Raw genomic sequence first — 93,813 nt, 5'->3', positions numbered from 1 at the left:
CAGGGTGCCGCTGATCTGGGTCTCGTTTTCGATCGCCACCACCCCGGCCACCCGGTTGATGATCTGCGTCAGCCGGTCCTGGGCAGCGTTGTCGATCACCTCGCCGGTGATGCGGACCACGCCTTCGGAGACAGACACGGTCACCGACCCGTATCCCTCGATTTCCGCCAGCAGCTTCTCGATCCGGCTCAGGATCTCACTGTCGCGAACAGCCGCCTCTCCCACTTCGATCCGGCCATCGGTCTGCACCGGATCCGCCGAAGTCTGTGCCTGAGCGCCGGTGCCGCCAAGGCACAGCGCCGCCAGCAGGATTAATAAATGCAAACCCGCCAGCAGCGCCCGGCGCGCCCCTGACCGGCCCCCCCCTCGCGGGGCCAAACATGTCATGTCGCGGTTCAATTCCGCATCCTCCCGATGAAATACATGCCCCGCACATGGAAACCGGGACGTGACCAGTCTTTGCCGCAGCAAACTGCCGGTGCAAGAGCGTAACCGCACGGGCCCGGGACGCACCGTCGCCGCACGCTGAATTTTCATCCCTCTGATATGTCACAGTTTAATGCGCACCAACGCGCAAAGGTGCCATTCCTCGCGTTCAAAAAATTTTGAGGAAGACCAATGAGCACTAAAGCCGCCGGCGTAAACGCCCCCGTTCTGATCCTGACCCCACACGCGCTGGAAGCCGCGGACATCAGCGACTACCTGCTGCGGCGGGGGTATCCGGCGGTCAGCAGCGAGACCCGCCTGGATGGCCTGGCCAACCCGCTGGAATTCACCGCGCGCGTGCCTCACATGGTGTTCTTTGGCTTCCCGCTCAGCGATCCGGAGGCACGCGACTGGCTGCAGTCGGCCATGGCCACGGAGTGGCGCATCATTCTGATCAATGGCGACACCACAGAGCCGGAACTGAAGGCCCTGCCGATGCTTAGCCGCCCATTTGCAACCCCGCATCTGGACACGGTAATGCAGCTTTTGGGCGAATAACTGCCCCTTCCCGGGCGGCAGTGCGCCGTGCTGCCGGAATTGGTCTGGTAATCAGCCATTCCGCGGCTCCTCCCGGCCGGGTTGCAAAGATACTAGGAAAAAACGGAACTTCGCGGCCTCCGCCGCGTTCTCCCTTTGCCGCCGCCGCGACGCGGCGGCCCACCGCAATTTCCCAAGGAGGACACGACATGGACGACGACCGCATCACCGGTAAATGGACCGAGCTCAAGGGCCGCCTGCGGGAAACCTACGGCGAGCTGACCGACGACGAGCTGGAAGAAACCAAGGGCGAACGCCAGAAGCTCGAAGGGCTGCTGGAACAGCGGCTTGGCAAAACCAAGGACGATGTCCGCCAGACCGTGGACCGGATGCTGGAGAGCATTTGACATGGCCCGCAGACCTGACAGTGACGCAGACGCCGCCGCCCAGCTTTGGAAACGCCTGGAGGACACCCGCACCGGCATGCTGTCGGTGGACGGCAGCAGCCAGCACCCGCAGCCGATGAGCCACTTTGCCGACCCCGACAGCGGCGAGATATGGTTCATCACCTCCGCTGACACCGATCTGGTGGCCGCAGTGGGCCTGGGCGCAGAGGCCACTTTTGCCTATCAGTCCCAAAAGGGCGACTACCACGCCTCGGTCAAGGGGCCGATCGTGGTCTACGAAAGCGACGAGAAGCTCGACAGCCTGTGGAGCCCGCCGGTGGCCGCGTGGTTCGAGAAGGGCCGCGAGGATCCCAAGGTCACCCTGCTGCAACTGACCCCGCGCGAGGCAGCGATCTGGGCCTCGGATTCCAACCCGATCCTGGTCGGGCTGAAAATGCTTAACGCCGCGATGCGCGACGACGTGAGCGAACCGGACGTCGGCATCCACCGCGTGATAAACTTCCGCGACGTGGCCTGACCCGGGAAAGCGTCGCAAGCCGCGAACGAACAGGCCCGCCGGTACTCCCCGGCGGGCCTGTTCGATTTAGAAGGAGTAGCAGCCCGCGCCCGGCGGTCAGCCGCCGCCGCCTGCTGGGGCCATCGCCTCCAGAACCCCGCTAAGCTGTTCAACCGTATAGGGCTTTTTCAAGATTTTCAGACCCGGGAAGCGCGTGATGACATCTTCGGTTTCGCCATATCCCGTGGCCAGCACGACCGGGATGCCCAGCTCCCGGCACTTCTCCACCACCGGCAGCGAGGTTTCGGACCCCAGGTTCATGTCCGCCAGCACAAACTGAGTGCCGCCTTGCGCCAGCAGGTTCAATGCGGTGGTCACCCCGCTGCACGTCTCCACCTTTTCGGCGCCCAGCTGGGTCAGCATGTCCGCGGCATCCATCGCGATGATCATGTTGTCCTCCAGCACCAGCGCGCCGCCGGACAGGTGCCGCACCACCCCTGACTGCTGCGCCGCCGCTGCCGGCATTGCAGCCTCAGGCTTTTCCGCTTTCCGCACATGGCGGGCCGGCAGCACAAAGCCTGCCTCCAGCCCGGTGACGCGGTATTTCACGTCCGCCCGCCCCTTCAGCTCAAACGGCACGGATTGCTCAATGAGCGTGGTGCCAAAGCCCCTGCGCTCCGGCGCTTTCACCGGCGGGCCGTCGTGCTCGCACCAGTTGAGAGCAGCGGTGCCATCGGCGTTCAGGGCGGTGCGGATCTCCACCCGTCCGGAGGAATCGCTGAGCGCGCCGTATTTGACCGAATTTGTCACCAGCTCATGTATGACCAGCGCCATGCAGGTGAAGGCCGCCGGCGACAATTCCAGCGCGTCGCCATCAATTGACACGCGGCTGCTTTTGCCGGCCAGAAAAGCCTCGGTTTCCGTCCCGATCAGCCCGTGCAGCGTATTCCAGTCCCACTCCGACCCGGTCAGCTGGTCATGCGCCCGTGCCAGCGCGTGAATGCGCGCGTCCAGCACTTCACCAAAGGCGTCGGCGGATTTCACCGACTCCTTGCCTTGCGACACCAGCCCGCGGATCAGGTTCAGGATGTTGCGCACCCGGTGGTTCAGTTCCGCGATCAGCAGTTCCTGCTGGTCCTGGGCGCGCTTGCGGGCGGCATTGTTTTCATCCGCCAGCTTCAGCACCACTTCGATCAGGGTTGTGCGCAGCGCTTCGGCGGTGCGCTGCTCGCGCTGTTTCCAGGGCTGGCAATGGCCGCGCGCCACCTCCTGCCAGGCCTCAAAGCTTTTGCGCGGCGTCAGCCGCAGACCATTGGGGCCGGGTTCGGCGGGTTTCTCGGGATTTCCGGCCCAGGTCACTGACTTGACCACTTCGCGCCGGAACAGAACGAAATAATCCCGCGGTGTCCGCGAGACAGGGATCGCCAGCAGTCCTGCCACTCGGTCCGAAAACCCGTCGGTGCCGGGATAGCGCGCAATCAGGTTGCTGTTGGAGTAGACCTGCCCGGGCGGCGTTGTGTTCAGAAACCGCACCAGCCCCAGGAACTCTTCCTCTACCGGGGCGGAGCCGACGGATTTGTACTCGCCGTCCGAGTAAATCGCAGCACCATCAAACGGGATGACTTCCCCGATTCCGGTGCAGAGTTCGTCAAAGGCTTCAAACAGGCTGCAACCGCTTGAAAGCTGCGGCATCAGATGGTCGTGCAGCGCCCGGGAGCGGTCAATATCGCCCAGCTCCTCGGTCATTTCCATCTGCGCAAGCTCATAATTGAACAGCTGCGCGAACAGCTCAACCGAAGTGCGCTTTTCATAACTGAGGTAACACGGGCTGTCATTATGGCAGGCAAACAGCCCCCACAATTGGCCGTTGCGCAGGATGGAGACCGACATCGAGGCCGCAACCCCCATGTTTTTCAGGTACTCCAGATGGATCGGAGAGACCGCCCGGGTCACCGCCAGCGAAAGGTCCAGCGGGGTGCCGTTGGGATCTGTTTCCGGCAGCACAGGATAGACCGGCGCCGCGGCGTCGGGAATAATCCGCAGCAGGCTGCGCACGTACAGCGCCCGCGCCTGCTTGGGGACGTCGCTGGCCGGATAGCGCAGGCCCAGAAACGGCTCCATTCCGGAATCGCGGGCCTCCGCTATAACCGTGCCGCTGCCGTCTTCTTCGAACTTGTATACCATGACCCGGCTGAAGCCGCTCAGCGCCTTAAGGCCCCGCGCAGCTTCCTGGGCCATGCCTTCCAGCTTATTGAAACGCTGCATCCGGCCAATCAGCGCCTGCACGAGGCCCGGATCATGCACATCCCCGGCATCCGCTCCCCGGCGTTCGAACTCCAGCACAAACAACCGCCCGGACATGTGGATGGACACGTCAAACAGCTGTCCGTCGCCGCGCAGGTCATAGCCGAAAACCCGCACAGCGCCTTGCTGCATCCGCAGCATCTGCATCCGCGTGCGCAGGTCGTGCAAGGCCTGCGGGCTAAGAATATCGGTCACCGGCCGCCCCGCCAGCCCGGAATCGTCAAGCCCCAGGACTTCGCCGCAGTTGGCAGAAGCATGGGCGATGATCCAGTCGGCGGAAACTGCAATCAGGCAGCCGAAACTCTGCACATGGCCGATGATGTGGATCGGCTCCTGATCGCATGTGGTCAGATCCACCTGCGCCTTGGCAGCGCCGGATGTGTTGTCAGGCATGAACCGCCCTCCCAATAGCCGACTCAGCAGCAATACATTCTAAGCAAAATTCGAACAGCCGGGTACAATCTTTGACAATCCGGTCAGCCGCGGCGCCCTCGCCCGGCAGCTTTTCCGCCCGGGCCACGAACCCGCGCCAGTATTCTGCATAGGACGGGGCCGACAGATAGGCGCAGGCCCGCGATACCTCCGGCAAACCGCGGTCCAGCCAGCGCTTGCGCAGCACCTGCGCACCCAGGCGTGAGCCCGAGACCAGGTAATCCACTGCCAGCGGATGCGGCATCAGCGGCAGCGCAGGCACCGGTGCGGCGCGGTGCAGCCGCTCCAGGTCCGCTCCTGACCGCTGTTTCAAATCGCGGATGACCGGCGCGCAGGCCGCGTCACGGCTCACGGGCTCCAGCGCCGCAAACAGCCGCCACTGCAGCAGCAGAAAGCGCGCATAGCCCTCAGCGCCCTGCCGGTCCAGCCGGGTCACATGATCATCCAAGGCCACATGGCATTGCCGCGTGTCCCCGCGCAGCCTGACACGCAAGTTCTGATATTGGACGTCTGCCACGGAACCGTTCCCCTTATCAGCAGCACTATAGCGCTCGCCTTAGCCGAATCAATGGGCTTCCACCGCAACACCAGAAGTGGAAAAGCAAATTTTTGCAACGCTTTATGAACCGTTGACCGCACAGATCATCAGCACTCGCCCAATCCGGCATCTCCGCCGCGCCGCTTGCCCGGCCTTGTCAAACCGTGCTGCCTGCCAGCCGTGTTTTCCACCGTATTGGGTGCCAGTTTAACTAACTTCAACGCAAGTCGCCGGCCGCCCCTTAACCCAATGTTTACAGCCCTTTCCCGGCAAATGCGGCCAAAATCGGGCAGCTCTGCCGCAATTGCCCGGAAAGCGCCGCGAACATTCCGCATTTGGCTTTCAGCGTGAAGGCAACTCCGCGCCATCCGGCCGGATCCTGCACTGCCACGAGGGACTGACGCTGTGCCGCACGACACTCATTCCGCCGATCCGGCGCCGGCCTGCGAACTGCCCAGCGGCTTCAAACTGCTGCAGGGCCAGTACCAGATCGAGCGGCCGCTGATCAGCGGCGGCTTCGGGATCACCTACCTGGCCCGCGACAGCCTGGAGCGGCGCGTCGTGCTCAAGGAGTGCTTCCCGGCGGGTCTCTGCCGCCGCGCCGGCACCGAGGTGGAACCCAGCGCTCCCGAACACGCCAAATCCTGCCGCAACGTGCTGCGCGCCTTCCTGCGCGAGGCGCATCTGCTGGCGCGTGCGCGCCACCCGGCCATCGTCGGAGTGCACCAGGTCTTCAAGGAGAACCAGACCGCCTATATCGCGATGGAGTTCATTGACGGGCTGGATCTGCTCACTGTGCGCGAGGAACAGCCGGAGCGGCTGACCGGGCCGGTCTTGCGCCAAATTCTGGATCAATCGCTGGAGGCGCTGGACTGTCTGCACCGGCTGGGCGTGCTGCACCGCGATATCTCGCCGGACAACATCCTGCTGGGCAAGGACGGCACCGTGACGCTGATCGATTTCGGCGCTGCCTGCGGCAGCACACCCGATGACGGCACCGCACTGCCTATGCTGCTGGCGGTCAAGGACGGTTATTCCGCCCATGAGCTCTACAGCCCCGATTTGCCACAGCGCCCCGCCTGTGATCTCTACGCCCTTGGCGCGACGCTCTACTACTTGATCACCGGCGCCCCTCCCGCCTCCAGCCAGCAGCGTCTGGCGGCGCTGATGGGAGGCACCCCTGACCCCTGCCGGCCGCTTTTGGGCGGACCGTGGACCGCTGATCCGGCGCTGCTGGCGACCGTGGACATGGCGATGTCGGTGCTTCCGGCGGAACGGTTCCAGAGCGCGTGCGACTGGGCGGATGCGCTGGCAGAGGAAGACGCGCCGCAGGACAGCGCAATCCCGCAAGCCGATACTGCCGCGGCCGTATCCGCCGGAGACGGCGGCAGTCTCGTCACGGCCATTGCCGAGCTGGTTGCCAAGACCAACGGCAGCCTCACGCCGCGCCTGCCCCGCTCTGCCCGCCAGACGCAGACGCCGCCTGCCGCCCCGCCGTCAGAGCCCCGCCGCCCGCTGGTCAACATCTTCGGCGAGCCGGTCACCGACCTGGAGGCCTGGCTGGAGGAAGAGGACGCAATCGCCTGGCGCAAGAAAATCGCCCCGGTTGCGCAGCAGCCGCCTGCCGCAGCCCCTGTGCCGCTCAGCGATCCGGCGGACCCGGCATTAGGACTGCGCCAGGACAAGCCAGCCTTCGCCAGCCGCCTGCGCAGGCTCTTCGGGCGGCAGGGCAGCAGCCCGCAAACGGTTAAGAATTGAAGGGAATGGGTATGAAGTTCATCAAGGATATCATCGGTGAAAAGCGGGAACGGGTCCGCCTGGACGGCCCAACCACGGCCATCGCGGAACCCGTGCAGCCGCCCGCGGAGGATACCTGCAGCAGCGCCCCCCTCAGCCTCGGCCACGGCTTCCGGCTGGACCCGGACCCGGCTGCAGACCCAACGCCTGCCGCGGCTGCAGGCCTGCCGGAGGATTTTGGCGGTTTGCAGCCGGCGCCGACGCCTCTTCCGCAAGTGGACCCGGAGGATGGCCTCGATGGTTTGACTGCGGCTGCGCCGGACGAGGACGCCATTGCCGCCTTTTTCGCACGCGAACAGCCGCAGGCCGCCGAGCCCGCAGCACAAGAGTACCCGGACACTGCCGCCTTCTTCGACACCCCGGACGATGACCGCGCGCACTTGGAGCCTGTGAAAGCGCCGGAAGAGGACTTCTATGCCCTGCAGGAAGCAGAAGCGGAGGAGGATGAAGTAGAAGTGGAGGAAGATACGGCGGATCCTTTTGGCGCGGATCCGGATTTCAGCCGCCTGCAACCGCCAGAGCCGGCAGAGGACACCGCCAAGCCCTACCGGATCTTCACGCGCAGCAACGCCGCCGGGCGGGAACTGGACACCGCGGCCGACGACGGCGAACCCGCGCCCGCGGCCCCTGCCCCGGCACTGCAGCCTGAACCGGAACTTGCCCGCACACAGGACACTCAGCAGGCCAGTGTTCTCCAGCCTGAACCCCATGCCCGTCGGGCTGCGCCCGCTCTTGAGCCTCAGCCTGCACCGGAAGCCCCGCCAGCAGCCGCGCCGCAGGCCCCCGCCGCCGCACCCATCGACGTGCCCGCGCCCTCGATGGGCCGCGGCGCCAGCCGCGCGGGCCGCGTCAAGACCCGCCTTCTGGGGTTCAGCCCTGCCCAGGCGGCCGGGAGCGACCCCTTCGCCCGCAGCTCGGAAAGCACGGCACCCGGCTACACCCAGTTCCCGGTCGGCTGGCTCGCCATCGTGCAGGGCCCGGGCCGCGGCGCGGCCTTCACCCTGTTCAGCGGCGTGACGGTCATTGGCCGCGGCGAGGACCAGACCGTGCGGCTGGACTTCGGCGACAACAGCATCTCCCGCGACAACCACGCCGCGATCGCCTTTGACCCGGAGCAGAAAGCCTTCTTCATCGGCCACGGCGGCAAGGCCAATCTGGTGCGCCGCAACGGCCGCCCCGTGCTCAGCACCGAGGAGCTGGCGGCGGGCGACGTGATCCGGATCGGCGAAACCACCCTGCGCTTCGTGCCCCTGTGCGGCGCGGACTTCGGCTGGGACCAGCCGCAACAGAGCGATGCCGCAGATGCTGCGCTCCGCTGAGGTCGAATACGACGCCGCGACGGCCATCAGCCAGGGCCGCCGCGAGCGTCAGGAGGACGCGGTGGCAGCCGATTTCCCGGCCGGCACCGGCACCGGCTTTGCGGTGCTGGCCGACGGCATGGGCGGCCATGCGGCCGGCGACATCGCCAGCCGGATCGTGGTGACCGAGGTGTTCAGCGAGCTGAAGCTGCAGGCCGGGGACCCTGCGGCGCTGGAGCAGGCCATCGGCGCGGTGCTGCACCAGGCCGCCAGCGGCGCCGACGCCTGTCTCGGCGAATACGCCAGCCACCAGCCCCAGGCCCGCGGCATGGGTGCCACCCTGCTGGCGCCGGTGCTGTTTTGCGACCGGCTCTACTGGATCTCGGCCGGCGACTCGCCCCTTTACCTGTTCCGCGATGGCCGCCTGATCCGTCTGAACGCCGATCACTCGATGGCGGCGGAGTTCGACGGCCTGGTGGCCGAAGGCCGCATGGACCCGGCAGAGGCCGCCAGCCACCCGGACCGCCACTGCGTCACCTCGGTGCTCACCGGCGCCGGCATCCCCCGCATCGACTGCCGCAGCGCTCCGGTGCGCCTGCAGGCTGGCGATATCGTGCTGGCCGCCAGCGACGGGCTGCAATTCCTGCCGGAAGACGAAATCGCTGCCGTGCTGGCCGCCGAATACCGCAGCCCCAGCGCCCGCATCGGAGCGGTGCTGATGCAGCGGCTGGAGGCGCTGGACGCGCCGGAGCAGGACAACGCCGCGCTTTGCGTCATCAAGCCTTTCGACCCGCACGCCACGGACCCGGATCCGGTACAGCCCGTTCCGGCACCGCAGCAGCAGCCCGCGGCGCCCCGCCCCCGCGCCGGCCGCCGCGTGATCACCCTGCTGGCCTCTGCGACGTGGTCCGCCGCGCCCGCCGCCAGCCGCAACAAGACGGATGCACCGGTGTGAGCCTGCCCCAGAGAGACATAACCCCGCTTGCAGGCCAGCTGGAGCACACCCTCAGCTCCGGCCTGCTGCCTTCGGACGTCAGCGGCTGGGGCAGCCAGCTGCTGCAGCGCCTGCGCCAGCCGGTGCAGGTGGCCGTCACCGGCGCACCGGGCAGCGGAAAATCGGCGCTGATCGACATGCTTCTGGGCAGGGTGGTGACCGGCAGGAACGCCGCCGGCCTGCTGACCCGGATCTGCCATGGGCCGCAGGAACAGGTGGAGTTTGAAACCGCCACGGGCGAACGCCTGCAGCAGGCGGGCTGCCTGGCAAACGCTGCGGTGCCGCCCGGCGCGGTGCGGGCGCGCCAGTATCTGCCCGACCCGCGGCTGCGCACCCACAGCTACACCGAAATCCCGTTGTCCGGCCCTCCCGCCCGCCAGCAGGAGACACTGCAGCAGGCCGCTGCCATGGCAGACATCGTCCTGTGGTGCAGCGAAACCTTCCCGGAGGCCGATCAGTCCCTGTGGGCGGCCATGCCCGACCGCACCAAGGACCACAGCTTCCTGGTCCTCACCATGGCCGACCGCCAGATCATGCGCGGTGCCCTCTCCGGCCTGATCGAGGCGCTGGAGCCAGTGGCCGCAGAGGAGTTCCTTGGCGTCTACCCTGTGGCCGCGATCCAGGGGCTGACGGCGCAGGCAGCCGACGCCCCGGCGGAAGACCTCTGGCGCTCCAGCGGCGGCAAGCAGCTTGCGGATGATGTAAAGCGCCAGATCGACCTGGGCCGCGCCTCGGACGCGGATCAGGCTGAGCTGCTGATCCGCCAGTTCGGCGGAGAGCCCTTGGCAGACACAGCCGCTCCCGCGGCCGCAACCGCTGAAACCCAGCAAGCTCCAGCCGCCAGCCTGGCGGCCGCGCTGGACCAGCTGCAAACCGGCGCCGAGGACATGCTGGCCCAGGCCGAAGCCGTCGGCGGCCCGCAGGCGGGACCCGTTCTGGCACAATGCATGGATCTGATCCGCGGCCTGTCTGCCTCGCTGGAGGCCCTGCCCGGCAGCGCCGCGTTGACGGCTGCAAAAGAGGCCGCCCAGGACGGCGAGGAGCTCCTGATGCTGTGTCAGCTGGAACAGGACGAAGACGCGGCCATCGACGCGGTGACGCTGCTTTTCCAGCTGAAAAAGGAGCTTGCCGAAGACCCGCCCGGATAAAGCCGCCCGGAAACGCGCCCAAGAAACAAGCCGATGCAGGAACAGAAGACCAAGCCATGAACATGGAAGCCCAGATCGAGAGTGCAACCGACATCCGTGCCTCTGCGCGGCCGACCAACCTGAACGCCGGGCTGGAGCCGCTGGCGGCCTTTGCCCGCAGGGCGCAGCGGCTGGACACCGCGCTGGCCGCCCTTGCCGGTGTGTCGGGCGAGCGGGTCCGGCGCAGCCTGACCCGCCTGCAGGCGGAGCTCGGCACCTTTGAACCCAGCGTCACGCTGCTGGGGCAGGTGAAATCCGGCAAGACTTCTCTGGTCAACGCGATGGCGGGCTGGGCCGACCTGCTGCCGTCTGATGTGAACCCCTGGACCTCGGTTGTCACCTCGCTGCACCTGGAACCTGGCGAGACCCGTACCGAGAACAAGGCCTGCTTCCAGTTCATGACCGAGGAGGAATGGGACCGGCTGCTCAACAAGGGCGGCCGCATCGGCGAGATGGCGGGCCGCGCAGGCGCGGACAGCGAGCTGCAGAAGATCCGGACCCAGATCGAGGAGATGCGTGAACGCTCCCGCCAGCGGCTGGGCCGCAAGTTCGAGCTCCTGATGGGGCAGAAGCACGAATACGGCTATTTCGACAAGAACCTCATCGAACGCTACATCTGCCTCGGCGACGACTTCGGCGACGAGCAGCCGGGCGCGCTGGACGAACAGGGCCGCTTTGCCGATATAACCCGCGCCGCCGACCTCTACCTCAATTGCCGGGCTGTGCCGCACCGCCTCTGCCTGCGCGACACGCCGGGTGTCAACGACACCTTCATGATGCGCGAGCAAATCACCATCCAGGCGATCCGCGACAGCCGCATCTGCGTAGTTGTGCTGTCGGCAGGCCAGGCGCTGACCTCGGTCGACATGGGGCTGATCCGGATGATTTCCAATCTCAAATCGCGCGAGGTGGTGATTTTCGTCAACCGCATCGACGAGCTGGCCGACCCCGCAAATCAGATCGCTGAGATTGAGGCCAGCATCCGCCAGACCCTTGCCGACCACCATGGCCCGCAGGAGGCCGCGATCCTGTTCGGCAGCGCCTATTGGGCCAATAAGGTGCTGACCGGCGGGCTGGAGGACATGGACAAAACCAGCTCCGCCGCGCTCCTGAATTGGGCCGAGGCTTCGGTCAACGCCTCCCACGCCAAGGCCACTGCCCAGAACATGGTGTGGGAGCTGTCGGGCATCCCGGCACTGAACCGCGCTGTCTCCGAACGCATCGCCGCCGACCTCGGCACACCGCTGCTGGCGCGCATTGCCGCCTCCGCGACCACCGCCGCCACCGGCCAGCAGGCCGCCAACGCGGTCCTTGTGCAAGGCGAGGGCAGCAGCGGCGGCGCCAGCATGCACGACGTCCGCACCGCCTTTGAGGATCTGTGCCAATCCCATCTGCAAGCGCTGGAGGCGGAGATAGAAGTCGTCCTCGGCGCCTTCCGCGACCGCGCTGACCGGGCGCACGCCACCTTTACAGACCGCGCCACCCACGCGCTGATCGACCATCTGGAGAAATGGGGCGAGGACTGCCATTGGGAGTACGACCCGGCCGGGCTGCGGATGCTGCTGCGCTCCGCCTATTCCGTCATGGCCAGCCGCCTGCAATCCGCCGCGCAGACCCGCTATGAGGCCGCCGTGCAGGATGTGGCCGAGCTGCTCTTTGACGGCTTCGGCCCGGCGGTCGAGGGCATCCAGCTGGCGGTGCCCGAGGTGCCCCAGCCCGCCTCCCCCGTCGCCCTGGCGCAGTCCATTGCAATGGATTTCAACGACAGCTGGTGGGCCTCCTGGTGGCGCCGCACCCGCGGCTACAAGGCCTTTGCAAAGCAGTTCCGCAGCCTGATCGAGGGCGAGACCGAAGATTTCATGACCCAGCTCAAGACCGTGCAGACGGCAGAGGCCAGCGCCGCAATCCTCGCCCGGCTGCAGGCCTTTCTGGACGAACAGCGCGACATCCTGCTGGAAATCGCTGACTGCAGCCGCGGCGGCGGCGACATGCAGGCGCTGTTCGCCGGCGAGGAGGCCCGCCAGCGCCAGTCCCGGACCGCCAATGCCTTGGAAACCCTCAGGAGCTTCACCGCATGACCTATCAAACCGCCATCACCGCCCCCCTCGCCCCGGAAGCGGCCCCGGCGCGCAAGCCGCGCCTGGCCTTGATGGGTGAATTCAGCGCCGGCAAAAGCACGCTCACCAACCTGCTGGCCGGCCGCGCCCCGCTGCCCACCCGCGTCACCGCCACCCGCTTGCCCCCGGTCTGGCTTTCGCACGGGGCCGAAGGTGCCCGCATCATCGGCACCGATGGCAGCGATACTCCGGTGCCGCTCGAAGACATCGCTGATGCGCCGCTGGAGAGCACCGCTTTGATCCGCCTGACCCTGCCCGCCGAGGCGCTGGAGCTGTGCGACCTGATCGACATGCCGGGCATTTCCGACCCCAACATGCCCGCCAGTGTCTGGCAAAACCTGCTGCCCGAAGCCGACAGCGTAATCTGGTGCACCCACGCCACCCAGGCCTGGCGCCAGTCCGAGGCCGCGGCGTGGGAGGAGATTTCCAGCCGTATCAGCGGCCCCAGCACCCTGCTGATCACCCACTTCGACAAGCTCCGCAATCCCCGCGACCGGGACCGCGTGCTGCGCCGCGTGCAAAAGGAAACCGGCGATGCCTTCAACGCCATCTTCCCGCTGTCGCTCAGCCAGGCGCTGACCGCGGGCGAGGATATGGAGGCCTGGAAGACCAGCGGCGCTGACCGCTTTGTCGAATATCTGGTGGACCTGCTGCTGAACTGGGAAGAGCCCGGCCGCCGCCCGGTCCAGGCCGCAGCCCCTGCTCTGCCCCTGCCTGCCGCGCAAGCCGCACCGCAAGCGGGCGGAGGCCCGCGCGCAGAAGTGCTGGATTTCGGCAGCAAGCGCGAAGCCGCCGCCCAGGTACAGCCGCAGACACAGGTGCAGGCCCAGGCGGGGGCCGGCAGCGCCGATCCCGTCAGCCGGGTGATGCCGCGCCGCGTGGCTCCTCCGGCCAAGCGCAGCCAGCGTCCGGGCCGCGACCGCCCTGAAACCCAGCCTGCCGGAGACTGATACCGCCATGCCAGCCGCTGCCGCCCCGGATTGCCTGCGCCGAAAAGGAGACCCAAGTTGACGCTTGCCCGCCAGCTCGACACCCTGCGCCAAAGCGCGGAGGGCTGCCGCCTGGCGGCCTTCGGCGATCTGGGCGCCAGCATCGTCCTGCGCAGCAGCAGCGCCGCCAGCCACCCGCAGGAATACCTCGACGCGCTCTGCCAGCAGGCCCGCCGCAGCTTCCTGCTGCTTGACGCCGCGGTGCAGGCCGGGCCGGAGGCCGCCCGCCCGCCCGCCGATGACATCCTGATGCTTGCCCCGGGCGAAGCCCGCCTTTGCATCCGCGCGGCCGACGGATCCGGCGACGCGCTGCTGTGCGTCTGCAGCGACGCAGACACCGCCGCCCGCCTCGCCGCCCCGGCCCGCACACTGCTGGCCAGCCTGAACGGAGGGGCAGGATGACAAGCCCCGCCCGCCAGATCCAAGGCGCTGAGCCCGCCCCGGACGCGCTGCACCAGGCGCTGCGGCAGCTGGCGCAGCCGGTGCAGGCGCTGACCGCCCGCACACAGCACGCCGCCGCGGGGCGGGAACCGCTGCTGCCCGCTGTGCTGCGCGAGATCGGGGAGACAATGCTGCCGCGCGAGATCACCCTTTGCATCGGCCAGATCCCCGCCGCCATTCTCATCGCAGCCCACCGCAGGCTCGCAGGCCTCACCCTGATGGGCACGGCGGAGGCGGGCGCCGCGCCGGAGGATCCCGCCGCCGCCGCCCGGCTGTTTGCCGCCCGGCTGAGCAGGCTGGAGGCGGAGGCCGCAGGCGCCGGGTTCTCTCTCCGCCGCCGCCCCTGCAAGGCTCCGGAGGGCGCAGGGAGCTGCACCCCGGAAATGCTGAAGGAAGCACTCGCCGCCCCTGCCCGAAGCCCGCTCAGCAGCATCCGCGCCGCTGCCGCAAAACACGCGCTGGCATGGATCCACTGCGGGCCTAGCGGGCAAGCACCGGACACCGGCGGTCCCGCGCCCCTGCTCAATCAGCTGCAAGCGGTCCGCAGCGCCTATGCTGCCAGCGCCACCCGCCCGGGTTCGGCCAGAATGCCTGCCCGCAAGCCGGACTGCACGCTGCTGCGGGTCTCGCCTGAAATCCGCATTCTGGCGGCGGCGCACGAAGAGGAGCTCCTGCTTCTGGCCCTGCCGCCCGAAGCTGTTCCCGGCCTGATCGAAACCTGGAACGCCCTGTTCTCCTGATGTCTCCCGGCCCGGCGCGGGTCAGACCGTGCAGCCCGACGGGCCGCAGCCGTCCACGGCCCCGTCCGGCGCCGTGCCCGCCGCCGCTGGTGCGCCTTCCGCCATCAGCGTGGCAATTTCCGCCCCCAGCCGCAGCTCCGGGACCTCGCCGAAGTGATGCGCGCGCAGCTCCCCGTCTCTGCCGATCAGCAGCAGGCTCGGCGTTCCGCGCATTCCGTAGGCCTCCATCGTGCGCGGCAGCGGCCCGTCGCCGGGGCGGTCAACGCCCACCGGAAAGGTAATCCGGTATTCCTTCAAAAACGCCTCCAGCGACACCGGCGTCATCGCCGCATGGTGCTCGAACACCGTGTGCAGGCCCAGCACTGCCACCCGGTCCTGCGGAAAGGCGGCTCGTACCCTCTGCGCCAGCGGCAACCCGTGGCTGACACACCCAGGGCACAGCATCTGGAACGCTTCGATCACCACCACCCGGCCCCGCAGCGACTGCAGGGTGACGGGACCGGGGCTGTTGAACCATTGCACGGTATCGAGTTCGGGGGCGGGCATGTCTTTCTCCTTATCTCCGCTCAGTCAGAAACGCTGCCCCGGCCCGCCCGCCAAAGGGGCCGCCGGGGCAGCAGATGTCACAGCTTGCCCGGCAGGCTCAGGTCGCCAGAGGCCACATCGAACACATCGGTCACGCACAAAAGCGGCGCGTGGATATTCGCGTTCACCCGCAAGGCCGCCGTCACCCCGTCATAGGCCGCGCCCTCCAGCGCCACGTCCCGGCCAAAGGCTGCCGTCACCGCAATTTCCGGCCCGTCGAACACCGGCGAAAATCCGGGGCTGTCAAGGAAGATCGGGAATCCGGGCCAGGTCGCGGGCAGTTTGGGCGTTTCGCCTTCCGGAATGTCCCGCACCGCCAGCGCGCCGGGGCCGCAGGCCTCTGTTGGGGTCAGCACCACCCAATGGCTGTGCCAGACCACCCCGTCATTGGCCGGGTCACCATCCCCGTTCTCGTCATAAAGCGGCGTGTCGTCGAAATCCGGATGGCTGGTCGCGGCCAGCGCAAGAATACCGGTGCCGCCCTCAAAACCGACTGCCGACGGGTCCAGCGAGGTCGGCCAGACATAGGACAGCACCTCTGCCCCGCCCACGGCGCCAGCCGCCTCCGGCACCTCGGCGCCTGCGCCGCCGTTGGTGGTCATGTGAAAGGTCACCAGGTTGCCGTTGCGGTGGGCATGGGCCGCCAGAATGTCAAAGGCCGCCCGCGTTCCCTCCGCTGCTGCCGACAGGACAGCGCCCTCCTGATTTACCGCATGGGCGTGGCCGTCATCCGCCAGGGCCGCGCCTGCGGCCAGCATCAGCGCCGCGCCCGAAATGATTGAAATCCGCATTGCCAGAGTCTCCGGTTCAGTTTGTGATGACTCCTTTTAGTTTCGACTCGCTACATTATGCAAGTATTATTTCGACTCGCTACCATTTGGCGCGAACTGGAACCTATCTGACCCGCACCGAAGACACCCGCACTTTAGGGGCAGCGCGCGCCAGCCCGCCGCCCCTCCAGCGGAAATTTCGGGGAAGGCCCCCCGGAAGCGCGCCCCTCTAGCCTCCGCGCACTGATCGCAGGCGGCTTCCGCACAATAGATCTGTCAGATTACAAAACCCGGCTCAGGTTTCGCTTACTGGCCTGGCGCCTTGTATGCGCTTGCAATGCTGCCGGCTTTTTTCTGCATTTCGGTGAATTCACCCGAGGTGAAGGCGCGCACGGTCTTGAGGTTGCTGACCGCGCCGCTGGCACCGGCCGCGATCAGCCCCGCCAGCAATGCAGACACATCGTCAATGTTCACCTGGATGGCAAAATCGCTTTCCCCCGTGGTCAGATAGAAGCTCTCCAGGGTGCCGCCCGCCGCTTCGACAACAGCGCGGGACGCAGCCTCGCGGTCACTGGGACTTTCGACCATCGCCTTCATGGCAGAGGACGTATAGCAACCGGTCACGATAAATCTTGGCATTCTGACTCTCCCTGGGGGTGGTAAGGCGAGCCGCTCCTGGGCACGATGCCGGACAGTCCGGCCCGCATGCCCCCGGGGCCGGATAGTAGCACAGACCGGGCCATTTGGCATTTGAAACCGGGCCGGGGCCAGCGCCCGCGCTAAGTCCTGACCGCCAGCGCCGCGCTAATCGCCTCCGCCAGGGCCCGGACCCGCCGCGGCTGCGCGCGCCCCGGCGGGAACATCATCTGCAGCGGATTGGGCGGCGGCAGATAGTCTTCCAGCAACGCCACCAGCCGCCCGGCCTTCAGGTCGCCCGCCACATCCAGCTCCGATTTCAGGATGATCCCCTGCCCCGCCAGCGCCCATTGCCGCACCAGCCAGCCGTCATTCACGGTCTTGTTGCCGCGCACCGTCACCGCCTGCTGCGCCTTGCCGCTGCCAAAGCGCCAGACGTTGTCCAGGGTCCGCCCGAACCGCATCACCAGACAGTTGTGCCCCGCCAGATCGCCCGGCTTCGCCGGCGCGCCATGCGCCTCGATGTAGGAGGGCGCGGCGCAGACAATCCGCTGAAACTCTCCCAGGCTGCGGATGCGCAGGGTGCTGTCGGTCACCGCGCCGAACCGCAGCGCAATGTCGAACGCCTCGCCGACAATATCGACATAGCCGTCGGACAGCGACAGTTCGATGGAGATCGCCGGATGCGCGGCAGCGAACTCCGCCACCACATCCGACACGATGCTGCGGCCCAGATCCACCGGCGCGCTGACCCGCACCGGCCCCGACAGCGTCTGCGCCCCGTGGCGGATGCGGGCATCCAGATCGTCGACCTCTCCCAGCACCACCCGCGCACCCTCCACCAGCGTCCGCCCCGCCTCCGTCAGGCTGATCGAGCGGGTGGTGCGGTTGAACAGGACCACACCGTAATGCGCCTCCAGCGCCGCCAGCCGCTCTGACACGGTGGTGGCCGACAGCCCCAGCTCGCGCCCGGCCGCTACCAGGCTGCCCTTCTCGGCAATCTTCAGGAACAGGCGGATGTTGTCGATCAGCATTATACGGGTTCTCCGGATTATCATTCCGAACTTGGCCCGTTTATCCGGAAATCACCAGCGCGTATCTTCCCCTCAGCAAATCGACACACCCAAAGGACCAAGCCAATGCCCAACCTGACCATTGTCGCCAACATCACCGCAAACCCCGGCAAGACCGATCTGGTGAAGGCCGAGCTGGAAAAGCTGATCGCCATCACCCGCGCCGAAGAGGGCTGCATCACCTACGATCTGCACCAGGACAATGAAAACCCCGCCCACTTCATGTTCTATGAAACCTGGGAGAGCCGCGAGCTGTGGCAGACCCACATGCAGGCCCCGCATCTGGCCGCCTACATGGACGCCACCGAGGGCGCAGTGGCCGAATTCACCCTGCACGAAATGACCCTGATCGGCTGAGACCACGCAAGGAAGGACCAAAATGATGAAAGCTGTAGGCTACACCAGCACCGGCCCCATCGACCGCCCCGGCGCGCTGATTGATTTCGAGACGGACAAGCCCGAACCCGCAGGCCACGACCTTCTGGTCCGGGTTCAGGCGGTCTCGGTCAACCCGGTGGACTACAAGATCCGCCAGAACCGCGCGCCCGACGGCGATACCCCCGCCATACTCGGCTGGGACGCGGTGGGTGAGGTCGTCGCAACCGGCGGGGCCGCCACCCGCTTCAAACCCGGCGACCGCATCTGGTACGCCGGCGCCATCGACCGCCCCGGCACCAATGCCGAATACCACCTGGTGGATGAATGCATCGCGGGCCGCGCCCCGGCGAGCGCCGCCAATGCCGCGGCCGCGGCGCTGCCGCTCACCACGCTGACCGCGTATGAGATGCTGTTCGACCGGCTGGAGGTGGCCCGCCCGGTGCCCGGCGCGGCCAATGCGGTTCTGATCATCGGCGGCGCAGGCGGCGTCGGCTCCATCGCCATTCAGCTGCTGAAACAGCTGACGGATGCCACCATCATCGCCACCGCCTCGCGAACCGAAACGCAGGACTGGGTGCGGGAGCTTGGCGCCGATCACGTGATCGACCACACCAAACCCCTGCCGGACCAGATCGCTGCCCTTGGCATCGGCGCCCCGGCCTTTGTCTTTGCCACCCAGCACTCCGGCAGCTACGTGCCGCAGATCGCAGAGCTGATCGCGCCGCAGGGCCGCTTCGGGCTGATCGACGACCCCGAAAGCTTTGACATCATGCCCTTCAAGGGCAAATCCGTGTCGATCCACTGGGAGCTGATGTTCACCCGCTCGCTGTTCACAACCGCGGACATCGCCCGCCAGGGCGCCATCCTCGACGAGGTCTCAGAACTGGTCGATGCAGGCCGCATCAAGACCACCGCAACCGAGGCCTTCGGGACCATAACTGCCGCCAACGTCACCCGCGCCCACGCGCTGCTGGAAAGCGGCAAGGCCCGCGGCAAGATCGTCCTGGAGGGCTTCTGACGCCCCCCTGCCAACCGGTCAGGAGGCCGGCGGGAACACTGCCGTCTTCTTGACCGTGCCGTACACGAAACTGGTGTCGATCGAGGCAATGCCGCCAATCGGGTGAATGCGGTTGCGGATAAAGCTCTCATAAGCCTCCAGATCCGGCACCAGCACCCGCAACTGGTAATCCATCGCCCCGGTCAGCACATGGCACTCCAGCACCTCATCCATCCGCCGCACCTTGCCTTCAAAGCTCTGCACGTCGGTTTCATTGTGCCGCTCCAGCCGGATCCGCACAAAGACGGTGATCGCCATGCCATAGGCGGCGGCGTCCACATCGGCGCTGTAGCCGCGGATCACACCGCTCGCCTCCAGGTTCCGCACCCGGCGCAGGCAGGGCGAGGGCGACAGGTTCACCGCCTCGGCCAGATCCTGGTTGGTCATCCGCCCGTCCCGCTGCAAGGCGCGGATGATCTGTCTGTCTTTGCTGTCCATAAGGTCCCCGCTTGGCAGATTCTGCCAAAAGCTATCGTCATACTGGCATAATTGGCAATCCATCACCCTCCGGACAGGCGCAATATGGCAATAACAGAGATCAGGAGCCCGACATGAAACGTTCCGCAGGATTTGCCACCCGCGCAATTCACCACGCCTATGACCCTCAGGACCACGACGGGGCGCTGACCCCGCCGCTGCACCTGACATCGACCTTCACCTTTGAAACCGCCGAAGCCGGCGGCGAGATGTTCGCGGGCGAGCGTCAGGGCCATATCTACAGCCGCATCTCCAACCCCACCTGCGACCTGCTGGAACAGCGCATCGCAGTGCTTGAGGGCGCCGAGGCGGGCCTCGCCCTCTCCAGCGGCATGGGCGCGATCACCGCGGTTCTATGGACGCTGCTCTCGCCGGGCGACGAGGTGATCGTCGACAAGACCCTTTACGGCTGCACCTTCGCCTTCATGCGCCACGGGCTGGCGAAATGGGGCGTCACCATCACCCACGTCGATATGACCGACCCGGAAAACTTGCGCGCAGCGGTGTCGGACAAGACCCGCGTGGTTTATTTCGAGACCCCGGCCAACCCCAACATGCGGCTGGTCGACATTGCCGCCACCGCCGGGATCGCCCATGCGGCCGGCGCCACCGTGGTGGTCGACAACACCTATGCTACCCCCTACCTGACCCGCCCGATCGAACACGGCGCCGACATCGTGCTGCACTCCGCCACCAAATACCTGGGCGGCCACGGCGATGTGGTGGCCGGTCTGGTTGTGGGCACCGCCGAGCAGATCGCCGAGATCCGCCTGGTTGGCATGAAGGACATGACCGGCGCGGTGATGGCGCCCTTCAACGCGATGCTGATCCTGCGCGGCATCAAGACCCTGAACCTGCGGATGGACCGCCACTGCGCCACCGCCCGCACCGTCGCCGCCTATCTTGAGGCGCATCCCGCCGTCGGCGCAGTGTACTTCCCGGGCCTCGACAGCTTTGAACAGCGCGCCATCGCGGAACGCCAGATGGACCAGCCCGGCGCCATGATCGCCTTTGAGGCCGAGGGCGGCCTGGCCGGCGGCATCGCCCTTATGAACCGCCTGCAGATGATCCAGCGCGCGGTGTCGCTGGGCGACGCCGAAACCCTGATCCAGCACCCGGCGTCGATGACCCACTCGACCTACACGCCCGAGGAGCGCGCCGAACACGGCATCAGCGACGGCCTGATCCGCCTGTCCGTCGGGCTGGAAGACGCCGACGACATCATCGCCGACCTGGAACAGGCCCTGCCCCCCGCAGCGCTTCAGGCCGCCGAGTAAACCGCCCCTCAAGGAGACCGCCATGCGCCCCGATCCTGCCCACCTCAAGACCATCGAACAGCGGCTGCTGTGGCTGTCGCACTGGATGGTTCACCACGCCAACCACATCCGCCCCAAGGCGGACGGCATCAAGGTGGGCGGGCATCAGGCGTCCTCCGCCTCGATGGTCTCGATCATGACGGCGCTCTATTTCTCCGCCCTGCGGCCCGAGGACCGGGTGGCGGTGAAACCCCACGCCGCGCCGGTCTTTCATGCCCTGCAATACCTGATGGGCAACCAGACCCGGGAGAAGATGGAGAACTTCCGCGGCTTCGGCGGCGTGCAAAGCTACCCCAGCCGCACCAAGGACGTGGACGACGTGGATTTCTCCACTGGCTCGGTCGGGCTGGGCGTGGCGATCACCTCCTTCGCCTCGCTGATCCAGGACTACATCACCGCCAAAAGCTGGGGCGCAGACGCCCCGATGGGCCGCATGGTGGCCCTGGTTGGCGACGCCGAACTGGACGAGGGCAACATCTACGAAGCCCTGCAGGAAGGCTGGAAGAACGATCTTCGCAATTGCTGGTGGATCATCGACTACAACCGCCAGTCGCTCGACGGCATCGTCCGCGAGGGCCTGTTCGAACGGATCGAGAAGATCTTCGACGCCTTCGGCTGGGACGTGGTGCGGGTAAAATACGGCGTGCTGCAGCGCGCCGCCTTTGCCGAGCCCGGCGGCGAGAAACTGCGCGGCTGGATCGACGCCTGCCCGAACCAGGAATACTCCGCCCTCACCTTCATGGGCGGCGCGGTCTGGCGCCAGCGGCTGCTCGACGACCTTGGCGACCAGGGCGACGTCACCGCCCTGATCGAACGCCGCAGCGACGCCGAACTTGCGGCACTGATGGAAAACCTCGGCGGCAACTGCGTCGAGACGATGGCCGAAACCTTCGACGCCATCGACCACGACCGCCCGGTCTGCTTCCTGGCCTATACGGTCAAGGGCTGGGGCACGCCGATTGCGGGACACAAGGACAACCACGGCGGCCTGATGAATTCCACCCAGTTCGCCCAGTGGCAGGCGCATATGGGCGTGCCTGAGGGCCAGGAGTGGGATCCCCTCGCCACCGTTCAGGACCCGGAGGGCCTGCGCAAATTCCTGTCCGAAGTGCCGTTCTTTGCCCAAGGCACCCGCCGCTATGCCGACGCCCATCTGCCGGTGCCCGAAATCGCCGCCCCAACCGGCCGCGAGATTTCGACCCAGATGGCCTTTGGCAAGATCCTCGACGATCTCTCCAAGGGCAGCAGCCAGCTGGCCGACCGCATCGTCACAACCTCGCCGGATGTGACCGGCACCACCAATCTCGGCCCCTGGGTGAACCGGCGCAAGCTGTTCTCCCGCACCGCCCAGGCCGATGCCTTCATCGAACACCGCATCCCCTCCACCGCGAAATGGGAATTCACACCGGAGGGCCAGCATATCGAACTGGGCATTGCCGAGATGAATCTGATGCTGCTCTTGGGCGCCGCCGGCCTGTCGCATTCGCTGTTCGGCAAGCGGCTGATCCCCATTGGCACCGTCTATGACCCCTTCGTCAGCCGCGGCCTCGATGCGCTGAACTACGCCTGCTATCAGGACGCGCGTTTCATCCTGGCGGGCACGCCGTCGGGCGTCACCCTGGCTCCCGAAGGCGGCGCGCACCAGTCCATCGGCACCCCGCTGATCGGCATGTCCCAGGACGGGCTGGCCGCCTTTGAGCCCGCCTTCGCGGATGAGCTGGCGGTGATCATGCAATGGGCCTTCGACTATGTGCAGCGCGACGGAGAGGGCGACCCGGACGAGCGCACCTGGCTGCGCGACGAGACCGGCGGCTCGGTCTATCTGCGCCTCACCACCAACCCGCTGGAACAGCCCGGCAAGCGCGCCGATGACGCCTTCCGCCAGGGCACCATCGACGGCGCCTACTGGCTGCGCCCGCCGGGGCCGAACTGCGAGGTAGTGATTGCCTACCAGGGCGCCGTCGCGCCCGAGGCGATCAAGGCCGCAGGCATGATTGGCGAGGCGCGCCGCGACGTCGGCGTGCTGGCGGTGACCTCAGCCGACCGGCTGAACTCCGGCTGGACCGCCGCCCAGCGGGCGCGCTCGCGCGGCAACGCCGCGGCGCAGTCCCATGCCGAAACCCTGATGGGTGCCCTGCCGCCGCACTGCAAGCTGATCACTGTGATCGACGGCCACCCCGCCACCCTGTCCTGGCTGGGCTCGGTCGCGGGCCATCAGACCATCCCGATGGGGGTAGAACATTTCGGCCAGACCGGCACCATCGGCGACCTCTACCGCCACCACGGCATCGACGCCGCCGCCATCGTCGAAAAGGTGAACGGCCTCACCGCCGGCAAACAAGCCGCCCGCGGCGCCTTTGCCGCAATGGCGCGCAGCTGAGACCTGAAAAAAGCGGGGGCTATCTGCCCCCGCTTCACCCTTTTACAGCACCGCGCCGCTGAACTGGGCCAGCTCGACGCCGCTCTCCTGCAGCGCGCGGCGCACATCGGCGGCAATCGCCACCGCCGCAGGCGTGTCGCCATGCAGGCAGATGGTGTCGATCCGCGCCGGGATGCGCTTGCCGCTGGCGGTGATGATGGCGCCCTCGCGCACCATCTCGACCATCCGCCGCCCGGCCTCTGCCGGATCATGGATCACCGCACCGGGCAGGCTGCGGTCCACCAGCGTCGCATCGTCGTTATAGGCCCGGTCGGCAAAGATCTCACACGCCGTCTTGCAGCCCAGCTCCTGCGCCGCCTGCTGCTGCGCGGTGCCCGCCAGCACCATCACGATGATCTCCGGATCCACCGACAAGGCCGCCTGATAGCAGGCCCGCGCCATCGCGATATCTTCCGAGGCCATATTGGCCAGCGCCCCGTGCAGCTTCAGATGCCGCACCGCGCCGCCCGCCGCGCGCGCCATCGCCTGCGCCGCGCCCAGCTGGTAGCGCACCATATTGCCCAGCGTCTCATGCGGCACCGACATCCGGCGGCGGCCAAAGCCCTGAAGGTCGGGAAAACCCGGATGCGCGCCGATGCCGACATCCCTGGCCACCGCGTGTTTCATCGTCGCGGCCATCACATCCGGATCGCCCGCATGATAACCGCAGGCGATATTGGCCGAGGTCACGATATCCAGCAGCCCGGCATCATCGCCCAGCGACCAGGCGCCAAAGCTTTCGCCCATATCGGCATTCAGATCGACAGTTCGGGTCATGTCATCTCCTCACAAGACATCTTCTTCACCGGCAATCGCGCCGCTGATCAGCTGATAGGACAGCAGGTTCGCCATGGTGCGCGGATCCCGGATCAAAGGATAGCACTGGCTGCGCAGCCCCTCGCGCCGCTCCGCCTCGGCCCGCTCCAGCTCTACCGCCTCCTCCAGCGGAATGAAACGGAAGTGCAGCTCCGCCCCCGCCGCCGCCTGCGCCAGCAGCGGCAGATCGCAGGGAATCACCGTGCCGATCCGGGGATAGCCGCCGGTGGTCTGGCTCTCCGCCAGCAGCACATAGGGCGTGCCGTCGCCGGTCACCTGGATGTCGCCGGGCGTAATCACCTCCGACACCACCGTGCGCGCGCCGTCGGGCCGGAAGCCCTCGCCATCGCTTTCCATCGGAACGCCCATCCGGTTGCCGCGGGCGCCGCGGCGGAAGGCCGTCTGCTCGAACCGCGTCAGTTCAGCTTGCGGGAACAGCGAAGTCTGCAGGCTCGCCACAACCCGCACGGTGCCGCCCTCGAACCGGTCGTCCGGCGCCAGCCCCAACCCGATGGTGCGGCCGCTGTCAGCGCCGGTGTCCAGCACGTCGCCTTCTTTCAGCGGCGCGCCGATACCCGCCGCCAAATGCGCCGAGCGTGCGCCCAGATGCTCCGGCGTCTGAATGCCGCCGCCGACGTGCAGATAGCCATAGCTGCCGCTCTGCGCCGCGCCGATCACCAGCCGCGCCCCCGCAGGCAGCAGGTGGCTGGCGTTCCAGGCCACGGCGGTGCCGTCGATGCTCGCCCGCATCGGCGCGCCGGTCAGCGCGATGCGCAATTCGCTGTCCGCCTGGAACTCGCCGCCCATGCCGGCCATCTCGACCGCCGCCAGATCCGCGCCCTGCCCCAACAGCGCCGCACCCTCCGCCAGCGCCAGCCGGTCGGCAGCGCCGCCGCGCGACACCCCGTATTCCAGCCAGCCCGGGCGGCCGCCGTCCTGAACCGTCACCCCCGGTCCTGCGCGCAGTACGGTCAACGTGCCGGTCATGACAGATCCTCCGCCTTGGCGCCGCCCAGCGGATCGCGCCGCAAGCCTTGCAGCTCTTCCGGCGTCACCGGGGTGAATTGCACCTCATCGCCGGGGCGCAGCAGGAACGGCTCCTCCGCATCCGGGCGGAACAGCCGCACCGCGGTCTGGCCTGCGTGCATCCAGCCGGTGGGCGTGGCCACCGAGAACAACACCAGCTGCCGGATCGCCACCGCCAGCGCACCTTCGGGAATGCGGGTGGTCAGCTGGGTCTGGCGCGGGATATCCCAGGCCTCCGGCAGCTCGCCCAGATAGGGCTGGCCGGGCGCAAAGCCGATGGTCTGCACCCGCACCCGCGCCGCCGAAAGGGAGGCCACCGCCTCCGCTTCGGTCATGCCCGCGGCCTCGGCCGCCTGCGGCAGCTGCGGCGCCAGCTCGGTGCCGAACACCGCCGGAATGCGCCACAGCCGGCGCTGGCCGGGCAGCTCCGCCGCGTACCAGTCGCGCTGCGCCAGCAGCGCCCCCAGCCGCGCCCGCAGCGCCGCATGGTCCAGATACCGCAGGTCAAACCGCACATAGGCCGACACCAGCGAAGTAGAGACCTCCTCGACCCCGTCCCAGCTTTCCTCGGCCAGCGCGGCGCGGAACGCCAGGGCGGCGCGGTTGGCCGGCTCGCTCAGGCGGCTGCCAAAGCTTACCAGCATCCCGTCCACCCCCACCGTGCGGATTTCGGGAACAGGTGTTGCTGCGCTCACCTCGGCCATCACATCTGCTCCGGCAGGAAGGTCACGATGGACGGGAACAGCACGATCAGCACCAGCGCCACCACCATCAGGAAGAAGAACGGCAGCGCCGCCTTGGCCACGGTCAGAATGTCCCGCCCGGTCAGCGACTGCAGCACAAACAGGTTGAAGCCGACCGGCGGCGTGATCTGCGACATCTCCACCACGATCACCAGGAAGATGCCGAACCACAACGGATCAATGCCCGCCTCCAGCACCATCGGCATGATCACCGACGCGGTCAGAACCACCACCGAAATCCCGTCGAGGAAGCAGCCCATGATCACAAAGAAGATGGTCAGCGCCGCCAGCAGGGTGAAGGTCGACAGGTTCAGCGATCCGATCCACTCCGCCAGAATGCGCGGAATGCCGGTGAACCCCATCGCCACGGTCAGGAACGACGCCCCCGCCAGGATAAAGGCGATCATGCAGGAGGTGACGGTCGCCCCCATCAGCCCCTCGGTAAAGCTCTGCCGGGTCAGCGAGCCGGACTGCCACGACAGCAGCAGCGCCAGCACCACGCCAACGGCGGCGGCATCGGTGGGCGAGGCAATCCCCGCATAGATCGAGCCGATCACCCCGCCGATCAGCAGCACCACCGGCAGCAGCCTGCGGGCGCGCTTCAGCTTCTCGCGGAAGGTGGCCGCAATGTCCTCAGTGGGCAGCTTGCTGCGGTTCAGCAGCGCCCAGACCACCACATAGCCCACGAACAGCCCGACCAGCAGCACGCCGGGCAGCACGCCTGCGACAAACAGCCGGGCGATGGATTGCTCGGTCGCCACGCCATAGACGATCAGGATGATCGACGGCGGGATCAGCAGCCCCAGCGTTGCGGAACCGGCCAGCGTGCCGATCACCAGCTTTTCGGGGTAGCCGCGGCGCGCCAGCTCCGGGATCGACAGCTTGCCGATGGTGGCGGCAGTGGCGGCGGACGACCCCGACACCGCAGCAAAGATGCCGCAGGCAAAGACGTTCACATGCAGCAGCTGCCCCGGCAGCCGGTTCATCCAGGGCGACAGCCCGGTGAACATGTCCTCCGACAGGCGCGAGCGGAACAGGATCTCGCCCATCCAGATGAACAGCGGCAGCGCCGCCAAGGCCCAGGAGTTGCTGTGGCCCCACATGGTGGTGGCCATCACCAGCCCCAGCGGCGCCTCGGTGAACAGCGCCATCGCGGCGATACCCACGCCCAAGAGGGCAAAGGCCACCCACAGGCCGGCGCCCAGGAACAGGAAAAGAAGGACCAGAAGAATGATGGAAAGCGCGGCAACCGACATTATGATCCCCTATTCGCTCAGAAGATTTTCGCCCTTGCCCTCCCAGGAGGGCAGCGCGCCGCGCAGCATGCAGACCAGCTCGTCCGCCAGCGCCAGGGTGAGGATCGCAAGGCCAAGCGCCACCGGCGCCTGCGGCAGCCACAGCGGCACCGACACCATGCCCGCGCTGCGGTCGCCGAACTCCAGCGATTCCAGCAAGAGCAGCCCCATGTACCAGGTCGCATAGCCGCTCATCGCCAGCGCCAGCAGGATCACTCCCAGTTCCGTTGCGCGGTGGGCGGCAGCAGGCAAGCGGTTGGTCACCAGCGTCACCCGGATATGGCCGCCTGCGCGCAGCGCATAGGCCAGCGCCAGGAAGGTCGAAGCCGCCAGGAAAAAGCCGGTGAAATCCGCATAGGACGGGATCGTCAGGCCAACGCCGGTTCCGGTCAGCGCCACCGCGATCTTGTCAGCGAGGTTCAGGCACACCTGTGCAAAGACCAGCGCCACAATGGCCACGATAAACAGTGCTGCCAGCCCGCCGGCCGCACGGTAGATGAAATCAAGCACAACCCGCATGGCTGCTCCTCCTCCCCAGGAGACCGGACGCCGCCCGCGGCGTCCGGTCAAGGTCATGTTACTGCTGGTAGGCGTTCAGCAGGGTGGCACCGGCCTCCCCGGCCTCGCCTTTCCAGTTTTCCAGCATCTCGGCGCCAATGGCGCGCAGGCCCTCCATCAGCTCCTCCGACGGCTCGGACACGGTGATGCCGTTTTCCTTCAGCACCTCGATCTGGCTGCTGGTCTCGGCCCGGCTCATCTCCCAGCCGCGCGCCTCGGCCTCAGCCGCGGCTTCCAGAATGGCGGTCTGGGTCGCCTCGTCCAGACGGCGGAACGCGCGCTTGTTCACCACCACGATGTTCTTCGGGATCCAGGCCTGGATGTCGGTGTAATGGGTCAGGAAGTCCCACGCCTTGGAGTTCACGCCGGTGGAGGGAGAGGTGATCATCGCCTCGACCCGGCCGGTGCTGAAGGCCTGCGGAATGTCCGGCACCTCAACCTGGGTCGGCGCGGCGCCTGCCAGGTTGGCAAACTGCTCCAGCGTCGCGTTGTAAGTGCGGAACTTCAGCCCCGCCAGATCCTCGACACTGTTGATTTCCTTGGTGGTGTACAGCCCCTGCGGCGGCCACGGCACGGCGTACAGCGCCATCAGCCCCTGCTCGTCCAGCAGCCCGTCGATCACGTCCTTTTGCGCTGCCCACAGCCGCTCGGCCTCTTCATAGCTGGTCGCCAGGAACGGCAGCGAGTCGGCGCCGAACGCCGGGTTGTCATTGGCCAGCAGCGACAGGAAGAACTCGCCCGCGGGCACCTGGCCGCTGCGCACCGCCTTGCTGATTTCGGGGTGCTTGAACAGCGATCCGGCCGAATGGACCTTGATCTCCAGCCCGCCCTCGGTCGCCTCGGCAACGTCGCTGGCGAACTCTGCGATGTTCTTGGTGTGGAACGTGGCGTCCGGATAGGGCGTCGGCATGTCCCAGGTTGCGGCAAGAGCCGGGACGGACAGCCCGGCGATCAGAACGGCCGCGCCGCCCAGCATACGCGAAAATTGCATTTTTTCCTCCCAATGCGAAACATTGCAATAATGTATCCATAACGCTGATAATTTGTCAACGTTTTGCCAAGATGCAGCCGCCGCCCTGCCCCGTCCGGCAGCGGCCACCGGCCGGACAGCCTGCTTGATCTCCTTGATACTTTACCCTTTTATGACCACATGCAGATAAAACGCCGGGGTTTTATCGACAAAGAAGGGGTAAAACATGGCCGAAAAGAAACCGGATTCCCGCCGAATCGTCTCCTCCCGCCACCTGGCAGAGGGCGAAGGCTGGGAGCTGTCGGAGCTGGAATTCGGCCTGATCATCGCCTCCAACGCCTTTTCCCGCTGGATGACACGCTGCATGGCGGCGGCCGGCCAGCCGGATCTGAACCCGCTGGAAATCCTGATCCTTCACAACGTCAACCACCGCGGCAAGGACAAGCGCCTGTCCGACATCTGCTTCCTGCTCAACATCGAGGACAGTCACACGGTGAATTACGGGCTGCGCAAGCTGCTTAAGGCCGGGCTGCTGGCTTCGGAAAAGCGCGGCAAGGAAGTGTTCTACCGCACCTCCGCCGAGGGCGCGGAGCTGTGCTCGGCCTACCGCGACGTCCGCCGCCAGTGCCTGCTCGACGGTCTCTCCGCCGCCGACCTGCCGGGCAAGGACCTGCGCGAGCTGGCCCGCAGCCTGCGGGCGCTGTCCGGCCACTACGACCAGGCCAGCCGCGCGGCCGCCTCGCTCTAACAGATTGACGTTCCGCGGCGGGCTCCTGCCCTACCCGGCCAGCTCCTCGAATGCGCCCGGGATCAGTTCCTCCCAGAACTCCGCCATCTGGCTGGCCAGCAAGGCCGCGGCCCAGCCGCGGTTGCGGAATTCCTCGCGGTCGATCTCATCCTCCAGGCGGCTCAGGAACAACCGCTTGTCGGCATCCCGCTGCGTTGGCGAGCGCCCCGCCGCCAGATCGCGGATCCGCTCCAGCCGCTGCGCCCTCAGCGCGCGTTCCTGCGCCTTGGCCGCATCCTCTGCCGCCGCCTTGCGCGCCGCTTCAGCCTCCGCCGCCTTGCGCGCCTCAGCTGCCGCCAGCACCTCCGGCGAAACCTCTTTCACCGCCTCGGCAGGCGCATCCTTGTAATCGTCCCGCAGCGCCGCACTCAGATAGCGCACCGGGCTGTCCACCCCCTTGCGCCCCTTCAGATAGCCGACCTTCTCGGCCACATAATCCTCGCCGTGCTCGGCAATCCACTGCCGCGCCAGCCGGTCGCTGACGCCCAGCTCCATCAGCTGGCCGTAAACCGCACCCTGCCGCACCCCGGCGCCGTCGTCGATATCCAGCATCGCCAGCTGCGGGTTCTCCTTGATCAGGAACCGCACCTCGGCCACCTGCCGCCCCATCTTCTTGAACTCCGGCGTCAGCAGGATGTTCGACGTCTTGTTCACCTCCGCCACCGCCGGCTTGATGATCTTGGCGTTCAGATGCTTAAAGCTCTCGTAATAGGCACTGCCGTCCACCCCCATCAGACGGCGGAACAGCGCAATGTCCCACCAGCCGGTCGAGCCCGTCCGCACAAACCGGTAGCAATTCTCATACAGCGCCAGCGCATGGCCGCTGGTGAACCGCCGCTGGATGTTCAGGTTGATCAGGGCAAACACCTTGGGGTCATGCAGCTTCTCCGCCAGCGCCGGGCTGTAGGCGTATTCGCACACCCCGCCCTGCAGCTTGGCATAAGACAACAGCGAACTGACCCCCCACTCCTGCTTGCCGTTTTCATCCAGCATGTCCCATTCCGCCACCGTCTCCGCCAGGCTGCGCAGCGATTGCTTCAGCGTCTCCATGTCGTTGGAGTTGTAGCCCACCATCATGCACAGCGTCTGCGCATCGATCTGGTGCTTGGGCTTGGAGATCAGGGCGTCATAGGCGTTGAGCAACAGCACATTGGACAGCTTGCGCTGCAGCAGCGTCAGCTTGCCCGAGACATGGATCGCGGCCACGTTCTTCTTGACCGACCCCCGGCGCAACGGCCCGGTCAGCTTGCTGTGCGGGATATCGTCTGGATCCATCGCCCTGCCCTCTTTCCCCTGGCGGCTTGACGCTCTTGCGGGGATTCTGCTCTGGACAGACTATGGCGCAAAAGGAACCCGCGCTCAATCCCGGCTTGGGGACCCGTTTACAGGAGAAGGCCATCCCGGAAACGGGTACCTTAAGACCGGACCGGCCCCCGCAGGCCCCGGATACCGCCCAATTCCCCCGGTTTCCGGCCGTTCCGGGCGCTCAAACGGCCTGATTTCCGGCCCTAGGGGCACGGGTACCCGTCCTCCCGCGAATCGGGACCCTTGCTCCCGCAGACAGGTACCCATGATCCTGCAAACGGGTTCCTTTGCTCCCGGATGCGGGTCCCCAAACAGTATCAAGCTTTTGAAATAAAACGGATTACCAGAGATAAAGACTCTAAACTGAATCAAAGATTCACAACATTTCAACCTGTTTGTGCGATAGTATTTTGCGGGGAAAAGAGACATATATTCCGCGGATTACGGACGGCAGCGGAAAACAGATGCGCTGCCAGATAATGATTCACTCTCTCCCACAGATGTGCGACAAAACCGGTGATAACACGCCAAACAGGCGATTTTACCGAGGCACACGAGACATGGCAAAGAAACCGGACACTCCCCTGCCCCCCTATTTCAACCTGGATCCGGAGGCGGCAGCGGCCAAGCTGGGCGAGCTGGTCGACACCGCCAGATTCGCCAAGGCCGCCGCATTTGCAGGCCGGGGGCGCGATGACCTGGCCAAGCGCGGCTACGCCCCCGACGGCCGCAAGCGCTTGCGCAAATTCTCTACCTGGGAGATCACCCGCTACCTGATCCCCGTCGCCCCCGCGCACCTGCGCCGGGTGCTGAACAAGAACCCCGACCTGCCTCAGGGCGAGGGCGCCAGCGGCTCCAAATGGTTCACGCTGGAGGAGGTGCTGAAACTGCGCGACCATTTCGCGGAGGAAGGCATCTCCACCAAGGAATACCGCCCCTACCGTCCCGAGGGCCTGCCTGCCAAGGTGGTCGCCGTCGCCAACTTCAAGGGCGGTGTCGGCAAGACCTCAACCGCCGCGCATCTGGCGATGTCGGCAGCGCTCGACGGCTACAAGGTGCTGGTGGTGGACCTCGACAGCCAGGGCTCCATGACCTCGATCCTCGGCGGCCAGGTGGCCGACGAATGGCAAACCGTCTTCCCCCTGCTCGCCCGCGATTATGCCGAGGCGGTGGAGGCCGAGAACAAGGTCCGCGCCGCCGCCGGTTCAGACCCGATCCCGCTGGACGAGACCCTGACCGAGGCGCAGCAGGTTTCGCTGCGAAACGTGGTGCAGAAAACCCACTGGCCCAATATCGACCTGATCGGCGCCCAGCTGAACCTCTACTGGGCGGAATTCCAGATCCCGGTCTGGCGCATGGGCCTGCGCAACTGGGCGCTGTGGGACGCGCTGACCAACGCGCTGGACCAGGGCGGCGCGCTGGATGACTATGACATCATCCTGCTGGATACCCCCCCTGCCCTTGGCTACCTCACCATCAACGCGCTGGCCGCCGCCGACATTCTGATGGTGCCCCTGGGCGCCTCCTTCCTGGAGTTCGACTCGACGGGGCGTTTCTTCGACATGCTTTATTCCACCTTCGCCTCCATCGAGGATGGCGAGAACGCCGCCCGCCGCCGCGCCGGCCTGCCGGAGATGAAATTCGAATGGGACGTGGTGCGCGCCCTGATCACCCGCTTCGACGCCAGCCAGCAGACCGATCTGGCGAACGTGATCCAGGCCTATTTCGGCGACATGATGAACGCCTACCGGCAGGATTACACCGCCCTGGTCGGCCAGGCCGGCGAAAGTGTTTCCGGCATCTACGAGGCGGATTACCGCAATTTCAACCGCGAGACCTACACCCGCGGCCGCGAGGTGTTCGACCGCACCTATGCGGAATTCAAGGAGCTTCTGATCGGCAGCTGGTGGCGCGATCAGCAGATGGAGCAGGCAGAGCAAGGCAAACAAGAGGACAGAGCAGATGGCACGCCGCAGACAGCTTGAGACCCCCTCGCCCGAGGCGCTGAAAGAAATCGAAGCCGGCATCGACCGCGACCTGGCGCGCAGCCCGGGCCTGCGGCCGCCGATTGCCGATGTGGTGGCCGACGCCGCCCGCCATGCCGACCCCCTGCCCCAGGCAGGCCGTGAGGTCGCGGCCCGAGACCGCGCCGATGCCGAACGGCTGCGCGCGGCGGAAGAAAAGGGGCTGGTGGCGGTGGAGCTGCCCATCACCGACATCACCGCCGAGGCGCTGAACCGCGACCGCATCGTCATGGACGAAGACGAGATGCAGGAACTGATGAGCTCGATCTCCGTCAACGGCCTGCGCCTGCCCATTGAGGTGTTCGAACCGCAGAACCACGAGGACGCGGGGAAATACGCGCTGGTATCCGGCTACCGCCGCCTGACCGCGCTGCGCCGTCTGAATGCGCTCAGCGGTGGAGACCGGTTCCAGACCATCCCCGCCTTCATCCGCGCCCCCGGCAGCATCGCCGATGCGCTGGTCGCGATGATCGAGGAAAACGAGGTCCGCTCCGGCCTCAGCCAGTACGAGCGGGGCCGCGCTGCTGCCTCCGCGGTGCATGACGGCGTGTTCCCCACCGTTGACGAGGCGGTGGCGGTGCTGTTCCAGACCGCCTCCAAGGCCAAGCGCTCCAAGATCCGCTCATTCGCCCTGATCCACGAGGAGCTGGGCGACATGCTGGCCTTTGCCACCGGCCTCAACGAACGCCAGTGCCTGCGGCTTGCGGGCGCATTACGGGCCGGTCTGGCGGAACCTATCCGCACCGCCTTGGAAGAAGCCGGCGGGCGCTCAGCCGCGGAGGAATGGGATGCCATGCTGCCGCTGATCGAACAAGCTGAAGGTGCGCCGCAGGATCCCAGCCGCGGCGGCCGCCCGAAGGCCGCGCAAAAGATCGAACGCGCGCGCAAAACCCGGGTGGCCCGGGGCATCACCATCGAGCGTGAGCTCGGCCCCAGCGGTTATGCCATCCGCTTTTCCGGCAGCGAAGTGACCGCGGAACTGGTCGATGCAGTGATGGACAACGTGCGCCATCTGCTGGAGCACGGCTGAGCGGGCAGGGCGCTTGCCCCTGGTTTCGCAGCGAAACCCCCGGGCTTTGGCCGGGGGTTTTTCTTTTGCTGGGGGAGGTGCAGCCAGGGTGTTTCGCGGGGTTTCGCTGCGAAACCCAATGCCGCTCGCCCAACAACCTGCACTCTTGGAGCGCATGAAATTCTTTCTAAGGGTTGTGACCGCACCGGCAGGTTTCGCTGCGAAACCTCTCCGTGCGGGCTCGGGCCGGGGGGACTGCGACCCTTTCAACGGCGCAGCCGGTCAGTTGGCGGCTGAGACCGGTTTCCGGACCGTAGTCCCGGAGCTGTCCGAACAGGACTGCTTGCGGAACTGGCTGGGGGTCGCGCCCTCGTGCTGGCGGAAAGCGCGCTCGAAAGCGGAGACTTCGGAATAGCCCAGCCGCTCCGAGATATCGTGCAGCTGCGCGCCCGGGGCCAGCAGCATGCGCTTGGCGATCTCCATCCGGCAGCCTGCAAGCAGGCGGGAAAACTTCTGCCCCTCATCCTCCAGCCGCCGCCGCAAGGTGCGGCGCGACATGCCCAGGGCGGCTGCGATGGCGGTCTGCTCAAATCCTTCGCGGCCGATCCGCATCAGCAGCTCGCGGCGCACCCGCACGGTGACTGGTGCATCGCGTTCGCTCTGACGGGCGGTGCGGACAATCGACTGCGAGGCGGTCTTGAACGCCGGGTTTTCGCCGCCCGCCAGCGGTAGATCCAGCAGGCCCGCGGAAAACACCAGTGTGTTCGAGGGCGCCGCATACTGCACCGGGCAGCGCGGGCCGGCGGCGCTGCGGCTGTGCAGGGCGCTTGATTCGTGCTCCAGGGACAGCAGCTCGGGCCGCCAGTCCGGGCCGGTGGCAGAGCGGATCAGGCTGTGGAACACCGACAGTGTCAGCTCCGCGTCCTGCTGCCGCGGCCAGATGCGGGTGTCGAGGATCCGGTAGGTCAGCCGCGCCTTGTCCCCGTCGACCGTCAGCCGCAGTTCCGAGTCGCTTTGCACCATCGGAAAGGCATTGCGGAACAGCGCCAGCGCCGCCCCCAGCGTTGGCGCCTGCAGGATGTATTCCCCAAGCGTGCCAAGGTTTTGCAGGTTGAAGACCGAGCCGACCCGCCAGCCGAAATCGGGCAGGCCGAGCTGGCCGGAGGCATGTTCGCAGAAGTCCACGAATTTCTTCAGCCCGATCTCGCCGTCCAGGTCCTGGGGGCTGATCCCGGCGTTGCGGGAGATCGCGGCGGCATCGCCGTTCATGAACTCGACGGCCCGCAGCGGGTCGTTCAAAGTGGAGGCGGAAATCCGGGGCTGATAGGTGTGTGGCATCGCGCAGTTCCTCAGGATTGCGCCAGAATACCGTAAAAATCCGCTATTCCAGAAAAATTGCCGCAGGCAGGTCTCAAGCGGCCGATTCTGTCCGGAAATGTCGGGTTGTTGTCCGGATGTGTCCGCCACAAGGCGCGGCCCGCCGGGGCACCTTGTGCAAATGGCACCTCAAATTGGCACCTTTGATATTGCGATTGCAGGCGGCGGACCGGCCGGGTCGGTGGCGGCGGTTCTGCTGGCGCGGGCCGGGTTCCGCGTGGCGCTGGCTACGCTGCCGCCGCGCGGCCCCCGGTATGAGGGCATGTCCGCCCGCGTCGCGGCGATCCTGGCGCGGCACCACCTGCCGCTGGCCGGCATCGGCCCGGCGGCGCAGCGCCATGTCAGCTGGGGCGCGTTCCAGGGCGGGCAGAACAGCGAGCATCTGGCCGACCGCAGCGCGTTTGATGCCGGGCTGCTGAAGGCGGCGCGGGCCGAGGGTGTCAGTGTTGTTTTCGCATCTGTGTCCAGCGTGCGGCCTGATGCAGGTGAAATCCGCCTGGCCGATGGCACATGCCTGTCTGCCCGGCTGCTGTTTGAGGCCCGCGGCCGCCGGGCGCCGCGCCAATCCACTGAATTGAACCGCGCTGAGCTGGCCGGGCCGGACACGATCTCCGTTGCCGGATTCGTGCCGCCGCAGGCGGGAGATATGGAAACGCCGCGGATTGAGGCCCGGCCTGATGGCTGGGTCTGGTCGGTGCCTGTGGAACGGGACCGGCTGTGGCTGCAGGCGGTGGGCGCTGCGTCCTCGCTGGGGCAGTCAGGTGGCAAATCCGCCGTGGCGGCGCTGTGGACCGCTGTGGCGGGAGAGACCCCGCTGCCCCGCCGCCCCGTTGTTCATGCGATTGCGCCGCGTCTGGCGGCGCCGGATCTGGACCCGCGCTGCCCGCGGCTGGGTGATGCGGCGGTGGCGCTTGATCCCCTGTCGGGGCACGGGATGTTCTGGGCGGTGTCCTCGGCGCTGATGGCGGTGCCCATCGCGCGGGCGCTGCTGGCCGGAGAGGCGGACTTGGCGCGCGATTTCTACCGTAACCGGGTTGCAGAGACCTTCTGGCGGCAGGCGCGGGTAGGCCGGGATTTCTACCGCGAGGCGGGGTTTCAGACACCGTTCTGGCAACAGCGTTCGGCCTGGCCGGATGATGTGGCGGCCCATGACACGGACATCCGCCCGCACACCGCGATGCGGGTGGTGGTGCAGGACGGGTATCTGGCCCGGCGCGAGGTGCTGATCACCCGCGATGCCCCCGGCGGTGCGGCTTTTGCTGCCGGGCAGGAGATCGTGCCGCTGCTGCGCCGCCTGAACGGGCATCCGCTGCCGGACGCGGCCCGTTTTCACAGCGCAGTTCTGCCCGAGGCCCCGCCGCAGGCGGCGCGGGCGATCCATCAATGGCTTTTGTCACAAGGCTTTACCGAGGGGGCGCAGATCCCCTGGGAAACTGCAAACAGGGAGACTGATCCATGCAACTACGACCCCGCGGCCTGACGGCTGCACTTCTGATATCCGCGGCGGGCGCGGTGCCGGCAATGGCCAGCGAGGACCTGCTGAAAAACACCTGCTCAAGCTGTCACACGGCAGAGGAGGGCGGGCTGAGCCGGATCAGCGGCCAGCGCAAGACGCCCGAGGGCTGGATGATGACCATCGTCCGGATGCAGCAGGCGCACGGGTTGGAGATCAGCGCCGAGGACCGCCGGGCCATCGTGCAGCATCTGGCGGACATGCAGGGTTTGGCACCGTCCGAGGCCGCGCCGTTCCGCTATGCGCTGGAGAAGGACCCGAACGCGCAGGAGAGCTTTGACGAGCCGTTCGCCTCGATGTGCGCGCGCTGCCATACCGGCGCGCGGGGGCTGCTGCAGAACCGCACGGCGGAGGAGTGGGAACTGCACATGGACTTCCATGTCGGCCATTTCCCCACCATCGAATACCAGGCGCTTGGCCGCGACCGGGAGTGGTACAAGATCGCCCGCACCGAGATCGCCGGCTATCTGGCGGAGCAGAACCCGCTGGAGACGGCTGCCTGGGCGGACTGGCAGGTTGCGGAGAAGCAGCCGGTGGCTGGCGATTGGGTGGTGATGACCGATCTGCCCGGCATCGGTGAGGCCTATGGCAAGCTGAAGGTGACGGGCGATGCCTCGCCCTATCAGGTCAGCGGTGAGTTCATGACGGCGGATGGCACCGCGCATCCGGTGTCGGGGCAGATGAACCTCTATACCGGGTATGAATGGCGCGCCAATCTGGATGTTGGCGGTACCGCCTACCGCCAGGTGCTGGCGCTGTCGGAGGATGGCAACAGCCTGCAGGGCCGCCAGTTTGATCGCAGCAACGACGCCCTGGGCGCGCCGCTGACGGGCGCGCGGGACGGGGCTGGCAGCGTTATCCTGGGCACTGTTCCCTCTGCCGTTCCGGCGGGAGAGGCGCAGGTGCAGGTGGTTGGCACCGGGCTGGACGGGCTGGACGCCTCTGCCGGCGAGGCGGCTGCAAATGGCTTTGGCGCGGCGCTGTCGCTGGCGGCTGAGGGCAATGGTGTTGTCACCTTCAGCGCGGGCGGGGCAGAGGGGCAGGTCGCCCATTACACCTCGGTCGACAGCTTGCGGGTGGAGCCGGAGTTCACCATCGCCCGGGTTGGCGGCGGCAGCGAGGAAGGTCCGGCAGCGGTGCCTGCCTATTTCAACGCGGTTGGCATGTGGAACGGGCCTGACGGCGAGGCCGGGACCGATGATGATGTGCGCATCGGACGGGTTGAGGCGCAATGGACCGTGGCCAACGCGCATGAGCACGCAGCGCACATGAAAGATACTGAATTTGCAGGGGAAATGCAGCCAAGTGGCATCTTTGCGCCCGCGGTTGCCGGCCCCAATCCGGATCGGCCATTTAGCGCTAACAATGCGGGCGAGCTGACCGTGCGGGCGGAGGCGATGGGCCAGCAGGCAGAGGCGATGCTGATCGTCACCGTGCAGCGCTTCATCGACCCGCCGATCCGCTGAGACAGGGGAGAGAGACCATGAAAGACTTTCACTATCAGCCGGCCAATGCGCACCGTGTTGAGGTCGAAGGGCGGGAGGTTCTGTTCCATGTGCCGACCACCTCGATCTTTGAGATGGACGGAGTGGACCGGGATATTCTGGACTATGCCGCGCAGGAGCAGGCGTTCTCGATGGACGAGTTCGAGGCTCGGTTTGCGGCGGAGGATGCGGCGGCGCGGCTTGATGGGCTGGTGCGGCTGGATATCGTCAATGACGGCCGTCCGCTGCAGCCGGAACGGCCGCCGATCGAGATCGAGACCTTCCCGCTGACCACCATCGTTCTGAACGTCAACACCGGCTGCAACCTGGCCTGCTCCTATTGCTACAAGGAGGATCTGGCGGTGCCGTCCAAGGGCCAGAAGATGGCCTTTGAGACGGCGCGGAAGTCGGCGGAGATGCTGCTGGCGGAGAACCCGGACCGGGACAGCTACAACATCGTGTTCTTCGGCGGCGAGCCGCTGTCGAACCTGCCGTTGATCCGGCAGGTGGTGGACTGGGCTGAGCCGCATTTTGCGGGGCTTGGCAAGGAGGTGAAATTTAGCCTCACCACCAACGCGACGCTGCTGACCGAGCCGCTGATCGACTGGCTGGATGAACACCGTTTCGGCCTGACGGTCTCCATCGACGGGCCCAAGGCGCAGCACGACCTGAACCGCAAGACGGTGGGCGGCAAGGGCACCTATGACACCGTGGCCGCCAAGGCGCGGCTGCTGCTGTCGCGCTATAAATCCAAGCCGGTGGGCGCCCGCGTGACCCTGACGGCGGGGGTCACCAATATCGTGGAGATCTGGGATCATCTGATCAACGACATCGGCTTTGCCGAGGTGGGGTTTTCGCCAGTCACCTCGGGAGACATGGATGCCTTCAACCTCAACGGGGCCGAGCTACTGGAGGTGTTCGAGGGGATGAAATCCCTTGGCAGGCTCTATGTCGAGGCGGCGCTGCAGGGCCGCAACATCGGCTTTTCCAACATGCATCAGATGATGAACGACCTTTACGAGGGGCGTTCCAAGGCGCTGCCCTGCGGGGCCGGGGTGGGGATGCTGGCGGTCAATCACGACGGCGCGCTGAACCTGTGCCACCGGTTCACCGGATCGGAGATGGACCAGTTCGGCACCGTCGATGAGGGCATCAAGCGCAAGGAGCTGTCGGGGTTCATCAAGGCACGCTCCGACCGCACCGAGAAGGGCTGTGCCACCTGCCGGATCCGCAACCTGTGCGCGGGCGGCTGCTATCACGAGAGCTATGCCCATTTCAGCGATCCGATGATGCCGACCTATCACTACTGCGACCTGATGCGCGACTGGATCGACTTTGGCGTGGCCGCCTATGCCCGGCTGATCGCCCAGGCGCCGCAGTATTTTCACCAACATGTTGCGCCGAGGAGGGCGTTTGGAAAATGAAACCGCTCAATCAGAAAGCCGAACGCGTTCAGCAGGCTGCGGCCCAAGGCCAGATGGAAGAGGTCCGCGCGATGCAGACCGTGACTGCCGGATGCGCCACCACATTCGACCCGGGCTGGGAGGTAGATCCCTTTGGCGGGCTGGCCGCCCTGTGCCAGCCGATGGAGGCGGACCTTTACGGCTGCTCCGACCCCTGCTGGTGGCCCGCGCAGGTGCCCGACATCATGGTCAACCACCCGAACTGGGACGAGGGCGCCCCCAATGCCGCCAAGGACTGGCGCGCGCTTGGCGCCACCTATCCCACCGATGCCGAAACCTGAGGAGACCCGCATCATGAAATCCGCGCTTTTTGCTGCTGCTGCGTTTTGCGCGTCAGCCCTGCCGCTGGCCGCTGGCGACCTTCTGGTGACGGTGGCCCGGCCTTCCAACCTCTATGTCTTTGACGCCGAAGACCGCTCGGTCAAGGCCGACTGCGACCTGGGGGCGAATGTGACGCCCGGTGTCATTGCCATGTCGCCGGACAACCGCATCGCCTATGTGCTGCTGAACCACTGGCAAGATGTGGTCGGGGTCGATATCGAGACCTGCGAAAAGGTGTTCCATGCCGCCCAGTCCGAGGGCGATGTGACCCGCCGCTCGCTGGCGTCGCTGGCGGTGTCCAAGGACGGCAGCCAGATCTACACGGTGCGCAATCCGGTGCGTAAGAAAACCGACCGCTATGAAGTAATGCAGCCGGAGTTTGCCGTCTATGACGCGAGCGCCGGGCTGGAGGCAAAACCGTCCGCCACCTTCGAGGCGCCGCGCCGCTCCACCCTGATGGCGAGCGACCGCAACGGGCAGGTCTATGTGGCCGGGCATGAGATCTACCGGGTGGATCCCTCCAACGGTGAAACAGAGGTGGCGATTGCCAATGCCAGCTGGGACCGCCCTACTTACAGCCCGCCGGATGTGCTGGCGTTCTGGCCGACCGGCAGCCAGAACGACGAGATGCTGCTGATGTATACCGCGGCGGTGTTCACTGATGAAACCCAGCAGGAATTGGCTGACTTTGTCTGGGGGTATCAGTCAGTTGACCTCACCACCGGGGAGACGGAGATCGCCGATTTTGCCTCCTTCGAGGTGCTGATGTTCTCGGCCGTGCGCAGTGCGACCGATCCCAAGCACCTCTATGGCGTCTATACCCAGCTGTCCAAGCACAACTTGGAAACCCAGGAGCTGGTGAAGCGGGTGGACCTGCCGCACACATACTATGTCATCAATGTCTCCAGCGATGGGAAAGAAATCTACGTCGCGGGCACCAATGACGACATTGGTATCTATGACAGCGAGACGCTAGAGCGGGTGGGCGAGATCCGGATGCCGTCGGGCGGGGATATGTCGGTCTCGACGCTGCATGTCGTGCCGCAGGGATGACCGGGCCTGCTGCCAAACTCTCCCCCCAGCCGGGCGGCACTGCTGCCGCCCGGGCCTGGCCGCGCCTGCCATCGCGTGCGGGCGCGGCGCTTTTCACGCCTGCCACGGCGGCTTGGCTGCTGCCTATGCTGCGTCCGCACCGGCGGCGGCTGGCGGTGCTGTTGCTGATCAGCTTTGCTGCGGCTGCGATTGGATTGCTGCCGCCCTATATCAGCAAGCTGGTGATCGACCGGGGGCTGATGGCGGGGGATGCGGCGCAGCTGGTGATCTGGTCGCTGGCTTTGTTCGGGATCGGTCTGCTAGCCACCGGCACCGGCGCGCTGAGCAACATCCTGCATATGCGCGCCTCGGTCCGGATGCTGGCGCGGATGCGGCAGCGGCTGCTGTCGCGGCTGGCCGCCAAGCCTGCCGGGTGGTTTGCCAGCCAGCGCGCGGGTGAGCTGCTGGCGCGGGTGGATGGCGATGCGGCGGAGGTGCAGAAGTTCGCGTTCAACGCGGTTCTGGGCGGCTCCTCGGCGCTGATCCGGCTGATTGGCGGCTCGGCGATTCTGATGGTGCTGGACTGGCGGCTGGGGCTGCTGACGGCGCTGCTGGCCCCGGCCGAGCTGGCCTTTCTGATCTGGGCGCGGCCCCGGACCGAGCGCCACGCGGCAGCGGTGCGCGAGAGGCAGGGGCAGTATGCGGCTGGGCTGTCGGAGACGCTGTTCGGCCTGCCCGCGCTGCAGGCCGCCCGTGGAACGGGATGGGCTGAGCGGCGCAGCCTGCGCGACCATGCCGGGCTGAGCCGGCGGCTGATTGCGCAGAACCTCTGGGGAGAGTTCACCCGTGCGGTGCCGGTGCTGCTGTCGGCCTTGACCCGCTCGGCGATCTTTCTGGCGGGCGGGTTGATGGTGATACGGGGCGAGTGGCCGCTGGGCTCACTGATCGCCTTTGTGGCCTACATGGGCTTCATGACCGGGCCGATGCAGTCGCTGCTGGGCCTGTGGCACGCGCAGGCGCGGGTCAAGGTTGCGGCGGCGCGGCTGGATGCGGTGATGCAGGCGGATGGCCCCGCCCGGGCGGCCGGTTTTGCGCCTGCCGGGTATGATCTGCGGCTGGCGGGCGTGACCGTTTCCCGCGGGGCGGCGGCGCCGGTTGGGCCGCTGACCCTGACCATTCCCGAGGGTGCCAAGGTGGCGCTGAGAGGGGCAAGCGGGGCGGGCAAGACCTCCTTGCTGGCGGTGCTGTGCGGGCGGGCGCAGCCCCTGGCCGGGCGTGTCACCTTGGGCGGTGCGGATCTGAGCCTGCTGGGCGGGGCAGCCTTGCCGGAGCGGGTGGCCTATGCCGGGCAGCGGCCGTTTACCCTGCGCGCCAGCCTGCGGGACAACCTGTTCCAAAGCCGCGCCTTCTGGGCTGATCCTGAGAATGAAACGCAAGTCTGGGTGCTGCTGGAGCTGTTTGGCTTGGCAGACAGGTTCCGCGGGGCAGGGGGGCTGGACACCATGCTGGGCGAAAGCGGGCTGACCCTGTCGGGCGGCGAGCGGCAGCGGCTGTGCCTGCTGCGGGCGCTGCTGCAGCCCTTTGATATCCTGATCCTGGATGAAGCGCTGTCGGAGGTGGATCCCGCCACTGCGGCCCGGATCCTGGCCCATATCGACAAGAGTTTTCCCCATGCCACCCGCATCCTGACGGCCCACGGCGGGGCAGCGGCGGGCGGGGCGTTCGACATGGAAATCGACCTGACGGAGGGGACGGCATGACTCGCGCGCCACTGATCGCGCTGATTGACGGGCCGCTGGCGGTGGAGACCCCCGGCCTTGCCGCCCGCATAGACCTGTGCGCGCTGCATCCGCGGGCTGCCGAAAGCCCGGCGGCGCTGCACGCCAGCCACATGGCGGCTGCCATCCGCGCCAATGCGCCGGAGGTGCGGCTCCTTGGGCTCAGCATTTTTCCGGGGCGTTTGTCCACCTCGGTCGCCACCGTGGCGGAGGCACTGCGCCGCACCGCAGAGTCGGAGGCGGAGATCGTTCACTGCTCCTTTGGGCACGGTGAGGCCAGCCCGCTGCTGGTTGAGGCCGTGGCTGAGGTGCTGGCGGCGGGCAAGCTGCTGGTTGCCTCCGCCCCGGCGCGCGGCGCGCCGGTCTATCCGGCGGGGTGCGACGGGGTTCTGTCCGTTCAAGGCGATGCCCGCTGCGCGCGCGGCCAGTGGTCGCTGCTGGATCTGCCGGGGGCGCGGTTCGGGGCCTGCCCGGGCGCTTCCGGCGCGCCGGTGCGCGGAGCCAGCCTGGCGGCGGCGCATTTCACCGGGCTGCTGGCCCGGGCCTGCATGGACGGCGGGGTCGAGGATATGCTGGAAACCCCATCCTTTACGGGCCGGGAGCGTATCGGGGCAGGGGGGCCGCAGGCGGCATGAATTGCTTTGATCATTGGAACAGCACCTTGCGGGCCAGCTGCGGCCACTATTATGCGGCCCCGGACCGGGCGGTGCGGGATTGGGCGGGAAGCTTTGACCTGCGCCAGCGGGGCGGCGTCGATGTGGCCGAAGTCCGCTGTCCGCCCGCCCGCATCGAGCGCACCCGCAAGGGCATCCTGCGCGACGATCAGGAGCATTTTTTTCTGCTGCGCCAGCTGGCGGGGGAAACCGGCATCCTCCACGCGGGCTGCGAGACGCTGCTGCGGCCGGGGGAGTTTCTGCTGCTCGATTCCACCCGCGCGGCGGAGCTGAGCGTAAGCGGTCGGCCTGCCGCGTTTCTGTCGGCGCGTCTGCCGCGGGCGCTGGTGCTGGAGCGGTGCCGGCAAATGCCCGCGGCGGGCTGCAAGATCACCCCGGCGCATCCGCTGCACGCCAGCCTGTGCGGGCTGCTGGATCGGGACGGCGCAGGGGACAGCGCGGGCTATATCTTTGACCTGGTGCCGCTGGCCTTTGCCGCCGGGGCGCGTCCGGGGGCGGGCAGTTTGGGCAGCCGCAAGCACCGGTTCCGGCTGGTGCGCGAGACGCTGGAGCTGCTGAGCGGCGACCCGGGGCTGACGGTGGACGCGCTGGCCGCCCGCACCGGGCTGTCGCGGCGCCAGTTGCAGCGGGAGTTTCAGGAGAACGGCACCACCTTCACCGAGTGCCTGACCCGCGCCCGGCTGGCCGCGGTGGCGGGCAAGCTGCGCCATGCGGCACGGCAGGGCGCCCGCGTGCCGATTGCCCAGATCGCCTATGGCGCCGGGTTTGGCGATATCTCCCATTTCAACCGCACCTTCCGCCAGCAGTTCGGCTGCTCGCCGCGCGGGTTCCTCAGCACCTGCACTTTCAGCGGATTTTTGGCGCAGGACGCAAACTCTTTGGCACCGGCGCCCAAGACCGCGCAGGCGGGGCGTGGTTGTCTTTATCAATCAAACCCGGCTGACGGATAAACAGGGAGAACGGCAATGGACTATGGTATGCTGATCAACGGCGAACAGGTCTCGGCGGAGCGCGTGATCGAGGTGATCAACCCGGCGACGGAGGAGGTGTTTGCCCGTGTGCCGCATGCCTCTGAGGCGCATCTGGAGCAGGCGGTGGCCGCTGCCAAGGCGGCGCAGAAGGGCTGGGCGGAGACACCCATGGCGGAACGGCGCACCAAGGTGGAGGCGCTGGCCGCCGCCATCGGCGAGGAGGCGGATGAGCTGGCGCGGCTGATCACGATGGAGCAGGGCAAGCCGCTGCCCGAGGCGCAGGGCGAAGTGGCCTGGTCGCAAGGGTATCTGGCGCATACCGCGACGCTGGAGCTGCCGGACCGGGTGATCCAGGATGACGCCGAGTTCCGGATTGAGACCCGGCACAAACCGCTGGGCGTGGTGGCGGGCATCATCGCCTGGAACTTTCCGCTGCTTTTGTGCTGCTGGAAGATCGGGCCTGCGCTGATGGCGGGCAATGCGATTGTTTTGAAACCCGCGCCGACGACCCCGGTGGCGGCGCTGAAGCTGGGCGAGATCTGCGCGCGGATCTTCCCGGCGGGGCTGGTGAACATCATCACCGATGCCAATGACCTTGGCCCCAAGCTGACGGCGCATCCGGATGTGGCCAAGATCGGCTTTACCGGCTCGTCCGAGACCGGCAAGCGGATCATGGCGAGTGCTGCCGACACCATGAAGCGGGTGACGCTGGAGATGGGCGGCAATGACCCGGCCATCGTGCTGCCGGATGTGGATGTGAAGGCGGTCGCGGAAAAGGTCTATGGCGGGGCGTTCCTGAATGCGGGTCAGGTGTGCCTGGCGGTGAAACGCGCCTATGTGCACAGCGATATCTATGAGGAGTTCTGCGCCGAGCTGGCGGCGCTGGCCGGGCAGGCGGTGGTCGATGACGGGATGAAGCAGGGGACCACCATCGGACCGATCCAGAACAAGGCGCAGTTCGACAAGATCAAGGGGTTCCTGGAGGATGCCCGCGCCTGCGGGCAGATCATTGCCGGGGGCAGCGCCAAGGACGGGCCGGGGTATTTCGTGCCGCCGACCATCGTGCGGGATGTGACCGACGGACAGAGGATCGTCGACGAGGAGCAGTTCGGTCCGGTCCTGCCGGTGATCCGCTTTGACGACGTTGACGATGTGATCGCGCGGGCCAATGCCTCTGACTACGGGCTGGGCGGGTCGGTGCATTCTGCTGATACGGACAAGGCCACCGAGATCGCCGGGCGCATCGAATCCGGTACGATCTGGGTGAACCAGCAGCTGAACATCGGTCCGCATATCCCGATGGCGGGCTTCAAGGGTTCCGGCCTGGGGGTGGAACAGTCGGTCGAGGGGCTGGCGGAATACACCCAGATGCAGGTGATCAACGTCGCCCGCGGCTGATCCCTCTTGAAATCCGGCCGGGCTGCCGCTGCGGCGGCCCGGTCCGCTCAATTAGCTGAGAACACCTATGACTGACCCGCAAACTGACCTCACCGCCCCGATTGACGGCCTGTCGCATGTGCAGGGGCCAGATGAGCCGCCGCTGCAGCATATCACCATCCCGGCGCTGCTGCGGCAGGCGGTGGCGCAGCATGGCAGCCGCGAGGCGCTGGTGTTCACGGATGCCGGCATCCGGATGACCTATGCGGAACTGGCCCGGAAGGCGGATGAGCTGGCGGCGGGGCTGCTGGAGCTGGGCGTAACCAAGGGCGACCGGGTCGGGATCTGGTCGCCGAACCGCTGCGAATGGGTGCTGACGCAGTTCGCCACCGCCCGGATCGGCGCCATTCTGGTGACGATCAACCCGGCTTACCGGCTGGCGGAGCTGGAATATGCGCTGAACAAGACCGGCTGCAAAGTGCTGATCGCGGCGGAAAGCTTCAAGAGTTCCAACTACCTGGGCATGATCCGCGAGCTGGCGCCGGAGCTGGCCGCAGCCGCCCCCGGCCGGCTGGCGGCGGCGCGGCTGCCTGACTTGCGCCATGCGGTGGTGATGGCGGCGGATCCTGGCCCCGGGGTTCTGTCCTTTGAAACTTTGCAGGAGATGGGTGCGGATGCGGACGCCACCGCGCTGGACGCACTCAGCGCGGATCTGACGCCGGAGGAGGCGATCAACATCCAGTTCACCTCCGGCACCACCGGGCTGCCGAAGGGGGCGACGCTGACGCATTTCAACATCGTCAACAACGCCCGTTTCGTCACCAGCCGCATTCAGCTGACCGCGGCGGACCGGCTGCTGATCCCGGTGCCGCTGTACCATTGCTTTGGCATGGTGATGGGGGTGCTGGGGGCGGTCTCCAAGGGGGCTGCGATGATCTTCCCCGGCGAGGCGTTTGAGCCGGCTGCGGTGCTGGACGCCGCCGCCGCGGAACGGGCCACCGCGCTGTATGGCGTGCCGACGATGTTTGTCGCCATGCTGCAGGAGCTGGACCAGTCACCCCGCGATGTGTCCTCCCTGCGCACCGGCATCATGGCGGGCGCGCCGTGCCCGATTGAGATCATGCGGCGGGTCAACCGGGACATGCATATGCAGGAGGTGACGATCTGCTATGGCATGACCGAAACCGCGCCGGTGTCCTTTCAAAGCTTCACCTCTGATCCGGCCGAGAAGCGCTGCACCACCGTGGGCCGGGTGCATCCGCATCTGGAGGTGAAGGCGGTGGATGGCGAGGGGCGCACCGTGCCTGCGGGCGAACGCGGCGAGCTGCTGGTGCGCGGCTATTCGGTGATGCAGGGGTATTGGGATGACGCTGAGGCAACCGGGGAGGCGATCCGGGACGGCTGGATGCGCACTGGCGATCTGGGTACCTTTGACGTGGAGGGGTTCTGCAGCATCACCGGGCGGGTGAAGGACATGATCATCCGCGGCGGCGAAAACATCTATCCGCGCGAGATCGAGGAGTTTCTGATCCGCCATCCGGATATCGCGGATGCGCAGGTGTTCGGGGTGCCGGATGAGAAATTCGGCGAGCAGGTTTGCGCCTGGGTGGTGCCCGCGCCGGGCGCCAGCCTGGAGGAAGAAGCCGTGCGCAGCCATTGCCGCGGCCAGATCGCGCATTTCAAGATCCCGCAGCATGTGCGGATCGTGGCGGAGCTGCCGATGACCGTCACCGGCAAGCCGCAGAAATTCCGGATGCGGGACGAGATGGTGCGGCAACTGGCCGGATGAGGCGGGCTCAGGACGGCAGCGAGTCCAGCAGGGCGCGGGTCTCCGGCATCTGCTGCAGGCTGGCGGCGATGCGGGCGCGCCAGGCGGGGCCGCGCTCCATCGCGGTCTCATAGGCCTCGGCCAGGTCGTCGGGGCGCTCGGCGTGCAGAACCTCGATCAGGAACGCCGCCTGGGCCCGGTCCTTGCGCGATTTCAGCGCGTCGGCACCGCCGCGGCGGCGGTCGGCGACGATCAGCTTGTGAATGGCAAAGCGTTCGGGCCGGGGGATCTGGATCAGCACGCCGGAGCGGTAGAGCAGGGGCGCCTGCAACGGTTCGGCAATCAGATAGTTGAGGAAATGCAGGCTTTGGGCGCTGACGCCGAGGGCGGGCAGCTCGCGCAGGCCCTCCTGATCGCTGAAGGAAGGGGTGAGGAACTCGACCAGGGTGCGGCGGTCTGTCTGCCGCCAGCGCCAGACCTGGCCTTTTTCCGTGGAGGGCAGGGGGTCGAACTTCAGTTCCGAGAAGACATCCGCCAGGGGGGCGTCGACACTGTCCTGCAGCACCAGCGATAGCCGCTCGAAACTGGCGATGTCGATGTCGTCGGTCATCGCCGCCTGGTCGAAGGTGATACGCACGCCCAGTTCGCCCTCGTAGCAGCGGAAAGCCTGGGTGCCGACCAGGGTGCCGCCCAGCCGGAAAACCCCGGCGCGGGCCATGGCGGAGATCACCTGGCCGCTGCCGGCATCCGCCATCAGGTAGCCCTCGGCGCGCAGGGTGCGCATCAGCCGGGCACGCTCGCGGCTGGCCTGTTTCTCGGCCTCGGCGATGGGTCTTTGGCGCTCCAGCCGGCTGCGCAACTCCTCCGTGTCCTCGCCGATGTAACGGTCCACGGTCTCGGTGCCGATCCGGTAGTGGTCGTACCAGTAGCGTTTGCTGCCGATGGTCTTGAGCTTGGGCGCGCCGCGCAGGCCGGAGACGGCGCTGTCCTTGAGCGAGCGCAGAAGATCGGTCCAGGCGGCGGTGCCGGCGGCGGAGTGGTGCTGGATCACGAGGCTACCCCACAGAAAATTCTTTGTGGGGTATGTATAGCCGGTTTTCCTACCCTACAAAATATTTTTTGTGGGGTATGGCGGCAGGACCTGCATCAGATGATTCTGTGCTGTGCGGCAATTGTCTTGGGATTTCCGGCGCGGGGCGCTATACAATTGCACCATGACAATCTGGTATCCCGATCCCGCCGCCCTGACATCGCCCCTGCACACCAGCCTGGCCGCCGCCATCGCCAAGGCCATTTCAGACGGCCGGCTGCCCAAAGGCACGCAGCTGCCGACCCATCGCAGGATGGCGGAGGAGCTGGGGCTGAGCGTGCACACGGTCAGCAAGGCCTATGAGGCCCTGCGGCGGCAGCGGCTGATTGACGGACAGGTGGGGCGCGGCAGCTATGTGCTGGACCCGGACACCTCCAATGACCAGCCGTTCCAGCTGAGTTCTGAGAAGGGCGGCGGCTTTGATTTGTCGATCTCGCGGCCGCTGATTTCGCAGCATCACGCGGAGCGGTTCGAGACGGCGCTGAAGGCGCTGCCGGAGGGGCTGGATCCGAGCTGTTACCTGTCCTGCCGCCCGAACGTGGGCCATGACGCGCACCGGGCTGCCGGGGCGGAGTGGCTGAAGATCTGCGGGCTGGAGGTGCCTGCGGAGCGGATCATCATGACCAACGGCGTAAGCCACGGCATGTCCGCGGCGCTGTCGGCGCTGACCCGGCCGGGCGACACGGTGGTGTCGGACAAGATTACCCATCACCTGCTGGTGTCGGGCTGTTCCTATCTGGGGCTGAACCTGGCCGGGCTGGAGACGGATGGCGACGGCATCCTGCCGGACGCGCTGGAGCGCTATTGCCGGGAGCAGTCTCCCAAAGTGCTGTTTTTGCTGCCCTCCCTGGCCAACTCCACCGCCGGGATGATGCCGGAGGACCGCCGCAGGGCGCTGGTGGAGATTGCCCGAAAGTATGATCTGCACATCATCGAAAACGATGCCTTCGGCCCGGTGGCGGAGGACCGCCCGGTGCCGGTCTCGGCGCTGGCGCCGGAGCGGTCGATTTACCTGACGACCTTTACCAAATGCACGGTGTCGGGGCTGCGCGCCGGTTACTTGGCGGCGCCGGAGCATTTGCTGCCGGCGCTGACCGGGCGGATTGTGGTATTCGGTTGGATGGCGACGCCCCTGATGTGCGAGCTGGCCACCCGCTGGGTGCAGGACGGCACCGCGCTGGAGCTGGCCCAGTGGCAGCGCCGCGCGCTGGCGGAGCGGTATGCGATTGCCGAGGACGTGCTGCAGGGCTGGGACTGGCAGGGCCATCCGTCGGCGCTGCACCTGTGGCTTCCGCTGACCGAGGGCTGGACCACCGCCAGCTTTGTCTCCTACGCGCGGGAGCTGAAGGTGGCCGTGGCCCCGGATGCGCCGTTTCTGACCCCCAAAACCCCGCCGCAGAACGCGGTGCGGGTGTCGCTGGGCAGCGTCCAGGATCAGGACCGGTTCCGCCAGGCGCTGGAGCTGATTGCGGGGATGCTGGGCCGCCCGCCGGAGGGAGTCGCGCCCTTCACATACTGATTGTCCTGCAACAATAAAAAAATTGACATGCAGTACAATTCCTCTCAAGTCTGTCGCAGCGGTGCGCAGGCACCGGTGAGACTTGGGAGGAAATCATGGCTCAGACAGTCACATTCAGCTTCGCCGCCCTGGCCGCGGCGGGGATTGCCCTGGCGGGCAGCGCGGCGCAGGCGGACACCTGGCGGTATGCCTTTGAGGAGGCGATGACCGATGTGCAGGGTGTCTATGCGCAGAAGTTCAAGGAAGAGATCGAGGCGAACTCGGATCACGAGATCCAGCTGTTCCCTTATGGCACACTGGGCGAGTCCGCTGACATCATGGAGCAGACCCAGGATGGCATCCTGCAGTTCGTTGACCAGTCGCCGGGCTTTACCGGGTCGCTGATCCCCGAGGCGCAGGTGTTCTTTGTGCCGTATCTGCTGCCGACCGATCAGGATCACCTGGCGCGCTTCTACAAGGAGAGCAAGGCGATCAACGACATGTTCAAGCCGCTCTATGCCGATCAGGGGCTGGAGCTGCTGAACATGTTCCCCGAGGGCGAGGTGGCGATGACCACCAAGACGCCGGTGTCCACCTGCGCGGATCTGGACGAGGTGAAGTTCCGGGTGATGACCAACCCGCTGCTGGTGGAAAGCTACAAGGCCTTTGGCGCCACCCCGACGCCGCTGCCCTGGGGCGAGGTGTACGGCGGTTTGCAGACCAATGTGATCCAGGGGCAGGAGAACCCGACGTTCTTCCTCTATTCGACCAAGATCTATGAGGTCACCGATTACATCACCTATGCCGGCCACAACAATTTCACCACCGCGGTGATGGCCAACAAGGATTTCTATGACGGCCTGAGTCCGGAGGATCAGCAGCTGGTGCAGAACGCGGCGCAAGCGGCCTATGACCACACGGTGGTGTACCAGCAGGAGGCGGCGGAGACCGAGCTGGCCAAGATCATGGAGGCCAAGCCGGACATGAAGGTGACGGTGCTGAGCGACGAGCAGCGCAGCTGCTTCAAGGAGGCGGCGGCCGAGGTCGAGGCCAAGTTCATCGAGATGACCGGCGACAGCGGCGCCGCGATCCTGGAGCAGATGAAGGCGGACCTGGCGGCCACCGCCAACTGACGCCTGCATGGTAATCGCTGCTGAGCGGGTGCCGCCCGCTCAGCGGTTCGCAGACCTTGGGAGGAAGGAATGCACCAGACACATGACTCCGCGCTGCCCGGTTTCCTGGGTGTGATCGACAGCGCCATCAGCCGCATTGAGTCGTTCCTGCTGGCCGCCGGTGTGCTGCTGATGGCGGCCAATACCGTGGCCAATGTGGTGGGGCGGTTCGTGCTGGGCAATTCCATCTTCTTTACCGAAGAGCTGAACCGGATCCTGATCATCCTGATCACCTTTGCCGGCATCAGCTATGCCGCGCGCAATGCCCGCCACATCCGGATGTCCGCGGTCTATGACCTGCTGCCGCCGTATCTGCGCAAGGTGATGGTGGTGGTGATTTCCGTGATCACCGCCGGGTTCATGTTCCTGCTGTGCTTTTACGCGGTGAAATACATCGGTTCGCAGGCGTCGCGCGGGCGGGTGCTGCCGGCACTGCAGATCCCGGTCTGGGTGATCCTGGTCTGGGTGCCTGCGGGGTTCTTCATGACCGGCGCCCAGTACCTGCTGACCGCGGTGCGCAATCTGACCTCCAGCGGCATCTACCTCTCCACCCATGTGCGGGAGGGGTACGAGGACGCGGAAGAAATCGAAATCTGAGGACGGACCCATGGCTGCAACCATTTTCCTGACCATGATTGTCCTGCTCTTGCTGGGCTTTCCGATGATGATCCCGCTGATTGCCGGCGCGTTCATCGGCTTTCTGATGCTGTTCGGCGATCTGGCCCGGACCGAGACCATGGTGCAGCAGATGCTGGCGGGCATCCGGCCCGCGTCGCTGATTGCGGTGCCGATGTTCATCTTTGCCGCCGACATCATGACCCGCGGCCAGTCGGCGGGGCGGCTGATCAATGTGGTGATGGCCTATGTCGGCCATATCCGCGGCGGGCTGGCGATTTCCACCGCGGCGGCCTGCACCATGTTCGGCGCGGTCTCCGGCTCGACCCAGGCGACTGTTGTCGCTATCGGCTCGCCGCTCAGGCCGCGGATGCTGCAGGCGGGGTACAAGGACAGCTTTGTGCTGGCGCTGATCGTCAATGCCAGCGATATCGCCTTCCTCATCCCGCCGTCGATCGGGATGATCATCTACGGGGTGGTCTCCAGCACCTCGATTGCCGAGCTGTTCATTGCGGGCATCGGCCCCGGCTTGCTGATCCTGCTGCTGTTTTCCGCCTATGCCTATATCTATGCGGTGCGCAACAACGTGCCGGCAGAGCCCAAGGCCACCTGGGGCGAGCGTCTGAGGACCATGCGGCAGGCGCTGTGGCCGATGGGGTTTCCGGTGATCATCATTGGTGGCATCTACGGCGGCGTGTTCAGCCCGACCGAGGCGGCGGCGGCCTGTGTGCTTTATGCGCTGATCCTTGAGGTCCTGGTGTTCCGCTCGATGGCGCTGGCGGATGTCTATGAGACCGCCAAGTCCACCGGCCTGATCACCGCCATCGTGTTCATCCTGGTGGGGGCAGGGGCGGCGTTTTCCTGGGTGATCTCCTTTGCGCAGGTGCCGCAGCAGATCCTGGGGGCCATCGGCATCGCTGAAATGGGCGCCATCGGGGTGCTGTTCGTGATCTCCATCGCGTTTTTCATCGGCTGCATGTTCGTCGATCCTATCGTGGTGATCCTGGTGCTGGTGCCGGTGTTTGCGCCGGTGGTGAAATCGGTGGGGCTGGATCCGGTGCTGGTCGGCACCATCATCACGCTGCAGGTCGCCATCGGATCGGCCACGCCGCCGTTCGGCTGCGATATCTTCACCGCGATTGCCGTGTTCAAACGCCCCTACGCCGAGGTGGTGCGCGGCACGCCGCCGTTCATCCTGATGCTGCTGGGCGTGTCGGTGGCGCTGATCTTCTTCCCGCAGATTGCGCTGTTCCTGCGCGACCTGGCCTTTGCCAAATAAGGAGGCGCCGCGATGTTCACATCCATTCTGGTGCCCTTTGACGGCTCCCAAGGTGCCGAGGCCGCGCTGGCCAAGGCGGCGGAGCTGGCGCAGCTGTGCGGGGCGGAACTGACGCTGCTGACGGTCTACCGCCACCATTCGCTGCTGGAAGCCTCGATGCATTTGGTGCGCCCGGATCAGCCCGAGGATCTGGACGAGATCATGCGCAGCCACGCCCGCGCCGTGGCCGAACGCGGCAAGGTGCTGGCGGCGGAGGGCGGCGTTCAAAGCCCCCGTGCCTTCGTCAAAGGCGGTCCGGTGGCGCGCACCATCACAAGCTTTGCCAGGGAGCACGGGCATGATCTGATCGTGATCGGCAGCCGTGGCCTTGGCTCCTTGGAAGGCGTCCTGCTGGGCAGTGTCTCCCACAAGGTGACGAGCCTGGCGGAAACCCCGGTTCTTGTTGTTTAGGAAAGCGAAAATGGCCCTTGATATCCACTCCACGCCCTCGCGCGTTGCGGCCCGGCTGGACGGGCGCCCGGTGCCAAAGCGGATCGCGCTGGTGGCGCTGGCGACCGACCACACGTCGGAGCGCGACTTTGCCCGGATTTGCGACCCGGACCGGGTGGGCGTCTATGTGAACCGGATCGCATTCGAGAACCCGACTACCAGAGAAACACTGCTGCAGACCGGGCCGCGGCTGACTGAGGCGGCGGCGCAGATCCTGCCGGAGGAAGCGGTGGACGTGGTGGCCTATGGCTGCACTGCGGCCTCCATCGTTTTGGGCAATGATGCGGTCGCCGGGTATCTGAACGCGGCCAAGCCCGGCGCGCCTTGCGTCACCCCCAGCTCTGCCGCGTTTGATGCGTTTGCCGCGCTGGGGGCCGGGCGGGTGTCGCTGCTGACCCCCTACAGCCCCGCTGTCACCGATGAGATGGCGCAGTATTTCGCCGCGCACGGGCCGGAGGTGGTCAGTGCCGCCTGTTTCGGGCTGACTGACGACCGCCGGATGGCGCGGATATCCGAGGACAGCATCATCGAGGCCGGCATTGCCGCCTGCGATGCGGGTGCGGATGCGCTGTTCCTGTCCTGCACCGCGCTGCGGGCCGCTGTTTGCGTGCAGCGGATCGAGGACCGGCTGGGCAAGCCGGTTGTCAGCTCGAACCAGGCGATGGTCTGGCGCTGCCTGCGGCTGGCGGGGATCACGGATGCGGTGCCGGGCTACGGCCGGCTGTTTGAACTTTAACCAGGCAAGACAGGTCCAATGACTGAGAAAATCACCCTTCAGGACAGCTATCAGGCCCGGGCGCGGATCGCCGGGCGGATCCGGCGGACCGCCCTTGTGGAGTCTCCCGCCCTGAGCAAGCTTTGCGGCGGCGCGGTCTCGCTGAAGCTGGAAAACAGCCAGATCACCGGCAGTTTCAAGCTGCGCGGCGCCACCAATGCGGTGCTGGCGCTGAGCGAGGAGCAGCGTGCGGCGGGGGTGGTGGGGGTCTCCACCGGCAACCACGGGCGCGGGCTGGCCTATGCGGCGGCGCAGGCCGGCGTGCGCTGCATCATCTGCATGTCGGAACTGGTGCCGCAGAACAAGGTCGAGGGCATCAAGTCCCACGGCGCCGAGGTGCGCATCATAGGCCGCTCGCAGGATGATGCGCAGGTCGAAGTCGACAAGCTGGTGGGTGAGGGCATGACCATGCTGCCGCCGTTCGACCACCGCGATATCATTGCCGGGCAAAGCACTGTGGCACTGGAAATGCTGGAGCAGGCGCCGGATCTGGAAACCGTGCTGGTGCCCCTGTCGGGCGGCGGGCTGATATCCGGCGTGGCGATGGTGATGAAGGCGGTGAATCCGGCGATCCGGGTGATCGGCGTCAGCATGGAGCGCGGCGCTGCGATGTATGAATGCCTGCGCGCGGGCAGGCCGGTGCAGGTCGAGGAGCTGCCAACGCTGGCGGATTCCCTGGGCGGCGGCATCGGGCTGGACAACGCTTATACCTTCGCAATGACGCAGGCATTCGTCGATGAGGTGGTGCTGGTGTCCGAGGCGGAGATCGCGGCGGCCATCCGGCACTCCTATTATGAGGAGCGGCTGGTGATCGAAGGCTCCGGCAGTGTCGGCATTGCGGCGCTGCTGGGGGGCAGGATCGCCAATCCGGGGCGCTGCGCGGTGCTGGTGAGCGGCCAGAACATCGGAATGGACCTGCACAAGCGCATCATTGATGGTGAAGATGTGGATGTGGCGGCGGAGACCGGGGGAGGCGCAGATGCCTGACATCAAGATCCTGACCGAAGCGGAGCTGCGAGAACTGGTGCCGCTGGATGCGGGTGCGGTGGACTGCGTGGAGCAGGGCTTTACCACACTGGCGGGCGGCGGGGTGGAGATGCCGCCGATCATGACGCTGCCGGTGCCCGACCATAACGGCGAGGTTTGTGTGAAAACCGCCTATGTGCCGGGGATCGAGAGTTTTGCCGTGAAGATGAGTCCGGGGTTCTTCGGCAACCCAAAGCTTGGACTGCCCAGCACCACGGGGCTGATGGTGGTTTTTTCCAGCCGGACCGGCCTGCTGGAGGCGCTGCTTCTGGACAATGGCTACCTGACCGATGTGCGCACCGCTGCGGCGGGCGCTGTCGCGGCGCGCCATCTGGCGCGGGAGGATGCCAAGCGCGTCTGCATCATCGGCGCAGGAGTGCAGGCGAAGATGCAGTTGAAGGCGATGACCCTGGTGCGCGGCATTCAAAGCGCCGTCATCTGGGCACGGGACAGCTCGAAGGCAGAGGCCGTTGCCGCCAGCCTGCACATCGAACTGGGGATTGACGTCACCGCGGCCACGGACGCCGCGGCGGCAATTGCCGGGGCCGATATAGTGGTCACCACGACTCCTGCCGCCGACCCCGTGATTAAGGCGGACTGGCTGCAGCCCGGCCAGCTGGTGATCGCCATGGGCTCGGACCAGGAGCACAAATGCGAGCTGGAGCCTGCCTGTCTGGCCAGGGCGGACCTCTATGTGCCCGACAGCCAGGCGCAGTGCGCCGTCAAAGGCGAGCTGCGCAGCGCCATTGCCGCGGGGCTGATCGCCGGGGACCAGAGTTTCACTGAACTGGGCGGGATCACCGCGGGCAAGGCCCCCGGACGCCAGTCGGACAGTGACCTGATCATTGCCGACCTGACCGGCACCGGTGTGCAGGACACCGCCATCGCAACCCTTGCAGGCTCCCGCGCTGATGCGGCGGGGGCAGGCGCCACTTTCACCAGCTGATCAACCAGGAACCACGCATATGGCAGACCCCAAGCTGTATTTCTCCCGCGCTGAATACCAGGCGCGTCTGGACAAGACCCGGGCCGAAATGTCCCGCCGCGGGCTCGATCTTCTGATCGTCACCGATCCCTCGAACATGAACTGGCTGACCGGCTATGACGGCTGGTCCTTCTATGTGCATCAATGCGTTGTTGTCGGGATGGACGGCGAGCCGGTCTGGTACGGCCGCGGCCAGGATGCCAACGGAGCGCTGCGCACCTGCTGGATGGAGCCTGCAAACATCATCGGCTATCCGGATCATTACGTGCAGTCGACCGAGCGGCATCCGATGGATTACCTGTCGGCGCAGCTCAAGGACCGCGGGCTGGACGGCGGCGTGATCGGCGTTGAGATGGACAATTACTATTTCACCGCCGCGGCCTATGCCTCCTTGCAGGCGCATCTGCCGAATGCGCGCTTTGGTGATGCAAACGCGCTGGTCAACTGGCTGCGGGCGGTCAAATCCGAGGCAGAGCTGACCTATATGCGGCAGGCGGGCAAGATCGTGGAGCGGATGCACCAGAGGATCTTTGAGCGTGTCGAGCCGGGGATGCGCAAATGCGATCTGGTGGCCGAAATCTATGACGCGGGGCTGCGCTATGATGCGGAGCTTGGCTTTGGCGGCGATTACCCGGCGATTGTGCCGCTGCTGCCGTCCGGTTCTGACGCCGCCGCGCCGCATCTGACCTGGGACGACCTGCCGATGAAATCCGGCGAGGGCACGTTTTTTGAGATCGCGGGCGTGGTGCACCGCTACCACTGCCCGCTGTCGCGCACCGTGTTTCTTGGCAAGCCGACGCAGACCTTCCTGGATGCGGAAAAGGCGGTGCTGGAAGGGATGGAGGCCGGGCTGGAAGTCGCCAAGGCCGGCAACACCTGCGAGGACATCGCCAAGGCGTTTTTCAAGGTGCTGAAGACCTACGGCATCGAGAAGGACAACCGCACCGGCTATCCCATCGGCGTTTCCTACCCGCCGGACTGGGGCGAGCGCACCATGTCGCTGCGGGCGGGCGACACCACCGTTCTGCAGGAAAATATGACCTTCCACTTCATGACCGGTCTGTGGATGGAGGACTGGGGGTTCGAGATCACCGAAAGCATCCGCATCGGCGCAGACGGTCCGGAGTGCCTGTCCGGTGTGCCGCGCAAGATGTTCGTGAAGGACTGAGTCATGAAGCCAAATCCGATTTCCCCCACCATCCCGCTGGACCGGGACGGGGTGCACCACGGCTATCTCAAACTGCCTTACAGCCGCGATGACTCGGCCTGGGGTTCGGTGATGATCCCGCTGACGGTGATCAAGAACGGCGACGGCCCGACCGCGCTGCTGACCGGCGCCAACCACGGCGATGAATACGAAGGCCCGATTGCGCTGCATGAGCTGGCGGCGACCACAAGCGCCGAGGATGTGACGGGCCGGCTGATCATCGTGCCGGCCTTCAACTACCCGGCGTTCCGCGCGGGCACCCGCACCTCACCCATCGACAAGGGCAATCTGAACCGCTCGTTTCCGGGCCGCCCGGACGGCACCGTGACCGAGAAGATCGCCGACTACTTCCAGCGCACGCTGCTGCCTATGGCGGACCTGGCGGTGGACTTCCACTCCGGCGGAAAGACGCTGGATTTCGTGCCCTTCGCCGCCGCGCATATCCTGGAGGACAAGGCCACGCAGGAGGCGTGTTTTGCCGCGATGAAGGCGTTCAACGCGCCTTATTCGGTGGAACTCTTGGAGATCGACAGCGCGGGCATGTATGACACTGCGGTGGAGCAGATGGGCAAGGTTCTGGTCACCACGGAACTTGGCGGCGGCGGATCGTCCACCGCGCGGGGCAATGCGATTGCCAAGAAGGGGCTGCGCAATGTGCTGATCCATGCGGGCATCCTGCAAGGGCAGATGCAGCTGGACGAAACCGTCCGCCTCTCGATGCCGGACGATGACTGTTTCCTGTTCAGCGAAAGCGACGGGCTGTTCGAGATCATGACCGATCTGGGTGCGCCGGTGGCGAAGGGCGATCTGGTCGCCCGGGTCTGGCCGCTGGACCGCACCGGCCAGCCGCCGGTGGAATACCGCGCGCGGCGCGCGGGGCTGGTGATCAGCCGCCACTTCCCCGGCCTGATCAAATCCGGCGACTGCGTCGCGGTTGTCGGCGTCACTGGCGGCTGATAGGGCGGAAGACATGCAACTGGACCAGCGCGACCTCGACATTCTGCGCGTGCTCTCGACCGAGGGGCGCATCACCAAGGCCGCGCTGGCCGACAGGATCGGCCTGTCGCCGACACCCTGCTGGGACCGGCTGAAGAAGCTGGAGCAGGCCGGGCTGATCGAGGGCTACGGCGCCCGCATCAACCTGCGCAAACTGGCGCCGCATGTGACGGTGTTTGTCGCGGCAGAGATTGCCGATCACACCGCCGCCAGCTTCCGTGCCTTCGAGGCGGCGATGCAGCGTTATGACGAGGTCACCGCCTGCTGGGCGCTGGGGGGCGGGTTTGATTACCTGTTGCAGATCGTCACCCGCGACATCGACGCCTATCAGCGGCTGATCGACGAGATGCTGGACGCCCGCATCGGCCTGTCGCGCTATTTCACCTATGTGGTGACCAAGCCGGTGAAGGGCGCAGGCGCGCCGCCGCTGGATATTCTGCTGGGTCAGGGCTGACCTCGCCTGCTGGGGCACCGGACAGCAGTTGTTTCTTCTGCAGAGCCTTCGAACTTCAGTCACATCCTCTGTTCCAGTCCGGCACATTCCTCTGCAAGACGTGAGGAGGACAATCATGACAGAGACTGCTCTCTCTGCCCGTGCGGACATTGCCGACAAGGCGCTGGTGCGCTCTTTTTCCTATATCGGCGGCAAGTGGCGTGCCGCGGCCAATGGCGAGACCTTTCCGGTCAGCGACCCTGCCGACGGGGCCGAGCTGGGCCATGTGGCGAGCCTGTCGGCAGAGGAATCCTCTGCCGCGGTGGATGCGGCGCAGGCGGCGTTTGCTGGTTGGGCGGGGATGCTGCCGCAAGAGCGCGCCGCGATCCTGCGGCGCTGGTATGAGCTGCAGCTGGAACACAAGGAAGACCTCGCCCGCATCATGGTGCTGGAACAGGGCAAGCCGCTGTCGGAGGCGCGCGGGGAGATCGACTATGGCGCGGCCTTTGTGGAGTTCTATGCCGAAGAGGCCAAGCGCCCCAATATCGAGGGCGTCACCAGCCACCTGCCGGACGCCGAGGTGGAGCTGTGGCGCGAGCCGGTGGGGGTGGCGGCGCTTATCACGCCGTGGAATTTCCCCTCGGCGATGCTGACCCGCAAGGCGGCAGCGGCGCTGGCGGCGGGCTGCACCGTGGTGGCGCACCCGTCCGGCGAGACGCCGTTCAGCGCGCTGGCCTTGGCGGAGCTGGCGGAACGTGCGGGGTTCCCGGAGGGGGTGTTCAATGTGGTGACGGGCAAGGCCTCCACCGTGGTGGAGCCCTGGACCGGCGACCCGCGGGTGCGGGCGCTGTCCTTCACCGGCTCCACCGAAGTGGGCAAGCTTTTGTACCGCCAGTCCGCCGGCACTGTGAAGCGGCTGGTGATGGAGCTGGGCGGCCACGCGCCGGTGCTCGTCTTCAAGGGCTGCGATCTGGACAAGGCCGTCAGCGAAACCATCAAGGCGAAATTCGCCACCTCCGGCCAGGATTGTCTGGGCGCCAACCGGATCCTGGTGGAGCGGGCGGTGTATGCCGAATTCTGCACCCGGTTCACCAAGGCCGCCCAGGCACTGACCATCGGCAGGGGCATGGAGGACTGCGACCTAGGTCCCCTGATGAACGAAAAGGCGGTGCAGAAGCAGGAGGAGCATGTCGCCGACGCGCTTGCCAAGGGCGCAACGCTGGCCTGCGGCGGCAGGCGGCATCCGCTGGGGCCGCTTTTCTTTGAACCCACCGTGCTGACCGATGTGCCTGCGGAGGCGCTGATCATGACGGAGGAGACATTCGGCCCCGTCGCCGCCATCGCACCGTTTGACAGCGAGGAGGAGGCCCTGGCCCGCGCCAATGACAGCGAATTCGGGCTGGTGGCCTATGTCCACAGCAACGATCCGCGGCGCATCTACCGCCTGAGCCGGGCGCTGCAATACGGTATGGTGGCGGTGAACCGCACCAAGGTGACCGGCGCGCCGATCCCGTTCGGCGGCACCAAGCAGTCCGGCCTGGGCCGCGAGGGCGCAAGGCTGGGCATGGAGGAGTTCACCGAGGTCAAATACGTCTGCCGCGACTGGGCGTGAGGATACCGGACTCCGGCGCGGAGTCCGGCCCGGATTTGCACGGCAAATCCGGGTGTCAGACACAGACGGGACATCCCGGATTCCGCGCCGGAATCCGGGCCGGAATTCTCGCAGAATTCCGGTTTGCCGCAGAACTTGAGAAGGAAAACACCAATGCTGAAGAACGACCAGCTTGACCAGTGGGACCGCGAGAACTTCTTTCACCCCTCGACCCATCTGGCCCAGCACGCCCGCGGCGAAAGCCCGAACCGGGTCATTAAGACCGCCTCCGGCGTGTTCATCGAGGACCGCGACGGCAACAAGCTGCTGGATGCCTTTGCCGGGCTCTATTGTGTGAACGCGGGCTATGGCCGCCAGGAGATTGCCGAAGCCATCGCCGATCAGGCGCGGGAGCTGGCCTATTACCATTCCTATGTCGGCCATGGCACCGAGGCCTCGATCACGCTGGCGAAGATGATCCTGGACCGGGCGCCTGCGAACATGTCCAAGGTCTATTTCGGCCTCGGCGGCTCGGACGCGAATGAGACCAACGTCAAGCTGATCTGGTATTACAACAACATCCTTGGGCGGCCTCAGAAGAAGAAGATCATCTCCCGCTGGCGCGGCTATCACGGGTCAGGGCTGGTGACCGGCTCGCTGACCGGGCTGGAGCTGTTTCACAAGAAGTTCGATCTGCCGGTGGAACAGGTCATTCACACCGAGGCGCCGTATTTTTACCGCCGCGCGGATCTGGACCAGAGCGAGGAACAGTTCGTGGCCCATTGCGCGGCTGAGCTGGAAGCGCTGATCGAGCGCGAGGGCGCGGACACCATTGCCGCCTTCATCGGCGAGCCGGTGCTGGGCACCGGCGGCATCGTGCCGCCGCCTGCGGGGTACTGGGCGGCGATTCAGGCCGTGCTGAAGAAGCACGATATCCTGCTTGTTGCGGATGAGGTTGTTACCGGCTTTGGCCGTCTCGGCTCCATGTTCGGGTCGGACCACTACGGCATCGAGGCCGATATCATCACCATCGCCAAGGGTCTCACCTCCGCCTATGCGCCGCTGAGTGGCTCTATCGTCTCGGACAAGGTGTGGAAGGTGCTGGAGCAGGGCACCGACGAGAACGGCCCGATCGGCCACGGCTGGACCTATTCGGCGCATCCGATCGGGGCGGCGGCGGGGGTAGCGAACCTCAAGCTGATCGACGAGCTGAACCATGTCAGCAATGCAGGTGAGGTGGGCGCCTATCTGAACGCCACCATGGCGGAGGCGCTGTCCGGCCATGCGCATGTGGGCGATGTGCGCGGCGAGGGGATGCTGTGCGCGGTGGAGTTCGTGAAGGACAAGGACAGCCGCACATTCTTTGACGCCGCGGACAAGATCGGGCCGCAGATATCGGCCAAGCTCTTGGAGCAGGACAAGGTGATCGCGCGGGCGATGCCGCAGGGCGATATCCTCGGCTTTGCGCCGCCGTTCTGCCTGACGCGGGCCGAGGCCGATCAGGTGGTTGCGGCCACCGTGCGCGCGGTCGAGGCCGTGCTGGGCTGACCCTGCCGCATCAGTGCTGCGCCCCGGCCTGCGCCGGGGCGCGGATCAGCTGCCGATCAGGCGGGCGCTGGTGTCCTCTGCCGTGTCGCCCCCGGCCATGCGGGCAAAGGCCTGGCGCCAGCCCTCGGCCAGTTCGGGCAATTGCGCCAGCGCCGCGGCCTCTTGCGGGCTGGCCTTGCGGCTGAGGCGGAGGCGGGTGACGCGTTCGACGCTCCAGTCCGGGTGCAGGCGCTCAATCGGGGTGATGGCGCTGCCGGCCTCCGCCTGGCCTGGCTCCAGCACCCGGTAGTACCAGCCGGTGCGGCCGATCTTCTGAAACAAATAGGCCATCTTGGGGTTGCCGGTGTGCTGGCTGACCTTCCAGCAGGGCTGGCGGCCCTGGCTGATCTGCACCACCGCTGTGCCCAGCCGCAGGATGTCGCCGATGCAGAGATTGGTTTCGGTCATCCCCAGCGCCGCGATGTTTTCGCCAAAGGCCGCCGGAACGGTGCCTGCCGGGATCTGGCCCTCGGCAATCCACTGCGGGTAGTGGTCCGAGGGGTAATGGTGGATCGCCTTGTCCGGGCCGCCGTGATTTTGGGGGTCGGCCTGGGCGTCGCCGGTAAAGCCCAGCTCCGTGATCTGCTGCGGGCCATCCGCGCGGATCTTGGCGATGGCCGAGGGCGGGCGGCCGGGCCAGCGCGCGGCAACAGAGCCGAGGAACAGCCCGGTGATGCGGGACGCGGGGGGTGCTGGGGTCATGCGGGAACCTGCTCGTGGCAAATTTTGTTTGTGTCTTCGGGCGACAGCGGCTCCGCCAGCAGACGGCAGAAGCCGCCCGGCCCGTCCGCCGAGAAATGCTTGCAGGCGCGGCAGAGACCGAACGGCTGGCCGCCGTTAATCGAGATCATACGGCCCAGGATCTGCTCCAGCGCGGCTTGCAGCGCGGTCCGGTCCGCTGGGGGCAGGGCCGCGGCGGCATCGGCCAGGGCGCGGGGCAGGGCGGTGGCCTGCGCGCCTTTGGCAGTCAGGGCAAAGCGGATCACCCGCTTGTCGGTTTCGGAGCGCTCCTCCTCCACATACCCCTTTTGCGCCAGTGCCTTGAGCGTTTGCGAGACGGTGCCGCGGGTACTGCCGAGGTAGGCAGCCACATGCGAGGGGCTGCGGGAGAACCGGTTGGCGCGGGCGAGGTAATCCAATGCGGCCCGCTGCGCCGGGTTCAGCTCTGCCGCCCAGCTTTCGCCGGCGTCGAGGCGGGCGAGACGGCTGATCAGCTCGGGAATGCGGGCGGTGTGATCCATCCGCAATAGATAGCGAGTCGAAATGAATTGCGCAAGCCATCCGGCGCAGAAGCGGCCCGGCGGCGCCTGCCGGAAAGGTTGAGGCAGATCATTTCCGCGCCGCTGCCCCGTGTGGCAGACTGCGCCGGGAGAGGAGGACGGCTGTGGCTGATCCCGTCTTTACCATGAGAGGCGTGACCAAGGTCTATGACACCGGCGGTGCCAAGGTTCATGCGCTGGCGGGCGTCGATCTGGAGCTGCCAGGCGGCGAGCTGGCGGTGCTGCTGGGTCCCTCCGGCAGCGGCAAGTCGACGCTGCTGAACATCCTGGGCGGGCTGGACCATGTGACGGACGGGCGGGTCTGGTTCCGCGATCTGGAGCTGACCGCGATGCGGGACCGGGAGCTGACCCGCTACCGGCGCGACCATGTCGGCTTTATCTTCCAGTTCTACAACCTGGTGCCGAGCCTGACCGCGCGTGAGAACGTGCAGCTGGTGACCGATGTGGCGCGTGACCCGATGCCTGCCGCCGAGGCGCTGGAGCTGGTGGGGCTGGGCCACCGGATGGACCACTTCCCGGCGGAGATGTCGGGCGGCGAGCAGCAGCGGGTGGCGATTGCCCGCGCCATTGCCAAGCGGCCCGGCGTGCTGCTGTGCGACGAGCCGACCGGCGCGCTGGACAGCAAGACCGGCATCCAGGTGCTGGAGGCGCTGCATCAGATCAACCGCGATTTCGGCACCGCGACGGTGGTGATCACCCATAACGCCGACATCCAGAAGATCGCGCACCGGGTGATCTTCTTTCAGGACGGGCGGATCAGCCGCATTCACGAAAACACCGAGCGGCTGGCGCCCGCGGACATCAGCTGGTGAGCCATGCAAGCGCTTGACCGGAAACTGCTGCGGGATTTCAAACGGCTCTGGGTGCAGGCGCTGGCGATTGCGATGGTACTGGCTTGCGGGGTTTCGATCCTGCTGACGGCGGTAGGCATGTACCAGGCGCTGCAGGGCACGCAGGAGGCCTATTACGGGCGCAACCGGTTTGCCGATGTCTTTGCCACCGCCCGGCGGGCGCCGGTCAGCCTGCTGCATGAAATTGCCGCGGTGGAGGGGGTGCTGGCGCTGGAGGCGCGGGTCAGCGGTTATGCCAATCTCGACATGCCGGGACGGGCCAAGGCGGCGGTGGGGCGCATCCTGTCGCTGCCGGAGAGCGGCTCGCCGCAGCTGAACCTGCCGGTGCTGCGCAGCGGGCACTGGCCGCAACTGCCGGGGGAGGTTGCGGTGAACGAGCCCTTTGCGCTGGCGAACCGGCTGGTGCCGGGAGATAGCTTCCTGGCCAATCTGAACGGCCAGCAGCGGCGGCTGACGGTGACCGGCACCGCGCTGTCGCCGGAGTTCATCTATACGCTGGGTCCCGGCGCGCTGATGCCCGACAACCTGTCCTTTGGCATCATCTGGATGCGGCGGGAGGAGGCGGAGGCCGCCTATGACATGGCCGGTGCCTTCAATGACCTGACGCTGAAGACTGCGCGCGGGGTGCAGGAGGAGGAGGTGATCGCGCGGCTGGATGAGCTGCTGGAGCCTTATGGAGGGCAGGGGGCCGTGGGGCGGGCGCAGCATGGCTCGCACGCGATTGTCGATGCGGAGATCAGCCAGATGAAAGGCACAGCGATGGTGCTGCCGCCGATCTTCTTTGGCATCTCGGCGTTTCTGGTCAGCATGGTGATGGGCCGGATCGTGGCGCTGGAGCGCAGCGAGATCGGCCTGCTGAAGGCGGTGGGCTATTCCGATGCAGAGGTCTGCCTGCATTACCTGATGCTGGCGGCGATGGTGGCGCTGGCGGGGATTGCGATCGGCTGGGCGGCGGGCACCTGGCTGGCGCAGCTGCTGGCGCGCCAGTATGCCCGGTTCTTCGACTTCCCCTTCCTGATCTACCGGGTGTCCTATTGGGCCTATGCGCTGTCGGCGCTGGCGGCGCTGCTGACCACCACCGCGGGGGCGGCGCGCGCGGCGCTGCGGGCGGCGCGGCTGGCGCCCGCGGTGGCGATGCAGCCGCCCGCGCCGCCGCGGTTCAGCCATTCGGCGGCGGACCGTGTGATGCGGCAGCTGCGGCTGTCGCAGCCTGCCGTCATGATCCTGCGCAGCCTGCTGCGCTGGCCCGTGCGCAGCGCGATGACCGGGCTGGGACTGGCGCTGGCGGTGGCCTCGGTGGTGGCGTCGTCCTTCTTTGCCGATGCGCTGGACGAGATCATGGACACGGCGTTTTACCAGAGCAACCGGCAGGATGCGGTGGTGATGTTCACCGAGGACCAGCCGGAAAGCGTGCTGGAGGAGATCCGTGCCTTGCCCGGTGTCCTGCAGGTGGAGGGGCAGCAGTACGCGGCGGCCATCCTGCGGCACGGGCCGCGGATGAAACGGGTCACCATCGAGGCGCGGGTGCCGGACCCGGATCTGAGCCGGGTGGTGGCAAGCGACGGCAGCGTCGCCAATGCGGGCCGCGGCGGTATACTGCTGAGCGAGCGGCTGGCAGAGCAACTGGGCGCGGTGCCGGGAACGCTGGTGGAAGTGCAGTTCACCAGCGGGCGGCGCGAGACCCGGCAGCTGCCGGTGACCGGCACGGTCAAGCAGTATTTCGGGCTGGGCGCCTACATGGATCATGCCAGCCTGAATGCGCTGTTCCGGCAGGCGCCGCAGTATTCCGCCGCCAGCATTGCCATCGACCCCATGCGGCAAGACGCGCTGTTCACCCGCCTCAAGGCGCTGCCGGCGGTGGCCGGGGTGCCAGTGATGACCGACATGCGCCAGTCGTTCCGGGAGGTCATCGCGCAGCAGGTGATTGTGATGAACACGGTCTACATCACCATTGCGGTTCTGATCACCATAGGCGTCGCCTACAACGGCGCCCGCATCCAGCTGTCGGAGCGCGCCCGCGAGCTGGCCAGCCTGCGCATCCTGGGATTTTCGCGCCGCGAGGTGTCCTTCATTCTGGCGGGGGAGATGATGCTTCTGGCGCTGCTGGCGCAGCCGCCGGGCTGGCTGATCGGTGCGGCGATCGCGCGGCTGGCGGTGGAGAACTTTTCCAGCGATGTCTACACCATCCCGCTGGTGCTGGAGCCTGCGGCCTTTGCCTCCGCCAGCCTGATCGTGCTGGCGGCGGCGCTATGCTCGGTGCTGATCGTGCGGCGGCGGCTGGACCGGATGGACCTTGTGGCGGTGATGAAAACCAGGGAGTGAGAGATGTTTCCGAACCTGCGCAGCTTGCTTCTGTACCTGACCGGCGGCGGTGTGCTGGCGGCGCTGCTCTATGTGGCGCTGCGGGAGGAGCCGGTGGCGGTTGATCTGCATGAGGTCACGCGCGGCCGGATGGAGATCACCATTGATGCCGATGGCGAAACCCGGGTCCGCGACCTGTTTGAGGTGGCGGCGCCGATAGCGGGCACCGCGCGCCGCTCGCCGGTGCGGGCGGGGGACCGGGTAACGGCGGGCGAAACCCTGGTTGCCATTGTCGAGCCTGCCCGGCCGCATCTGCTGGATGCCCGCACCCGGGCGCAGGCGCAGGCGACTTTGCAGGAGGCGCAGGCGGCGCTGCATGTGGCGCGTGCCGATCTGCAGAAGGCCATCGAGGACCGGATCCTGGCGCAAAGCCAGTACGAGAGGGTGAAGGCACTGGCGGAGCGCAATGTTGCCTCGCTGACGCGGCTCGAGGATGCGACCCAGCGGCTCGCGGTGGCTATCGCCGGGGAGGAAGCGGCAGGCGCCCGGGTGGACATGTCGCAAAGCACCCTGGCACGGGCGGAGGCGGCGCTGATCCTGCCGGAAGCCGGCACGGAGGTGCCGGACAGCTGCTGTATCCGCATCCGGGCGCCCTCGGACGGGGTGGTGCTGTCGGTGGTCACCATCAGCGAGCGCCCGGTGCTGCCCGGCGATCTGCTGGTCACCATTGGCGATCCGCAGGATCTGGAGCTGGTGGCCGATCTGTTGTCCTCGGACGCGGTGCGGCTGGCGCCGGGCGCCCGCGCCAGCATTGAGCGCTGGGGCGGCGCCAAGCCGCTGGAGGCGGTGCTGGACCGGATCGAGCCGGTGGCGCGCACCAAGGTCTCAGCCCTGGGGATCGAGGAACAGCGGGTGGATGTGTTCTTTGACCTGGTCACGCCGAAGGAGCAGCGCACCAGCCTGGGCGAGGGGTTTTCGGTCTTTGCCCGCATCATCGAATGGGAGGCGGAGGACGTGCTGCGGATCCCGGTCAGCGCGCTGTTCCGCGAGGGCGGCGGCTGGGCGGCCTTTGTGGCGGCGGACGGGCGGGCTGCGGTGCGCCCGCTGACGCTGGGGCGGCGCAATGGCCAGGTTGCGCAGGTCCTGGAAGGGCTGGAGCCGGGGGAGCGGGTGATCCTGCATCCCGGCGAGGCGGTGGCGGACGGGGTGCTGATCACCGAGCGCTGAGCACAGCGGCGGCTTGACTTCGCTCAAGGCGGCGCGGGGCCGCTTGGCGGATCATGGGGCCATGAAAGCGGAACACGGGCACAGCAGGGAAGAGATCGCGCGCCGCCTGCAAGGCAGCAGGGAGGAGGGGCGGCTGCGCGATGCGGTCTATGGCGGCATTGACGGCGCGGTCACGACCTTTGCCATTGCGGCGGGGGTCGAGGGGGCGGGATTCTCCTCCTCGGTGATCATCGCGCTGGGGATTGCAAATGTGCTGGCCGACGGGTTCTCGATGGCCGCGGCCAATTACCTGGGAACCAAGGCGGATCTGGATGACCGGCGGCGGCTGTACCGGGTGGAACAGCGCCATATCCGCCAGTTTCCCGAGGGCGAGCGCGAGGAGCTGCGCCAGATCCTGGAGCAGCTGGGCCTGAGCGGCGAGGTGCTGGAGGGCGCGGTCAAGGCGGTGGCGGCCAAGCCCGAGAAGTGGATTTCGCTGATGCTGGCCAGCGAATACGGGCTGGGGCCTGCGGAACCCAATCCGGTTGCGGCGGCGCTGACCACTTTCTTTGCCTTTATGCTGGCCGGGATCGTGCCGTTGCTGCCCTTTATCCTGGGGCTGCCGGATCCGTTCCTGATGGCATCCGTGGCGACCGGGCTGGTGTTCTTTTTCATCGGCGCCAGCAAGAGCATCTGGTCGCTGTCGCCGTGGTGGATTTCGGGGCTGGAAACTCTGCTGATCGGCTCCTGCGCGGCGGCGCTGGCCTATGGCGCGGGCAGCCTGTTCCGGGGTTGAGCCGGATCAAAGGGGGATCGGCGCGGCGGCGCTATATACTGCGGCAGGAGGGGGGAGTTTCATGTTTCAAAACGCAGTCAGGATCGCGCGGCTGCAGGGGTTTGACATAAAGGTCGATCCCAGCTGGCTGCTGATCGCGGCGCTGATCACCTGGAGCCTGGCCACCCAGTTCTTTCCTATGTCCTATCCCGGGGCCGGGCAGGCGGTTTACCTGATGCTGGCGGTTCTGGCGATGCTGGGGTTCTTTGCCTCGCTGATCCTGCATGAGATGTCGCATTCCGTGGTGGCGCGGCGGTTCGGGGTGGAGATCAAGGGCATCACCCTGTTCATCTTCGGCGGCGTGGCGGAGCTGGGCTCTGAACCCAAGACCGCCGTCAGCGAGTTCTGGATTGCCATTGCCGGGCCGCTGATGAGCTTTGCGCTGGCCTTTGGCTTTTGGCTGCTGGCGCAGATCGGCTGGGCGCTGGCGCCGGGCGGAGCGCTGAACCCGGTGCTGGGCTATCTGGCGCTGATCAACCTGGTGCTGGCGGTGTTTAACCTGGTGCCGGCCTTTCCGCTGGACGGCGGCCGTATCCTGCGGGCCTGGCTGTGGAGCCGCAGCCGCGACCTGCTGGCGGCGACCCGGATCGCCACCCGGATCAGCAGCTATTTCGCCTATGCGCTGATCTTTTACGGACTGATCGGGCTGTTCTCCGGCAATCCGGTGGCGGCGCTTTGGCAGGTGCTGATCGGGGTGTTCGTGCTGTCGGCGGCCAAGGGCACCTATGCCCATCAGCTGCAAAACGCCGCCTTCAAGGGCAAGACGGTGTCCGACCTGATGACCCGTGATCCGGTGACCGCCGGTCCGGAGATCAGCTTGGAGGCGCTGGCGCATCAGGTGCTGCTGCCCGAGCGCAAGAGCTTTGTGCCGGTGGTGCAGCAGGGGGTGCTGCTGGGCTGCACCGACACGAAGGACCTGGCGCGGGTGCCGCAGGAGCGGTGGGCGCAGACCCCGGTGGATGACGTCTATCAGCCGCCGGACGGCAGCAACTCGGTAGCGCCGGACATGCAGGCCGGTGCGCTGATGCGGAAGATCTCGGAAACCGGGCGGCGCAAGTTTCTGGTCACGGACAAGGGCCGCCTGCTGGGGGTGATCACCCTGACGGACCTGACCGGATACATTGCCCTGCTGCAGGAGGTGCGTCAGCTGGGCGGCAAGGGGGAGAGCATATGACGCGGATACTGATCATTCAGGGTCACCCGGACAACAGCCAGGCGCATTTCTGCCACGCGCTGGCGCAAAGCTATGCCAAGGGGGCCAAGGAGGCGGGCCATGAAGTGGAGGTCATCGGCGTGGCCGATAGCGGTGTCACTTGCCTGCGCAGCCGGGCGGAATGGGAAGCGGAAGAGATTCCGGACTATGTTGCCCGCGGCCAGCAGGCTGTGGCGTCGGCGGACCACCTGGTGTTTGTCTATCCGCTGTGGCTGGGCACCATGCCCGCGCTGCTGAAGGCCTGGCTGGAACAGGTTTTCCGCGAGCAGTTTGCCTTTACCGTCGGCGAGAAAGGCTGGCACCCCAAGCTGAAGGGGAAGAGCGCGCGGATCATCGTGACCATGGGGATGCCTGCGTTCTTCTACCGCTGGTTCTACTTCGCCCATTCGCTGCGCAGTTTCGAGCGCAACATCCTGAAGTTCTGCGGTGTCAGGCCGGTACGCTGGATGGTCTGCGGCATGGTCGAGGACAAGCGGTCGGAGCGGCGGCTGGCCTATCTGGCGGAGGCCTCCAGCGACGGGGCCGCGGCCCGCTGAGGGGGCGTTAAGGCTTGCGCTGCGGTTTTCCGGCGGCGGGGGCGGTGCGGCCCAGGTAGGCGAACCAATAGGCAAAGGCGACCCCGCCGGCGCCGCCCGCGATATTGCCCAGCGTGACCCAGAACAGGTTGGCGGCGGCGGCGTGCAGGGAAACATCGGCACCGGCGGCCCAGCCCTGCGGGAAGAAGAACATGTTGGCCACCGAATGTTCCAGTCCCAATAGCACAAAGGCAGTGATCGGCCAGAGCACCGCGAGGATCTTGCCCGCCGCCGTGCGGGCGGCGAAGGAGAGCCAGACCGCCAGGCAGACCAGCCCGTTGCACAGGGCGCCGCGCATGAAGGCCTCCATCGGGGAAAGGGTGGATTTCGCCTCGGCGATGCGGGCGGCGGTGGTGCCCACGGGACCCTCCAGCAGGCCGGTGAAGGCAAAGGCGGCGGCCAGACCGGCGGCGCCTGCGAGGTTGCCGGCATAGACGATGGCCCAGCTGCGCCACAGCCGCCTGAGGCGGATCTTGCGGTCCACCGCGGCGATCACCATCAGCACGTTGCCGGTGAACAGTTCGGCCCCGCCGACCACCACCAGAATGAGACCCATCGAAAACACCGCGCCGCCCAGCACCCGCACCGGGCCTGACGCGGCGTCCGCTCCGGTCATCGCGGTGGTATAGGCGGCGGCGCCGAAGCCGATGAAGGCGCCCGCCAGCATCGCCAGCACAAACATCTGCGGCAGCGGCAGACGGGCCTTAGCGACTCCCGCGGTTTCCACGAGCGCGGCGATTTCTGCGGGTTTATAGGCATTGAATGCGGCGGGGTCTGTCATCGGCTGCTCCCTTGCGGCTCTGGGCGGCGGGGCTGGTCAATGGGCGAACAGGACCGGCAAGGCGGTTTGCTCCAGCAGGCTGCGGGTGGTGCCGCCGAACACCGCCTCGCGCAGGCGGGAATGGCCGTAGGCGCCCATCACCACCAGATCCGCCCCGGCCTCGCGGGCGCGGTCCTGGATGGCGCTGCCGGTATCATGGCCGCCGGTGGGGAACTGCGACAGGGTGACGGTGCAGCCGTGATGGCTGAGCCAGGCGGCCATGTCCGCGCCCGGGTCCTCGCCGTCGCGCGCGTCGCTCATGTCCGGGTCGAAGCAGCCGATCACCACCTCTTCCGCCGCCTTGAAATAGGGCAGGGCGGCATGGGCGGCGCGGGAGGCGGACAGGCTGCTGTTCCAGGCCAGGAACACCCGCTTGCGGGCCTCGAAGGGGCTGCCGTTCACCATCAGCGGCACGGGTGAGCCGAACAGGATGCCGTGCACCGCATCGCGGAACACCTCCGGATCCTCGCGCAGGCCTTCTGCCGCTTCGGCGATGTCGCAGGTCAGCGCCCGGCGGGCGGCCATCAGACGGATGTCCGCGTCGCTGGCAGTGACATACTGCACGTCGCCAGGGGTGTTGCTGCGGGCCAGCAGCGCCTCCACCTCCGCTGCGCGGGCGGCCTGTGCAGTGCGGCAGCTTTGCAGGGTTTCCAGCCATTCGTCCGGCACCGCCATTGCGCCATAAGCAGAGGCGCCATAGGCGAAATAGGGCATGCCGGGCAGGGTCTTGAGCAGCAGGCAGGCCAAGTGCGCCTGCTGTTCGCGGGCGGCCTCTGCGGCGGCGGTGATGGCGGTGTCGCTGGTGCTGCTGCTGATCGCAAAGAGCAATGTTCTGCGGTGCATGGCGGGCCTCCTCCCCGGTCGGCGCGGCAGATGCCAGTGTGCCGCTTCAGCCATTAAACCAGCGCCTGCGGCTGATGCCATGATCCTGATCAATGCTTCAGGGCGCGGTCAGTTGCGGCAGATCTCAAGGCAGGCGCGCAGGCCGCGGCGGCCATCTTCGAAATACAGCTGCCCGCCGTGCTGCTCGGCCACGGTGGCGACGATCGTCAGACCCAGCCCGAAGCCGTCAATGGCGCGCGTATTGTCGCCGCGCCGGAACGGGGCGATCACTTCGGTGATCTCCGCCGCCGTCATGCCGGAGCCTTCGTCTTCGACCGTGATGATGGCGTGGTCGGCAGTGGCGCTGAGGCCGATTGCGGCGCGGCGGCCGTACTTCAGCGCGTTGTCGATCAGGTTGGAGACCGCCCGCTGCAAAGACACGGGGCGGGCCACCACCAGCATCGGCTGATCCGGCGGCATCGCGCTGTGTCCGGGGGCGGAGGTAAAGACCGAGCGTCCGCCAGCGGCTACCTGCGGCTCGGGGCAAAGCAGCTCAACCGGTTTGCCGAAGTCCTGATAATCGGCTGCGACCGCCTCGATCAGCGAGGTGAGGGAGAGGCGGCGCGGGGTCTCGGCGCTCATCTCTGCCCGCGTGTAGGTCAGCACGCTTTCGATCATGCCGGTCATGGCGTCCAGATCGGTTTCGAACTTCTGCCGCAGCTCCGCGTTTTGGATCAGCGCCGCGCGCAGCCGCAGGCGGGTCGCGGGCGTGCCGAGGTCGTGGCTGACGCCGGACAGCACCGCGGCGCGGCTGGCGAGTTGCGCGCGTTCGGCCTCCAGGTGGCTGTTCACCGCTTCGACGATTTCCTGCAGCTCGGCCGGGCCTTGCACGGCATAGGCATCGGGACCGCCGAGGCGGCGGCGGCCATGCAGGGCGCGGGCAAAGCGGCCGAAGTGGGCGGAGGTGTCGAGCACCAGAGTTGCCAGCACCGCCAGTACCAGCAGCGACAGCAGCACCGCAGGCAGGCGCAGGTCGCGGGGCGCGGCGGTGCAGCCCCAGACCGCGGTGCCGTCCACCCGCTGCCACGGGCCATAGCCAGCGCGGGCAAAGATCACCGGTTCGCTGCAATAGGTGGCCAGCAGCCGCGTGACTGCGCCCAGTTTCTCTGCCGCGGACTGGCCGCCCGCGGGCGGCAGCTCCGCCACCGGATAGCGCAGGCTGCCGGAGGCGATGACCAGCGCCAGCACCTCGCCCGACAAGGGATCGGGACCGCTGTCGAGGATCGAGACATTGGTGAAGAACGCCGGTTTCGGGATGCCATCCAGCCGCAGGTAATCGCCGCTGGCCAGAAACGCCGCCTGCGCCGGGTCCACCGGGGTGACCGCCACGCCGTCGGGCGGTGAGGCGCCGCGGCGCAGGGTGCCGTCCAGGGTGATGCCTGCGATGGTGGAGCGCGTTAGATGCGCCTGCCAGTTGGCGCCGGACTGGAACCACAGCCAAGCCGCGGCCAGTCCTGCGGCAAAGGCGAGCGGCAGCAGGATCAGGCCCAGGGTTCTGAGGCGCAGCGCCATGCGTGTCAGCCTTCGCCGGTCTCGACATCCACCGCAAAGACATAGCCGGTGCCGCGTTCGGTGCGCAGCATCCGGGGATCCTTGGGGGTCTGTTCGATCTTGGAGCGCAGGCGCCCGACCAGCACGTCGATGGCGCGGCCGGAGCCCTCGTCCGTTCCGCCCTCGCCGGTCACATCCAGCGCCGCGGCGATCTCCTCTCGCGTGAGCGGAATATGCGGATTTGCCAGAAACACCTTGAGCAAGCCGGTCTCGCGCCGCGACAGCGCCACCTGCACCCCGGCGGGGGAGATCACCTCGTCCCGCTTGGCGTCGTAGGTCCAGCCGGCAAAGCGGAAAGTGGCGACGCTGCGCCGGTAGGTCAGCGAGGAGGAGCGGCGCGCCCGCTGCAGCACCGCGCGGACGCGGGCCAGCAGCAGATCGGGGTTGAAGGGTTTGGCGATGTAATCGTCGGCGCCGGATTCATATCCCGCCATCCGCTGGTGATCGGCGGACAGGGCAGAAACCAGGATGATCGGCACATCCTGTTCGCTGCGCAGCCGGGTGCAGATCTCCACCCCGTTTTCGTCGCCCAGCATTACGTCCAGCAGGATCAGGTCGATCCGCCCCGCCGCGATCTGGTCGCGGATCTCTGCCTCGCTCCCGCAGGGCAGCGCGATAAAGCCGTTCTGGCGCAGGTACTGGGTCAGCATCATGCGCGTCTCAACGTCGTCATCCACCACCAGCAGCCGCGGAATCGCCATTCGTCTGTGTCCTCCCCAAGACGGCCTTGACGGCCCTGTGTTTGTAACACCATGCAACAAAATCCATTGCTGCGTAACAACAGGTAACAGCTGGCCGGAAAATCTGCTGCGCCGGGTCCGGGCCGGGCGGCAGGGTGATTGAAAACGGACCGGATGTTTTTGCAAACTTGGCAGGAAGGCTGCGGGGAGCGGCCATCTTATAGGGAGGAATGAGCGATGAAATTCACCGCTTTTGCGGCCGCATCGGTCGTGGCGCTGGCCTGTGCGGCCCCGGCAGTTGCCGAACCGCAGGCCGAAGTTCTGCACTGGTGGACATCCGGCGGCGAGGCCAAGTCGGCTGCCGTGCTGCAACAGGAATTTGCCGACAACGGCGGCACCTGGACTGACATGCCGGTGGCGGGCGGCGGCGGCGATGCGGCGATGACCGCACTGCGCGCCCGCGTCCTGTCCGGCAACGCGCCGACCGCGGTGCAGCTGAAAGGCCCCGCCATCCAGGAATGGTACGAGGAAGGCGTGCTGGCCGATATCTCCTCCGTCGCGGAGGCCGAGGGCTGGGCGGATGTGCTGCCCGGCTCGATCGCCGAGCATATGAAATGCGAGGGCAAATGGTGCGCCGCACCGGTGAATGTCCACCGGGTCGACTGGATCTGGGCCAATGCCGCGCTCTTGGAGGCCAACGGCATCGAAATGCCCCAGACCTGGGAAGAGTTCAACGCCGCCGCTGACAAGCTGATGGAAGCGGGCATCACCCCGCTGGCGCATGGCGGTCAGGCCTGGCAGGACGCCACTGTTTTTGAGGCAGTTGCGCTGGGTATTCTCGGTCCGGAAGACTTCCGCAAGGCCTTTGTCGAATTGGACATGGACACGCTGAAGTCGGACAAGATGGCCGCGGTGTTCGACCAGATGCGCAAGATGCGCGGTTATGTGGATGCCAACTTCCCCGGCCGAGACTGGAACCTGGCCACCTCGATGGTGATGAACGGCGAGGCGGCGTTCCAGATCATGGGCGACTGGGCCAAGGGCGAGTTCCTGGCCGCGGGCAAGGAGCCGGGCAAGGATTTCCTGTGTGCCTCGGTGCCGGGCGACGGGTTCCTCTATAACGTCGACAGCTTCGCCATGTTCGAGGTGGACGGCGAAGACAAACAGGCCGGGCAGGACCTGCTGGCCAAGCTGATCGTCGGGCCGAAATTCCAGGAGGTGTTCAACCTCAACAAGGGCTCGATCCCGGCGCGGGTTGATGTGAAACTGGACGCGTTTGACACCTGTGCGCACCTGTCGGCCAAGGACATGGGCGTAAGCGCCGAAAACGGCTCGCTGCTGCCCAGCTATGCCCACGGCATGGCGCTGCGCGGCGCGCAGTCGGGTGCCATCACCGATGTGGTGACCGCGCATTTCAACTCGGACATGTCCTCGGATGAGGCGGTGCAGATGCTGGCCGACGCCGTCGCCAACTCCATGTGAACCTCCCCCGGGCCTCGCGTCCTTCGGGATGCGGGGCCACCTATTCAAGGGCCGTTACAATGTCCCAATGGCTTGAACGTCATATTCCGAAGATGGTGCTGGCACCGTCCTTCGCCGCTGTGCTGGTGTTTGTCTACGGCTTCATAATCTGGACCGCCTGGGTGTCGCTGACCCGATCCCGCCTGCTGCCGAAATACGAAATCGAAGGGTTCATCCAGTACGAGCGCCTGTTCAGCGCGCCGCGCTGGGACACTGCGATGTCGAACCTGTTCGTGTTCGGCACCCTGTTCATCCTGATCTCGATGGTTCTGGGGCTGATGCTGGCCATCCTGCTGGACCAGAAGATCCGCACCGAGGGCGTCCTGCGCACCATCTACCTCTACCCCATGGCGCTGTCGCTGATCGTGACCGGCACCGCCTGGAAGTGGATTATGAATCCAGGGCTGGGCATTGAGGCGATGGTGCGCGGCTGGGGGTTTGAAAGCTTCACCTTTGACTGGGTGATCAACCCGGACAAAGCGATCTATGCCGTGGTTATCGCCGGGGTCTGGCAGGCGTCCGGCTTTGTGATGGCGCTGTTCCTGGCCGGATTGCGCGGCGTCGATGGAGAGATCATCAAGGCCGCGCAGGTCGATGGCATCCCGGCGTGGCGCATCTATACCGCGATCATCATCCCCTCGATGGCGCCGATCTTCCTGTCTGCCTTCATCGTGCTGGCGCATCTGGCGATCAAGAGCTTCGACCTGGTGATTGCGCTCACTGGCGGCGGTCCTGGCTATGCCACCGATCTGCCTGCCACATATATGTACACGATGGCCTTTTCCCGCGGCGACATCGGCCAGGCGGCAAGCTCTGCCATGGTGATGATGGCCGTGGTGTTCGCGATCATCGTTCCCTACCTCTACTCCGAGCTGAGGGCCAAGCATGACTGATCTGACCCTGGACCCCGCCCGCCCCGCGGCAAAGAACTGGAGCCGCATCGCCTTGCGCTGGCTGCTGTTTACCTTGCTGGGCCTGTTTGCCCTGTTCTACCTGATGCCGCTCTTTGTGATGATCACCACCTCGCTGAAAAGCCTGGAGGAAATCCGCACCGGCAGCCTGATCGCCTTCCCGCGGGAGGTCACCTTTGACGCCTGGCGCACCGCCTGGTCAGAGGCCTGCACCGGCATCCAATGCGAGGGCCTGCGCCCGTTCTTCTGGAACTCCGTCGTGATCGCGGTGCCGGCCGTGGCGATCTCGACCATGCTGGGGGCGGTCAATGGCTATGTGATCGCGCAGTGGCGGTTCAAGGGCGCCAACCTGATCTTTTCGCTGATGCTGTTCGGCTGCTTCATCCCGTTCCAGGTGGTGCTGCTGCCGATGGCGCGGATGCTGGGCCTGATGGGGCTGGCAGGCAGCATTCCGGGGCTGATCTTTGTCCATGTGATCTATGGTATCGGCTTCACCACGCTGTTCTTCCGCAACTTCTATGTCACCATCCCGCAGGACCTGGTGAAGGCGGCCAAGGTGGACGGCGCGGGGTTCTTCCGGATCTTCTGGTCGATCTTCCTGCCGCTTAGCCTGCCGATCATCGTCGTCACCGTGATCTGGCAGTTCACCCAGATCTGGAACGACTTCCTGTTCGGTGTCTCCTTCAGCCAGGCGGGCACCCAGCCGGTCACGGTGGCGCTCAACAACATCGTCAACTCGACCACCGGCGTGAAGGAGTACAACGTCGACATGGCCGCCGCGATCATCGCCGCGCTGCCGACGCTGCTGGTCTATGCCGTTGCCGGCAAATACTTCATCCGCGGTCTCACGGCCGGATCCGTAAAGGGGTAAATCCATGGCACCTATTCTGGACATCACCAACCTGCGCAAGAACTACGGCGCAACCGAGATCCTGAAGGATATCAACGTCAGCATCGAGCCGGGCGACTTCCTGGTGCTGGTCGGCCCCTCCGGCTGCGGCAAGTCCACGCTTCTCAATTGCATCGCCGGGCTGGAGCCGATCTCCGGCGGGCGGATCGAAATCGGCGGGCGCGACATGACTCATGTCAGCCCCAAGGACCGCGACATCGCAATGGTGTTCCAATCCTATGCGCTTTACCCGACGATGACGGTTGCCAAGAACATCACCTTTGGCATGAAGGTGCGCGGCGCCGATGCCGCCACTCAGGAGCGCAAGCTGAAGGAGGTCGCAGCACAGTTGCAGATCGAGGCGCTGCTAGACCGCCGCCCCGGCCAGCTTTCCGGCGGCCAGCGCCAGCGGGTGGCGATGGGCCGGGCGCTGGTGCGCGATCCCAAGCTGTTCCTGTTCGATGAGCCGCTTTCGAACCTCGACGCCAAGCTGCGGGTCGAGATGCGGACCGAAATCAAGAAGCTGCACCAGAACCTCGGCGCCACCATGGTCTATGTGACCCACGACCAGATCGAAGCGATGACGCTGGCCACCAAGATCGTGGTGATGAAAGGCGGTGTGGTGCAGCAGATCGGCACGCCCGCTGAGATCTACAACAAGCCCGCCAACCTGTTTGTCGCCGACTTCATGGGCAGCCCGGCGATGAACTTGATCCCGGCGCGCGCTCAGCCGAATGGGCAGGGCACAAGGATCGAAATGGACTGCGGCGGCAGCGCGCCCATCGTGCTGAAGGACACCCGCGCCACCGGCCTGCCGCAGGACGTAATCCTGGGCGTGCGCCCCGAAGACATCGCCGAGGCGGGCTTTCGCGCCGGCGAAGGCGTGCAGGAGGCTGCCTGCCTGATCGACATGGTGGAGCCTGCGGGCGCCGATACCTATGTGGTCTCCAATCTCGGCGGCAAGCAGGTCACGGCGCGGCTTCATGCCGAGACGCGGGCGCAGCCGGGGCAGATGCTGGATCTGGCCTTTGACCTGTCCAAGGTCTCCTATTTCTCACCCGCGACCGGCGAGCGGCTGAATTGACCCCGCTGCGGCTCGCCGCAGACGTTGGCGGCACCAACACCCGGCTGGGACTGGCCGAGGGTGGTGTGCTGCTGGCGGACTCGGTGCAAAGCTTCCGCAATGACGGGTTTTCCGGCTTTGCGGAAGTGATGAACCAGTACCTGCAAGGCGCCGCGCCCGGCGGTGTGGCGGAGGTGGCGATTGCCATTGCCGGGCCGGTCACCGGCACCACCGCGCGGCTCACCAACCGGGACTGGCATTTCGACGCCGCGGCTCTGTCGCAGCATCTGAGCGGCGCGCAGGTGCATCTGCTGAACGACTTGGCGGCGCTGGGGCAAGCCTCCCCGCATCTGGGCGCGGAGTGCCTCGATACGGTGATTGGCCCGGCAGGCGATGCCGGCGGAGACGGCCAGCGGCTGGTGATAGGAATCGGCACCGGCTTCAACCTGTCGCCGGTGCTGCATGCAGGCGGGCAAGTGCAGTGCCTGAACGTGGAATACGGCCATGTCAGCCTGCCGCTGGACGTGGCGGAGCATTTGCGCGCCCGGATAGGCGATACCGGGGCCTTCCGCACGGTGGAACATCTGTTCTCCGGCCGCGGCCATGCGGCGGTGCGGGGACAGTTTGCGGACGATGACCAAGGCGCGCAGGCGTTTCAGGCGTTCTATGCAGAGCTGCTGGCGCTGCTGGCGCGCAATCTGGTGCTGGCGTTTCTGCCCGCGCAGGGGATCTATTTCGCCGGTGCGGTGGCGCGCAGCCTGCTGACCTCCCCGGCGCGGCAGGTGTTTGCGGAGGCCTTCCGCCAGCCCTTCGCACTGAATACCGGAATAGAGGCGCCGGTGTATGTCATCCTCGACGACGCCGCGGCGCTGAAGGGCTGCGCCGCCGTTACGATCAACAGCTGATCCGCGAGACACGCGCGGGCGGGCGGCCGCTGCGGATGATAATCCGGGTTATGGTAAATAAGAGATCCGCAGGGCGGGACGGCTGACGCTTTCACCTCTTTTACCGGTTGCCGGGAACGCCGCGCCCGGTTGCGGCGTTGGTCTGCAACACCCATCCGCAGCGGGAGGTACATGTATGGCACGGTCTGATCTGACCGAAGGGCCGGTCTGGCGCGCGCTGGCGCGGGTTTCGGCGCCGATGTCGCTGGGCATTCTGGCAGTTTTGTCGATCGGATTGGCCGATGCGTATTTCCTGGGTCAGCTGGGCGGCGCGCCGCTGGCGGCGGTGGGGTTCATCTATCCGGTCACAACGGCGCTGGCGTCCCTGGCAATCGGGTTGTCGGCAGGCGCAAATGCTGCCGTGTCCCAGGCCCTGGGCCGCGAGGATGAGGACAGCGCGGTGGCTCGGATGTCGCTGCATGCGGCGGGGCTCGGCCTGCTGTTGTCGGTGCTGGTGGCGCTTGGCTTTTACGTCCTGCACGGACAGATCTTCGGCTCGATGGGCGCGCGCGGCAAGGTGATGGAGGAGATTTCCGCCTATGTCCCGCTTTGGGCGCTGTCGTTCCCGTTTCTGGTGCTGATGATGCTGGTCAACGCGTTGTTCCGGGCGCATGGCAATGCGGTTCATGCGTCAATGTTCATGATACTGGCAGCGGCGGTGAACATCGCGCTCAACCCGCTGTTCATCTTCGGCTGGGGCCCGGTGCCGGCGATGGAGACCGGCGGCGCCGCGCTGGCGACGCTGGCCGGGCGGATGGCAGCTGCTGCCGGCGCCATCGCGTTTGCCGTTCATGCGGGGTATTTGCGGCTGTGCGGCCGGATCTGGCAGGACTTGTGGCGCAGCCTGCGCGAAATCACCCAGGTTGGCGCGCCGGCCGCCTTTTCCAATGCGATCAACCCGGCGGGGATGGCGCTGGTCACCGCTGCGGTGGCCACGCTGGGCGATGCCGCGGTGGCGGGGTTCGGCGCGGCGACGCGGGTGCAGTCGCTGGCGATTGTGGTGCTGCTGGCGCTGTCCGCCGGGATCGGCCCGGTGGTCGGCCAGAACTGGGGCGCAGGCAAGGAGGCGCGGGCGCAATCCGCCGTGGTGCAGGCCTGGGCCTTCTGCCTGGTCTACGGCCTGGCCCTGGGAGCTGCGCTGAGCCTTGGCGGCGGCTGGATCGCCTCTGCCATTGCCGAGGACGCGGAGGCGGCGGACTACACGCGCCGGTATCTTCAGATCGTCGGCTGGAGCCTGTTCGGCTATGGTATCCTCGTGACTGCAAACGCGGCGATGAACGCGCGGTCCAAGGCGCTGCACTCGATGGGGCTGAGTCTGGGGCGGATCACGCTGATCTATGTGCCGCTGGCCTGGCTTGGGGTGTGGGTTTTTGGCTATGGCGGGATCCTGGCGGCAGCCGTTGCCGCTAACCTCTCCGCTGTCGCCGGAGCGGTGTGGGCAGCCCGGAGCACCGGACTGTGGCCGGAAAGCGCCCGGATCACCCGGCACATTGCCGCGTAGTGGCGGCTGCGCGGGCTTGAGCGCCGCAATTAAGAGGCTGTGACCGTGCCCCTGCGAACCCTTCCGGAGGCAAAATGCCCAGAAGCTGCCTTGCAAACCTGGTGGTGCCGGGAACTTTTCCGCTTGGAAGGCGTTAAAGTGGCAGCAGGCTGCGCGCGCCACGACGGGCAGCTGTATCAAATAGGATGATCCCCCCCGGCCGCCGCCGCTTACAGGAAAAACAGCGGTGCGGATGGCAGGTCCAAAACCAGCCGCGGCGGCCCCTGCGGTGACATGGGAACCCTCCCGGCACCCGCGCAGGCTTTCCGGACAAGCAGGAGACCGATGATGACCCCCACTGACAAGCATGTGCTTGCCGCAGAAGAAAAGGAGCGCGAAGCGGTGGAGGAGGCCACCGGCCTGTCCGCCAAGCTCATCTTCGAGGCTATCCGGCTGACTGGGGAAGAAGAACTGCGGCGCCCGGTGCGGGCCTTGTGGTGGTCGGGCCTGGCGGCGGGGCTGCTGATGTGCTTCTCGGTTTGGGGCGAGGCGATACTCCGCTCCAGCCTGCCCGAGAGCAGCTGGCGGTTCATTATTGAGAACCTGGGTTACACGCTGGGCTTCGTGCTGGTCATTCTGGGCCGGATGCAGCTGTTTACTGAAAACACGATAACGACCGTGGTGCCGGTGACCCTCTGCCCGACATGGCAGTCGTTAGGGCGCACTGCCCGGCTTTGGGCGGTGGTGCTGGCGGCAAACGTTGTGGGCGCCTTTCTTGCCGCCGCTTTCCTGGCCTTCGCCCCGGTCATGTCGGAAAAGATGGCAGAGGCGATGCTGGCGCTGAGCCACCACGCGACCGGTATGCCGTGGGTCGAGGGTCTGGTGCGCGGCATCCCTGCGGGCGTGCTGATTGCGGCGCTGGTCTGGATGCTGCCGCAGGCCAATGGTTCGGAGCTGCCGCTGATTATCATAATTACCTGGCTGATTGCCTTGGGGGACTTCACCCACATCATCGCGGGCTCCGTTGAGATGGCCTTTCTGATGGTACAGGGAGAATTGTCCGTGGTTCCGGCACTGTTCCGCTTCTTCCTGCCCGTGCTGGCAGGCAATATTATCGGCGGCACGGTCGTTTTCACGCTCCTGACATGGGCCCAGATCCGGCCGGAAGTGATGGAAGCGGAGAAACGGGAATCCGCCCGCTGAAGAACGCCAGCGCCCCGAGATCCGTGCAGCCCAGAGTCCCGCCTGACCCGGGGCCGGCATACTGAAGATCCCGGAACCTTCGGGGCGGCGACCGCGTTTGTTTTCTGAACAAGGAGCAGGAGAGCCGCATGGCAGACGCACAGCAATTTGCCCCGTCCGAATCCAGCCTTTCAACCTGTGCCCGCGAGACTTCGGCTCTGGCACAGGCGCTGTCTGCTGTTCTTTCCGGTATTTGCCGCTTGGTATTCCAGACGCACGCATTGCACCGGGACGCGGGCAGCGCGATGCCGCCCTCTTTCAAAGAAGTAACCGAACAGCATTACACCAGCATGTTCTCGGCAGCGGGCAAGCTGGCGGAACAACTGCGGGTGATGGGACACTTGCCGCCCTCGCAGCTGGAACACGTTATCAAGGAGTCCCGCGCCGTCGCAGAGGAGCAAAAGTCAGGCGCAGGCTGGACGATCGCGGACTTGGCGGGCGGGCATGAACAATTGGCCGGTCACCTCCACAGGCTGACTGAGCTGGCTGCCAATCACAATGATCCGGCGACAAAGGACTGGGCCGCCGCACGCCGGACCTTCCACGAGGAGGCCGCGTGGCGTCTGCGGTCACTCACCATCCTTTAAGAGCCGCGAAGCCCCCGCAGGTGTTTCGGCGGTTGTCCCGGAACCCGGGTGCAGCGGCGGGTGACACAGGCTCAGAGCCCTTTCAACCCTGCCGGGGGACTTGCTGAATGGGCGGTCCGCCTGCCAGTTTCAGCCCCGGTTGCTGCGCCGCCCCTGCAAAGCTGGATGCGGCGAACACCGCGATGCCTGTTTCCCTCAAAGCATCCAGATCGCGTTTGTCTTCCGCACTCAGCCCGTCCGCGGGCACCCTCAGCAGCACCGCCGAAATACGGCCCGGATGGCGGCGCACCGCGTCGGCGTAGATGGACGCATCTTTCTGTCCCGTATCGCCAATCAGCACCGCAGGCAGGGACGGATGCGCGTTCAGCAGCAGGTCGATACTTTGCCCTTTGTGGCTGCCGTGGCCTGCGGAAATGAACTGGGTTTCGCTGAGCCCCAGGTCACGCAGGAACACCGGGCCGCGGATCAGACCTGCCTGCCGGAACACCTGTGCCAGAAAGGCGTGCATGTTCCAAGGAGAGGAGCTGACGTAATACACAGGATTGCGGCCCTCTTCTGACAGCTGGCGGAGCAGATCCGCCGAATCCGGAAAGATGCGCCGCGTCAGAGCGTTGCCGCTGAACGTGGTCCACAAGTTCCGGGCCAGCGAATAGGCGGAGGTCTGCATCACGGTGTCATCAATATCGGAAACCACCAGGAACCGGGCATCCGGGCGGGGAACAAGCACCGGGCACGCGGTCTGTGCCCCGCTATCGGCGATGGCAACCTGAACTTCGTGCCAGCCCGGGTCCCTGCCCGGCGGCAGCGGCAGCTGAAAATATCCCTCTTCATCGCTGACCGCGGTGGTGCCATCGTGGGTCACGGTAACGCCGGCGGCTTCATCCGTCAGAAAGAGCGAGATCATCTGCCGCACATTTTGCAGCACGCTCTGGCCATCGCGCGGGGTGCTGCCGCGCAGTTGTGTCAGGACACGGCCGCGCACGATCAAATGCTCCGGTGTGGCGTATCCGATGTAGGGATCGATCACCAGATCAGCACCGCGGCGCGGCCTGCGGGGCAAAAGCCTGTCAAGCAGGCGCTCGGCGTGCAGGGCGGTGCGGTGCAGGACTTGCTTGAGCATGTGAGACCTCGTTGCTGCTTTATGTATACAACGCATGAGGTCCCGAAAAAGTGCCCGGCTCCGGTCTGGTGCCGGGGCCGGGTTCAGGGTCTGTGCTAGGGTGCCGTATCAGCAGGCGGCGGTCACGATGATTTCCACCTTCAGATCCGGCCGTGCGAGCTTGGCTTCGCCGCAGGCCCGGGCCGGGGCGTGGCCCTTGGGCACCCAAGCATCCCAGACCGCGTTCATCTCCGCAAAGTCCTTCATGTCGGCCAGCCAGACAATCGCCTGCAGCATCTGCTGCGGCGACGAGCCGGCCTTCTCCAGCAGCGCCTCGACCCGGGACAGGCAATCACGGGTCTGTTCAGCCACATCGGCGCCATCTCCGACCTGGCCGCAGAGATAGGCCACACCGTTGTGCTTAACGATCTTGCTCATTCGGGGGCCGGTTTCGATCCGTTCGATCATCTTGTTCTCCTATTCGGCGGCAGTGGCAGATGGGTCTTCCATCGCTGCCAGTTCGCCCAGTGTCACGGGTTTTATCGGCGGCCGGATGCGGTAGTAACCGGTCTCATCCGGAGTCTGCCCGTTGGCCTCGGCCAGCAGCGCGGTCACGGTAAGCCCGCAATAACGGCCCTGGCACGGCCCCATACCCGCGCGCCCGAAGGCTTTGGCCTGGTTCGGGCCAAGGCAGCCGAGCTTGGCATAGCTGCGGATGTCGCCTGCGGTGACTTCCTCGCAGCGGCAGACGATGGTGCTGTCGGCGGGCCGCACAGCGCCCGCATAGGGCGGATAGGCCGCATCGAGGAACGGGCGCACGGCTGTTTCCCGGCTGCGGCGGCTGAACAGCGGCGCGGCCAGGCGGTCGCGCTCCGGCGCGGTGATCCGGCCCAGCTCCTCCGCCGCCTTCAGCGCGGCGATCCGCCCGGCAAATTCGGCAGCCATGGCGCCCCCGATGCCGGCGCCGTCCCCGGCGATCAGAACACCTTCCTTGGCGGTTTCACACCAGGGGCCGGTTTCAGGCACAAAGCATTGCTGCGCTTCGGACCAGACATGCGGCACATTGATCGAGCGCGCGGTCTGGGTGTTCGGCACCACCCCGTGATGCAGCAGCACGGTGTCGCAAGCGATGCTGTGCTCCTGCCCCTTGCTGCGGAAGCTCACACCTTCGGCCCGGGTGCTGCCCGCCACCGCGATATCCGTTGCGCCGGTATAGCGCGGCACGCCGGCGCGCTTGATCTCCGCCAGCATCTTCAGGCCCTTGGCCAGATAACGCCAGCCGCGCAGCGCGCCGGGCAGGTGGCGGGCTGCTGCCAGCGGGCTGGCCGCGGTCTGGGTCTCGACCAGGGCCAGCGGCGGCGTTCCGGCGCGCACCATCTGCGCCGCGATCAGATAAAGCAGCGGCCCGCTGCCGGCGAGAACGGCCCGGCGCGGCAGCACGCCGGACTGCTTGAGCAGGATCTGCGCCGCGCCTGCGGTCATCACGCCGGGCAGGGTCCAGCCGGGGGTGGGCATCGGACGCTCCAGCGCGCCGGTCGCCAGGATCAGCCGCGCGGCTTCCAACTGCTCACCGCGGCCATCTCGGACAAAGGAGATGCGGAAGCCATCCTCGATGGCCCAGACAACGGCACCTGACAGGTGAGTGATCCCCGAAGCGCCAAGGCCAGCCGTCAAGCTTGCCCCGTGCAGATACTCTTGCCCCAGAATGCCGCCGCGCGGCCCCGCGGCGCGGTCCACCTCGCGGTAGATCTGCCCGCCGGGGCGGTTTTGCTCGTCCAGCAGGGTGACGCTCAGGCCCTGTTGGGCTGCCTCGGCAGCGGCGGCCATGCCGGCAGGGCCCGCGCCGATGATGGCCAGATCACAGCGCTGCATCATTTGCCTCCGCTTCATGCGGGCGGGCGATCTTCATGCCCTCTTCCACTTCCAGCATACAGGCCTGCTGCACCCGGCCGCCGGTCTCTACCAGGCATTCGAAACAGGCGCCCATCATGCAGAACGGCGCCCGCGGTGCGCCGGAGACCGGCGTATGGCGGAACACCTGCACGCCGGCGGCCAGCAGCGCGGCGGCCAGGTTGGCGCCTGCTGGCAGGTCCAGCGGCTCGCCGTCGAACCAGACCCGCACGCGGGGGGCATCGCCTGCCAGCTCAAGAAACGGGGAATCGGTCTTCACTGAACACCTCCAGATCAGGGGCGGCCGCGGTGCCTTCCAGCCAATCCGGCAGGAACAGCGCATGGGCCGCGGCCAAGGTGATGCCGCTGTGGCAGGTGACAAGGTAAGCGCCCGGCATCTCGGGGCTTTCCTGGTAGATCGGCAGGCCGTCGGGCGACAGGATGCGCAGCGCGCCCCAGCTGCGCACCAGCTGCGCGCGGGCCAGCGCCGGGTAGGCTGCGATGGCCTCGGCAGCCAGTCCGGACAGGCCCGGCTGCGTCACGCTGTCGTCCAGCCCGACTTCCTCGTTGGTGGCGCCGATCTGGATGCCGCCCTCGTCCACCTGGCGGGCAATCAGCGAGGGGCGGTTGATCAGCTTCGGCAGCTTCTCGGTGATCAGCACCTGGCCGCGCTGCGGCCGCACCGGCGCCTTGAAGCCCAGCTTGGGGCCCAGCTCCATCGCGCCTAAGCCCGCAGAGAGCACAACCTTGCCCGCCGTGACCGTGGTGCCGTCGCTGCACTGGACCTTGAACGCATGCGGTTTGGAAACCTCGGTGACGGTCTTGCCGTTCAGGACCGTGCCGCCCAGCCGCCGCACGTCGTCGGCCAGCGAGACCAGCAGGCGCAGCGGGTTTGCATGGCCGTCCTGGTGGTGCAGGATCGCGCCCGCCACCTTGGGGCCGATATGCGGCTCTTCGCGGCTGAGCGCATTGCGGCCCAGAACCTCGTAAGGGTAGTTACCGCCCAGCTTGTCCTTCAGCGCGTCATATTGCGCGACAGTGGCGTAAAGCGTCTCTTCAGAGAAATGCAGATCATAGCCGCCGTTCTGCTGCAGCCCGACGGAGCGGCCGGTGCCGTCCTCCAGCTCTGCCGCAAATCCGGCCCACGCCTCCGCGGATTGCTGGCTCCAGCTGGCATAACGCGGCTGCTTCATGCCCTTGGACTGGACCCAGACCAGGCCGAAATTGCCGCGGCTTGCGCGGAACGAGCCGTCATCGCCGTCCAGAACCGTCACGCGCTTGCCGCGGCGCAACAGCCCCCAGGCCACGGACAGGCCGACAACGCCGCCGCCGATCACTGCATAATCTGCTTCCATCCTGCCTTTTCCCAAAGGTTGGCTGCGGTTGCGGGGCGGCGCGCGGCCGCCCCGGTCTGTCATGCGGGATTACTTGCCGATCTGGTCAAGAATGCCCTGGCCCCAGTCGGCGCCAACGTCCTCCAGAACCACCGGCCAGACGTCTTCGCGCACCTTGGCAGCCATCGCAGACAGTTCGTCGTCGCTCAGATCGACCACCTTGGCGCCCAGCTCATCGGACAGGCGCTGCTCCCACTGGCCCTGGTCCTTTTCGGCGACGGTCCAGCGCTGCGCTTCAAACTCCGCCGCGGCGGCTTTCAGCGCCTCCTGATCTTCTGCGTCCAGCTCAGCCAGCGAGCCGTTAGAGATGATCATGTACCAGACTTCAAAGTGGGTGTTGGCGGGCACATAGGTCTTGGTCACATCACGGAACGAGGCATAGTAGCCCTCGGCGCCGGAGCCGATGACGCCGTCAACAACGCCGGTCTGGATCGCGGTGAACGCTTCGGAGAAGGGGATCGGCGAGGGGATGTAGCCAAGCGCTTCGCCGGTCAGCTGGAAGCTTTTGATGCCGGGCACCCGCACCTTGATGCCGTTGGACTGGGACGGGTCGCCCGGGTTGACCGCATCGGTGTTCAGCGCGATGCCGCCGAAGTAGACCGGGTAGGCCGCCAGCATGGTGATGTCCTGCTTGGCATAAAGCTCTGCCATCACGTCGCGCACCGCACCGCCGGGACCATAGATCTCGCGCGCCTCGGCCCAGGTGTTGGCCAGGTAGGGAAAGGAGCTGATCTGCATCCGGCGGTCTGCCGCGGCTGCGGCCGGCTGGGTCGCCATGTCGATGGCGCCGACGCTGATGCGCTCCTGCACGGTGGTGTAGTCGCCGAGCGCGGAGGCCGGGAAGATGTTGATCGAAACGTCGCCGCCGGTGGCCTCATCCACCTGGGCCGCAAAGGCGCGCAGCTCCTTGTCGATGGTGGTGTCCTGCGGGCGCACGTGGCTCATCTTGAGGTCGGCAGCTTGGGCGAGGCCCGCCAGCGACATCAGGGCAGCAGCAGCGGTGCCGGTCAGAAAATGTTTCATGGGTAGTCTCCTCCTTAAGGTGTCAGGTGTGTTCAGTAGCCGAAGAAACGCGGCAGAAAGAGCGACAGGTCGGGCCACAGCGAGGTCAGGAAGACCACCGGCACATAGCCTGTCAGGATCAGGATCATCGCGGGCGGGATCACCTTGGTGACCTTCACGTTGCCGATCCGCGCGCCAAGGTAGAGGATCGAGGCATAGGGCGGGGTGACGCCGCCCATCGCGGTGTTCACACCCATGATCGCGGCGAACTGTACCGGGGTGACGCCGATCGCCTGCATCAGCGGCAGCAGCAGCGGCGCGATCAGGATGATGGCGGTGACGTCGTTCACGACCATGCCGACCAGGAACAGCAGGATGTTGATGAAGATCAGCAGCAGCACCTTGTTCTCGGTGATCTCGAAGATCGCGCTGACCATCTTTTGCGGGATTGCCTCATAAACGAACATCTGGCTCAGGATCATCGAGAACAGGATCATCACCATGATCGCGCCCACCGCCGTGGCGGCTTCCTTGCCGGCCTCCAGGAAGCTGTTCCACTTCAGGCCCTTGTAGATGAAGAAGCCGACCGGCAGCGCATAGATCACCGACAGGGCCGCGGCTTCGGTCGGGGTCATGATGCCGCCATAGATGCCGCCCAGGATGATCACCGGCATCAGCAGTGCCGGGGTTGCGTTAAAACCCTTCTTGGCCACATCGCCCGCCAGCTCAGAGAAGCTGGGCGCGTCATCCAGCACCAGGTTGAACTTGCGGCTCATCCACAGGTTCATGGCCGAGAAGTTGAACATGATCAGCAGGCCCGGCCCCAGGGTCGCCAGGAAACAGGCGAGGATCGAGGTATCGGTCACCCAGCCATAGACGATCATGGTGACAGACGGCGGGATCAGCAGCCCCAGGATCGAGGAGTTGGCAATCAGCGCGGTGGCGTATTCCCGCGGGTAACCGCGCTTCTCCATCTCGGGGATCAGCAGCGGGCCGATGGCGGCGATGCCAGTCAGGCCGGAACCGGAGATCGCACCGATGATGGCGCAGCTGACCGCAGCCACAACGCCCAGGCCGCCACGGATATGGCCGATGAAGGCATTGACGAAGTTCAAAAGCGAGGCCGCGATGCCGCTGGCTGACATGATGGTGCCTGCCAGCACGAACAGCGGAATGGCCAGCAGAACCGGGTTGCCCAGCTGCTGGGAGCCCCAGAGCATCATGCCCTTCATGGTCACATCGCCCAGGAAATACATGATCATCAAGGCGGCGCCAAAACAGTAGGGCAGCGGCACGCCCAGGGTCAGCGTCAGAACCAGAACGGCGATGGCAAGGAGTGCGATTTCAATCATTTTGCGGCTCCGGCGCGCAGGGCGTTGATATGGCGGAACAGGTGCACCGCGGTGTAGAGCATCATCAGGGCCAAACCGGCCACGAGCGCCACTTCGGAATAGAATGTCGGCAGGTAGAGCGTCGGGCTCTCCTTCCAGACGCGCCAGGCGTACTGGGTGTATTCCCAGGCCCAGCTCAGCAGCCACAGGCCGACGGTCAGGCTGATGATTTCACCGATGATCGCCAGCACGGTATGGCCGCGCTCTGTCTTGATGGCGATCTCCAGCACGTTGGCGCGGATGTGGGTGTCCTCGCGCGAGGCGTTCACAGCGCCCAGGATGTAGAGCCAGATAGTCGGGTAGAGCATGGTCTCCTCCAGCCCCATCACCGGGATCTGCAGCAGATAGCGGGTGACCACCTGGACAAACTGGCCCAGGGCCACCAGACAGATCAGCCCCGTCAGCAAGTATTTTGAGAATGTGTCCATCGGTCCTCCTTCCGGTGTCCCCTCACCGGTTTGGCGGATTTGGCTGGACAAAGGGCATAAGATCAATTTCAAAATATCTGTGACTCCATAAATTGCCTTGATACCCACACAATGAACTTCTCGATCCGCCAGATCTTCACCTTCCGCGAGGTCATGCGCAGCGGCTCCATCTCGCAGGCCGCGCGCACCGTCGGGCGCACCCAGCCCGCCGTCAGCACGATGATCTCAACGCTGGAGGGCGAACTGGGCTTCAGCCTGTTTGTCCGCGAGCAGGGCAAATTGATTCCGACACCGGAAGCGCGGTTCTTTCTGGAGGAATGCGAGACCGTCCTGGAACGCATCGAGCGGATCGAGCGTACGGTGAGCAAGATCCGCGGCCACGAGGCCGGCAAGCTTCGCGTTGCCTGCCACCCGGCGGCGGCCGGGCTGTTCATGCCGCGGATTCTAACGGATTTTCTGCAAGGCAAGGATGAGCTTGAAGTCTCGCTGATCATGCGGTCGTCGGATGTGATCGAGGATCTGATCGCCTCGCAGCAATACGATATCGGATTTGCCGAAACTCCCGTGCCGCGCCCATCCATCAAGCAGATGGATTTCGACCTCGAAAGCGTCTGCATCGTTCCGGAAAGCGATCCGCTCGCTGCGGCGGAAGAGATCACACCGCAGGACCTGGACGGGGCGCCGATGGCGGTGCTGTTTGAAAAGCACCCCATGACGGCCCGGACAGAGGCGGCGTTTCAGCGCAGCGGCTGCCGGTTCCGCAAGCGGTTGGAGCTGCGCACCTGGGCGCCCGGGCTGCAGTTCGTTGCAGCTGGCATGTGCTACATGATTTGCGACATGATCACAGCCTATGGGTGTCTGCAGCAGCGCCAGACAACCGAGGGGCTGGCGATTCGCCGGTTCACGCCGCGAATCGGCTCCAGCGTTTCAATTCTCACACCTGGATATGCCACCCAGTCTCTAACCTCCGAGGCCTTCACGGCACGGCTCTGCAGTGCCATCGAGAACATGCAGACCGAAATGGAAAACTGCCTCAATCGGCAACCATAAAAGTAGAAAGCTTCCGGAGGAGGCCGCCGGCAGCGTCCAGCTATTAGTCGCCGTTCAGCGGCGTCATCAGCAGCACCGGCTTGCCACTTCATTGATACCGGTGCCGTCTCTTGCGTGGGAGATGTGCCGAGGACTGAATTTCCTTTGCACCCAGCCCCGGGCCTCCGCACCCGTTTTGATTTTGCCGTAAGTCTTGGGATAGGTCCCAATGCTCGGTTCCGAGGCCGTGAACCCGGCCAGAAGGTTTTCGCATGCCCTGTACCCGATCTACCCCGAATACAGCCATCTTCGCGCGAAGGTGAAGGTGTTCATAGCCGTCATACTAAACCAGTCGGGCGGCGAACTTCCGCCTTGGGACCGCGGCGCCGGCTTGAGAACCCTGTAAAATACCGCGGCATATCGTCGGTCGGGTCAAAAATTGTTTCCTTTATAATCAACGCCTTGAAGCGAAACACCTTAGGAAATGCCAACAGCGGCCGCAAACAGCACGGGAACAAATTCGGACACAGGCGCGTTGACCGGCTGAAGCAACCCGAAAGGACAGTACTATGAAACCCTCCTATATCTTCGCCGCTGTGGCCGGCATTGTTGTGCTGCTTTTTGCTGTTTACATGATCGACATTGATCAGACCGAAGAAGCCCGCCTACCCGACGTCGACGTCAGCGTTGAAGGCGGCCAGATGCCTGAATTCGACGCTGATGTCGGCGATATCGAAACCGGTTCCAAGGACGTGACTGTGACTGTCCCGACCGTCGACATTCAAAGCCCGGAAGAAGATGCCAAGGACGATAGCTGATCCTGACTTTCGGCAGATATAAAAAGCGCAGCGCAGCCCGCTGCGCTTTTTTTTATGTTCTGGCATCGCCTGAGGCATACAGCCCTGAGTCTGGAGCAGCGGCCCCAGCGGTCGAGCCGTTTGGATTAAATTCGGAACAATCTCCGGCTGTGCGCGTTGAGTATTCAGATCATCAAGCCCAAGGGGAAACACGATGGAATATGGACTGATTGGCCTTCTCGTTCTGGCTGCCGACATTTACGCAATCATTCAGGTCCTGGGATCCGGGGCCTCAACCGCGGCCAAGATCGTATGGGTGCTCGTTATCCTGATCCTGCCGGTGCTGGGCTTCATTGCCTGGCTGATCGCAGGCCCGCGGTCCTCCGCGGCAAAAATTTAACACTGCCGTCATTGAATTGTCCCGGCCCGGCTCTGTAAAGCCGGGCCGGCTTCTTGCGCAGGCAAGCCCATTGCGGCCGCCTCACTCCGCCTTTTGCTCGGCGTCCAGCAGGTTTTCGCCGCCATCCAGCCCTTCGCGCTCCCGCTCCGCCGCTCCGGCAACCGCCAGCTCCGCCCGCTCCGGGTCGGCCGCTTCCGGCAATTCGGCGCTGGCTGTTTCCCGCGTTCCCGGTTCGGCCGGGGCTTCCTTGGCCCGGGCGTCCGCTGCCACGGGCGCGCTGTCCAGCCGGACCCTGTAGATCGGCTCCGGCAGGCCAAAGCCCGCCCCTTCCAACGCCATCTTGGCGGCCCGGATCGCTTCGCCGCGCGCCTTGGCGAAGTCCACCCGGGTCTGGTCCACCCAGCCTGTGAAGGTCAGGATCACGTTGGAATCCCCGACTTCGCTGATCCAGGCACCGACCTCCGGATCCTCCAGCACAAAGGGCTGTGCCTCCAGCGCGGCAACGGCGGTGGACAGGGCCGCCGCCAGATCCGCATCGGCATCGACGCCAAGATCAAAGCCGAAGCGCCGCCGCGGGTCGCGGGTGAAATTCACGATACGGCCCTTGAACACCGTGGCGTTGGGAATACGGATGTGGTTGCCCTCGGGCGAGATCAGGATGGTCGCGCGCGAGGTCAGCCGCGCCACGGTGCCCTGGTCGCCCTGGATATCGACAAAATCATTGGGCCGGAACGGCTGCCGCAGGCTGAGCAGGATGGAGGCAATGAAATTCTCCACAGTGTCCCGCACCGCAAAGCCGAGCGCCAGCCCGACCACCCCCGCCGCCCCCAGCACCGCGCCGATCAGGGCGGTGGCGTTCAAAATGTCCAGTGCCAGCACCAGCCCGGTCAGAATGAACAGGATCCGCGCCACCGCCCGGTAGACATCGGCGATAAAGGCATTGGGCGCCAGCCGGGTCCAGATGCCGATCCGCGTGGTCAGCAGCCAGCCGCCCGCCGCCACCGCCGCAAAGGCGGCCAGCGCCACCAGAAAGATCGGCCCGTTTGCCAGCAGGTTGCGGGTCCGGGCGGCAATCCGTTCCATGGCCGGGGCCAGCCGTTCTTC

90 protein-coding genes are annotated in these 93,813 nt (G+C 66.2%); 58 read left to right on the top strand and 32 right to left on the bottom strand.

Annotation, left to right across the window (positions count from 1 at the left end):
* Positions 1-324, bottom strand: a 324-nt coding sequence (locus tag AC5STI_RS22255) for a BON domain-containing protein (RefSeq protein WP_495448401.1), incomplete at its 3' end; no start/stop codon positions are given.
* A gap of 294 nt (positions 325-618) precedes the next feature.
* On the opposite strand from AC5STI_RS22255, the gene AC5STI_RS22250 reads away from it, so the two are divergent.
* From AC5STI_RS22250 to AC5STI_RS22240, 3 genes are all read left to right on the top strand, one after another.
* Positions 619-984, top strand: coding sequence for a hypothetical protein (locus AC5STI_RS22250; RefSeq protein ID WP_495448400.1), 366 nt, complete (start codon positions 619-621; stop codon positions 982-984).
* Positions 985-1,172: 188 nt separating this feature from the next.
* Entirely contained in the window at positions 1,173-1,370 is a 198-nt protein-coding gene (locus AC5STI_RS22245; RefSeq protein WP_475054424.1) for a CsbD family protein, read from the top strand.
* Between the two features lies 1 nt (position 1,371).
* Complete coding sequence (locus tag AC5STI_RS22240) at positions 1,372-1,887, top strand: pyridoxamine 5'-phosphate oxidase family protein (protein ID WP_475054422.1); 516 nt, start codon at positions 1,372-1,374, stop codon at positions 1,885-1,887.
* Between the two features lie 96 nt (positions 1,888-1,983).
* On the opposite strand, the gene AC5STI_RS22235 is transcribed toward AC5STI_RS22240, so the two are convergent.
* Both AC5STI_RS22235 and AC5STI_RS22230 read right to left on the bottom strand, forming a co-directional pair.
* Positions 1,984-4,563, bottom strand: coding sequence for an HWE histidine kinase domain-containing protein (locus AC5STI_RS22235; protein WP_495448399.1), 2,580 nt, complete (start codon positions 4,561-4,563; stop codon positions 1,984-1,986).
* Positions 4,556-5,119 carry a biliverdin-producing heme oxygenase gene (locus AC5STI_RS22230; protein WP_495448398.1) on the bottom strand — a complete coding sequence of 188 codons (564 nt, stop codon included), beginning with the start codon at positions 5,117-5,119 and terminating at the stop codon, positions 4,556-4,558. Before AC5STI_RS22230 ends, AC5STI_RS22235 begins: the two co-directional genes overlap by 8 nt.
* Before the next feature lie 426 nt (positions 5,120-5,545).
* Here AC5STI_RS22230 and AC5STI_RS22225 point away from each other — a divergent pair, with 426 nt between their 5' ends.
* From AC5STI_RS22225 to AC5STI_RS22190, 8 genes are read left to right on the top strand one after another with little or no spacing between them, the layout of a single operon-like run.
* A complete protein-coding gene (locus AC5STI_RS22225; RefSeq protein WP_495448397.1) occupies positions 5,546-6,898 on the top strand; it encodes a serine/threonine protein kinase in 1,353 nt (450 codons plus the stop codon).
* An 11-nt stretch (positions 6,899-6,909) separates the two neighbouring features.
* The gene (locus AC5STI_RS22220; RefSeq protein WP_495448396.1) at positions 6,910-8,256 is read left to right on the top strand and encodes an FHA domain-containing protein; all 1,347 of its coding nucleotides are present in this window, start codon (positions 6,910-6,912) and stop codon (positions 8,254-8,256) included.
* The gene (locus AC5STI_RS22215) at positions 8,240-9,190 is read left to right on the top strand and encodes a PP2C family protein-serine/threonine phosphatase (RefSeq protein WP_495448395.1); all 951 of its coding nucleotides are present in this window, start codon (positions 8,240-8,242) and stop codon (positions 9,188-9,190) included. The genes AC5STI_RS22220 and AC5STI_RS22215 overlap by 17 nt, the downstream gene beginning before the upstream one ends.
* Positions 9,187-10,377, top strand: coding sequence for a hypothetical protein (locus tag AC5STI_RS22210; RefSeq protein ID WP_495448394.1), 1,191 nt, complete (start codon positions 9,187-9,189; stop codon positions 10,375-10,377). Before AC5STI_RS22215 ends, AC5STI_RS22210 begins: the two co-directional genes overlap by 4 nt.
* A 56-nt stretch (positions 10,378-10,433) precedes the next feature.
* Entirely contained in the window at positions 10,434-12,494 is a 2,061-nt protein-coding gene (locus AC5STI_RS22205) for a dynamin family protein (protein ID WP_495448393.1), read from the top strand.
* Complete coding sequence (locus AC5STI_RS22200) at positions 12,491-13,483, top strand: dynamin family protein (protein WP_495448392.1); 993 nt, start codon at positions 12,491-12,493, stop codon at positions 13,481-13,483. The genes AC5STI_RS22205 and AC5STI_RS22200 overlap by 4 nt, the downstream gene beginning before the upstream one ends.
* Positions 13,484-13,540: 57 nt before the next feature.
* Positions 13,541-13,924, top strand: a complete 384-nt coding sequence (locus AC5STI_RS22195) for a hypothetical protein (protein WP_495448391.1) — start codon at positions 13,541-13,543, stop codon at positions 13,922-13,924.
* Positions 13,921-14,703, top strand: a complete 783-nt coding sequence (locus tag AC5STI_RS22190) for a hypothetical protein (RefSeq protein WP_495448390.1) — start codon at positions 13,921-13,923, stop codon at positions 14,701-14,703. Before AC5STI_RS22195 ends, AC5STI_RS22190 begins: the two co-directional genes overlap by 4 nt.
* Positions 14,704-14,724: 21 nt before the next feature.
* Here AC5STI_RS22190 and AC5STI_RS22185 read toward each other — a convergent pair whose 3' ends face one another.
* The 4 genes from AC5STI_RS22185 to AC5STI_RS22170 form a co-directional block, all read right to left on the bottom strand.
* Positions 14,725-15,249 (bottom strand): redoxin domain-containing protein, encoded by a 525-nt coding sequence (locus tag AC5STI_RS22185; protein ID WP_495448389.1) that lies wholly within the window; start codon positions 15,247-15,249, stop codon positions 14,725-14,727.
* Between the two features lie 77 nt (positions 15,250-15,326).
* The gene (locus AC5STI_RS22180; RefSeq protein ID WP_495448388.1) at positions 15,327-16,079 is read right to left on the bottom strand and encodes a hypothetical protein; all 753 of its coding nucleotides are present in this window, start codon (positions 16,077-16,079) and stop codon (positions 15,327-15,329) included.
* Positions 16,080-16,364: 285 nt separating this feature from the next.
* The gene (locus tag AC5STI_RS22175) at positions 16,365-16,697 is read right to left on the bottom strand and encodes a GYD domain-containing protein (RefSeq protein ID WP_495448387.1); all 333 of its coding nucleotides are present in this window, start codon (positions 16,695-16,697) and stop codon (positions 16,365-16,367) included.
* A 140-nt stretch (positions 16,698-16,837) separates the two neighbouring features.
* Positions 16,838-17,728, bottom strand: coding sequence for a LysR family transcriptional regulator (locus AC5STI_RS22170; RefSeq protein ID WP_495448386.1), 891 nt, complete (start codon positions 17,726-17,728; stop codon positions 16,838-16,840).
* A gap of 105 nt (positions 17,729-17,833) precedes the next feature.
* Here AC5STI_RS22170 and AC5STI_RS22165 point away from each other — a divergent pair, with 105 nt between their 5' ends.
* Positions 17,834-18,124, top strand: a complete 291-nt coding sequence (locus AC5STI_RS22165) for a putative quinol monooxygenase (RefSeq protein ID WP_490399684.1) — start codon at positions 17,834-17,836, stop codon at positions 18,122-18,124.
* Between the two features lie 22 nt (positions 18,125-18,146).
* Positions 18,147-19,163 (top strand): zinc-binding alcohol dehydrogenase family protein, encoded by a 1,017-nt coding sequence (locus AC5STI_RS22160; protein WP_495448385.1) that lies wholly within the window; start codon positions 18,147-18,149, stop codon positions 19,161-19,163.
* Positions 19,164-19,181: 18 nt separating this feature from the next.
* On the opposite strand, the gene AC5STI_RS22155 is transcribed toward AC5STI_RS22160, so the two are convergent.
* Positions 19,182-19,640, bottom strand: a complete 459-nt coding sequence (locus AC5STI_RS22155; RefSeq protein WP_475054392.1) for an Lrp/AsnC family transcriptional regulator — start codon at positions 19,638-19,640, stop codon at positions 19,182-19,184.
* 113 nt (positions 19,641-19,753) lie between these two features.
* Here AC5STI_RS22155 and AC5STI_RS22150 point away from each other — a divergent pair, with 113 nt between their 5' ends.
* Positions 19,754-20,956, top strand: a complete 1,203-nt coding sequence (locus tag AC5STI_RS22150) for a methionine gamma-lyase (protein WP_495448384.1) — start codon at positions 19,754-19,756, stop codon at positions 20,954-20,956.
* A gap of 22 nt (positions 20,957-20,978) precedes the next feature.
* Positions 20,979-23,375, top strand: a complete 2,397-nt coding sequence (locus AC5STI_RS22145; RefSeq protein WP_495448383.1) for a thiamine pyrophosphate-binding protein — start codon at positions 20,979-20,981, stop codon at positions 23,373-23,375.
* Positions 23,376-23,417: 42 nt separating this feature from the next.
* Here the strand turns inward: AC5STI_RS22145 and AC5STI_RS22140 are convergent, their stop codons facing one another.
* Genes AC5STI_RS22140 through AC5STI_RS22115 form a run of 6 tightly spaced genes read right to left on the bottom strand, consistent with a single transcriptional unit; the run spans position 23,418 to position 28,843 of the window.
* Positions 23,418-24,191, bottom strand: coding sequence for a LamB/YcsF family protein (locus tag AC5STI_RS22140; protein ID WP_495448382.1), 774 nt, complete (start codon positions 24,189-24,191; stop codon positions 23,418-23,420).
* A gap of 9 nt (positions 24,192-24,200) precedes the next feature.
* Positions 24,201-25,217, bottom strand: a complete 1,017-nt coding sequence (locus AC5STI_RS22135) for a 5-oxoprolinase subunit C family protein (protein ID WP_495448381.1) — start codon at positions 25,215-25,217, stop codon at positions 24,201-24,203.
* Positions 25,214-25,960, bottom strand: coding sequence for a 5-oxoprolinase subunit B family protein (locus AC5STI_RS22130; protein WP_495448380.1), 747 nt, complete (start codon positions 25,958-25,960; stop codon positions 25,214-25,216). Before AC5STI_RS22130 ends, AC5STI_RS22135 begins: the two co-directional genes overlap by 4 nt.
* Complete coding sequence (locus AC5STI_RS22125; protein WP_475054382.1) at positions 25,960-27,255, bottom strand: TRAP transporter large permease; 1,296 nt, start codon at positions 27,253-27,255, stop codon at positions 25,960-25,962. Before AC5STI_RS22125 ends, AC5STI_RS22130 begins: the two co-directional genes overlap by 1 nt.
* A 9-nt stretch (positions 27,256-27,264) precedes the next feature.
* Positions 27,265-27,813: a TRAP transporter small permease gene (locus tag AC5STI_RS22120; protein WP_174145074.1), complete on the bottom strand. Its 549-nt coding sequence runs from the start codon at positions 27,811-27,813 to the stop codon at positions 27,265-27,267.
* A gap of 58 nt (positions 27,814-27,871) precedes the next feature.
* Positions 27,872-28,843, bottom strand: a complete 972-nt coding sequence (locus tag AC5STI_RS22115; RefSeq protein ID WP_475054378.1) for a TRAP transporter substrate-binding protein — start codon at positions 28,841-28,843, stop codon at positions 27,872-27,874.
* 205 nt (positions 28,844-29,048) lie between these two features.
* Here AC5STI_RS22115 and AC5STI_RS22110 point away from each other — a divergent pair, with 205 nt between their 5' ends.
* Positions 29,049-29,570, top strand: a complete 522-nt coding sequence (locus tag AC5STI_RS22110; RefSeq protein ID WP_027234624.1) for a winged helix DNA-binding protein — start codon at positions 29,049-29,051, stop codon at positions 29,568-29,570.
* A gap of 30 nt (positions 29,571-29,600) precedes the next feature.
* On the opposite strand, the gene AC5STI_RS22105 is transcribed toward AC5STI_RS22110, so the two are convergent.
* Positions 29,601-30,884, bottom strand: a complete 1,284-nt coding sequence (locus tag AC5STI_RS22105) for a replication initiation protein (protein WP_495448379.1) — start codon at positions 30,882-30,884, stop codon at positions 29,601-29,603.
* A gap of 590 nt (positions 30,885-31,474) precedes the next feature.
* Here AC5STI_RS22105 and AC5STI_RS22100 point away from each other — a divergent pair.
* Positions 31,475-32,899, top strand: coding sequence for an AAA family ATPase (locus tag AC5STI_RS22100; RefSeq protein ID WP_495448378.1), 1,425 nt, complete (start codon positions 31,475-31,477; stop codon positions 32,897-32,899).
* Positions 32,877-33,968, top strand: coding sequence for a ParB/RepB/Spo0J family partition protein (locus AC5STI_RS22095; protein WP_495448377.1), 1,092 nt, complete (start codon positions 32,877-32,879; stop codon positions 33,966-33,968). Before AC5STI_RS22100 ends, AC5STI_RS22095 begins: the two co-directional genes overlap by 23 nt.
* Positions 33,969-34,229: 261 nt before the next feature.
* On the opposite strand, the gene qhpR is transcribed toward AC5STI_RS22095, so the two are convergent.
* A complete protein-coding gene (gene qhpR, locus AC5STI_RS22090; RefSeq protein ID WP_495448376.1) occupies positions 34,230-35,285 on the bottom strand; it encodes an AraC-like transcriptional regulator QhpR in 1,056 nt (351 codons plus the stop codon).
* 160 nt (positions 35,286-35,445) lie between these two features.
* Here qhpR and qhpG point away from each other — a divergent pair, with 160 nt between their 5' ends.
* The 10 genes from qhpG (at position 35,446) to AC5STI_RS22040 (ending at position 47,726) form a co-directional block, all read left to right on the top strand.
* Positions 35,446-36,804: a flavin-dependent monooxygenase QhpG gene (gene qhpG, locus AC5STI_RS22085; protein WP_495448375.1), complete on the top strand. Its 1,359-nt coding sequence runs from the start codon at positions 35,446-35,448 to the stop codon at positions 36,802-36,804.
* Complete coding sequence (gene peaA / locus AC5STI_RS22080; protein WP_495448374.1) at positions 36,780-38,303, top strand: quinohemoprotein amine dehydrogenase subunit alpha; 1,524 nt, start codon at positions 36,780-36,782, stop codon at positions 38,301-38,303. Before qhpG ends, peaA begins: the two co-directional genes overlap by 25 nt.
* A gap of 17 nt (positions 38,304-38,320) precedes the next feature.
* The gene (gene peaB / locus AC5STI_RS22075) at positions 38,321-39,745 is read left to right on the top strand and encodes a quinohemoprotein amine dehydrogenase maturation protein (RefSeq protein WP_495448373.1); all 1,425 of its coding nucleotides are present in this window, start codon (positions 38,321-38,323) and stop codon (positions 39,743-39,745) included.
* Positions 39,742-40,065 (top strand): quinohemoprotein amine dehydrogenase subunit gamma, encoded by a 324-nt coding sequence (gene qhpC / locus AC5STI_RS22070; RefSeq protein WP_008558561.1) that lies wholly within the window; start codon positions 39,742-39,744, stop codon positions 40,063-40,065. Before peaB ends, qhpC begins: the two co-directional genes overlap by 4 nt.
* A gap of 13 nt (positions 40,066-40,078) precedes the next feature.
* Positions 40,079-41,158, top strand: a complete 1,080-nt coding sequence (gene peaD, locus AC5STI_RS22065; RefSeq protein WP_495448372.1) for a quinohemoprotein amine dehydrogenase subunit beta — start codon at positions 40,079-40,081, stop codon at positions 41,156-41,158.
* 125 nt (positions 41,159-41,283) lie between these two features.
* Entirely contained in the window at positions 41,284-42,897 is a 1,614-nt protein-coding gene (locus tag AC5STI_RS22060) for an ABC transporter ATP-binding protein (protein ID WP_495448371.1), read from the top strand.
* On the top strand, positions 42,894-43,550 hold the full coding sequence (gene qhpE, locus AC5STI_RS22055; protein WP_495448370.1) for a subtilisin-like serine protease QhpE: 657 nt from the start codon (positions 42,894-42,896) through the stop codon (positions 43,548-43,550). Before AC5STI_RS22060 ends, qhpE begins: the two co-directional genes overlap by 4 nt.
* Positions 43,547-44,539: a helix-turn-helix domain-containing protein gene (locus tag AC5STI_RS22050; protein ID WP_495448369.1), complete on the top strand. Its 993-nt coding sequence runs from the start codon at positions 43,547-43,549 to the stop codon at positions 44,537-44,539. The genes qhpE and AC5STI_RS22050 overlap by 4 nt, the downstream gene beginning before the upstream one ends.
* A gap of 15 nt (positions 44,540-44,554) precedes the next feature.
* Entirely contained in the window at positions 44,555-45,958 is a 1,404-nt protein-coding gene (locus AC5STI_RS22045; RefSeq protein WP_495448368.1) for an aldehyde dehydrogenase family protein, read from the top strand.
* Between the two features lie 67 nt (positions 45,959-46,025).
* Entirely contained in the window at positions 46,026-47,726 is a 1,701-nt protein-coding gene (locus tag AC5STI_RS22040; protein ID WP_495448367.1) for an AMP-binding protein, read from the top strand.
* A gap of 7 nt (positions 47,727-47,733) precedes the next feature.
* Here AC5STI_RS22040 and AC5STI_RS22035 read toward each other — a convergent pair whose 3' ends face one another.
* Positions 47,734-48,756 (bottom strand): nucleotidyltransferase family protein, encoded by a 1,023-nt coding sequence (locus AC5STI_RS22035; RefSeq protein WP_495448366.1) that lies wholly within the window; start codon positions 48,754-48,756, stop codon positions 47,734-47,736.
* Between the two features lie 163 nt (positions 48,757-48,919).
* On the opposite strand from AC5STI_RS22035, the gene ehuR reads away from it, so the two are divergent.
* The 13 genes from ehuR to AC5STI_RS21970 all read left to right on the top strand — a co-directional run bounded on the left by ehuR (position 48,920) and on the right by AC5STI_RS21970 (position 62,409).
* Positions 48,920-50,314, top strand: coding sequence for a MocR-like ectoine utilization transcription factor EhuR (ehuR, locus tag AC5STI_RS22030; protein ID WP_495448365.1), 1,395 nt, complete (start codon positions 48,920-48,922; stop codon positions 50,312-50,314).
* Positions 50,315-50,409: 95 nt separating this feature from the next.
* On the top strand, positions 50,410-51,426 hold the full coding sequence (locus AC5STI_RS22025) for a TRAP transporter substrate-binding protein (RefSeq protein WP_495448364.1): 1,017 nt from the start codon (positions 50,410-50,412) through the stop codon (positions 51,424-51,426).
* 69 nt (positions 51,427-51,495) lie between these two features.
* The gene (locus AC5STI_RS22020; protein ID WP_495448363.1) at positions 51,496-52,062 is read left to right on the top strand and encodes a TRAP transporter small permease; all 567 of its coding nucleotides are present in this window, start codon (positions 51,496-51,498) and stop codon (positions 52,060-52,062) included.
* A gap of 10 nt (positions 52,063-52,072) precedes the next feature.
* Positions 52,073-53,359 (top strand): TRAP transporter large permease, encoded by a 1,287-nt coding sequence (locus AC5STI_RS22015; protein ID WP_495448362.1) that lies wholly within the window; start codon positions 52,073-52,075, stop codon positions 53,357-53,359.
* A gap of 12 nt (positions 53,360-53,371) precedes the next feature.
* Complete coding sequence (locus tag AC5STI_RS22010; protein ID WP_495448361.1) at positions 53,372-53,809, top strand: universal stress protein; 438 nt, start codon at positions 53,372-53,374, stop codon at positions 53,807-53,809.
* Between the two features lie 10 nt (positions 53,810-53,819).
* Positions 53,820-54,584: an ectoine utilization protein EutA gene (gene eutA, locus AC5STI_RS22005; RefSeq protein WP_495448360.1), complete on the top strand. Its 765-nt coding sequence runs from the start codon at positions 53,820-53,822 to the stop codon at positions 54,582-54,584.
* 18 nt (positions 54,585-54,602) lie between these two features.
* Entirely contained in the window at positions 54,603-55,610 is a 1,008-nt protein-coding gene (gene eutB / locus AC5STI_RS22000) for a hydroxyectoine utilization dehydratase EutB (RefSeq protein ID WP_495448359.1), read from the top strand.
* Complete coding sequence (gene eutC / locus AC5STI_RS21995; RefSeq protein ID WP_495448358.1) at positions 55,603-56,595, top strand: ectoine utilization protein EutC; 993 nt, start codon at positions 55,603-55,605, stop codon at positions 56,593-56,595. Before eutB ends, eutC begins: the two co-directional genes overlap by 8 nt.
* Positions 56,596-56,614: 19 nt before the next feature.
* Complete coding sequence (gene doeA, locus AC5STI_RS21990; RefSeq protein WP_495448357.1) at positions 56,615-57,802, top strand: ectoine hydrolase DoeA; 1,188 nt, start codon at positions 56,615-56,617, stop codon at positions 57,800-57,802.
* A gap of 3 nt (positions 57,803-57,805) precedes the next feature.
* Entirely contained in the window at positions 57,806-58,798 is a 993-nt protein-coding gene (doeB, locus tag AC5STI_RS21985; protein ID WP_495448356.1) for a N(2)-acetyl-L-2,4-diaminobutanoate deacetylase DoeB, read from the top strand.
* Positions 58,799-58,811: 13 nt separating this feature from the next.
* Complete coding sequence (locus AC5STI_RS21980; RefSeq protein WP_435661372.1) at positions 58,812-59,291, top strand: Lrp/AsnC family transcriptional regulator; 480 nt, start codon at positions 58,812-58,814, stop codon at positions 59,289-59,291.
* 115 nt (positions 59,292-59,406) lie between these two features.
* Positions 59,407-60,882 (top strand): NAD-dependent succinate-semialdehyde dehydrogenase, encoded by a 1,476-nt coding sequence (locus AC5STI_RS21975; RefSeq protein WP_495448355.1) that lies wholly within the window; start codon positions 59,407-59,409, stop codon positions 60,880-60,882.
* 153 nt (positions 60,883-61,035) lie between these two features.
* Positions 61,036-62,409 (top strand): aspartate aminotransferase family protein, encoded by a 1,374-nt coding sequence (locus AC5STI_RS21970; RefSeq protein ID WP_495448354.1) that lies wholly within the window; start codon positions 61,036-61,038, stop codon positions 62,407-62,409.
* A 45-nt stretch (positions 62,410-62,454) separates the two neighbouring features.
* On the opposite strand, the gene AC5STI_RS21965 is transcribed toward AC5STI_RS21970, so the two are convergent.
* Together AC5STI_RS21965 and AC5STI_RS21960 are read right to left on the bottom strand one after the other, a co-directional pair.
* Complete coding sequence (locus AC5STI_RS21965; protein ID WP_495448353.1) at positions 62,455-63,150, bottom strand: MOSC domain-containing protein; 696 nt, start codon at positions 63,148-63,150, stop codon at positions 62,455-62,457.
* Positions 63,147-63,689 carry a MarR family winged helix-turn-helix transcriptional regulator gene (locus tag AC5STI_RS21960; protein ID WP_495448352.1) on the bottom strand — a complete coding sequence of 181 codons (543 nt, stop codon included), beginning with the start codon at positions 63,687-63,689 and terminating at the stop codon, positions 63,147-63,149. The genes AC5STI_RS21965 and AC5STI_RS21960 overlap by 4 nt, the downstream gene beginning before the upstream one ends.
* A gap of 143 nt (positions 63,690-63,832) precedes the next feature.
* On the opposite strand from AC5STI_RS21960, the gene AC5STI_RS21955 reads away from it, so the two are divergent.
* The 6 genes from AC5STI_RS21955 (at position 63,833) to AC5STI_RS21930 (ending at position 70,670) form a co-directional block, all read left to right on the top strand.
* Positions 63,833-64,540, top strand: coding sequence for an ABC transporter ATP-binding protein (locus AC5STI_RS21955; RefSeq protein ID WP_495448351.1), 708 nt, complete (start codon positions 63,833-63,835; stop codon positions 64,538-64,540).
* A gap of 3 nt (positions 64,541-64,543) precedes the next feature.
* Positions 64,544-66,901, top strand: a complete 2,358-nt coding sequence (locus AC5STI_RS21950) for an ABC transporter permease (RefSeq protein WP_495448350.1) — start codon at positions 64,544-64,546, stop codon at positions 66,899-66,901.
* Positions 66,902-66,904: 3 nt separating this feature from the next.
* Entirely contained in the window at positions 66,905-68,107 is a 1,203-nt protein-coding gene (locus tag AC5STI_RS21945) for an efflux RND transporter periplasmic adaptor subunit (protein ID WP_495448349.1), read from the top strand.
* A gap of 61 nt (positions 68,108-68,168) precedes the next feature.
* Positions 68,169-68,882, top strand: coding sequence for a VIT1/CCC1 transporter family protein (locus tag AC5STI_RS21940; RefSeq protein ID WP_495448348.1), 714 nt, complete (start codon positions 68,169-68,171; stop codon positions 68,880-68,882).
* A 61-nt stretch (positions 68,883-68,943) separates the two neighbouring features.
* On the top strand, positions 68,944-70,095 hold the full coding sequence (locus tag AC5STI_RS21935; RefSeq protein ID WP_495448347.1) for a site-2 protease family protein: 1,152 nt from the start codon (positions 68,944-68,946) through the stop codon (positions 70,093-70,095).
* On the top strand, positions 70,092-70,670 hold the full coding sequence (locus AC5STI_RS21930; protein WP_495448346.1) for an NAD(P)H-dependent oxidoreductase: 579 nt from the start codon (positions 70,092-70,094) through the stop codon (positions 70,668-70,670). Before AC5STI_RS21935 ends, AC5STI_RS21930 begins: the two co-directional genes overlap by 4 nt.
* Before the next feature lie 7 nt (positions 70,671-70,677).
* Here AC5STI_RS21930 and AC5STI_RS21925 read toward each other — a convergent pair whose 3' ends face one another.
* From AC5STI_RS21925 to AC5STI_RS21910, 4 genes are all read right to left on the bottom strand, one after another.
* Positions 70,678-71,490, bottom strand: a complete 813-nt coding sequence (locus AC5STI_RS21925) for a formate/nitrite transporter family protein (protein WP_495448345.1) — start codon at positions 71,488-71,490, stop codon at positions 70,678-70,680.
* Positions 71,491-71,526: 36 nt separating this feature from the next.
* Positions 71,527-72,372 (bottom strand): universal stress protein, encoded by an 846-nt coding sequence (locus tag AC5STI_RS21920; RefSeq protein WP_495448344.1) that lies wholly within the window; start codon positions 72,370-72,372, stop codon positions 71,527-71,529.
* A 108-nt stretch (positions 72,373-72,480) separates the two neighbouring features.
* Complete coding sequence (locus AC5STI_RS21915) at positions 72,481-73,923, bottom strand: sensor histidine kinase (protein ID WP_495448343.1); 1,443 nt, start codon at positions 73,921-73,923, stop codon at positions 72,481-72,483.
* A 5-nt stretch (positions 73,924-73,928) separates the two neighbouring features.
* Positions 73,929-74,663 carry a response regulator transcription factor gene (locus AC5STI_RS21910; RefSeq protein WP_495448342.1) on the bottom strand — a complete coding sequence of 245 codons (735 nt, stop codon included), beginning with the start codon at positions 74,661-74,663 and terminating at the stop codon, positions 73,929-73,931.
* A gap of 216 nt (positions 74,664-74,879) precedes the next feature.
* Here AC5STI_RS21910 and AC5STI_RS21905 point away from each other — a divergent pair, with 216 nt between their 5' ends.
* From AC5STI_RS21905 to AC5STI_RS21870, 8 genes are all read left to right on the top strand, one after another.
* Positions 74,880-76,124 (top strand): ABC transporter substrate-binding protein, encoded by a 1,245-nt coding sequence (locus AC5STI_RS21905; RefSeq protein ID WP_495448341.1) that lies wholly within the window; start codon positions 74,880-74,882, stop codon positions 76,122-76,124.
* Between the two features lie 59 nt (positions 76,125-76,183).
* Positions 76,184-77,056, top strand: coding sequence for a carbohydrate ABC transporter permease (locus tag AC5STI_RS21900; RefSeq protein WP_475054464.1), 873 nt, complete (start codon positions 76,184-76,186; stop codon positions 77,054-77,056).
* Positions 77,049-77,945: a carbohydrate ABC transporter permease gene (locus AC5STI_RS21895; RefSeq protein ID WP_495448340.1), complete on the top strand. Its 897-nt coding sequence runs from the start codon at positions 77,049-77,051 to the stop codon at positions 77,943-77,945. Before AC5STI_RS21900 ends, AC5STI_RS21895 begins: the two co-directional genes overlap by 8 nt.
* Before the next feature lie 4 nt (positions 77,946-77,949).
* Positions 77,950-79,047 carry an ABC transporter ATP-binding protein gene (locus AC5STI_RS21890; protein WP_495448339.1) on the top strand — a complete coding sequence of 366 codons (1,098 nt, stop codon included), beginning with the start codon at positions 77,950-77,952 and terminating at the stop codon, positions 79,045-79,047.
* Positions 79,044-79,931 carry a glucokinase gene (locus AC5STI_RS21885; RefSeq protein ID WP_495448338.1) on the top strand — a complete coding sequence of 296 codons (888 nt, stop codon included), beginning with the start codon at positions 79,044-79,046 and terminating at the stop codon, positions 79,929-79,931. The genes AC5STI_RS21890 and AC5STI_RS21885 overlap by 4 nt, the downstream gene beginning before the upstream one ends.
* A gap of 175 nt (positions 79,932-80,106) precedes the next feature.
* Entirely contained in the window at positions 80,107-81,471 is a 1,365-nt protein-coding gene (locus AC5STI_RS21880; RefSeq protein ID WP_495448337.1) for an MATE family efflux transporter, read from the top strand.
* A gap of 324 nt (positions 81,472-81,795) precedes the next feature.
* Positions 81,796-82,653: a formate/nitrite transporter family protein gene (locus AC5STI_RS21875; RefSeq protein ID WP_495448336.1), complete on the top strand. Its 858-nt coding sequence runs from the start codon at positions 81,796-81,798 to the stop codon at positions 82,651-82,653.
* A 128-nt stretch (positions 82,654-82,781) separates the two neighbouring features.
* On the top strand, positions 82,782-83,279 hold the full coding sequence (locus AC5STI_RS21870) for a ferritin-like domain-containing protein (protein ID WP_495448335.1): 498 nt from the start codon (positions 82,782-82,784) through the stop codon (positions 83,277-83,279).
* Positions 83,280-83,361: 82 nt separating this feature from the next.
* Here the strand turns inward: AC5STI_RS21870 and AC5STI_RS21865 are convergent, their stop codons facing one another.
* From AC5STI_RS21865 to AC5STI_RS21830, 8 genes are all read right to left on the bottom strand, one after another.
* Positions 83,362-84,399 (bottom strand): phosphatase domain-containing protein, encoded by a 1,038-nt coding sequence (locus tag AC5STI_RS21865; RefSeq protein WP_495448334.1) that lies wholly within the window; start codon positions 84,397-84,399, stop codon positions 83,362-83,364.
* 108 nt (positions 84,400-84,507) lie between these two features.
* Positions 84,508-84,846, bottom strand: coding sequence for a RidA family protein (locus AC5STI_RS21860; protein ID WP_490399706.1), 339 nt, complete (start codon positions 84,844-84,846; stop codon positions 84,508-84,510).
* A 9-nt stretch (positions 84,847-84,855) separates the two neighbouring features.
* On the bottom strand, positions 84,856-86,250 hold the full coding sequence (locus tag AC5STI_RS21855) for an FAD/NAD(P)-dependent oxidoreductase (protein ID WP_495448333.1): 1,395 nt from the start codon (positions 86,248-86,250) through the stop codon (positions 84,856-84,858).
* Positions 86,237-86,548, bottom strand: coding sequence for a (2Fe-2S)-binding protein (locus AC5STI_RS21850; RefSeq protein ID WP_495448332.1), 312 nt, complete (start codon positions 86,546-86,548; stop codon positions 86,237-86,239). The genes AC5STI_RS21855 and AC5STI_RS21850 overlap by 14 nt, the downstream gene beginning before the upstream one ends.
* Entirely contained in the window at positions 86,523-87,623 is a 1,101-nt protein-coding gene (locus AC5STI_RS21845; RefSeq protein WP_495448331.1) for an NAD(P)/FAD-dependent oxidoreductase, read from the bottom strand. The genes AC5STI_RS21850 and AC5STI_RS21845 overlap by 26 nt, the downstream gene beginning before the upstream one ends.
* A 69-nt stretch (positions 87,624-87,692) precedes the next feature.
* Positions 87,693-88,685: a TRAP transporter substrate-binding protein DctP gene (gene dctP, locus AC5STI_RS21840; RefSeq protein ID WP_495448330.1), complete on the bottom strand. Its 993-nt coding sequence runs from the start codon at positions 88,683-88,685 to the stop codon at positions 87,693-87,695.
* A gap of 32 nt (positions 88,686-88,717) precedes the next feature.
* Positions 88,718-90,016 (bottom strand): TRAP transporter large permease, encoded by a 1,299-nt coding sequence (locus AC5STI_RS21835; RefSeq protein WP_495448329.1) that lies wholly within the window; start codon positions 90,014-90,016, stop codon positions 88,718-88,720.
* A complete protein-coding gene (locus AC5STI_RS21830; RefSeq protein WP_039183725.1) occupies positions 90,013-90,483 on the bottom strand; it encodes a TRAP transporter small permease in 471 nt (156 codons plus the stop codon). Before AC5STI_RS21830 ends, AC5STI_RS21835 begins: the two co-directional genes overlap by 4 nt.
* Before the next feature lie 111 nt (positions 90,484-90,594).
* Between AC5STI_RS21830 and AC5STI_RS21825 the strand changes: the two genes are divergently transcribed.
* From AC5STI_RS21825 to AC5STI_RS21815, 3 genes are all read left to right on the top strand, one after another.
* Entirely contained in the window at positions 90,595-91,533 is a 939-nt protein-coding gene (locus AC5STI_RS21825; protein ID WP_495448328.1) for a LysR family transcriptional regulator, read from the top strand.
* Positions 91,534-92,081: 548 nt separating this feature from the next.
* On the top strand, positions 92,082-92,330 hold the full coding sequence (locus AC5STI_RS21820; protein WP_475054432.1) for a hypothetical protein: 249 nt from the start codon (positions 92,082-92,084) through the stop codon (positions 92,328-92,330).
* 193 nt (positions 92,331-92,523) lie between these two features.
* Positions 92,524-92,709, top strand: coding sequence for a PLDc N-terminal domain-containing protein (locus tag AC5STI_RS21815; RefSeq protein ID WP_475054430.1), 186 nt, complete (start codon positions 92,524-92,526; stop codon positions 92,707-92,709).
* 81 nt (positions 92,710-92,790) lie between these two features.
* On the opposite strand, the gene AC5STI_RS21810 is transcribed toward AC5STI_RS21815, so the two are convergent.
* A partial coding sequence (locus AC5STI_RS21810; protein ID WP_495448327.1) for a mechanosensitive ion channel family protein occupies positions 92,791-93,813 on the bottom strand: 1,023 nt, incomplete at its 5' end.

This window comes from Leisingera sp. CC-HEC096 (assembly GCF_059429235.1).
Note: the sequence above shows the minus strand (reverse complement) of the source record. Positions and strands in the feature narration are given on the sequence as shown.

Bases quoted from the DNA above. Each gene is read 5' to 3' on its own strand.
- AC5STI_RS21960 (WP_495448352.1), bottom strand. From the start codon at position 63,689: ATGGATCACACCGCCCGCATTCCCGAGCTGATCAGCCGTCTCGCCCGC.
- AC5STI_RS22165 (WP_490399684.1), top strand. From the start codon at position 17,834: ATGCCCAACCTGACCATTGTCGCCAACATCACCGCAAACCCCGGCAAG.
- AC5STI_RS21880 (WP_495448337.1), top strand. From the start codon at position 80,107: ATGGCACGGTCTGATCTGACCGAAGGGCCGGTCTGGCGCGCGCTGGCG.
- dctP (WP_495448330.1), bottom strand. From the start codon at position 88,685: ATGAAACATTTTCTGACCGGCACCGCTGCTGCTGCCCTGATGTCGCTG.
- AC5STI_RS22125 (WP_475054382.1), bottom strand. From the start codon at position 27,255: ATGTCGGTTGCCGCGCTTTCCATCATTCTTCTGGTCCTTCTTTTCCTG.
- AC5STI_RS21845 (WP_495448331.1), bottom strand. From the start codon at position 87,623: ATGGAAGCAGATTATGCAGTGATCGGCGGCGGCGTTGTCGGCCTGTCC.
- AC5STI_RS22135 (WP_495448381.1), bottom strand. From the start codon at position 25,217: ATGACCGGCACGTTGACCGTACTGCGCGCAGGACCGGGGGTGACGGTT.
- AC5STI_RS22145 (WP_495448383.1), top strand. From the start codon at position 20,979: ATGCGCCCCGATCCTGCCCACCTCAAGACCATCGAACAGCGGCTGCTG.
- AC5STI_RS21925 (WP_495448345.1), bottom strand. From the start codon at position 71,490: ATGACAGACCCCGCCGCATTCAATGCCTATAAACCCGCAGAAATCGCC.
- doeB (WP_495448356.1), top strand. From the start codon at position 57,806: ATGAAGCCAAATCCGATTTCCCCCACCATCCCGCTGGACCGGGACGGG.
- AC5STI_RS21905 (WP_495448341.1), top strand. From the start codon at position 74,880: ATGAAATTCACCGCTTTTGCGGCCGCATCGGTCGTGGCGCTGGCCTGT.
- AC5STI_RS21895 (WP_495448340.1), top strand. From the start codon at position 77,049: ATGACTGATCTGACCCTGGACCCCGCCCGCCCCGCGGCAAAGAACTGG.
- AC5STI_RS22140 (WP_495448382.1), bottom strand. From the start codon at position 24,191: ATGACCCGAACTGTCGATCTGAATGCCGATATGGGCGAAAGCTTTGGC.
- AC5STI_RS21915 (WP_495448343.1), bottom strand. From the start codon at position 73,923: ATGGCGCTGCGCCTCAGAACCCTGGGCCTGATCCTGCTGCCGCTCGCC.
- AC5STI_RS22185 (WP_495448389.1), bottom strand. From the start codon at position 15,249: ATGCCCGCCCCCGAACTCGATACCGTGCAATGGTTCAACAGCCCCGGT.
- AC5STI_RS22240 (WP_475054422.1), top strand. From the start codon at position 1,372: ATGGCCCGCAGACCTGACAGTGACGCAGACGCCGCCGCCCAGCTTTGG.
- AC5STI_RS21930 (WP_495448346.1), top strand. From the start codon at position 70,092: ATGACGCGGATACTGATCATTCAGGGTCACCCGGACAACAGCCAGGCG.
- qhpE (WP_495448370.1), top strand. From the start codon at position 42,894: ATGACTCGCGCGCCACTGATCGCGCTGATTGACGGGCCGCTGGCGGTG.
- AC5STI_RS22170 (WP_495448386.1), bottom strand. From the start codon at position 17,728: ATGCTGATCGACAACATCCGCCTGTTCCTGAAGATTGCCGAGAAGGGC.
- AC5STI_RS22060 (WP_495448371.1), top strand. From the start codon at position 41,284: ATGCTGCGTCCGCACCGGCGGCGGCTGGCGGTGCTGTTGCTGATCAGC.
- AC5STI_RS21920 (WP_495448344.1), bottom strand. From the start codon at position 72,372: ATGCACCGCAGAACATTGCTCTTTGCGATCAGCAGCAGCACCAGCGAC.
- AC5STI_RS21825 (WP_495448328.1), top strand. From the start codon at position 90,595: ATGAACTTCTCGATCCGCCAGATCTTCACCTTCCGCGAGGTCATGCGC.
- AC5STI_RS21900 (WP_475054464.1), top strand. From the start codon at position 76,184: ATGTCCCAATGGCTTGAACGTCATATTCCGAAGATGGTGCTGGCACCG.
- eutC (WP_495448358.1), top strand. From the start codon at position 55,603: ATGCCTGACATCAAGATCCTGACCGAAGCGGAGCTGCGAGAACTGGTG.
- AC5STI_RS21945 (WP_495448349.1), top strand. From the start codon at position 66,905: ATGTTTCCGAACCTGCGCAGCTTGCTTCTGTACCTGACCGGCGGCGGT.
- AC5STI_RS22015 (WP_495448362.1), top strand. From the start codon at position 52,073: ATGGCTGCAACCATTTTCCTGACCATGATTGTCCTGCTCTTGCTGGGC.
- ehuR (WP_495448365.1), top strand. From the start codon at position 48,920: ATGACAATCTGGTATCCCGATCCCGCCGCCCTGACATCGCCCCTGCAC.
- eutB (WP_495448359.1), top strand. From the start codon at position 54,603: ATGACTGAGAAAATCACCCTTCAGGACAGCTATCAGGCCCGGGCGCGG.
- peaD (WP_495448372.1), top strand. From the start codon at position 40,079: ATGAAATCCGCGCTTTTTGCTGCTGCTGCGTTTTGCGCGTCAGCCCTG.
- qhpR (WP_495448376.1), bottom strand. From the start codon at position 35,285: ATGCCACACACCTATCAGCCCCGGATTTCCGCCTCCACTTTGAACGAC.
- AC5STI_RS21890 (WP_495448339.1), top strand. From the start codon at position 77,950: ATGGCACCTATTCTGGACATCACCAACCTGCGCAAGAACTACGGCGCA.
- AC5STI_RS22250 (WP_495448400.1), top strand. From the start codon at position 619: ATGAGCACTAAAGCCGCCGGCGTAAACGCCCCCGTTCTGATCCTGACC.
- AC5STI_RS21975 (WP_495448355.1), top strand. From the start codon at position 59,407: ATGACAGAGACTGCTCTCTCTGCCCGTGCGGACATTGCCGACAAGGCG.
- AC5STI_RS22040 (WP_495448367.1), top strand. From the start codon at position 46,026: ATGACTGACCCGCAAACTGACCTCACCGCCCCGATTGACGGCCTGTCG.
- AC5STI_RS22205 (WP_495448393.1), top strand. From the start codon at position 10,434: ATGAACATGGAAGCCCAGATCGAGAGTGCAACCGACATCCGTGCCTCT.
- AC5STI_RS22010 (WP_495448361.1), top strand. From the start codon at position 53,372: ATGTTCACATCCATTCTGGTGCCCTTTGACGGCTCCCAAGGTGCCGAG.
- doeA (WP_495448357.1), top strand. From the start codon at position 56,615: ATGGCAGACCCCAAGCTGTATTTCTCCCGCGCTGAATACCAGGCGCGT.
- AC5STI_RS21970 (WP_495448354.1), top strand. From the start codon at position 61,036: ATGCTGAAGAACGACCAGCTTGACCAGTGGGACCGCGAGAACTTCTTT.
- AC5STI_RS22110 (WP_027234624.1), top strand. From the start codon at position 29,049: ATGGCCGAAAAGAAACCGGATTCCCGCCGAATCGTCTCCTCCCGCCAC.
- AC5STI_RS21820 (WP_475054432.1), top strand. From the start codon at position 92,082: ATGAAACCCTCCTATATCTTCGCCGCTGTGGCCGGCATTGTTGTGCTG.
- AC5STI_RS22155 (WP_475054392.1), bottom strand. From the start codon at position 19,640: ATGGACAGCAAAGACAGACAGATCATCCGCGCCTTGCAGCGGGACGGG.
- AC5STI_RS21935 (WP_495448347.1), top strand. From the start codon at position 68,944: ATGTTTCAAAACGCAGTCAGGATCGCGCGGCTGCAGGGGTTTGACATA.
- AC5STI_RS21830 (WP_039183725.1), bottom strand. From the start codon at position 90,483: ATGGACACATTCTCAAAATACTTGCTGACGGGGCTGATCTGTCTGGTG.
- AC5STI_RS22175 (WP_495448387.1), bottom strand. From the start codon at position 16,697: ATGCCAAGATTTATCGTGACCGGTTGCTATACGTCCTCTGCCATGAAG.
- AC5STI_RS21980 (WP_435661372.1), top strand. From the start codon at position 58,812: ATGCAACTGGACCAGCGCGACCTCGACATTCTGCGCGTGCTCTCGACC.
- AC5STI_RS22105 (WP_495448379.1), bottom strand. From the start codon at position 30,884: ATGGATCCAGACGATATCCCGCACAGCAAGCTGACCGGGCCGTTGCGC.
- AC5STI_RS22045 (WP_495448368.1), top strand. From the start codon at position 44,555: ATGGACTATGGTATGCTGATCAACGGCGAACAGGTCTCGGCGGAGCGC.
- AC5STI_RS22120 (WP_174145074.1), bottom strand. From the start codon at position 27,813: ATGCGGGTTGTGCTTGATTTCATCTACCGTGCGGCCGGCGGGCTGGCA.
- AC5STI_RS21870 (WP_495448335.1), top strand. From the start codon at position 82,782: ATGGCAGACGCACAGCAATTTGCCCCGTCCGAATCCAGCCTTTCAACC.
- AC5STI_RS22160 (WP_495448385.1), top strand. From the start codon at position 18,147: ATGATGAAAGCTGTAGGCTACACCAGCACCGGCCCCATCGACCGCCCC.
- AC5STI_RS21875 (WP_495448336.1), top strand. From the start codon at position 81,796: ATGATGACCCCCACTGACAAGCATGTGCTTGCCGCAGAAGAAAAGGAG.
- AC5STI_RS22235 (WP_495448399.1), bottom strand. From the start codon at position 4,563: ATGCCTGACAACACATCCGGCGCTGCCAAGGCGCAGGTGGATCTGACC.
- AC5STI_RS22150 (WP_495448384.1), top strand. From the start codon at position 19,754: ATGAAACGTTCCGCAGGATTTGCCACCCGCGCAATTCACCACGCCTAT.
- AC5STI_RS22220 (WP_495448396.1), top strand. From the start codon at position 6,910: ATGAAGTTCATCAAGGATATCATCGGTGAAAAGCGGGAACGGGTCCGC.
- AC5STI_RS21965 (WP_495448353.1), bottom strand. From the start codon at position 63,150: ATGACCCCAGCACCCCCCGCGTCCCGCATCACCGGGCTGTTCCTCGGC.
- AC5STI_RS21835 (WP_495448329.1), bottom strand. From the start codon at position 90,016: ATGATTGAAATCGCACTCCTTGCCATCGCCGTTCTGGTTCTGACGCTG.
- AC5STI_RS22180 (WP_495448388.1), bottom strand. From the start codon at position 16,079: ATGCGGATTTCAATCATTTCGGGCGCGGCGCTGATGCTGGCCGCAGGC.
- AC5STI_RS22095 (WP_495448377.1), top strand. From the start codon at position 32,877: ATGGCACGCCGCAGACAGCTTGAGACCCCCTCGCCCGAGGCGCTGAAA.
- AC5STI_RS22215 (WP_495448395.1), top strand. From the start codon at position 8,240: ATGCTGCGCTCCGCTGAGGTCGAATACGACGCCGCGACGGCCATCAGC.
- AC5STI_RS21950 (WP_495448350.1), top strand. From the start codon at position 64,544: ATGCAAGCGCTTGACCGGAAACTGCTGCGGGATTTCAAACGGCTCTGG.
- AC5STI_RS21860 (WP_490399706.1), bottom strand. From the start codon at position 84,846: ATGATCGAACGGATCGAAACCGGCCCCCGAATGAGCAAGATCGTTAAG.
- AC5STI_RS22130 (WP_495448380.1), bottom strand. From the start codon at position 25,960: ATGGCCGAGGTGAGCGCAGCAACACCTGTTCCCGAAATCCGCACGGTG.
- eutA (WP_495448360.1), top strand. From the start codon at position 53,820: ATGGCCCTTGATATCCACTCCACGCCCTCGCGCGTTGCGGCCCGGCTG.
- qhpC (WP_008558561.1), top strand. From the start codon at position 39,742: ATGAAACCGCTCAATCAGAAAGCCGAACGCGTTCAGCAGGCTGCGGCC.
- AC5STI_RS22025 (WP_495448364.1), top strand. From the start codon at position 50,410: ATGGCTCAGACAGTCACATTCAGCTTCGCCGCCCTGGCCGCGGCGGGG.
- peaA (WP_495448374.1), top strand. From the start codon at position 36,780: ATGCAACTACGACCCCGCGGCCTGACGGCTGCACTTCTGATATCCGCG.
- AC5STI_RS21910 (WP_495448342.1), bottom strand. From the start codon at position 74,663: ATGGCGATTCCGCGGCTGCTGGTGGTGGATGACGACGTTGAGACGCGC.
- AC5STI_RS22245 (WP_475054424.1), top strand. From the start codon at position 1,173: ATGGACGACGACCGCATCACCGGTAAATGGACCGAGCTCAAGGGCCGC.
- AC5STI_RS22190 (WP_495448390.1), top strand. From the start codon at position 13,921: ATGACAAGCCCCGCCCGCCAGATCCAAGGCGCTGAGCCCGCCCCGGAC.
- peaB (WP_495448373.1), top strand. From the start codon at position 38,321: ATGAAAGACTTTCACTATCAGCCGGCCAATGCGCACCGTGTTGAGGTC.
- AC5STI_RS21940 (WP_495448348.1), top strand. From the start codon at position 68,169: ATGAAAGCGGAACACGGGCACAGCAGGGAAGAGATCGCGCGCCGCCTG.
- AC5STI_RS21855 (WP_495448333.1), bottom strand. From the start codon at position 86,250: ATGCAGCGCTGTGATCTGGCCATCATCGGCGCGGGCCCTGCCGGCATG.
- AC5STI_RS22050 (WP_495448369.1), top strand. From the start codon at position 43,547: ATGAATTGCTTTGATCATTGGAACAGCACCTTGCGGGCCAGCTGCGGC.
- AC5STI_RS22020 (WP_495448363.1), top strand. From the start codon at position 51,496: ATGCACCAGACACATGACTCCGCGCTGCCCGGTTTCCTGGGTGTGATC.
- AC5STI_RS22200 (WP_495448392.1), top strand. From the start codon at position 12,491: ATGACCTATCAAACCGCCATCACCGCCCCCCTCGCCCCGGAAGCGGCC.
- AC5STI_RS22115 (WP_475054378.1), bottom strand. From the start codon at position 28,843: ATGCAATTTTCGCGTATGCTGGGCGGCGCGGCCGTTCTGATCGCCGGG.
- AC5STI_RS22100 (WP_495448378.1), top strand. From the start codon at position 31,475: ATGGCAAAGAAACCGGACACTCCCCTGCCCCCCTATTTCAACCTGGAT.
- AC5STI_RS21865 (WP_495448334.1), bottom strand. From the start codon at position 84,399: ATGCTCAAGCAAGTCCTGCACCGCACCGCCCTGCACGCCGAGCGCCTG.
- qhpG (WP_495448375.1), top strand. From the start codon at position 35,446: ATGGCACCTCAAATTGGCACCTTTGATATTGCGATTGCAGGCGGCGGA.
- AC5STI_RS21815 (WP_475054430.1), top strand. From the start codon at position 92,524: ATGGAATATGGACTGATTGGCCTTCTCGTTCTGGCTGCCGACATTTAC.